Here is a 115,343-nt window from a genome sequence, read left to right on the forward strand (position 1 = left end):
GGCAACCCAACCGAGGGCGACAAGCCAGTACTTAACCTAGTAGGCACTGATAAAGAAGCCGTTGAAGGCGCTGTTGATGACGCCATCGTCTTTGAAGTACAACTCACGGGCGCAACCGAACTTGAAACCACAGGTAAAGTGACCCTTAACCTAGGCGAGATTGAGCCTGAAGACATTCAATCCATCTCGTTTACAGACGGAGACGGCACCGTTAAGAGCGTAACAGTAGCAGAAGCACAAGCCGGTATAGACGTTACCATACCAGCAACAGGAGGCGTTACCCCGACCTTTACCATCGTACCGCTAGACGACTCTATCTATGAGCAATCAGAACAATTTAGCATGACGCTATCAGACGTTGTCAACGCGAAGGAAGGGACACTTGAAGACACAGGTGTGATACTAGACGAAGACCAAGCTGACAATGACAACAACCCGAACAACCCGGACGATCCGACTGACCCAACAGACGGCGACAAACCGACAGTAACCGTAGGCGATGCTGAAGTAACTGAAGGTGGCGAGCTTGTGCATACGGTCACAGTCAATGGCAAGACAGAAACGCCAGTGACCTATGACTTTAAACTAGAAGATAGCACCGCCACAGAAGGCGAAGATTACGACAACGATCCAACATTTAGTGATGGCGTAACCTATGACGCTGCGACTGGCACAATCACTGTACCAGCAGGCGTAGAGAGTTTCACTGTTACCTATCCAACCACACTAGATAAAATAGACGAAGCTGACGAAACCACCAAACTAACCATTGGTGGAGATGACGGTACAGGTACCATTCTTGATGATGACGATGCACCAGTCATCAACATCGTACAAACCGATGGTATTGCCAGTGAAGGAGGCGTTGCAGGAGACCCAGCAACAGATAGCCAAATCGTCTTTACCATCAACCAAGAAGGTATCAGTGACAAAGCCACGACCGTTGTTGCTAAGCTTGACTTAAAAGACGTAGAGCCTGAAGACATTGAAGACGCTACGACTAAAGTAGTGTTAACCAAAGCCGATGGCACAACTCAAGAATACACAGTAGCTGAGTTAAAAGGTGGCGTAGAAGTTGAAATACCAGCGGGCACAACTGCCGAGAACATGCCGAAATTTACCATTACAGCGCTTAACGATGACATTTATGAAATCGAAGAAACGCTAGGCATGAACATCTCAAGCCCAGTGAATGCAACGATAGGTACAGACGCAGTAACCGGTGTCATCAAAGACGAAGCCGATGCAGATGGCAACCCAACCGAGGGCGATAAGCCAACCGTTAGCATAGCAGCGACCGTCCCCGAAGTCATAGAAGGAGATGGCACAGCATTAGAATTTGAAGTTAGCCAAAATAACGAAAGCACAGTTGACACCACAGTATTAGTTAAACTGAATACTGACAACAGCACTATTGAGCCAGAAGATATCGAAAGAGTAGAATATACCGATGTAAATGGTACTGCTGTCGTATTGACTGATCCTACAAAAATAGCAGACTTCTTAGAGAACGGTGTAACCGTGAAAATACCAGCAGGTAGCAAAGAAGCCCCTGCAATTAAACTAACACCGTTTGATGATTACATTTACGAAGTATCAGAAAAAGCCGTACTAGAGATCAGCAACCCAGTAGGTGCCAAATTAGGCACACCGACTGCGACTGGTACCATCAATGATGAAAGTAAACAAGGTTCAGAAGACACCGTGTATGTACGCCTGACAGGTAATGACAAAGTGGTTGAAGGAGCGACAGGTACGACACCTAACGATGACAATAAGTTGACTCATACCATTAAACTGGTAGACAGTGTTGGTAATGCAGTTATATTACCTGAAGGAGAGTCTATTACTGTAACATTGAAGTTTAGTTCTGACTCTACATCGGATGCTGATTATGACGGTAGTAGGATTGGAACTTCAGTAAAACTAACTGGAACCACTGGCGGCAATAGCACATTTGAAATTACTCAAGAGGTTAAGGATGATTTGTTTAAGGAAGGGATAGAGAGTTATGTTCTAACACTAGAATCAGTTACCGATGATGATGGTGTGTTCGAAAATATACTAGTCGATACAACTAAAGATAATGTCACGGGTGAGATTATTGATAATATCGACCCGCAACCAGACACTGCCACAGTTATCGAAGATAATACGTTAATTGCTACCGGTAATGTTTTAAACAATGATGAACTTGGAACAGTTACATCAGTAACGCCAATAGATCCAACCTCAGCAGCAGGTACTGGGACATACGGAAGCCTGACACTTAACAGTGATGGTAGCTATAGCTATGTTCTAAATAACAACAGTGATGAAGTTCAGGCGTTGTCAAAAAATGCTTCGGTAACCGATCAATTTACATATACTCTAGCCGATGGAATAACAAAAGAAACTTTAACCATTACCATTAAAGGTACAAATGATGCCCCAGTACTAGATTTATCAAGTACAAGCGGTGTTATCGACGCCGACACAGGCTATTCAGATGACTTTATTGAAGGAAGCGGCGGAGTTGTAATTAGTGGAACAACAGGTATCGCTGATATTGATACAACAACTGTTGCTGATCTTATGTCAAAAGCGGTTGTTAAAATTACTAATCCGCATACTGGCGATGTATTAGATATTAGTAATTTGCCAGCTGGTACAGGTATTACCGCTACCTTACTGGGTAATTCTATCGTTGAGCTAACTGGCAATGCCAGTATTGCTGACTATCAATCAGTGATAAATACCATAAAGTTTAATAATACCTCTACTACACCAAGTGAAGTGGACCGTCTTATTGACGTGATAGTAACTGATGAACACGGTGTAAATAGTAATACGGCAACTACTGTTATTACGGTTGATGGAACACCACAAGCCGTTAATGATGTTGCTCACGTAGAAGAGGGAGGCAAGGTTATATCGTCTGACTCAACAAACCTAAACTTATTGACCAATGATGATTTAGGATCTCCTGCAACTACGATCACAAGCTTTAAATATACTAAAGAGGATGGCACACTCGCCACAGTTACTGTCGATACTGAAGTTGAAGTGGACACCCAATATGGATCATTAACCGTTAATGCTGATGGCTCATGGGAGTATACCTCTGATGCTACGGAAGATAATGCGCCACCTGTAGGCGTTACAGACACCATTACTTATACCATAACTGATGCCGATGGCGATACTAGCACGGCTGATTTTACCATCAAAGTAACCGATACTCATCCTGCAGCACTGCAGCCTGTGGTCACTTTACATGAGGATGACCTAGACAATGGTACAGATACGACGCCTGATTCGCTTATCGCCACTCGTAACCTTGGTATCGCAAAAGATGCCGATGATATCAGTGATGTTGTTTTCACAGACGCGCAAACCATTGTAGGTCTTAAAGCATTAGGTTTAACATCTGATGGTACGGAGTTGGCTTACGAGATAAGTACTGATGGTCATACAATAGTGGCCAAAGCGGGTAATGATGAAGTGTTTACTATTAGCTTAACCAATACAGATGATAGTTCAGGCAAGACTCAAGAGTTTGTGTTTGAGCTGAAAGGGCAACTCGATCATGACAATGGAGCGGGTGGAACTGATGAAATCACTTTGCCTGTTAAATACGAGCTTCAAGATACTGACAGCACCTCCATTCAACAATTTAATGTCAATATTATTGATGATGGGGTATTAGCCGTAGACGATACCATAGTTGAGGTAGTTGAGGGCTCTTATGATAGTGCTGATGACAGTACACTGCTAACGGGTAATGTATTAGAGAATGACATAGGCGCTGATCAAGATTTGGCAATTAAAGAGTTTACTTATACTAACGTAGATGGAAAAAAGATATCTTCGTCAGACTTTGGTAATGAGGTGGAAACACCAACGGGTTTACTGACTGTTCAGCAAAATGGTGATTGGATATTTAAAGCTAATAAAGCAATTGACAACCGTGACCCTGCACCTAATTTACAAGATGATGGTTCTTTCACTTATACAGCTGTGGATGCTGATGGTGATATTTCAAACAGTGCCACTCAAACTATTCGAGTAACGGATACTGCGCCAGTTATTGAGGAGGACAAAAACGTCACTTTACATGAAGATGACTTATATCCTGACTCTGGTGTAGCAGGTACAGACGAAGTAGAAGTAGTTGAAGCCTTTACAATATCAGGAAACAAAGATGATATTGCTGACATCTACTTTACTATTGCTGAGGGGACGCAAACAGACTACTTCCAAAGTGATGGTTTACCACTTTATTATCGCTATGCAGAAGTTGATGGTGTAACTGACTATAGTACAATCTATGCATCTACCACTCAGGCAGGTGAGTTAGTAGCTACCACGGTTGATGACCCTAATAACAATGTAGTTTTTAAGGTTGATATTAATCCAGATGGCTTGGCTTATATAGATGCAGGCGCTCTAACTTATACCGCTACGCTATATGATACTGTCAGACACTACAATATTGATTCTGATGGTGATGGTCGACTGGATGACATCATCTTTAAGCTCGACTATGCGGTTGTAGATGCCGATGGATCTATTGATAATGATCAATTTAACGTCAATGTTGAAAATAGAATCATTAATCGAGACCTAAGTTTCACAATGAATGAAGGGGACTTTGGCGATATTACCAATGATCAAGACATTGCCCTAAATGGTAAGGACGCTTTACTAATTAATGTCGCTGAAAACTTTGATGGCGGTGTCGTTACCATATTAAACTACGATAAAACCTCATCTATTGAGATATCACAAGGCGATTTAATTTATATAGATGTTAATGGTAACGCTTATGATACACCGGACAATGAAGCGGTCGTAGGAAGCCTCAGAGTGATTGGCAATGGAAAAATAGAGTTTAATCCTGAAGAAAACTATTCATCAATTAATAAACCAAATGATAGTAATTTGGGAACGCCTGATGAAGCTAATGGTTATGAGCAGACACCTAATACAGTGAACCTTAACTATAGTGTGATGTTTCATGTACGCGCCATTGATGATGAAACAGTTATTGAAAATCAGATTAATATAGAAGTCGATCCTGTAGCCGATGCACCTATTATTACTATGGATGCTCAAGAAGTTGTATCTACGGGAGAAACCGGTTCTAAGATATTCACGAATTATGTGGAAGAAGATGAGCTTCTAGATTTAACACCAGATGATACGACCGATAATAGTTTTGTACGAGGATTTAAGCTTGGTTTTAATGCGCCTATATTGGGTGATTTGGGTGTAGAAGATAGAACAACACCAATCACTGTAGATGCATCAGGCAATGAAGTTATTGATGCTAGTATTGTTGCAGATATTAATCTCGAAGATGATGACAATGGGGGGTCTGTAGATCGAAGCGAACGATTTGGAGCAATTACCCTAAGTGGCATACCGTCAGGTGCAGAGTTATTTTACTATGATGATAATGGCGATAAACAGACGGTCATTAGTAGCACGGGAGATGATGGCAAGGTTACGGTTAAGTTAACTGATGGTGTTCATATTAAGGATCTTACAGCTGATGTTGATATGACCAAAGCTCAATTTGAGTCGTTAATTATTTCTCATAAAGAGCATGATGCGAGTAACTTTACCGTAAATATGAGTGTTACTGAATATGAAGTAGATGCCGATGGTAAGCCTTTGTCAGAGCCTAATAATTCAAGTGCATCAGATACTATTGATGGTAAATTGATTGAAGAGACAACCTCAGTCGATATGCTTATCGATGTACAAGCTGTGACCGATATCCCAGTAATAGACTTAGTTGAACCGACAATGCTACCTGAAGGGACAACCTCTATTTCAATATCAAATGATCCAGATAATAGTATTGATAAGAACGACACCATCACAGCCGTAATCGATGAAGATACAAGCTTAAATCTTAAGTCTGTATTAAAAGAGACATTTGCAGATACCGATGGCTCAGAGCAGTATTGGTTTTCAATAGAAGGTTTAGAGGAGCTAAATGGTCAAGTCGTTACGATTAATGGGGAAAGCTATACAGTAACAGATGGTATCGTTATCTTACCTAAAGCAGTTATTGAAGGTAACGCCCTTGATCCAAGCTTTACATTTACACCACCAAAGGATTTTGCTGGGGTTATTAAAGCAACGATTAGGTTAGTGACTGAAGATAGAGATCCAGACTCGACGGATATTGAGCCTGTAATCAAACAAGAGTCTGCTTCTGTTGCACTAGACTTAACGGTCAACCCAACTATTGATGTGACTGCTGCAAACCCGCAAGGTAAAGAAGATACAGCGATATCACTGTTTAATCTAGCCAATGGTAATTCAATCTTTAGCATCACGGATGCAGATAATGGTGCACCAAATACTAATACAAGTGATGATGAGAGCTTCTCAAAAATTGGTATTTTACAATCATCACTCGATGCCAGTGGCGGAACAGTGCGTGATGGTAATGGTAATGTGGTAGATGTGTCTCAGCTTGCTACCGAAACAATTGATGGTAATACCTATTACATTTTTGGTAATACCCCAGTTGATGTTGCAGGATATACCATTACACCACCAGCTCACAGCAGTAAAGATATTCCTCTGACCTATTTTGTAGAGACAACGGACAGTTCTACTGGTACGGCTGTAACGGACAGTACAACGTTCGTTAAGGAGATTGTGGTTACGCCAGTTGCTGAAATAATTGAGGTTGGTGTTTCTGATACTGATGGCGACGGTAATGCTGATCTTAAAATGACTGATGGTCATACTTATAATCCATCTGAACACATAACTGAAAGAAATGAACTCTTAGACTCAGATATTGATACTTGGTTTACGCTAGGCAAAGAAGATGATGTATTATTCAATCTTAAAGTTGATTGGTCTAATGAAGATAATGTATCTTTAACGACACCACCAATAGAGCCACTTACCACACATAACAATTCAGAAGAGACATTTGCAAGAGTTAGCTTTGGGGTAGGCGACACTGCGGCAGGATCTACTGATGATGTTCCATTGGCAATTAAATTTGAAACTATGCCGGGTGCATTGTTCCGTTATAATAATGGCAGCGAATGGATCTCTGTGATACCTGCTGGCGATGACATGGGTGCTGATATCCCTGTAGCGTTCTTAGATACACTACAATTTGTGCCACCGGCATATGTCAGCGATTATGACCTTAATCATAATGATGAAGGAGAAGAGCTGCTTGGTAATGATGCATTTGATAACTTCTGGATTAAGGTGCAAGCTAAAACAGTTGATATTGATGAAGATGGATCAGGTTCAGATACGGCAGTTACTGGCACATCTTGGTTAAAAATACCAAATATTAATAGTGTTGCAGGCGAAGTTACCCTTACGGTTAGTGAAGCACAAGGACTTGAGGATGCAGGGCGTGGAAATGGCAATACTTCAAGTGATGTAAATGCAGATGATATTACAAATTATGGAGATGGTATCCCGCTGGTTATCAGGCCAACTTCGCGTGATTTAGATGGCTCTGAAACCTTCACTGTAACCATTAAAGATATACCCGACGGCTCTTCAATATATTACGATGGTACAGAGCTAATCGTAACAAATGGTCAAGTTGAGATTCCAAATTTCGATAGTGAAGCACCACTAATTCTGATACCACCACACAACTTTAGTGGAAAATTTGATTTAGTAGTTGAGGCAGTTGCTAAAGATGGTACCTCTACCAACGGACCTGCTACTCAAACGTTACCAGTTACTGTTCAAAACGTTGCTGATGTCGTCAAGAATGATACCTCCCTAAAAGAGTTAGCAACTATCGAAAATAGTACAAATAAGATTAATGGTATTGGGACAGAAGATACATCATTTAATCTATTAGAAATTTATAACCAGAACCCTGTCGCTTATGACGTCGATGAATCAGTGAGTTTCAAAATTGACTTTGCTCAAATGGACAGTTTGAAGTCTGACTTTAAAGTAACAGGGGCAACACCACTTGGTAGTGGGTTGTGGGGTTACAAATTAAAAGACTTGCTAAACGGCAACGTAAACATTGAAGCACCTGATAACTTTGCTGGTATTGCCAAGTTTCAAATCACACCCATTACAACTGAGCTTAAGTTAAATAAAGACTCGGCAGTTCATGATCCAGTAAATGTAAACGTCTTTTTCAAACCAGATGCAGCGGATAATCAGGTACCGACGTTAAATGTCACTCAAAATGAAGATGCAGCGTTTAGCTTAACATTGCCTACCGAGCCGAGTGTACCGACAAGTGGAAACACGCTAGATACAACAGACGGCACTACTGGATCAAATATTGGTGTTGAGAAAGTAACGACTTACTTCTTTACTGAATCTGAGTTAAGTGCTAGTAACCTAACTATTCAAGTAGACAATGGTACAGGGAACCTAGTTACACCAATTTTAAATAATGGCGCATATGAAGTAGCCGCTGGAAAAGCAGTGACATTTACTCCGAAAAATGATACACATTTGGATACAGACTATAATATCGACTACACGTATACCCTTGTAGACGAGGTCGGTACTACAATTAAAGACATTAATGGTAATGAAATCAATAGCATTTCTGCCACCCGTAGTGGGAGTATAGCAGTAGATGTGTTGCCTGTGACCGATAAGCCTACAATTGATAATGCTGATACAGTAGATGATGGTCTGTCAATAGTGATTAATGATGATCAAGGTGTTAAAACCATTAATGGTAATTCTGTTCCAGAAATTAAGTTTACCAAAACCGTGCAATTATCTTCGCCAGACAATGATGGTACTGAGCAGTTTACTCGTATAGAGGTAACTGGTGTACCCAAGGGTGTCTCTATTGAAAACGGTATTCAGTCTGCCGGTGTAGGAGATACCACTACATGGTATGTAGATGTGCCAAATGCCACAGCAGATAATACTTTTGACGATACCAATGCGCCCGGGTATGAATTGGTATTCTATAAACAAAGTGATATTTCTACTGGTGACTACGATATTACGATTAAAACCTTTACGCAAGATTTTGGTACACCTGCTGAAGGTGATGAGATTGCGGATGAGAATTCTACCACGGTATCGTTTAATTTGAATCTAGATGTAACTTCTGATGGAGACGATACGTCAACGCTTCAGCTAGTAGGTCAGGTCGAAATTGGCGATGTTGAAGTTAAAGAAGATACTCCAATTACTTTAAAAGATCTATTAACACCAGCAGGATTACCCAGCACATCGGTTCATTTAGGAAGTGATGCTCAAGATGACACTAGCTTTGCTTTTTCAATCGATAACTTACCTGAAGATGCCATGTTAGATTGGACAGGTAGCCCAATAGATGGCATAACCATTGCTAAAGTGGGTTCACGCTGGATTGTTAGTGGTACGGGTGATGACGATGCGCTTCAGAATGTTCTAGAAAATATTCAAATTACTGCGCCTGAAAACTACAGTACCAATAATACGAATGAGTATCCAAACGATCCCGATGGTATTGTTCCAGTTACCGTTTCACTTAATGCTTGGGATGAGCGTGACAATCAGTCTGGCAGTGATGCTGGTACATTGACTTATACCCCTGTAACAGACCCTATGCCAGAGGCTGTTCAGGAGTTAACCATCGACGAAGACACGACTGTCGATGTGACGATAAATCTTAACAATCCTGCTGACGGTGCTTATCACAAGATTGTCGATGGCAATATTATTTTGACATTGGATGAAACAGGTTATGTTACTGCAGGCCTTGCGCCAGGCAAGATTTTCTACAACGATGGTAATGGACTTGTTGAAATAATGCCTACAGATGGTAAGTATGTGATACCTGTTAATGGTAGTCCAGACAGTGTAGTTGTTAAATACCAGCCACAGGATAATAATGATACAGGCGAAAATGTTGTTACGATATCAGCAGAAGTGAAACACTATGAAGACTCTGAAATAGCTAGTCAAGTTGGCGAAACTTTAACCGCCAATATTGTAACCACTCTTAAGGTCGTTCCTGTAACTGATGGTGTCCAAATAAAAGACAATGAAACTACGAAAACTTCAAGTGAGGGCGGTGCAGTAAGTTTTGATAATTACACACTTGAAAATGCAGATCCTTCTGAATCAGGTGCATCTATTCAAGGCATTATTATTAAAGTTCCTGAGTTTGATGGTGAACAACAAAGTATTGATGCAACGGTCAGCTATCAGGATGCTAATGGAGACAATGTATTAGCAACTAACCTTGGTAATGGACAATGGCTTGTGCCATCTGCAGACGGCAATGCCGTACCATTCCAAATCAGTCCTCGAGATAGTTATAGTGGTGCATTTGATTCAACTGTACAGGTGGTAGATGAGCAGGGTCTAATATCAGCTCCTCAGACCTTCAAATTAGGGTTTACTCCTATTGCTGATGAAGTTAATTTTGAACCAACTAAGAGCTTAGGTGAAGCTTATGAGCCGACTTTATTGAACCTAAGCGCTAGAAAAGGCGACAATGTTGATGGTAGTGAAACAGTGACATTAATGATTGGTGCAGTGAATGGTAGTCCTGCATTAAATGATAATGTTAAGTTTACAGTGGAAGGAGTGGAGATACCTTTAAATGATGGCTCAGGAACTCAAAATAAGTCATATATAAGCAATGGCGATGGTACTTATACTTTGCTGGGTCTATCAGGAAACGATCTGGACAACGTTGCCATTATTCATGGTAGTTATGAAGGCAGTCTCAAAATAACTGCTAATAGCATTGATACCGCGAAGAATGTTAATGGTAATGATGTTACAGATACGATAATTTCTGAAGCTACTTTAATCTTGTCTATATCTCCATTAGGTGAAATCGTTTTAGACGATAATGATAATGTCTATAATGGCGAAGATATACCTGAAGGAGTTACGGTGAGAGCACGTGGCGGTAACGATACAGTAACAGGTACCGTAGAAGATGATAAATTATATGGTGAGTTAGGAGACGATACATTAAATGGTTTAGCTGGTGACGATCTATTACGTGGTTCATACGGAAACGACACCCTTAATGGCGGTGCTGGCAATGACGAATTATATGGTGGTAGTTCTAATGACATCTTAGATGGTGGGGAAGGTACTGATAAACTTTATGGTGATGGTGGCGATGATACGTTAATCTATCAAGCAGACAACACACTATACAATGGTGGCGATGGAGTAGACACGTTGTCAATTAATGAAGATAGCGGTACCTTAGACTTTAGTTCAATTGATTCGGCTTCTGTATTTGATCAACTTGAAGTTATTGATATGGAAGGTAATGGTAGTCAGACTATTATTGATATTGGCTTCAGTGATATTTTAGATGTTATTAATGATACAGACATGATTGATAAAGGTTTATATATAGAAGGGGATAGCTCTGACTCTATCTCGATCATTTCTAATGGTGGGACTTATAATGGCTTAAGTAATGGTTATCAAGTGTATTCATTTACTGATAGCAATGGCACTCATAATTTATACATTGATAATGAGATTAATATTACAGTATTGTAGTTTTTAAGCTTTCAGTTCCTCATTTGTTATTTGTTGCTAAATGCAAAAACTCCTATCACTAAATGTGATGGGAGTTTTTTTATTTTATTTAATATGTTGGTGTAATGGTACAACGTACACATTCAGGCTTATAGCCATCATGGTCTAAATGAACAACGTAAGCTATAGTTTTTAAGGACTTTTTTCTGATAAGACGTCCTAAATAACAGGAGTTTTTTCCATCCCACTTGATATGTCATAAAATAATAAAGCCACACAGGGTGGCTTTATTCTAATAAAACTTGACTAAGCTTTATTTAACATTAGTTAGAGGGTAGGTCCCATATATAGTACTTACCATTTTGCACTAAATTAATTTGTTGTGCCAAGATCTTATTACTGGGATCTTTTTCAAGCAAGCTTTGTAAACGAGATAATGCAGCACTACGATTATCGTTCAATAAATCAGCTTGAGCTAAACTTTGTTCAGCTTCTTTATAACCAAGAGACACGGCTTTATTGAGGTATTTTTTACTCTCTTTAAATCCGCCCCCTTCTGATAACATCATTCCATATAAGAAATTGGCCTCAGCACTGTCAGGCTGCCTGTCTATTGCTTTCGCAACATAAGTACTGGCACGAACGGCATAGTCTGAACCTAAGTCTAAGTTTCTAGCCATACCATTTAATTTAGCCGCTCTAATGAGAACGTCGTATGTTGCGTCAGAGTTTTCAGCAAAAGGACGAATCCAAGCTTCTAACTCTTTAAGTTTTTCTTTGGTGTAATATTTTTGTGAAGCATTTTTGAAGTTTGGTGGATAATGTCTGGCATTCGGACTGACTTCGGTAATAAAGTCGTCTAAAAGGCTGACGTCAATTTTCTCAAGACTATTTGAACGCATTTTTTGAATAATGACCGTAGGTAGATAAGATATATCGGACACACTAACATTTGGCGTAGGAATACCATCGATACGATTAGCAACAATATCAGTGGCATTACGTAAAGGATCTGTAAGTGCTTCTTGATTATCATATTGGATGCGGTGTACTGATCCAGTAACCTTCTGCTCAAATGTTTCTACATTAGCGCTGGTTGTTGATTGAGCCGTAGCAATATTAGTAGCTGACATTAAACCTAATAGAACAGCGCTAGATATTATGTGTTTGCGAAATTGTCTATTCATTTTCTATTCCTTAGTTTTTATAAGAACAATTATTTTTAATAAGATTAATTGTCAATGGCGTCATTTTCAAATTTCAAAGGATGCTTAAGCATTAATTTGGTTCATTATGATTATAATTAATTTGTTTCCTTAAAAAGAGCTCAATAAAAAAATACATGCGTCAATTAAAAATATTTAAATGTGGTATGCAACCTCTTTCATACGGTTCGCAAGCCATCGCATTGAAACTCTTACCGGCTCAGACAATGTTTGACCACCGTGATACAACGCCGCCTCACGATGTTGTAACTCTTCAATATCCATTTGGGCAAGTATCTCTTTAGTTCGAGTGTCCTGCTCAGGCAGTTGTTCTATATGCTCCTGCAAATGCTCGCTAACTTGGGCTTCAGTTTCTGCAACGAACCCCAAGCTAAATTCGTCAGATAGTATTCCAGCGATAGCCCCTAGACCAAATGACAAGCCATACCATACCGGGGTAAACACACTTGGATGACTGCCTAGCTCATCTAAACGGGTCTCGCACCATACTAGATGATCAATTTCTTCATCAGCGGAATGTTGCATTGCTTCTTTTACGGCATCATTTTTTGCCGTAAATGCTTGACCGTGATACAGACCTTGAGCACAAACTTCGCCAGTATGATTAATTCTCATTAGTCCTGCTACGTGACGAGATTCATTAATCGATAATTCAGGTATTTCATCTGAGCTAACAGGTAGAGGGCGAGCCGTTTGATTAGAGTGTGGAATGATAGCTCTTAAACTACTGTCAATCCCTATAATTGCCCGATCAATAAAACTTAAATGCTTACCCATAAAATCTCCTAATTGCATTAAGCTTAATATATGATGCCTATTACCAAGTCAAATAAAGAGATATTAAACCTGAAAGATGCATTTTAAAACGTATAGACTAATAAATTTATAACTGACTATATTTCTAAGCACAGTCAGTTATAAAAGTGCTAAATCACAAATATTATTTAAGCTCAACCATAGCGCCGCCTTGGATGTTTGAATAAACTTCAAGTACATCCCAGTTGGTTAAACGGATACAACCATGTGAGGCCTGACGACTAATACCTTCGGGAATTGGTGAGCCGTGAATACCGTAAGAAGGTTTAGATAAGCCCATCCAAACGACGCCTACGGGGTTATTCGGACCAGGCGGTAGCATGTAAACTTTTTTATTGTCATCTTCACCAACGGTTGCTTTATACCAAGGCATTTTAACCTTGTTGACAATCTTGTATGTGCCACTTGGCGATGGAGTGCTACTGCTGCCAACCGTTGTGGGGTAAGTAGCAACTAATTTATCACCATCATAGGCGTATAGGATTTTGTCCCCTTTTTTAGCAACAACTCTAGTGATACGTGCTTTCAAGGGTTCACCAACATTAATAACTGTGATAGTTTCGCCCTCATTAAAGCTCTTTCCTTTGTTTAATCTCTCAAGGTATCGAACATCCATATGAAAACGTTCTGCTAACATCTCTTTAATGTTTTTGTAGTACAGCCCTTTCAGCTTCGACTTTGCTTCAGAGCCAGAAGGTATATTAGCAAAGTTTGTTTTCACATCATCGTTGGTTATTTTATATTCCACCAGCACTGGCATCTTTGGGTTGATATTTTTGGTTAACTCATTCCATGTTGCCTCAGTCATTTTACCGGTTCTCGGTAAGCCATGCATAGTTTGGAAGTTTGCAAGGGCTTTTTTGCTATTCATACCCCAGCCACCATCGATAGGACCTGGAGAGGCATGGTTCCAATCAAGTAAGGCTTGAAGTTTGACGGTCATTGCGGTGTTTTTACGCATGTTAGTTGACCACGTTGCGTTGTTAACTTGTTTAGCGTAATGTGACAAATTAGTCGTGGTGTAAAGTTTACCATCTCTGTTTTCTATACTTTTGATAGAGTCTTCATTAACAATTGAGCTGGCCGCAACAGCCTGTCCAGTCTCAGCATCACTATGGATTTGTTCGTCAATCTCTTCTTCTACCTCAGCCTCTACGGCTTCTTGGTCCATTGCAGGTTCAGTGGTGGTGGCTACTTGCTGTTGTGGTTGACCACTTGTTACTTGATTTTGCCCGTTAGCATCGTTAGCAGTGCTAAGATTATCATCGTTGTCTGACTCTGGGTCATTAGAGTCTACTTCATCTACTGGAGTAATACTTTTTTGCTGCTCAATAGCCAATACGTCATTGATAAGCTCAGACAGACTATCTACAGGTTTGACTGGCAAAGTTTGATTTTGCACAGCCATTGCATGACTACTTATACCAATAAGGAAAGTAGTCAATGAGGTTGCTAAAATTTTTGGCATAAATTTCACAGGTTTTTTGGTCATAGCATTTGCCGTAACGATAGTTGTTGTGGGATTTTTGGTAGTAATCGCGACATCGTGAGCAGCTTTGTGCTGCAGAAGGTTTAAATGAGTCATAATTAAAAAATTTGTGTTAAAAAGTTGCTGCTATTATGCGATGAATTTAAGCTTCTGGCAAATGTTTACCACAATTTAGATACCAATAGAAACAATAACGGTAATGCAACGTTCATAAGTAGTGAAGCCTGAATAACATCAATAAATAGTTATTTGTCGTTAGCAATGATATGAATGATATCTAGTCATTAAAAAGACTTTTACAAAAGTATCAGTTTCAACAATTCGTTAAATGTACTTATATAAGTAACCGTATACTTTCAGGTTCAGTCCCTGTATTTTTAGACTCTATGAGTACATATAGTTAATGTTACATATAGTTAATGTATAGAAAAGGGGGGGAGCGACAGCTTACAAAAAGAGGGGCATAAAGAAAAGCATAAAGCAAATAGACACACAAGAAAACAGAAGCGACAAACGTATAACAGATATAGATATAACATTTGTTTGTCATTATAATGATAAACTCAACGGTTATAGTGCATTATGATGCCAATGGCTAATTAGGAAGATAGTAATTTAAGATTAGAGTTTTTAACAAAAATATTGATAATATTCACTTTGGTTACGATTACTGATTGAAATATATTAATTTACCCTGCTTATTTGACGCTTATGATTCATAGAAAATATTAATCTAGATTTGGCGTTCTATTTAGCATTAATGTTTAATTGTTTTAGCCGGATACTACCGATTTTAACCTTTGGGTATGGCCATTGAAGGAGCATATCCTTTAGGCTTAATTTATAGAATAAATTCAGTGCAACGAATAATAATATTTATTTAAACATAGCCATAATGATATACACTAAACTATAGTAATGTTTAGCCCTTTAAATCCGCTCTATACTAACTGACTGGGAAAGTTTTAAAAATATGTCAATAGATAATCTTAATAGTGATTCAAGTACTCAAAGAGTTTCTTCTCAATCAGGTTTAAATGACCTTGTATCTTCATTGGGTCATGATATTGATTCTTCTCATGCTGAATTTGATGATCAATATGAGTACTTAATGAGAGATTGCCATGAGGCGTATGATCATTTATATAGTATTCGTGATTTTATCCGATTTTGTGTCACGCAAATGCGTACTTATGATGTGGTCATAGCCCAAGGTACTACAGATGTATTTGCCGAGGCTGCCGCAATTGTACTTCATACACTTTCACTTGACTGGTCTGCTGATGAGCAGATATTGGATAGTCGACTGACTCCGTCAGAGAAGGGTGACGTTTTGTCATTATTACAGAAGAGAATTACTGAAAGAAAGCCACTTAGCTATCTGATTAATTTAGCCTATTTTTGTGGTATGCCCTTTTATGTTGACGAACGGGTGCTTATCCCACGCTCTCCAATAGCAGAATTAATTCGCCAGCAGTTTTATCCCTACTTTGAGACAAATGAACTTGCACAGTCGTTGGCCGCAGATTCTACTGCAGATATACCCAACTTCTTTTTACATGGGTTAGATGCCAAACAATTACGCCAGCCTGATAGGGTTTTGGACTTGTGTACAGGGTCTGGATGTATCGCAGTTGGTTTGGCTAATTGGTTTAGAGAAGCTTTAGTTGATGCCACAGACATTGATAAATCAGCATTAGAAATAGCTGCTGTCAATGTAGAGCATCATGGGATGGACCACCAAATAAATTTAATCGAATCAGATTTATTTAATAAAATTCCAGCTGAAAACCAGTATGAGCTTATTGTAACAAACCCGCCTTATGTTGATGCTGCTGCTATGGCAGAGTTGCCGCCTGAATTTATTCACGAACCTGAACACGCTTTAGCCGCTGGGCAAGATGGTTTGGACTTGGTGCATATTATTTTAGGAGATGCAGCAGACTATCTCACTCCTGAGGGTTTATTGGTGTGTGAAGTTGGCGATAGTGAGTGGGCGCTGAATCAAACGTATCCTGAAATACAGTTTAACTGGTTGACCTTTGCTCGTGGAGGTCATGGTATCTTTGCTATAGATCGTGAAACCCTTGTGCAATATCGAGGGTTATTTGAAGCACAAGTTGCTCGCTTAGTCTCTTAGTTTAACCTCTAAGTGTATAAATTTATTTGTTTATAAGTTCATTAGATAAGCTGATGTCTACTTATTTAGATGAACAGTAATTTAAATATATTTAATAGTTGATTAATAAGATAAGTTTAAAATAGTGAAAAATCAGGTCAAGTGAATACCTGTTTAATTATATTGAGTATGAATTATGGCTGGAAACAGTATAGGGCAGGTTTTTAGAGTAACCACGTGCGGCGAGTCTCATGGTAGTGGTTTGATGGCCATTGTAGATGGTATACCACCGGGTTTATCGCTTAGCAAAGAAGATTTACAAGTTGACTTAGATCGTCGTAAACCGGGCACTTCGAAATTTTCAACTCAGCGGCGTGAGCCTGATGAGGTAGAAATCTTATCGGGTGTCTTTGAAGGTATGACAACGGGCACGTCGATTGGTTTGCTTATTCGCAATACCAACCAGAAGTCTAAAGACTACAATGATATTAAGAATACCTTTCGTCCTGGTCATGCCGATTACACCTATAGTATGAAATATGGATTTCGGGATTATCGTGGTGGTGGGCGCTCATCTGCTCGTGAAACAGCAATGCGGGTTGCTGCAGGTGCTATTGCCAAAAAGTACCTTAATGAGCACTTAGGCATCGAAATTTTTGGTCATGTGGTGCAAATAGGCAACGAAAAAGTAGCACCACAAGATCCTAAATGTATTGATTGGCACTATGTTAATAGCAATCCATTTTTTTGTGCAGATAGAGATGCCATTCCTCGCTTTGAAGCTTTGATCAATCGTCTACGTAAAGAGGGGACCAGTTGCGGTGCCAAGGTTGAGATAGTCGCCTCAAATGTACCTGTTGGTCTAGGCGAGCCTGTCTTTGATCGGTTGGACGCTGATATAGCCCATGCCATGATGAGTATTAACGCAGTAAAAGGGGTAGAAATTGGTGATGGCATGGCGGTTGCAGAGCAATTTGGTCATGTGTCTCGTGATGAACTAACGCCAGAAGGTTTTACAGCCAACCATGCAGGTGGAATATTAGGTGGTATATCCTCTGGTCAGGATATTAAAGTGAGCATCGCTCTTAAACCGACCTCAAGTATTACCACACCAGGTAAAAGTATTGATCATGAAGGCAATATGGTTGATATGTTAACCAAAGGTCGCCATGATCCTTGTGTGGGGGTTAGAGCAACGCCTATTGCTGAAGCCATGCTAGCGATTGTTTTGTTGGATCACTACTTACGACATCGTGGTCAAAATGCCGATGTCAAACCACCCGTTGTACCAATATAGTGAATACATACGATGAACCTAAAAAATGAAACGGTTGAACCGTCCTCTATAATTGTTAAAGATAATGCGCATATTAACCCTTCAACTGTGGCTGCGTCGCCAATAATAGATGAGTCTATAATTGATTGGATTAAGTCACGCCGTAGTATTGCGAATTTAACTCTACCTGCGCCTAATCAGCAGCAAATTGAAGCAGCTATAGAATGTGCCATGACCGCACCAGATCACAAAAAGCTTAAGCCATGGCGTTTTATTGTTACTCAAGGTCAGGCCCGACACGAATTTGGTCGTGCATTATTAGCGGCTGCTGAGGCCAAAGCCTTGCGAGAAAATAAAGAGCTTGACGAAGCTACGCTTAATAAAACAGTTAATATGCCATTACGCGCTCCAATGATTATTACTGTTGTCACAAGAATGCAGTACCATGAGAAAGTACCAATGTTTGAGCAATTACTTAGCACTGGTGCCGCAGTACAAAATTTAATCTTGGCGTTAAAAGCCGAAGGTTTTAGTACAGTCTGGCGCACTGGTTTATTATCTAATGAACCGGCTGTTAAGTCTTACTTTAATGTGGGTTCAGAGGACTATATTGCTGCATTTGTTTATACAGGGAGTAGCCCTTGTGAGCTGCCTGTCCGTGATAAAATCGACATTCAACAGTTTGTGCAATATCAATCCTAGTGCCTAATCTGAAGTCGTAGTTATCGTTACCATTAAAACAACACTAATGGATTAGTTAATATTTACCAAAAGGCTTAACAAAATGGACGACAAAGATAAAAAAGTAAACTTGAATAACAGTCTTTTATCAAGTCTTGTTGAAAAAGCAACTAAAATCAATCTTGCAAAACGGAGTCAACCACAGCTTGATCCGTCACAAGTGGAAGAAGATGTTGAAAACAGGATGGATAAGTCTGCTATTCCTTCTAGTTTATCATCAAATCAGCTGCGCCTTGCCTTTTTAGGCGGAGGTAGCTTTGGTACCGCAATGTCAAATCTGGCAGCACGCAATGGGTGTGATTCTACGTTATGGGTGCGAGATAAACGTACGGTCAAAAGCCTTAAAAAGACAAGAGTAAATAAAAAATACTTGCCAGGATTTACACTTGATGAACGATTGAAATTTGAGCATGATTTAAAGACAGCAGTGACAGATAAGGATATTATATTTGTTGCCGTGCCAAGCTCAGCTTTTAGGGAGACTTTACAGAAAATTGCACCCTATATTTCAGGTCAGTCTATTGTGTCATTGACCAAAGGTATGGAGAAAGATACCTTTTCTACGATGAGTGAGATTATAAAAGATGAGCTGCCTGAGGTTAATTTTGGGGTTATGTCAGGTCCCAATTTGGCAGTTGAAATTATGCAAAATATGCCATCTGCGTCAGTTATTGCCAGTCATTCTGAACCGTTAAGACATGCCGTTCAGTCGGCCTTGCATAGTGCCTTTTTTAGAATTTTTGCCTCTGATGATGTGCGCGGTGTGGAACTGGGTGGTGCTCTAAAAAATATATATGCCATTGCTATGGGTATGGCCGCCTCTTATAATGTTGGCGAAAATACTAAAGCCATGTTGTTGACACGTGCTTTGGCTGAAATGAGCAGGTTTGGGGCGGCTTCAGGAGCAAATCCTTTGACCTTCTTAGGTCTATCAGGAGTCGGCGATTTATATGCTACCTGTGGGTCTGAGTTGAGCCGCAATTACCGTATTGGAAGTATGTTAGGCAAAGGTCTAAGCTTAGAGTCAGCAATCAAAAAGTTAGGGCAAACGGCGGAGGGCGTTAATACCATTCAACAAGTACATGAGAAGGCAACTAAATTAGGAATTTATATGCCCATTACTCATGCCCTACATGCCGTAATATATGAAGATCAAGCGGCACTTGGTGTTGCTTTAAACTTGATGGAAGCAGGGTTTAGAAGTGATGTTGAGTTTGTCATGCCGCATGATCGTACTAATGATTCTTTAAATGCGCAAAGATCAGATGCTTCAATTGAATAAGAAAAGTGTGTATAGGGTTTTTAACCACATATAAAATTTTAGACCAGTAAATATTTATATGATAGGTATTGAGTCGTTACACTATCGAAGTTAATTGAATTTTAACCTCATTTTTTTGAGAAACATATGAAAATCATATTGATGCGGCATGGTGAAGCAGAACGTAAAACCCAGCAAGATAATGAGCGACAACTTACAGTGATGGGTATTAAACAGGCGGAGGAAACAGCGGAATATATTTTAAATAAATATATTCCTGATGCATTTATTGTCAGTCCTTATGATAGAGCACAGCAAACTTTAGAGGCATTTAAGGTTAAACTACCTGATGTAGCGACAAACGTATTAAATAATATTACCCCGTCTGATGACCCAGTAGTGGCACTCAAAACATTAATGAATATTGAAGGGGAGTGTATACTCATTGTCTGTCATATGCCTATTATAGCTAAGATAACGGCGTTGTTAACGGCTCAATACCCTGAGGCGTATGAATTGGCAGAAGCACGAATCATTGAGGCTGAGTTTATAGGATTAGATATGGGAAATGAGGTTGATAGATTTATTCCCCAACAACCTGTTTCTTAAAATACCGTTTGCTAGCAAGCATATCAAAGTAGAGTAATGAATTAATTTAGCATCACTATGGTTATTTTAAACGTTTAAGTGGCGCTCAAGAGTTGATTTTAAAACTCTCTTAATTACCACTACAGTATATTTAGGCTTAAAGATTATATTAGGAAAATTGTGTGAAGCATGTTTGGTTGGCAGATCAAAAAGCAAAGTTAAGAGTTTGGAGCGATGCAACAGAGAGCTGGATGCAACTGGATGGCTGGCAAGATCTCAATGAAGTGACATTCTCAAAATCCAATAATAATGATGTGTGTCTGTATATTCCGACTCAATTAGCGTTAATGCTTGAAAATGAATTAAGCACTACTCAGATTAAACAGTTAGGACAAACTGGACAACAGTATTTATTCGAAGAGTTATCTTTGACGCCAGTTGAACAGCTGCAAGTGCGTAGTATGAGTGTTGGATTATCAAATACGTTTTATGCATTAAGTTCAGCTCAAATTGAACAATGGCAGCAAAGTGCACAGCTGGCAGGTTGCAAAATCACAGCCTTACTACCTGATTATTTACTTTTACCAGTCCCTGAAAGGCAAAATGACAATAGCCCTGATCCTATAGACAGCTCGGTAAACTTATATTACGATAGAATTCAAAACTCCTTTTTAGCCCGTTTCTCTATTGCTAAAGGTATTGGACTGAGTCATTCATCGCTGCTGCCAAGAGTGCTTAAAGATGTTGGCCAAATAACGTTCCTTTCCAGTGATGATTCGATAGTAAATACATTTACTCTAGATGCAGAGCCAGACAATCAATCTAGCTCGAGTTTGGATGAAAATGTGGGTAATATCCCTGACTCCATTAGGCTCATATGTGATGAATTTGGATTGGTTTTAAAACCCTCTAGCCTCTCTTTACATCCCGTAGATCTTCCTTTAAAACATCCGCTCAATTTTATAGTAGCTAAAAGTACCCGCTTGGCGTCACCTTATTTATCGTTGGTGGCAGGTCTATTGCTATTGGCAGGCCTCTTCCAAATTGTGGGTGATGCATTGCAGTGGTATCAGTATGATAAGGCTATCATGAGAACCAAACAAGCCACCGAAGCACAATTTTCTGAATGGTTTCCGGGGGAGACTTTAAACCCTAGGGTAAGTGTGACGACTCAAGTTGAACCTCGTTTGGTTCAGGGTCAGGGGGATAGTCAACCGCACCTTACTATATTAGGTCGCATCTCGCCCTTGTTAAAGCAGTCAAACTTAATTGCTCAATCAATAGTTTGGAATGAGTCAAATATAGTTATTATGGTAAAAGGCGAGCGTCGTGAGGGAATAGATCAATTACAGCGTAGTCTATATGAGCAAGGTATCAATGCTAATTTAGGCGCCATCAACCCTATTAGTGATGGGGGAGTAGTTGGCGAATTAAATATCTCTCTTGCCAGTGAGGCAAATGTGTCTGTAAATGAAAACAATAGTAAGCTTAGTTAAATCATTGCTTTAATGATACCCATTATTGATAGCCATTAATTTTTTCTCTGATAGCCGGCCCATAATACTATATTTTTAATGAGCTCTTTATAACCAACTACTTTAAATCACCCACTTTACATAAGTAACTTTGCCTGACTCCTTCTTATTTGAAAACGTATGAATAAATATGGCTAAACTTCTGTCCCGAATAAAACGTACCAATAAAGTATCAAAAACGGATGCTATATCATCGAGTGGTGAGGCAAATGATGCCTCAACAATGACCCTTGACTCTTCATCGAATATTAAGTCGATGTCGATCAAGAGTTCAAAACTTCTTGAATCTATGGCGAACAAATGGTCGACTCTATCTAGTCGTGATCAATTGGCCTTGTCGTTTCTATTTATATTTACGGTACTTTTACTGGGAGTATATGGTGGATATACGTTACACAATAAAGCGATGGAAAAACAAGAGGAATACCAGACAGCCGTTAGTGATTATTTCTGGTTACGTGCCCAGTCAAGTAATATAGACCCTTCAAAAAGTGCTGAAAACACATTAGCCATAGATCAACATTTGAGTCAGATTTTAACTCAATCTGGTGTTGCAAATCCTCAAGTATTAATGGTGCAAGATGATGCTCAGATTGGTTTTATGCAAGATAATCAAGGGGTTATTAGTAATGTCATTAGTTCAATAGTCAATTCGGGCTACAAGATTACCAATTTAAATATGCAACAAAATCCTGATACGAAAGTGATTGAAGTTCAGGCAACTGTGAGTAAATGATGTATGACGCAACTTGTGATGTGATGTAAGACTCTTTACTCACAACCTACAATTGGCTATTTTCGTCTAAAATGACCCACTACTTCATTAAAATCAGGATTAAGTAGAATGACTATTCAACCCGAGCTTTTAACTTCCCGAGCTTATAACTTAATGGCGCCTCGTATTGTTTCATTTCATTATAAAAATACCCTAATACCTTATGCGATCTTATGGTAATTCACTGGTAGTTATATGGATAAAAAAGACTGGAAATCAAAACAAGTCGCCCTTATTAAAGGTTAGACTACGTAGCTGAGTTCAGAAGTCATGATGCATGACGGAGTCAATTTAATTGGTTTTGGCGTTTTGCATCTATAATAAACATAATAAGAGTAAATAATTATGGCAGCTAATCATCAGGATAATAGTCGTAAGATAAAGACCAAGCGGCATGAGTCTTTAAAAAATGAGCCAACGTCTGTTTTTAATCAACGCTTTAACACGGTTAATGCCTCAGACACGCAAATGGCACGCCATAACAATAATTTACCTGTGTTAGAGAAGGCTAAAGAAGATGCTCTAATAAAATTTAATCATATTACTTATTTACTATACGCGGTTAGCTTTTTTAGCGCGGGACTTTTGTGGATAGTACCAATTGTGATGAATTATTTACGTCGAGGCGAAGCAGAAGGGACATGGTTGGCCACCCATTTTGACTGGCAGATTAAAACGTTTTGGTATAGTTTGATTTTTGGAATAATCGGTGCGACTTTGTTATTTATGAGCTTAGGGGGGTTGGGTATTAGTATTTTTGCAGAAAGCTCTGAAGTGGCAATAGGTTCTATTGTCATGGCAATTATTGGAGGGCTTATTTTCGTAGCGGCTATCTTATGGCACCTTTATCGTATTGTACGGGGCTGGATTGCTTTGACGGATAATCGTCCTGTACAGTAATCAACTGTTTAATATATTTATTTCTTAACCAATAATACAATTTGAACAGTGAATTGAATTCAGTATACTGTTATAATTTGGGTTTTGAGTTAATCCTAAAATTGAGCAGCTGGTCTGCATTTATTATTCTTAATAACAGGTTACCCAGCGTTATGTCCTACGCCTTACTTCGTCCTTTTTTATTCAATCTTGATCCTGAACATGCGCACGAACTCACTCTCCAGCTCCTAGAAAAAGCTCATAAATCCCGCACTCTAGGTTATATCTATTCACAGCAAGCACTTCCTACCGAATGTATGGGCTTACAGTTCTCCAATCCTGTTGGACTGGCAGCAGGGCTTGATAAAAATGCCGATTATATTGATGCTTTGGCAGAGCTGGGGTTTGGGTTTATAGAAGTAGGTACGGTTACCCCTATGGCTCAAATAGGCAACCCGAAACCCCGCTTGTTTAGGATTAAAGAAGCCGGCGCAATTATTAACCGTATGGGATTTAATAATTTAGGCGTAGAACACTTGGTTAAAAGGGTACAGAGCTGTAAGTATAAAGGCAATATAGGTATAAATATCGGTAAAAATGCAGTGACACCTGTTGAAAATGCTGCTGATGATTATATTTATTGCTTGGAACGCGTCTATCCTCATGCCTCTTACATAACCGTAAATATCTCCTCTCCTAATACTAAAAATCTTCGAGACTTACAGAGCGGCACTGCATTAACAGAGCTATTAGACACTATTAAAAATAGACACAGCCAATTGGCAACTGAATATGGATTTTATGTTCCTATGATGCTCAAAGTTGCCCCAGATTTAACAGTCAATCAAATCGACTATATTTCTGAACAATTAATCGATTTCGAGATAGATGGGTTAATCGCAACCAATACGACACTGAGTCGAACAGGGGTTGAAGATTTGCGCTTTGGCGATGAAGCGGGTGGATTATCGGGACGACCTGTCAGTCATCTCAGTACCCAGATCATACAGCAATTTCATGAAAGATTGATGGATCGAGTGCCAATCATCGGAGTAGGTGGTATCGACAGTGGAGAGAAGGCCGTTCGTAAACTGCATGCAGGGGCGACAATGGTTCAACTATACACGGGCATGATATATAAAGGCCCTAAGCTTGTACAGCAATGTATTGAGTCAATTGCAAGTCATCACGATTCGCTGATTATGCCATAAAAAATAGGCATAGGTATGATGATGTCATTATTCAAATGATGTTTTTGGAATAACTAATTAGTAGTGTGGTTTATCTTATGGGATTATTAGATATTATTATTGCTGTAATAGTACTAATTGGTTTATGGCGTGGGTTTCAGGCTGGCTTAGTACGAACAACGATTGCCTTGGTGGGTTGGTTTGTCGCTTTAGTAGCTGGAACAAGATTTGCAGATGATGTAGGTCCACTGTTATCCGGATATATTGAGTCTCCAGTTTTACAAATGGCATTGGGTTTTTTAATTATTGTATTGATAGTCATGTTGTTTATGCAAATAATATCCGCATTGATTTCCAGTGTGATAAAGGGATTTAAATTGGGGCTGGTTGATCAGTTAGCGGGTGGCATTTTAGGGTCTTTTAAAAATCTTATTGCCATTTTAGTTTTACTCAGCGTATTAGCACCAATGTTAATCAACACGTCACTTTGGAAGTCCTCTATCATTGCACCGGAATTAATGCCATATTCACCCTTTGCTACTGATTTTGTCAAAACCGTGTTTGGAGAAGCTTGGCAACAAATTGATACACCTAAACAGTAAGTTTTCCTTTGCGATAGATCAATAGCTTTTTATTAATTGAGTACTTAATTTAAAAAGGATAGTGTATGTGTGGAGTCGTTGGTGTTGCAGCTCACGAGCCAGTTAATCAGACTTTATATGATGCCTTGACGGTATTACAGCATCGAGGTCAAGATGCTGCCGGTATTGTTACGATGAAAGATGGGCGCTTTTTCTTACGTAAAGATAATGGCATGGTGCGTGATGTGTTTATGACGCGTCATATGATGCGATTGGTTGGCGAATTTGGTGTGGGGCATATAAGATACCCAACTGCTGGCACTTCAAGCAGTGCAGAAGCACAGCCATTTTATGTCAACTCTCCTTATGGTATCACGCTAGCGCATAACGGTAACTTAACCAATGCCGAAGAGCTTGCCAAAGAATTGTATCGAGATGATTTGCGACATCTCAACACCAATTCAGACTCTGAAGTACTGTTAAATGTATTAGCACATGAAATACAGGCACTGAATAAAACTCAGCCAACCCCAGACGATATTTTTGATGCGATTAGCTCAATGTATAAGCGTCTTGAAGGAGCATATGCTGTAGTAGCGCTGATTACAGGTCAAGGTTTAATAGCTTTTAGAGATCCTAACGGTATTCGTCCACTGGTATATGGGGAGCGGCTTGCTAAGAATGGTGGTACTGAGTATATGGTAGCATCTGAATCGGTTGCCCTTACTGGTTCTGGTTTTCAGGTCGTTCGCGATATTAAGCCCGGTGAAGCGATATTTATTGATCTTAAGAATCAGCTGCATACGCGCCAATGTATCGAGCCTAAGAAATACACACCTTGTATTTTTGAATATGTCTATTTTGCCCGTCCTGACTCCATTATCGATAATATTTCGGTGTATAAAGCCCGCCTACGTATGGGCGAAAAATTGGCTGAAAAAATTCGTAAAGAATGGGGCGAGAATCATGATATTGATGTGGTTATTCCCATACCTGATACGTCTCGTACTTCAGCGATGGAGCTTGCGCTTAATTTAAATGTTAAGTACCGAGAAGGCTTCATGAAAAATCGTTATATCGGACGGACTTTCATTATGCCTGGGCAGCAACAGCGCAAAAAATCAGTTCGTCAAAAGCTAAATGCTGTCCCCCTTGAGTTTAAAAATAAAAATGTTCTATTGGTTGATGACTCTATTGTACGTGGTACAACGTGTCATGAAATTATTCAAATGGCGCGCGATGCAGGTGCTAATAAAGTATTTTTTGCCAGTGCGGCGCCACCAGTAAAATTCCCGAATGTATATGGTATTGATATGCCTGTTCGTCATGAACTCATTGCTGCTGGGCACACTGTTGAAGAGGTTCGTAAGATTATAGGTGCAGATCGCCTAATTTTCCAAGATTTAGATGACCTGATTGATGCGGTTCAAGACACTAAACACAGTACAGTCGAAGGGTTTGATTGCGCTGTATTTGATGGTAACTATATCACAGGCAATATCACTGAAGAGTACTTAAACTATCTACAGGAACAACGTAATGACCAAGCAAAGGTAAAGACGGGTGGGGTTCAAATTATCTCAGATACCCCCGTCGATATGACAGGTATTCAAGAGGGTGAAGGCCAATAAATAGTGACATTAACTGTTCTAAATCTCTTATAAATTTAATAAACAGCTTTTAGCATTTTTTTTAGAATGATTAGCAGAGTATGACTTTATCTATTGAGTTATATTCTGCTTTTTTATTCATGCTATGTGGTGTGATAGGTTGTTATTAATAAATGTCCAACTCCAAAATATGACTAAAGTAAGGTTAAGTTTAGGGCGTGTCGTCGTTTACAGTGATTTACGTTTTTTCATACAGCAATAAATGCTTTGTTCGCTATTAAATATTTTTGCTATGGGTAAGTTTTGGGAGGATAACGTATGATTAGATATATGGTAACAGCGACTTTAGTTTTAGGTTTAAGTAGTGCCGCAACGACCGGTAATGCAGTAACCACTCAACAAACTAGCACCTTGCCAAGTAATATACCAAGTAAAACCACGCCTATATTTTATGGTACAAATGGAGAATATCCATTTTCTACAGCAGTGCGTGCTGGCAATACATTATATATGTCAGGTCAACTTGGCATTAAGAATGGAAAGCTGGTAGAAGGGGGTGTCAAAAAAGAGACCGAGCAAGCGTTGGATAATATTAATCATACTTTACTAACTTATGGTTATCAGAGTTCGGATTTGGTTAAATGTATGGTTATTTTAACTGATATGAATGATTTCGACGAATTTAATACAGCATATCAAGCCAAACTAAATAAACCCTATCCTGCTAGATCCGCTTTTGCAGCCCAAGAGCTGGCTTTCGGGGCTAAGGTGGAAATAGAATGTATGGCTGTAAAGTAATCGATTCTTGATTTAAACAGCTATATGTTGAGTAAAACAGGCGATTAACCTAGCAAGTGGATTGCCTTGTTTGTATATTTGATAACGTAATTGTGAAGAGGTTAATTTAAAACTTAAGGGGCTGAAGTAGATAAGGCTTAAATATAAATGCTATTTAAACCTCTTTAATGTTCTTTATAGATAAGCTGCTGCTTATATCGCCATAGCACAACACCGGAAACAACGAATCTTGACAACAATAACCAGTAGACGCTAAACCATATAACGGGCATTGCATAGCGAGCGCCGTAAATTTTGTACACCGCCCAAGTTAGCGGGAAGAATATAAGTGCCACTATAATAGCAACTTTGCGAATTTTAGATCCTGCGGTTAATCCAAACATAATCCCATCTAACCAATATGCACCCGCACCAATCAATGGCAGTAGAGCGGCAACGTAACGATAATCTAGAGCCAATGTATTTACCGCTTGTAAATCTGTCATCAGGCCCAAAAACGACGGCAATACCAATAGCCAAATAAGGCTTAAAGTAATCGCTAACCAAAATATAGTTATTCCTGTATTTTTGACAGCGAGCTTGAAATACTTGCTCCCTTTGTAGGCTACTGCTTGTCCAGATAAACTTTCTGCAGCAACTGCAACACCATCTAAAGCGAATGCTGAGATACTTAATACTTGTAGTAAAATGGCATTGGTCGCCATGATCAAATCTCCCTGCTGTGCAGATAAGCGTGTAATCCATGCAAAGCTTAAAGTCAATAATAGAGTACGAATGAAAATGTCTTTATTAAGGGAAAATAAGTGACGCATTTTATCGAATGCAAATACAGTGGATAAGCGTTGCTGCAAAGACTTTAAACCACTAATAGATAATAATTGCTTATTAATATGGCCAGTCTCTTCTACGCTATTTGGCTGATCTTGCATAAGTTCTTGGGTAGATACTGACATCGTTCTTTGCATAGTCTTTGACGTAGTATCACTATTAAACCTAATGGCAGAAAATTGGTGCATTTGGTGGATATGATAACGGGCTAATAAAGTAGCTGTTAAGCAACCAAATGCATAGGCAATTACCGTCGCCAGTGCTACACCTTGAAGACCCATATCTAAAAAGTATACAAATGTCAGGGTTAACACAATATTAATAACTGAAACAAGTACTTGTACCATCATCATTTGTTTGGTTTTACCTTGACCTGCAAACCAGCCGATAAATGCATAGTTCATCATTTCAAAGGCGATGCCAAAATAGCGGACTTCAATATAGGTCTGTGCCGCTTGTCTACTACTGGGTTGGGCACCTAATAAATCAAGCCCAAAGTCTATAAGAATCGGTTGGAATAGCCATAAAATACTTGCAAGGATAATGGCTAATCCTATAGAGCGATAAAGTATATGTTCCAGATCGGAGGAGAATTTACCGGTTGCTGATTGACGACCTACAGCTTGAGATGACAGACCCGATGATGCATATTGAAGAAAGTTGAAATTCACTAAAATTAATAGCCAGAGCTGTGAGGCTATGCCGAGTCCTGCAAGGCTATATTGTTGTGGAAAATGACCAACGACAGCCACATCAATTGCCCCTTGTAGAGGCATGGCAAGATTGGCAATTAACACCGGTGTGGCTATTGACAGAATACGATAGTAGCTTAAATCTAATGTTGAGGCTGAGCGAGAGGATGATGGACTCATATGCAAAACTTTTTATTAAGTGCAAATTAAATACTGGTAAAATTTTAGCAAGCGATACGTTTAGATAGTGATTGAGGAGCTTCATCTAATAACCAAAACCATAAAAAGCACCTTTAAGGTGCTTTTTATGGTTTTGGTTATTAAGTAGGTAAAATGTAATTATTCGTTATAAGCTTTCGGATCATTAAAACTGACCACTTCTTCTTCAAATTCTGGTTTTACTTTTACCACGAAGTCATCTCTAGATAATCCCATTGCCAATGGGATAGAGCTTGAGATGTAAGTTGAAGAGTAGGTACCTGCAATCAGGCCAATAAAGAAGGCAACCGAGAACCAATATAGCCCTGCGCCGCCTAAGAATAACATAGCTAAAACGACAACCAATACAGTAGACACGGTCATGATAGTCCTGCGTAGGGTTTCGGTTAATGACAAATCAATAATTTGCCTTGGGGGTGCACCACGGACCCGCCTAAAGTTCTCGCGAATACGGTCATAAACGACGATTGTATCGTTTAACGAATAACCAATTAACGCTAAAATTGCTGCGAGTACAGTTAAGTCAAATGGAAACTGGAATATTGCAAAGATACCTAAAGTAACAATCGCATCATGAAACAGGGCAACTAAAGCACCAACTGCGAGCTTGAACTGAAAACGGACCCCAACATACAGCATCATCATGACTAGAGCCGTAATGATAGCTATCATCGAACTTAAATATACCTCGCCACCAACCTGACTACCTATGATATTCACACTGCTAATTGTGGCTTGATTGTCAGTCAAGTCTAAGGCAGTTTTAAGGCTTTCACTTAATCCATCAACATTATCAGACTGTGGGGGGAGGCGAACTAATAGCTGTTTATTGCTGCCAAGATACTGAACAACAGCATCTTCAAACCCAGCGGACTCTAAAGTTTCGGTAATTTGGGTTTGCTCGACAGGTTGTTCGTAGGCAACATCAGCTGAGACACCACCGGTAAAGTCCAGACCCAGATTTAAACCATTGATAAACAGAGCACCCAAACTTATTACAACCATGATGATTGAGAATAAAGCCATTGGTTTTTCAAGCTTCATAAACGGAATGATACGTTTATTACCCACTGCTTTGATGCCACCTTCAGATAAGGCTGCATCATCCTCAAGACTGTCTATTGGCTCAGCGAGAGTCGTATCATCTTTACGGGCTAACTGAGTGCGAACACTATTATTGCCTTTGCCGTCACGACGAGGTTTACGTCTTCTGCGAGGCCTACCCTCGTTACTGGTAGCCATTGAGTCAACAGGTGTCTCGTTTTCAGACGTATTATCTGTTGTATTTCCATTTAATTTATTATTAGCCATTATTTTCTCCTAGCCAATGCTTAATGATTTAACAGATTTACGTTTGCCATAAACGAGGTGTATTAAGGCTCGGGTTACAATAATTGCGGTAAACAACGAGCTTAAGATACCAATAGCTAGAGTAATCGCAAAACCTTTGATAGGGCCAGAACCTATTGAAAATAAGATAATCGCTACCAAAAGAGTCGTGATATTGCCATCAAAAATACTACTAAATGCACGATCGAATCCAGAAACAATTGCTGATTTCGGTCGTGCGCCTTCAGCTAGCTCTTCACGAATACGCTCAAATATCAATACGTTAGCATCTACAGCCATACCAATGGTTAATACAATACCCGCTATACCCGGTAAAGTCAGTGCTGCACCAAGAATGGATAGAACAGCCACCATAATGATTAAGTTAAAAGCTAAAGCGATATTCGCAATCACACCAAATAAGCGATAGAAAACTATCATGAATACGAATACTAACAAGTAGCCTATTTGTGTTGAAAAGAGGCCATCATCAATATTTTTCTGACCCAAAGATGGACCAATGGTTCTTTCTTCAACAAAATACATAGGAGCAGCAAGCGCACCTGAGCGAAGTAGTAGCGCTAATTCAGCGGCTTCAGCTGGGCTATCTAGGCCAGTAATACGAAACGAAGAGCCTAACACAGCCTGAATATTTGCTTGACTGATGATTTTGGTTTCCGAATAGGGCGTTCGTGTTTCAACGGTTTCTCCCGTTTCAGGATCTTTGGCGTAATCAATCTTCTGCTTGTTTTCAATAAATAACACAGCCATTTGTTTGCCAACTGCGTTTTTGGTGGCATTTTGCATTAATTTACCACCGGCATTATCTAAGGTAATATTTACCTCAGGAGTACCAGATTCACTATCGAGACCAGAAGTTGCCCCTTGCACTCTATCGCCCGTTAATATGGGTTGACGGTTCAGCAGTGAAGGCGGACCATCAAGGCTCATATAGGGAAATGCTTCTGTGCCAGCAGGAGGTATTCCACCTGCATAATTAGCATTGTCATCTGCTACCAAACGAAACTCTAGGTTAGCAGTACGTCCAAGCACACGTTTAGCCTCAGCGGTATCTTGAACGCCAGGTAGCTCTACGACAATACGATTGCTACCTTGCGACTGAACCAGTGCTTCGCTGACACCTAGCTCGCTAATACGGTTGCGCAGAGTGGTTAAGTTTTGACCTACCGCATAGTCATTAATCTCATCTAAAGTCGCTTCGTTATAGCTTAGATTAAGTCCCGGCCCTTGGTCGTCCATAATCGCTTGAATATCGAATTGAGGCCCCTGTGTACTTTGCAAAATTCGTTGCGCTTTGTCTCTATTGCTCGTATCACTAAAGTGAAGGATTAAGCCTTGATCTGCAGGGCTGACACCTTTCACAGGGACTCGTTCACTGCGTAGAGCACGGCGGACATCACTACTGGCGCTTTTTAAACGCTGTTCGATGGCTTTATCCATGTCAACTTCAAGTACGAAACGGACGCCGCCTCTTAAATCTAATCCAAGCTTGAGTGGCTTAGCGCCAATACTACGCAGCCATTCTGGCGTAGTTTGAGCTAAGTTGAGTGCTACAACATAATCATTGCCCAGCTGTTGGCGCAATACCCCCTGTGCCTTAAGTTGGTCTTCTGTGTTATCTAGACGCAGTAGAGCACTATTATCTTGAAAAGTAGGATTATGATTTGCAATTCCAGATTCATCCAAGAGTTGCTGAGATTTTTGTAGCAAAGCTTCGTCGAGCTGTGTACCTGCAGATGCACTGGTAACCTGAACAGCTGGTTCGTCTGGATAAAGGTTTGGCAGCGCATACAGGCCTGAAATGAAAAGGACGAATATAATTAAAAAATATTTCCAAGCAGGGTAATGCATAGTCGCTTCTTCACTTAAAGGAAGGTAAGGTGTAGAGTTTAAATACTATCCAATTATTTGACTGTATTATGTCAATAAAATTCACTAACTAAATAACATGGTAAACACTTTACAGGCAATACGACAGAATAGTCTGGATATAAACTAAAATAATATGGGACAAAAAGCCTAGACTATATTAAACAATATATTAAACGCTTAAGGCTATTTCTTTAAAGTTTGCAATCAATAGCTATTTTAAGCCATCAATAGTTCCTTTGGGTAGTACAGAAATTACGGAAGCGCGTTGTACCATAACGTTTGTTTTATCATTTAAAGCCACAACAGCATAATCGCCATCGATAGATTGAATTTGACCCATTAAGCCGCCTGCAAAAATAACTTCACTACCAACAGTCAATGAGTTAACCATGTTGCGATGCTCTTTGGCTCGTTTAGACTGAGGTCTAATAACTAAAAAATAAAAAATTGCAAAAATGACCAATGGGAATAGCCACTGTAACATCATTGAAGGTGCTGCTCCGGTTTCAGGGGCTGCGTGTGCTGCTTGAATAAATAAGCTCATAATATTTCCTTAAATTAAAAAAGTTAATTGCTGCAAAAATCTACTGATGCGATAAAACCTCTATCACTTAATCTGACTAAGTTCCTATAAATACTAAGTTACTATAAAGACAATAAGTTACTTTAAGTCTATTCTTATAGCCTATATAGGGTACTTCACTGATATATGGGGGCAGATAATATAAAATAACCCGCATGGTATCAAAAAAAAGCCTGCTTGATAACTATTACTTACATTGTAGAGTAGTTTTTAACAAGTAGAGCTGTTTTTAAAGGTTTAAATTAATGTTCTAAGTAGCCCTCTTATTAAATAGCGAGCCTTATACCCTTATTATACCCTCAATTTTTATAACCCACTTGCACGCCTATATTGGTAATATTCTGATCAAGTTTGCAATGTACTTTTCCAAATTATCAACTTATAGGAGTGATAAACCAGCTCAGTATTGTTTTAAATAATTTTAACTCACTGACAATGATTTAATAACGTCTATCATGTACTGTCGCTAATAGCGTAGCGTGCTTATCTAAAATGAGCGATATTGTTTACCATTGATATAAAATGAGTACTAGCAGTAATTACCCATAAAAAGTTATAATTGGCATTAATATAATAATTTTTAAACTTGATATAATCATTTGTATACTAGAGGCAACTATGCGTTTTATTTTAATTATCTTACTATTTTTAATATTTGGTTATTCTTTGGGCTTAGTGTTGGTAAACGGCAGCGAAGTTGCGGTTAACTTACTATTTACTCAATCTCCAGCTATGAATTTGGGATTACTGCTCATTCTTTGTATCTTCCTTGGCGTGCTGATTGGCATGCTACTTGCTTTATTGTTATTCAAAGTATTACAAAACAAATGGGAGATTGGTCGTTTAAATAAAGAGAACAAACGGTTACAAGAACAGCTTAAGCAAGCAAATATTACCATTGATCGTCAAGCCAATGGGCAATCATTAGAGCAAGTTGTAGGTAATACCACTGCTACGGATACTTCCATTCGTTCGAGTGATTCGACGGTCATCCGATAATAGAGGGTTACTAAGCTCAGTACAACACTACAAACAGTGCTGTACTCTGTAATTTATCAAAATAACCTAATAGTATTAAATCACATAGTATTAAAACGACCTGACTGAGGTCGTTTTTTTTAATCATTTTTGTCGTTTAATGTAGCTTTTAATTTTTGGATCTCAGAATATCTTTAGGGTAAAACACATCAAGCAAATGAAAAACAATGTTAAATATCAACTTAGCTTCAAAATTTAAAATTGATTAATTTAGTGCTTTTTATGTGCATCCTAGTTATTATTTAGAAGATAGTTATTAAAAGTTAGATAGTTATTAAAAGTATGGCTCGACTTATTCATGCTGGGAGATACCGTGACGCAATCAAATCAACTGACAAGTTTACAAGGTAATGAGACTAAGACTCTATACTCACCTATTATAGTAGCGATAGATAAAACATCATTAATTGAGGCTTTGCAAGTTGCCGAATTATTGGACCCTAAAAAATGTAGCGTTAAGGTAGGGAAAGAGCTGTTTACGCGATGCGGGCCAGTAGTAGTGCATGAGCTTCATAAGATGGGATTTAAGCTATTCTTAGATCTTAAGTTTCATGACATACCTAATACAACAGCTCAAGCAGTTCTTGCGGCTGCTGATTTGGGGGTATGGATGGTTAATGTACATGCTTCTAGTGGTTTAAAGGCCATGCAAGAGTCTAAAAAGCGTTTGATAGATGCAGGTCATGATACTTTATTAATCGGAGTCACGGTATTAACCTCTAGTTCACAGCAGGATCTTGAGCAAATAGGCATCCATCGAACAGTTGATGAACAAGTTCGTCGGTTGGCTTTATTGACAAAAGAATCTGGGCTTGATGGTGTGGTGTGTTCTGCACAAGAATCAGCAATGTTAAAAAATATTTGCGGCAGTACTTTTAAACTAATAACGCCCGGCATTCGCACTATAGAAGACTCCGCAGATGATCAAAAACGTATTTGTACGCCTCAACAAGCCATGCAAAATGGTTCAGATTATTTAGTAATAGGCCGTTCAATTACTCAGGCTGCCAACCCATCTGACAAGCTGTCGTCAATCTTAGAGGGTATAAGTCAATAAAGCATTAAAAGTGTATCTAAGCGTCAACTCTAAAAATCAGTTGCAATTGGCTGTTCATGAATCAAATACACATAACCTATAAATTAAATTAAAAAAAAGAAAGTCTTATGAAGTTACAAGTACTAAGCGACCTTCACATAGATAGTTACTCTAGACGAGATATGCCAAAGGGCCGCATTCCTAAAACTGATGCAGATATCATTTTAGTAGCTGGGGATACTGCAAATAGTGATTCAGGGATGGGTTGGCTACAAGATCAGGCTAAACTTAATGACAAGCCTATTATAACGATAGCAGGCAATCACGAATACTTTTCTGAGGATGTTTTTTCATTTGATAGTCAGTTATTAAATTGGGATAACTATGATGACCATTCACATAAAGGTTTGAAAGTACTGCAATGTACCAGTTATGATATTGATAATATTCGTATATTGGGTTGTACACTATGGACAGATTATCAGTATCAAGCCTCTGAGGAGACATTCGATTCAGTCATGTCTTTTATGCGTGATTATAAACAGATTTATGCAGGTGATGGGTTGTTTTCGCCCGCCATATCGGTTCAAATACACGCTGAGCACAGAGCTTGGCTCAAACAGGCACTTATAAAGTCAAAGTCTGATAATAAAAAAGTAGTGGTAATGACTCATCATAGTGTTAGTCCCAAATCGGTATCAGAAAAGTATGCAGGATTCCCTAGCAATGCTGCCTTTGTTAGTGATTTATCAAGCTGGATGCAGGAGCCTTGGGCGCCAGCACTCTGGGTGCACGGACATACTCATGAAGCATTTGATTATCGTATTGGATACACTAGAGTCGTCGCAAATCCACGGGCTTATCCAGGAGAAGTTAGCTCAACTGAATTGAAATTCGACTGGTCAAAAGTAGTGGAAATTTAAATAGCGTAGTTTAGATCTGCTAATTTTAATGCGTAACTATCAAAGTGTCACTATAAAGATGCCACTGTACAATCTTAGGTGTGAACTTTAATGCAAAATCTAAACACAAAGTCTAATGTTAGATACTTTTATGGGTTAAAACGGTAAAATAAATATAGATGCTCAACTAATATAGAGGCTCAACTTGTAAAGATTGATAATGATAAATAATCCTACACTACCAGCCCCAGCTCATTTGCCAGAAAGCATGATTAGCTCAGTTAAGCAGCTACCTTTCCAAAATGAGCGCTTGATTTTATTTACCAGACACTCTTTACGGGAGCGTTCTAATGGTGAAGGGTTTGCTAGTGCAAATTTACCGCTGACATCAAAAGGGAGGGTTCTCGCAAAATCTTGGGGTCGATGGTTAGACGAACATTTATCCTATTCAATGGATGCGCATAGTATCGCTAGCCCGATTGGTCGCTGTGTGGATACTGCTAAGCTAATGCAGGAAGGTGCTGGGGTTCAGAAGCCTATCATCCATCAGTCACTATTGGTTGAGCCAGGTAGTTTAGTAGTAGATGCTAAAGTAGCAGGCGCTAGATTTAAAGAGATTGGTGCGCTTAACTTTATAAATGCATTTTTGCAAAATTCTTTAGAAAGCACTAAGCCAGCCAATAAGGGTGCGCTTGATTTACTGTACTTACTGTATGAAAATCAACCCGAGCCAGGGCATTTATCATTAGCTGTGAGCCATGATACGCTTTTGTCCGCATTTTTAGGGGTAATGATGCAAAGTAATGCCATTACATGGGAAGATTGGCCGAAAATGATGGAAGGTATATTCATATGGTTTGATGAAAAACCTTTCCACGAATCCACAGCTAATTTGATTTGGCGGGGTAAAAGTTTTTCGGTGTCTGCACAGAGTTTATTTACCGTTTAGGCTGCTGGCCGATAAGTTTTATAAATTATTTAGTAAAACTTAAACATGTTATGTTTATCTTTAAAATTATATAAATACATATAAATGTGTATCCTTAAAGCCTAGCCTCACTACTTCATCATATTTTCACGCTTTTGTATTTAATACTATATGCTTTTATAGCCACGGGCTATCTTAAATGGTTTGTTTTTTCCTACTCATGACACATCGTAAAAAAGCCCCTAAACCTTGGTAAGGTGTAGGGGCTTTAAACTAAGTCTAGTAGCTTTTAGACTAAGTCGTTTTAATAAAATAACATTTTATTTTTAGAGTATTAAGTTACGCTTTAATCGCCTTAATCGCAGCATTATAACGGCTCTTATGACGAGCTGCTTTATTCTTATGAATAACACCCTTATCAGCCATACGGTCAATAACTGGTACAGCCTTGTTGTAAGCTTCAGTAGCAGCTTCAAAATCTTTAGCAACAATAGCAGCATCTACTTTTTTAAGATAAGTGCGAATCATTGAACGTTGTGATGCTTTATGTTGACGACGTACGTTATTTTGACGAACGCGTTTACGAGCTTGTGCAGTGTTAGCCACGGATGTCTCCTTGATAAAGTTAAATTACTAAATTGGGCTCAGTAAAATTGTACTGAAAAATATAAAGTCAATAATGTATGTGACCTGACCTATAGATGAAAATTATAAGTAAAAATAAAATAAAGCTTATAACTCATCACTTTTAAAAGTAGACGGTATAAGCCAAATATATTTTTGCCATTATGGATCTGAGACTATCCAGCCGGCAAGCATGATAAAATGGCAATAATAATACATAATAAATAAGCAGCCAGTTAGTCATTATGCTTAACTTAATAACATGGTTTTGTCAGTGATTCAGTTAAACTTATTACGCCAACATATAATTCGCGCATAACTAAGGAATATTTTTTATGCGTAATTAAAGCCGAGTATCATAGCAAATCGATTGATAAAATTCAATCAATTTGCGTAATGTTAAAATTTAATCTTTGTTTATTTGACCGTCGGTAGCTTTTACTACAATTGTTTTAGCTAATTTGTCATGTAGGCTACGGCGTTTTTTGTTGACAATTAACATAAATACATCCGCCATCAAAATGAACTGACCAAGGTAAGGTATATTGTAAGCCAAATTAGTTAATATTGTGCGCAGCAATACAATATTAGTGACTGTCGGAAGCTTTTCAGTCTCAACGTCTAAAATACGTACGCCTGTTACCAGTTTACCAATACTTTGCCCACGTTTGATTAACATGAAAATTTGCACGAAAAATAACAATAGCAAAAAGATTGCAGTCATGGCAGTTAAATACTGAGGAACTGTTTCTATCAGTGAAGAAAGTAGAGCGGGGTCTTGCGCAGCTTCTTGTACTTTATCGAAATCAAATGCAAGTCCTGATAACAATGGTACCAAACAAAGAATCGCAAGTATTTGGTCGATTAGAACAGCCAGAATTCTACTGCTAATGCTTGCCAATTCATTCACAGTAGTCTTTAAACCATCAGGTCGTACTCTTGTAACATGTGAAGGTTCATTCTGCTTTTTGAAGGGGGAGAGATTTGTTTTAAAGGGGGCTTTTGCTTTATCTGGTTCATTATTACCATATAACTCAGCAACGGATACCCTTGTAGATGAAGTAGCAGAAGCAGTAGGGTTATAATGGTAGGTCTCATTGGTTAAAGAGCCTACCCGTTGCCACTGTTCCATACCTTCGTGCCACATCAAGTCATTGAGTTCAACTTGCTGTGTTGCAAGCATTTTATTAAGTTGATCAAGAGTATAAGGTCCCGCTTGAACCTGATTTCTTGCAAGATAAATCTGCATCGCAATGTAACCTTTTTTTAAATAGCAAGTTTTTAAATAACGAGTGTTAAAATAACAAATTTTTAAATAGTAAATAACCACTTAATAGTTTAACAGATATGGTTATGTACTAGGAACTGTTTCAATTCAATGAGAGATCATGATTGGGCTTATTTATAAGTATACAAACGATTAACAATAACTAATAGACTACTGGACATGACATCGTCCTATACTAAATTAAATAATACTGAGATGTCTTTTATTTATTTTTAGATACTGGTTGATATTAGAATCGAGTCTACGCAAAAAGACCACAATGATCATATATTTGATTATTGTGGCCATAGACTAAGTTTTGTAGTGCTTCTTAGTCAAAGTAATCGTTAAATTAGACTTAAATTAGTTGGCATTATCATCATTTGCCAAGAACATCCAAGTATCGAGTACTGAGTCTGGGTTTAAAGACACGCTGTCGATGCCTTGTTCCATTAACCAGTAAGCTAAATCTGGATGATCAGATGGGCCCTGACCACATATTCCAACATATTTACCTTGATCGCGACATGCCTTAATAGCCATTGATAATAACTTCTTAACCGCAGGATCACGCTCATCGAATAAATGCGACACGATACCAGAATCACGATCTAAACCAAGGGTTAACTGAGTTAAATCATTTGAACCGATTGAGAAGCCGTCGAAATACTCAAGAAACTCATCAGCTAATAGAGCGTTAGTAGGTAGCTCACACATCATAATCAGCTCTAGACCGTTCTCACCACGCTTTAACCCGTTACTTTCTAAAATCTCAACAACTTCTTTGGCTTCGCCGGTGGTACGTACAAATGGAATCATGATTTTTACGTTTGTAAGGCCCATATCATCACGTACACGCTTTAATGCTTTACACTCTAAATCAAAACAATCGCGGAAGTTCTCTGATACATAACGGCTCGCACCACGGAAACCAAGCATTGGGTTTTCTTCAGAGGGTTCGTATAACTTACCCCCAATTAGATTGGCGTATTCATTAGACTTAAAGTCTGACATACGCACAATAACGGGTGAGTTTCTAAAGGCAACGGCAAGAGTTGAGATACCTTCAACTAATTTATCAACATAAAAATCAACAGGTGATGCATACCCTTCAATACGGTCTTTAATTGCTTGCGACACTTCGCGTGGAAGCGTATTCATGTTAAGCAAGGCTTTGGGGTGAACACCAATCATGCGGTTAATAATGAATTCCAGGCGGGCAAGACCAACCCCTGCATTAGGAATCTGGGTAAATGAGAAGGCGCGATCTGGATTACCAACATTCATCATAATTTTGAAAGGAATTTCAGGCATTTGATCAATAGAGTTGCTCTGAATTTCAAAATCTAATAAACCATCGTAAATGAAACCTGTATCGCCTTCAGCGCAAGATGCAGTCACTTCTTGCCCATCTGTTAAAAGCTCCGTGGCATTGCCACAGCCAACAATGGCAGGGACACCTAATTCACGTGCAATAATAGCAGCATGACAAGTACGACCCCCGCGATTCGTGATGATGGCAGCGGCTCGTTTCATGACAGGTTCCCAATCGGGATCAGTCATGTCGGATACCAGCACATCACCAACTTGAACTTTTTCCATTTCATGAATGCTATTGACGATACGCACTTTACCAGAGCCAATACGCTGACCGATAGATCGACCTTCACATAATATTTTTGCATTTTGGCTTTGGATCAGATAACGCTCCATCACATTACGATCTTGGCGACTCTTAACTGTTTCAGGACGCGCCTGAACAATAAATATTTCTCCAGTATCGCCATCTTTAGCCCATTCAATATCCATCGGCTGACCATAATGCTTCTCAATGGTTAAGGCTTGCTGAGAAAGTTCTGTTAACTCTTCTGTAGTCAGGGCAAATTGAGCGCGTTCTTCTTTATTAACGTCAACAATTTTAACGGAGCGAGTGGTGCTACCTTCTTCGCCATAAATCATTTTCTGATGTTTACTGCCCAAATTGCGTCGAATAACAGCAGGTCTATTCTCTGCAAGTAAAGCTTTTGATAAATAAAATTCATCAGGGTTAACGGCACCCTGTACAACCATTTCACCTAAACCGTAACTGGCAGTAATAAATACAACTTCGTCGAAGCCACTTTCTGTGTCAAGTGTAAACATAACACCAGAGGCGCCAGTTTCTGAACGTACCATACGCTGAATACCCGCTGAAAGAGCAACACCAGCATGTTCAAAACCTTGATGTACACGATAAGAAATAGCACGATCATTGTATAAAGAAGAGAATACTTCTTTAATGGCAATCAGTACGTTATCAATACCACGGATATTTAGGTAAGTTTCCTGCTGTCCAGCAAAAGAAGCATCTGGTAAATCTTCAGCGGTAGCAGATGAACGAACTGCTACGGCAATATCTTCCCCGCCGCTCATGACTTCGAATGCATCACGAATCTCCGCTTCAAGAGAAGGCGGTAATTCTTGTTCAATAATCCAACCACGAATTTTTTTACCTACTTCAGCAAGCTTATGTACGTCATTTACGTCTAAGCTTTTAAGTTCATTATTGATCTTATCTAATAGGCCAGTCTCATTAAGAAAGTTATTAAATGCAGCTGCAGTAGTTGCAAAACCACCAGGAACACTAACCCCCATGTCAGATAAGTGGCTAATCATTTCGCCTAATGAGGCGTTTTTACCACCAACGATTTCAACATCGTCTTTGCCTAACTTGTCAAGGGTAATAACTTGAGGTGCTGTCATGAAAACTCCGGGAAATAAGGTTATTTTTCAAAATTATAACGTTAAATAGGTATTTTGTGTACCGTATGGTGGGTATTTATTTTATAAATGCCATAAAACAGCAATATGATAGACAAATATAGCCTATATAGTGTTGTTTTATGCCCGTTAATGCGAGGTAAACTATAACATTTAAATTCGATATGCGTCTATTCATTAAAAGCGTTAAAAGCGACCTTCCGTCAGAAAGTGTTTCGCAATAAATTACCTTAATAATTGATTTATATAATGAGCTAAAAGGCATGTATAAAGTAGGATCAAAAAATAGAATTAAATAACACACCGTCAGTTAGATGACGTTATATATTAAAAGACGCCAGTATTTATCTGAAATTTTAACCATTATTCTAATACAATTGTCTGTTAATATTGAAAATAAGTTTTAAATTGAGTCTAAAGTATATTTAACTCAAGAATATATTTAACTCAAGTTGATAGCGATTGAGTTTGCAATTATTAAGGGTAGCGCCATTTATTTTACTGGCAGTTATACTTTACTGGGTGTTATATAAGGGTAATCTGGTTGATTTAATGTTAATAACAATACTTGCTACTTAAAATTGGATAAATATTCCTTTAATAGATATACACATTCAATCATAAGATGTTAATAAAAAAGTTTATAAGGAAGGGTATGGAAAGTTTAATTCAGACATCAGCATTAAAGTCGACGATACAAAATCGTAGTGCAATGGCGATAGATAAACCTGAGGTAATTCGCGTTGCTTTTTTTATATCAGATGGTACGGCCATTACTGCCGAGACGCTCGGAAGATCGATACTGAGTCAGTTTGCCAGTGTGCCATTTGAAACTCGTGTCATTCCGTATGTAGACTCAGTGGAGGGGGCACAAGAGGCAGTAATACAAATTAATAAAGCCTATCAGGAAACAGGAATATTACCTCTCGTGTTTGATACGATTGTTGATAGTGAGATTCGCGAAATTATAAATTCAGCTCAAGCCTGTAATCTAGATATGTATGAAGGTTTGATTGGCCGTATCACTGATGAAATAGGTGTAGAGCCTGATGCCCATTCTGGACATGCGCATGATGATGTCGATTCTGAAACTTACAAGTCAAGGATTGATGCCGTTCACTTTGCTTTGGATAATGATGACGGCGCACGTACTCGTCATTATGATATGGCGGATATCATTTTGATTGGGGTTTCTCGTTCAGGTAAAACCCCAACCTCTTTATATTTAGCTTTACAGTTTGGTATCAGAGCAGCCAACTATCCCCTGACTGAAGATGACTTATATGACAATAAATTACCAAAGGCACTTCAGCCTTATCGGAATAAGTTATTTGGTTTGATAATTGATACTGATCGTTTGGTAAAAATTAGACAAGAGAGACGGGCAGGCAGTCGTTACTCTAGCTATAGACAATGTGAAGAGGAGCAGCGAGCGATTCAAGCTATATATATGACTCAGGGTATACCAAGCTTAAACGTATCCGAAATGTCTGTGGAGGAGATTGCCACTCGAATATTGCAAATAACGGGTCTTAAACGCCGTATAGGCTAGTTAGTTTATGGGGTAAAAAATATGAGATCAAACAACTAAAGAAGTAGAGTATTAGGTATAAAATAACCGAAATGCAGTGATATGTTTTTGCGGAATAGTCGCAGACACAAGTCTATAAACTATTTGAGCCTGACCTAGGGTGTTAAAGTTGATATAATAAACGGTGTTTATACATAACGATAAAATTAATCATTATTAGGTAGTTAGTAATGCGAAAAGTTTCATTTGTACTAAGTAAGCTAAGCCTCTCCAACTTACCTGCAAGTATTGCTATTGTAGCAATTTTTTTATTAGCAGGCTGTCAGACGGGTCCGTTTGCCAAGCAACCTGTTCCTGAGCCACACTATATCCCTCAGTTGAGCTTAGGTGAGGCGCAGCAATTGACAGTGTTGCCGACCAAAGAACCTTGTAATAGTGCACTGCCGATGCTTTGTATGGTTGCAAAAAACCAGTCAGGAGAGCTATTTCAAATTCCATACAACTGGGTTGAAGGGTTTAGTCATACCAATGGCGTGGAGTACGTCATTAATGTTAAACCTAAAATTGATGATAATAAACAGCAAATGACTGGTAAATGGACACTGCAAAATGTAGTAAGCCAGAAAGCAGTGATAAATTAATCTCTTCTTGGTCTCAAACTAGCAGTCCTACTCCTGCAAACGATGCGTTATCATCTCTCATCTTTAAATGTTACCTAACTACTGTATTAAGAGGATACTATGTCTAAAAAAAATAAAGAAAATGACATAAAAGACACAACAGATAATGGCTCTGGATCTGAGCAAATCGAGACGGAAAACGAGCATTCTATTGAGCATGTGCATGAGCAGGAAGAAACCACTTATAGATCAAAAAAATCAAAGCTTGCTGGAGGTTTGGATATTGCTGACGAGGTATATCACCCCAATTTAATCAGCCCTCTTGATGATAATAGAATTAGAGTTGAATCTGATCTGACTAAAGATTCAGGTCGTATAAAAAAAGACGATCATAACTATGAATATGATGCTGTTGTTTTAGGTGCTGGCCCAGCAGGTGAAGCAGCTGCAATGAAACTGGCAAAAAGCGGTAAAAAAGTAGCTGTTATTGATCCACGAGATCAGGTAGGGGGTAATTGTACTCATGTTGGGACAATACCAAGTAAAGCGCTACGTCAATCTGTATTTAATTTAATCAGTTATCGCCGAGACCCGATGTTTTTTAAAGGGTCAGACTACACTCAAGTACCATTAACTAAAATATTGGCAAAGGCTCGTAAAGTCGTTCGCAGTCAAGTTGATACGCATACACGATTTTATGAACGGAATCGTGTTGAAGTAATCCATGGTTGGGGTAGCTTCAAAGATAAGCACACTTTAAATATTGAGCTTACTGATGGCACTGGCATCGAAACGATTACTTTTAATAACGCTATTATTACCGTCGGCAGTCGTCCATACCGTCCAGACTTGTTAGATTTTAATCATCCGCGTGTATTTGATTCTGACAAAATATTGCAGATGGATTATGTGGTTAATAAAATTATAATTTACGGTGCGGGTGTGATAGGTTGTGAATACGCATCCATATTTACGGGACTAGGGTATAAAGTTGATTTAATTAACAATCATGCAGAGCTATTAAGTTATTTAGATAACGAAATTAGTGATGCGTTATCGCACGATTTTAGACAATTTGGTGTACTGATACGTAATAACGAAGAAATTGAAAAATTAGAAACCTTTGATGATTGCGTTATATTGCATTTAAAAAGTGGCAAAAAAATAAAGTCGGATGCCATTTTATGGTCGAATGGTCGTTCCGGAAATACTGAAAGCTTAGGTCTTGAAAATGTAGGATTAGAGGCCAATAAGCGTGGTCAATTAAAAGTGGATGACACTTATTGTACTGATGTAGACAATATTTATGCCGCTGGAGATGTTATTGGCTGGCCATCACTTGCCTCTGCTGCATATGACCAAGGTCGTTGCGCTGCTGCTTTTATGATTGGAGACGAAGATGCAGAACCAGTGTCAAGTGTACCAACAGGCATATACACCATTCCTGAAATATCAAGCATTGGCAAAACGGAACAAGAGCTGACGAATGCAGGTGTGCCTTATGAGGTAGGTCAAGCATTTTTTAGACATCTTGCTCGTGCTCAAATTATTGGCGAGCTTTCAGGTGTCTTAAAAATCTTATTCCACCGCGAAACTTTAGAAATTTTAGGTATTCACTGTTATGGTAACCATGCTTCGGAAATTATTCATATCGGTCAAGCAGTGATGAAATGTGGCAATTCATTAGAATATTTTGTCAATACAACTTTTAACTACCCAACAATGGCGGAAGCCTACCGTGTTGCCGCATTAAATGGTTTAAATAGGGTGTTTTAAAATTTTGTAAGTACATAACGCTCAATGAAAGTACATAGCTATAGCCATTAAAGACTGCAATTTTGCAGTCTTTTTTTTATTTCTGTTCCGGCATCCATAACATCGTCTTCACTACTGCGTACATAAAAATTATCTGGTTTTCATCAAAGCTTAATAGATGGAGAGAATAATAACAAATTGCAAGAATAAAAACCAAACACCAGCTATCTAAATAATTAAATATAATAATAAATGGGGTATAAATTATGCAAGACGGATCTGAAACGAGTAATCTGATTAAAGTTGGCAATAAAAAAGTCAACTTTGCATTTGCCTTATTATTAGTAGTAACGACACTCTACTTTATATGGTGGGGTTTGGACTATACTAACCATTTTCCAATCATCTTTATTACAGCCACCATATTTGGTGTGTTTATGGCATTCAACATCGGTGGTAATGATGTTGCTAACTCATTTGGTACTTCAGTGGGTGCAGGTACTCTAACTATTCCACAGGCTCTTGGTGTTGCAGCAGTATTTGAAGTCAGTGGTGCGGTCATTGCCGGTGGAGAAGTGACAGATACAATTCGTAAAGGGATTGTAGATCTTAATGGTCTAACTATCGAACCAATGCAGTTCGTTTTTCTTATGATGTCAGCTTTGTTGGCAGCCGCAATTTGGTTGTTAATTGCTACTAAAAAGGGTTGGCCAGTTTCAACTACCCATGCCATTATCGGTGGTTTAGTGGGTTCATCCATGGTTCTCGGATTTACTCTGGCAGGGCTAGATGGATCAGTACAAACCGTAAAATGGGATAAAATTGGATTAATTGCAGTCTCATGGGTATTGTCCCCTTTACTCGGTGGTGCGGCTTCTTACGCTCTATTTTACCAAATTAAAAAGTATATTCTTAGTTATAACGACTCTGCAGCTGAAGTGTTACAACGCTTACATCAAAAGAAGCAGTTAGTTAAACTGCAAGACAAAACAGCTTTCGAAAAATTAAATGAAATGCAAAAGCTGGCTTATACAAGTTCTCTTGCTAGAGATGCTCAAGCCTATCAAGAAGAGGATATTAATGAAGAGGATTTAGAATCTGATTACTATAAAAAGATATATCAGTTAGAGCGTGCACGTTATGAAGTCGATGCGTTTAAAGCTTTACAGACTTGGGTGCCATTAGTAGCTGCATTCGGTGGGGCTATCATTAGCTCAATGTTATTGTTTAAGGGTCTTAAAAATCTACATTTAGGTTTAACTACCTTACATAACTTCCTAATAATGGGTATGGTGGCAGCCATTATTTGGATGGCTGTATTTATTTATGCCAAATCACTTGAAAATAATAATAAAAACCTACCTAAAGCGACTTTTATTCTATTTAGTTGGATGCAGGTATTTACGGCAGCTGGATTTGCCTTTAGCCATGGTTCAAACGATATTGCTAATGCCATTGGTCCGTTTGCAGCAATTCTAGATGTACTAAAAACTGGCGCTATGAATCAAAAAGCCGCTGTGCCTACATTGGCGATGGTTACATTTGGTGTGGCATTAATTGTTGGCCTCTGGTTTATTGGTAAAGAGGTTATACAAACGGTCGGTACGAACCTGACTAAAATGCATCCTGCCTCAGGTTTTTCGGCTGAACTGTCTGCCGCAGCGGTCGTAATGGGGGCGTCTCTACTTGGTTTACCCGTTTCAAGTACGCATATTCTAGTAGGTGCTGTATTGGGGATTGGACTGGTAAATCATAATGCTAACTGGGCTTTAATGCGTCCTATCGCTATGGCTTGGGTGCTTACGCTCCCTGTAGCCGCGATTTTAGCAAGTGTCTCGTTCTTGTTGCTTAATATGTTCTTTTGAGCTGGAGGATGGCAGCAGTATTACTGAAAAGCCAGAGGTTCCAAATTTAAATTTTAAATATAGCTACAAGCTTGCAAGTTATTCGCAGTTGGTGTTGAATAACCTGCAAGCTTTTTATTTTTTAAAAGTAGATAAAAATCAACTGTAGTGACTAAAACTAATTTAAAAAGGAACTTACCATGTCTATGATTTATGATGATGACAATATTTTTGCAAAAATTTTATCCGGTGCTATCCCAAATCACACTGTGTACGAAGACGATAAAACGTTAGCATTTATGGATATCATGCCTCAAGCAAAAGGTCATGTATTGATTATACCTAAACAAAAAGCGGTTGATTTAAGTCAGCTTGAACCTGAATATGCGCAAGCGGTAATGATGACTGCAAAAAAAGTGATGGCTGCACAGCGAAAGGCGTTTAATCGTGAAGGTATTGTACAAATGCAATTAAATGGCGCAGAGGCAGGCCAAACTGTGTTTCACTATCATGTGCATCTTATTCCTACGAGTCTACACAGTCTTGGCAAGCATGGCAGTGAGCAAGCTGACATGCAGGAGCTTGCAGACATGGCAGACTCGCTAAAAGCAGCGATTTCTAACTAATTGACTTATCATTTATAATCAGCCAATCAATAATGAGCGAATTCATTATAAGGGGCTTTTGAAATGATAACCCATTACTTGGACTTGTTATTTTGACCCTATAAAATAGGATTTAAGCAGATAGCATTTTAATTATTTAGCAAATCCCTTTACAATGTGGCTTGTTATCAGCAACAAGCCATTTTTTATGTCTCATAATTTATCAGCAACTCATATCGACCCCCATCCGCTATTGCAGCCCTTATATATTGGCGGGTTAAAAATCAGCAATGGTCTGATGGTTGCGCCAATGGCGGGTGTTACCGATAATCCTTTTAGGCGTTTATGCAAATCGTTCGGTGCAGGTCATGCCGTTAGTGAAATGATGACGGCAGATGCGACATTATATGCGCATAAGAAATCATTGTTTCGGGCTAACTTTGAGGGCGAAATTGCGCCTATATCTGCTCAGATAGCAGGTGCTGATGTGGATAAGCTGGCAGAAGCTGCACGCTATCAAGTTAATAATGGCGCTCAAATCATTGATATTAATATGGGCTGTCCTGCCAAAAAGGTATGCCGTAAGCTGGCAGGTTCTGCGTTATTAAAAGATGAAGCGTTAGTCGCCCGCTTATTGGATGCCACTGTGGCAGCGGTTGAGGTACCTGTTACCTTAAAAACACGGCTTGGCTATGAGAATGGACAAGAAAATATCCTACGTATTGCTAAGCGAGCTGAAGAAGCGGGTATTGCCGCCATTGCGATTCATGGTCGTACTCGTGAAGATAAATATGGTGGACAAGCCCGTTATGAATTAATACGCCAAGTCAAAGAGAGTGTACGTATCCCAGTTATTGCCAATGGTGATATCGATAGTGCCCAAAAAGCGATCGAGGTTTTTAATCAAACAGGGTGTGATGCTATTATGATTGGCCGTGCTGCACAAGGCCAACCTTGGATATTCAGAGATATCGCTCATTATTTAAAGACAGGCGAAACACTACCGGCGCCAACCACCGCACAGCTCAAAGATATTGTGTTAACCCACCTTGAAGCGTTATATGCTTTTTATGGTGAGTATTCTGGTTGCCGAATTGCCCGTAAGCACATCGCTTGGTATACCTCGGGCATTCGTCATTCAAACGAGTTTCGACAAGCCATGTATGGTGAAGAGAGCACGGCAGGTCAATATAAAGTAGTGGATGCTTTTTTTACGCATCACATTATGGATAATGGGTAAAATCTTTTAAAGTTAAAAGTAATGCCAATAGCTCAAAAGTTTATAGTCAATCCAAATTTGCTAAAACCTCTTCAAATAACGCCCTATCACACTAGAGTCTGCATCTATGCCTAATGATTCGTCAAAATTATCTCCTGTTATCTGCGTTAATGATCTCTCTATTTCAAGTGAGGATCAGACGCTTGTGGATGGACTATCTTACGAGATTGAGCAGGGCCAGACATTAGCTATTGTTGGTGAATCTGGATCGGGGAAATCAATTTCTAGTCTGGCTGTATTAGGTCTACTACCCAGTGGATTAAAAGTTACAGGGAAGGTGGTTTTAGCCGAAATAGGTCAACTATCTATTGACCAGATGTTTGATGAATCCAGTCAGCAGCGTAATAAACGTGAAAAGCAATTAATGGAGATACGGGGTTCTCGTATCGCCATGGTATTTCAGGAGCCAATGACCGCCTTGAACCCCTTGCATACCGTTGGTAAGCAAATTGCTGAGAGCCTACGCTTAGCAGGGGTTGCAAAAAAGCAGATCAAGTCTAAAATTATCGACCTATTAAATGATGTCAATATCAAAAATCCTGAAACTAAGCTCGCAAGATACCCTCATGAACTATCGGGTGGTCAGCGTCAACGGGTTATGATCGCTATGGCACTGGCACAAAACCCTGATGTGTTGATTGCAGATGAGCCAACCACTGCACTTGATGTGACCTTGCAACACGAGATATTGGAACTGCTAAACGATCTGAAGCGTCAGCACGGCATGGCGATGCTGTTAATCAGCCACGATTTAAACTTAGTGCGCCGCTATAGCGACCACATTATCGTCATGAAGCAGGGCATAGTGGTCGAAAAAGGCGAAAGTGAGGCTATTTTTGCAAATCCTAGCGATGATTATACGAAGTCACTGATATCACAGAACTTCGGTCAGCCGCTCGACTGTCACAAGCATGCTGCTTCAAATAGTGAGGACTCAAACTTAGTAGTACAGGTTGAAAATCTATCGGTGGCGTTCCCTGCTCAGAAATCACTATTGGGTGGGGTAAGCAAGTGGGTAAAAGCAGTTGATGATGTTACTGTCATATTACCTCAGGGGCAAGCCCTAGGTATTGTCGGCGAATCAGGCTCAGGTAAAACGACAATCGCTTTGGCATTAACCCGTCTGCTAAGTAATCAGGCCAAAGTGTCTGGAGATATCATTATTGATAACACTAATATAAATAGCCTAAGCAAAAGAAGGTTACGTCAATTTAGGGCAACCATTCAAATGGTATTCCAAGATCCCTTCGCCAGTATTAACCCACGTTTTAATGTGATGCAAATTATAGAGGAAGGACTACTGGTGCAAGGTGTGGCAAAATCAAAACGTCAACAGGCAGTATTTGAGGCACTCGCAACTGTGCAGCTGCCAAACGAGTTCGCCTACCGCTATGCTCATGAGTTGTCGGGGGGGCAACGACAGCGTGTGGCACTGGCACGCGCCATTATTATGCGCCCTAAAGTCATCCTATTAGACGAGCCAACCTCAGCCCTTGATAGCAGTACCCAAGTCGCTGTGGTTGAGCTGCTACGCGACATCCAAGCCAAGCTTGGCATCAGTTATATCTTTATTAGTCACGACTTAAATGTGGTGCGGGCGCTCTGTCAGCATATTATGGTTATGCGAGACGGGGTTTGTGTAGAAAGTGCTACGACCTCAGAGCTGTTCTCTAAGCCCAAGCATGCTTATTCACAATTACTGATTCAAACCAGTATTGACAATAAAGATTTTAGCTAAAGATAATTGTTTTCTGCAAAACTATTGAACGTTTAAGATATGTCTTTTATAAGATATGCCTTTCAAGCGTAATCGATGGGTTAAAAATTGTTACCGCAACACATTGAAAGCGAAGAACAAAAAGATGAGCCTTAGTATTGGAGTATTGGAGTATTGGAGTATTGGAGTATTGGAGTATCGGAGTTCTTCAAAATCATGCTTTTAATTTATGAAAGACTAGGCGGATTACATGAATACTATGTAGATTATCGCAAAATTAAATTTTATCCTGTATTCTGACTTTAAATTTTAATATTTTTTAAATTAAGTCTCTTTTTAGTTAAAAAAATCTTTAACCAAACATCGCATTCTTTACAGTCTTACACTTTGTAAAAGTCAGCCAACTTGGATGTTTTTCTATTACCTATATTATTAAGCCTAAACTATGGATAAACCATTGAAAAAATTTAGCCTAATATTCTTACCATCATTTTTGTGGGTCGTATTAACTGGGCTAGGATTTGGCTCTCAAAGTTTATCTAATTTGATTGAACTTATAGGAATTTTTATAGTATCTGTGCTGTGTTTATTTATCCCAGAACGATTTATAAAATATCAATACCTTCTTCTAATACTCTTAATAATCACTGTCCTAGTGCGTTTTTTAACCCCACATATTCCGGAATAATTTCTTTACGCTAATTAAACCAGTTGGCTATCTTTTATCTGCACTTCTACTAACGGCCTGTCAATCAAGTCTCAAAGTTACTGAACCAAATTCTTCAAAGCCAACATTTACAGTTATACCAGATAACTACTCATCGATAGCGCAATCGGATATTGTTGGAGTATACAAAGGTACCTTACCGTGTGCCGACTGCTATGGTATTGAAACCAAACTTATCCTCAATGAGGATAATACTTTTGTCTACGACATGCTCTACTTAAATAAACAAGATGAACACTTTATTCATAAAGGAAATTATACGGTTAAAAATAATATAATAACTATCCACGAAGACTCTAGAGCGGTCAGATTTTAATCAATGAAGGCGTACTTACTTATTTAGGCAAAGATCTACATCCTATTACAAGCCCGCTAGCCCCTTACTATCAACTGAATAAACAACAAACTTTCAACTATGCAGGCAAATACGAAACCTTCTTTGAAACTCAAGATGACTATACACAGACCTTATCTATCACCCCAACGGGGAAAAAATATAATGTGAGCTTTTCTGCATCTAAGGTCAACGGTAAAGAAAACTGTCGTTTCTCCGGGCAAGCTTGGCTTGAAAGTAATATCCTTTGGATGAATATTAGCAAGGATTCTAACAAAGAGATATTAATGTATATAGCCCCTTCGCATGATAATTTAGGGTTGGAAGTATTTACCGATAAATTTGAAGATCGCTTTCAAATGATGTTCTATTGTAAAGGGGGTGGCTCTTTAGCGGGTAAGTATATCAAAAACACCATAAAGACCGATAGTATAGGTGTTTTTGATGCATCAACTACTATTGAAGACGTTTTACACACCTTGCCTGCCACTCAAATACATAAAAAAATAGGTCACGGGGAGTTTTTAGACGATCTATATGATGATTATGAAATATATACTAATAACAACAAAGCACTTTTTACCCTTACACCAACAAAACAGGGATAGTAAAGCAAAGTATTAACAGAGTGTTAATTAAAAGTCCTTTTTTTAAAACAGATAAAGGTATACATAATAACTCAACATATCGTGATGTTAAAAACGCTTACTCTATCACAAGAATTGAACCTACAAGAGAGCATATAATCTTAGTTGTAGATGAAATAAATGCTGAATTTCTCATACCTAAATCAGAACTTGAGGAGGGCTAGTGGAATTCGAAGACAAACACAGTAAGTCCTCATAAAATCCCAGACGACGCACAAATTGAGAATTTTATTTTAGGGTTGAATAACTAAAAAAATATCAAACGACTAACCTTTACGTTCTCACACAAAAATAAGACGTTTTCCATGCCTCGTATATTGCTCAGAGATGTTTTTAAATACGGGGGTATCTCATAACTTTAGCTTATAAATACAAGTTATTAGTTTGAATATTGTATTAAATAAAAGAAGGAGGTCATCACTATTGTAGTGACGATCTCCTTCTTTTATTTAATTTAGTTGATTTTTGATCAGATCGCTCTATAAAAAACTATTGGTTTAGAGGGGCATTAGCGCCAATGAACCAGGCATCTTTATCAATGGTGCGGCTAACTTCTGTAAATAAATCTGCTGTATCTTCATCGCCTGCCTCGCCTGCAGAATCAATGGCTTTACGTAACTCTTCAGCAACTATCTTATAACGATTAGTTAGCTCACGTACATGCTGATCAATCTCAGTTATTTCGGTAGGATAGGGTTCTAAGATTGAATCCTCAGTAACACGGTGAGAAATACCATTAGCTCTACCACCGAGTATAACAATACGTTCAGCAACCGTATCGTAGGCCTCGGTCAAACGCTCGTAAGTGTCATCAAGAAGCTGGTGAACCCCGATGAATCCTTTGCCTTGTAAATTCCAGTGGCATTGTTTACTGTCCATGCTTAAGTCAATTAAATTAGCTAAGTTATAGTTTAATAGCTCTACCATTTTTTTAGCTGTTTCATCATTAATACCACTTGCGTAACGTTCTCTCATAATTTTAATCCTTAATGCTTTAAGTTAATATAAAATTTTTTACTTTATTATAAAAGGCAATTCTTGGTTGAATGAAATAAACCATTGAAATATTTCAATATTTATAATAGCAGGTCATATTCAATATTTGAACCTACCTTTAAAAGATTTGAACCTACCTTTACAAGATTCAGGATGAGTAAATATAAGCGATATGCTAAATGTGTAAATCTATGTAGTTTTTGATAGGTAAATCTATATATTTTTTGGTTTCTATAAGTCTGTTTGGGTAGGCCTATGAAGAAGGATAGGATGGCTATATGGTTATTTGTAATAACTTTTTAATAACAATGTTTACAGACCCTATGTTTGTTTGACATCTTCCTACTGGCTGTCTTTAATTGAAAGATTTATCTCATAAAAGATTTATCTCATAAGTGTTAAAAACTCTAGCCTTTTAATTCTCAGTAATTACCCCCATATCTTAAAACATCAAAAGTTAGTAATAATAAAAGAAAATGACTATGCGCATGCCCGAACCCCGCTCTTCAAGACAGCTTAATCAACTTGCCACCCAGCTTCAAGGCGAAGCTGAAATCACTGGTGTGAATGCATCTGGTACACAAATAGCAAGCCGTGCATTCAACATGGTCACTGATTTTAAACCTGCCGGAGATCAGCCCCAAGCGATTAAAAAATTGGTCAAAGGTGTAGAGTCAGGTATGGATGCTCAGTTACTATTAGGTGTGACTGGATCTGGTAAGACCTATACTATGGCCAAAGTTATAGCTGAGACTCAGCGCCCAACCATTATTATGGCGCATAACAAAACGTTAGCTGCGCAGCTATATGGCGAATTTAAGTCTTTTTTCCCAAATAATGCGGTTGAGTACTTTGTGAGTTACTACGATTATTATCAACCAGAAGCTTATGTCGCTGCGAGCGATACTTTTATTGAAAAGGACAGTGCTATTAATGATCATATTGATCAAATGCGACTGTCTGCTACTCGGGCGCTACTTGAACGTAGAGATGCCATTATTATTTCATCAGTCTCATCTATATATGGCTTGGGCGATCCAGAAAGCTATCTTAAAATGTTACTACATATTGTGGTTGGCGATATAATCGACCGTACGTCAATGATTAAAAGGTTGGTCGAGCTACAATATACACGCAATGAGTTAGATTTCGAACGAGGTACCTATCGTTTACGTGGCGAGCTGTTAGATATATATCCTGCTGAATCAGAACAACTTGCCGTTCGTATTAGCATGTTTGATGATGAAGTCGATAAAATCAGCTGGTTTGATCCTTTGACGGGTAAAACGGTAAAAAAAGTTCCTCGTATTACTATTTATCCTAAGTCGCATTATGTGACGCCCCGTGAAAGATTAGAGGCGGCGAGCCACACTATTCGAGCTGAACTAGAAGAGCGATTGGAATATTTTCGTGAAAACGATAAGCTGATTGAAGCCCAGCGTATTAAAGAGCGTACCCAGTACGATCTTGAGATGATTCAGCAGCTTGGCTACTGTAACGGCATCGAAAACTATTCACAGCATTTGTCAGGTAGACCAGCTGGCGAAGCACCACCAACTTTGTTCGATTACCTTCCACCAGATACGCTACTGTTTATTGACGAATCGCATGTGACGGTTCCTCAAATTGGTGCCATGTATAAAGGGGACCGCTCCCGTAAAGAAAACCTTGTTAACTACGGCTTCCGCCTGCCTAGTGCAATGAGCAATCGGCCAATGAAGTTTGAAGAGTGGGAGCGCATTAAGCCCACTACTATATTCGTTTCTGCTACGCCCGCACAATATGAGCTGGAAAAAAGCGAGCAGGTGGTTGAGCAAGTGGTCCGACCGACAGGACTTATTGATCCTGAGATTGAAATTCGGCCAGTGCTCACTCAAGTAGACGATGTCCTTTCTGAAATTACCAAACGCCGGGAATTAAACGAGCGAGTGCTCATTACCACGCTGACCAAGCGAATGGCAGAAGATCTCACAAGCTATCTCAAAGAATATGACGTTAACGTTGCTTATTTACATTCAGATATTGATACCGTAGAACGCATGCAGATTATTCATGAACTGCGTACCGGCGTACATGATGTAATCGTTGGTATTAACTTATTGCGTGAAGGTTTAGATATGCCCGAAGTGTCATTGGTTGCTATTTTTGATGCCGATAAAGAAGGCTTCTTGCGCTCAGAACGTGCACTGATTCAGACTATCGGGCGTGCAGCTCGTCACTTAAATGGTAAAGCGATTCTATATGCTGATCGAATGACACCAAGTATGGAAAAAGCAATTGAAGAGACGGATCGTCGACGTGAAAAGCAAGTTGCCTTTAATCTTGAGCATGGCATTATACCAAAGTCTGCCAGTCGCAGTATTACAGATAAGATTGATACAGGCGAGATCGAGGAGGACCTTAACGATAATCAAGCTATTCCAAGTAGTAGCGGGTTGCCAGATGTTGATATCGAGATTTTGCGTAGCCCAGACTTATTGGCTAAAGAGATTAATCGTTTGGAGAAAGAGATGAAAATATTGTCTCGTGAGCTTAAATTTGAAGCTGCTGCCAAAGTCCGTGACAAAGTATTGTCGCTTAAAGCATATATTATTCAGTAGATAATATGGCTTATGACAATATAGTGTTGAATAGATAAAATGGCTTGACCTACAAATTCATTGCCTCAGCGATTGGTAGTCTTGATTGGTAGTCTTAACAACTATTTTATCAACGGAGTTTCGCAGTCATTTGTTCGATTTTTGTATTTTGTAGCTTAAGTCAACCAATTATCAACGTAGTTTTACACTTTTTCACTAAAAAAATAGATGCGCCTCCAATAGGATATATAGATAGGGATATCTAACAGAATACATGTCATGTACTTTTAGCACATGGATACGGATGCTTTTTTATTAATTAATTCATTTAATAACAATTTTAATATTAGGAGATTAAGGATGTTTGACTTTAAGGCTTTATTAAAAAAAGGTGTTGAAAAAGAATTGACTGATGTTGATGACTATATTTTTATGCCTGAGAATATTCAAATGGAAGTTGATGAGGGTAAGGTAAGCTGTATATTAAATAGTGATGGCAGTGTTGATATATTTTATAGCAAGCATGGTGTCACTCATGTCAGAGCAGCAACCCGTAAGCATCCTTTAACATCATTTGAAACTGAGTTACTTCATGGGGTTTATGATGACATTATTGATGATTTAGTGAAGGAGGTAAATGAGACATTGGATGGTAAGTCTAAATACTTTCATAATGAAGTTGTATTACCCGCTAGTAACTCATTAGAGTTTAATAATAACAATACTCTTTAAAGACAATACTATCTAAAGATATTGTTTAATAACTAGCTTCCATAACAATAATCTATATAAATTTTCTTATTTAAAATTACCCTGATTGAATTCAAAAGTAATCATTACAGACAGTGCTTAGCCAGCAGAGCAAGAGCATATGTTAAGGACGTATTAAAAAGGGGGCGTTATTAACCATAACGGCCCCTTTTTTCAGCTTGGATTTTTTCAACAAACTTTAATCTTTGTTAGTGAAATTGCCATAACAAGTTTGTAAAGACTTTGTCACTACTTTGGTTACTAACTGACTGCGATAAGCAGGGTCAATAGCTGCATTAGCCATATCTACAAGAGTTACATGATTCGGTGCTTGCTCACTGACACACCCACAAATTTTAGTTTGAATTTTTTCTTCTTGTTGAGGCGACATAGCGACACGAGCAAGGCGCCATGTTCTTTTCTTCTCAAGCTCGCTACGACATTTATTATCTACGGCAATCTTGAATACATTTAAACCCACGTTTGTCGCAGTAGCCGTCGTTGTATTCGTGGTAGTTGGCGTACCAGTAGAGGTACAGCCTGCTAAGCTAAAGGTAGCTGCTATTGCAGTGAGTAATAAGCCTTTTTTCATCGGTTAATCCTTATTATGTAAAGTAAAAATTTGCGTACTCATAAAATAGTGAATAGATTTGATACAGACCTTCAGCTAACAAGACACAGCATTATTATCTAGTGTATTTGTAATAAAGGCTATCTTAAGATTATATGATGTTTTATTTTGTTGCAGATAAGAACTGCAAGAATCTATTTGTATACATTAATTATGCGAGCACTATCTATTTGTATCAAAGACCATTTATTTAGATATTATCATCAGTAATTGCTATTATATAAATAATAATTTAATCAACATTAGTCAGTTAAATTATAATTTAGTAAGTTTTTTAACATTCAGCAATAGGAAATTTGCTAGAAAACAGGCATAATAATGTAAATTTAATATTAGACATAATTTGTTACGATTTTTTAAGTAGGCTTAATCGGCTAAAGCTTAATTTTAATTGGTATGTTGAATGTGTATTTTTAAAACTTCATTATTTTACACGAGTCTATTTAAAGGCATATAAAGGGAGAGATATGAGCATTTATATCACAGGAACGGGTTTATACACACCACCTTATAGCATTAGTAATGAAGAGTTAGTAGATTCTTTCAATCAATATGTTGATAATTATAACAATGAGCATAGTGCTGAAATCGAAACAGGCAATGTAGAACCGTTGCAAAAATCTTCTGCCGAGTTTATTGAAAAAGTATCGGGTATTAAGTCACGTTATGTCATGGAAAAAGAGGGGATATTAAATCCTGAAATCATGGCGCCCGTTATTCCCTATCGTCAGTTGGGTGAAGAGCTGTCAATTATGGCGGAGATGGGGGTAGATGCTCTTCAATCAGCCCTTAAAGATGCAGGGTTAGAGGCCAATGATTTAGATGGCATTATAGTAGCAGCGTCAAACTTTCAGAGAGTTTACCCTGCCATTGCCATTGAAATACAAAGTCATATTGGGATGGTTGGCGGCTTTGCTTATGACATGAATGTCGCTTGTAGTGCGGCTACTTTTGGTATAGCACAAGCGGTTGGATCAATTAAATCTGGGCTTGGTAAACGTATTGCTGTTTTAAACATTGAGATTACCTCTGCTCATTTAAACTGGCGCAACCGAGATAGCCATTTCATATTTGGTGATGCGGCGATGGCTACGATTGTTGAAGCGCTTGATACACCTAAGGGTTATGAGGTGCTTGACTCAAAATTATATACCCAGTACTCAACTAATATCAAAAATGAATACGGATTTATGGATCGTTCAGAGTACCTAGCCGCACAAACTGAAATGTATCCTGATATTAAAGAACCTGTCACAGATAAACTGTTTTTACAAAATGGACGTAAAGTGTTCCGCGAAGTGTGTCCTAAAGTGTCAGAAATAATCCAAGAGCATCTAGCAGAAAATAACTTTAAGCCTAGTGAAATCAAGATGATGTGGTTACATCAAGCGAATGCAAATATGCTTGATTTGATCTTGCGTACCGTAGTTGGAAAAACAGCGGACAAAGCCATTGCACCAAGTGTGATTGATGAGTTTGCGAATACCAGTTCAGCAAGCCCTATGATTGTATTCCACCGTTACAAAGACGCCTTGAAGTCTGGAGATTTGGGTGTCATTTGTTCGTTTGGGGCAGGATATTCAATTGGCTCAGTATTAGTTCGTAAAGTGTAAGCGTTTATCAATGTGCTTAAACTAGGTATTGCGCTTTGTAATTAACTTAATCCTCCATAATATGGGGGATTATTTATTTGCTAGTCGGTATTTAACATAAAATTTGTTATAATTACTCCCCTTATTATTTTCACAAGCTAACACAAGCTATATTATTTATGAAAGACTCTTTAAGAGAACGCCTTGATCAAATGGTTGACCGCTATGAAGAGGTCACCGCTCTGCTGTCAGAGCCAGACACCATGAGTGATAACAATAAGTTTCGTGAACTGTCAATGGAGCATAGCGACTTATCTGAAATTACCTCACTCTGGCAACGTTATTGTCAAACCGAAAAAGATAAAGCCGATGCTGAAGAAATGCTGGAAGATGCTTCTGACCCTGAAATGAAGGCGATGATGCAAGATGAGATCGATAATGCTCTAAAATCCATTGAAGATATGGAAGAAGCGCTTAACGTAATGATGTTGCCCACCGATCCGAATGATAAAGTACCTGCATTTTTAGAGATTCGTGCTGGTACAGGTGGGGATGAAGCGTCTATATTTTCTGGGGATTTATTCAGAATGTACGAGCGTTATGCCTCATCTCAAGGCTGGACAATTGAAGTGCTTTCTGCCAGTGAGGGGGAGCACGGTGGTTATAAAGAGATTATCTCACGTGTATCAGGTACAGGTGTATACGGGCGTTTGAAGTTTGAATCAGGGGCGCATCGTGTCCAGCGTGTTCCAGAAACTGAGAGTCAGGGCAGGGTGCATACATCTGCCTGCACGGTTGCCGTTATGCCTGAAGTAAAAATTGACGATACCGTTGACTTAAATCCAGCTGATATTCGTATGGATACTTTCCGTTCAAGCGGTGCAGGGGGGCAGCACGTGAATACCACTGATTCAGCTGTCCGTTTGACTCACATTCCAACTGGAGTGGTTGCAGAATGTCAGCAAGAGAGAAGTCAACATAAAAACCGTGCTAAAGCAATGCAGATGCTTATTTCACGTATTCAACAAGCTAAAGTTAAAGCGCAAGTCGATACCGCTGATGAAATGCGTCGTGACTTGGTGGGTAGTGGCGACCGTAGTGAACGTATTCGTACTTATAATTTTCCACAAGGTCGTATGACAGATCACCGTATTAACTTGACTCTATATAAATTAGATTCAATTATGGAAGGGGATTTGGATGAGTTATTAGATGCCTTAATTCGTGAGCATCAAGCGGATTTAATGGCCAGTATTGGTGGTGAATAATTCGTTTTAACGATTGTTTTTAATCATTGTTTTTATGGTAATTTCGATATAAGACACTTGTGGTATCAGGCATTTAAATAGGCAAATGAATAGGCATTAGAAGCTATGACGATTAAAGTAAAATCTATGTTTTTGGGCTTATTGGGTCTTTTTGCTTCAAGCACATTGACGCTTTCAGCTTGTACGACGCCCCAAACTCGAGTTGAACCGGATTCGACAGTGACTGTATCTGAACAATCGAATATTGATTTATCAATTTTCAGTGATCAAGATCAGAATTGTCCTAAGGTAACTGCCGACAGTGTTAAAGAGTGTCATGAACAAGGTGGTAAGCTTCAAAGAGAAGGTATGATGGGATGTGATATGTGTGTTGTGCAGTACGAAGATGCTGGCAAAACTTGTGATGATGCTTCAGACTGTCTTGGCGAATGTAAAGCTACGTCACAACAATTTCTTAATCCAGATTTGACTCACCAAACTGGCGAATGCGCCAGCAATAGCAGTGTTTTTGGCTGCTATCAGACAATTAAGAAGGGTATCCCACAACCTGCTATTTGTATCGATTAAATATTAGAGTTCAACCCATCAATCTGTTTCAATAAATTCAATCTATAATGCTGAGAGTCTTATGTCTAACCAAAAAAATCAGTCAGAAAATCAAGTAAATTCATCTGAAGATACCAATGAGTTAATTGCACAGCGTCAAGCCAAGCTTGACGATATTAGTGCTTCTGGCAAAGTAGCTTATCCTAATAAGTTTAAGCGTACAGATTATGCTGATGATTTACAGAAACAGTTTGATGGCATTTCAAAACAAGAGATTGAAGAGAAGGTGGCGGCTGGAGACAAGACGGAAGTTAACGTCGCGGGTCGTGTTATGCTTAACCGCGGTGCATTTATTGTTATCCAAGATATGACTGGACGTATTCAGTTATATGTGGCTCGCAAAGAGTTGGATAACGAAACTTTGGCAATGATTAAATCGCTTGATCTTGGTGATATCGTTGGTGTAACCGGTTATATAGGTCGTTCAGGTAAGGGTGATTTATATGTTCATATTGAAGCCATAACCTTATTGACTAAATCTCTTCGTCCTATGCCGAATAAGTTTCATGGTTTGGCAGATTTAGAAGCCCGTTATCGTAATCGTCATTTAGATTTAATGACTAATGAAACCAGTCGCAATACTTTTTTAATTCGCAGTAAGGTCATTAGTGGTATCCGTGAGTTTATGCTAGATGAGCAATTCATGGAAGTCGAGACGCCAATGATGCATTCCATCCCAGGTGGTGCTGTGGCCCGCCCATTCATTACTCATCATAATGCATTAGATATGCCATTATACTTAAGAATAGCCCCAGAATTATATTTGAAACGCCTTGTTATTGGAGGCTTTGAACGTGTATTTGAAATTAACCGTAGTTTTAGGAATGAAGGCGTTTCGACGCGTCATAATCCTGAGTTTACCATGATTGAATTCTATCAAGCTTATGCAGATTATAATGACTTAATTGATTTAACCGAACGTATGTTAAGCCAACTAGCGAATAATATATTAGGAACAACTGAAATAACCTATCAAGAAGAAGACATTAGTCTAAAAGCCCCTTTTCAACGTTTAACCATGACAGATGCCATTGCAAAATACGCCGATGGTTTTGATATGGATTATATTAATGACAGAGACTATTTAGTTAGCTATGCTCAAAATACGCTTAAGCAACCCGTCAAAGAAAGCTTTGGCATTGGTAAGCTACAAACTATAATTTTTGAGGAAACTGCGGAACATAAATTACGTCAACCCACTTTTATAACTGAATACCCCGCAGAGACGTCACCATTAGCCCGTCGCAATGATGAAAATCCTGAGATAACGGATAGATTCGAATTATTTATTGGTGGTCGTGAAATTGCCAATGGATTTAGTGAGCTTAATGATCCAGCAGATCAGGCAGAGCGTTTTAAAAACCAAGTAGCAGAGAAAGACGCAGGCGATGACGAAGCAATGCATTATGATGCTGACTATATCGAAGCACTGTCTTATGGTCTGCCACCTACAGCAGGTGAAGGTATTGGTATTGATCGACTGGTTATGCTGTTTACAGATTCGGCCAGTATTCGAGATGTAATCCTTTTCCCGCATATGCGTATTAAAAATTAGAGGTTTAAAGTAATAATGGTATCACTACTTGATGATAAACTACCTGACAGTGTGCGCATCAACAATGGCAGTTTCAATGTGAAATTGCACAATATCATTATTAATTGTGTTTAAAGGTTATTTTTATTGCTGTTTTCTATTAAGAATGTACTGAAAATGGTATGAGTAGAGTTCCAACCAGACATATCGAGAGTTGACTATTTATTATAAATATTCAGATTATTATAATCGTCTACTGGGATATATAATCGATTAATGGACTAAAGTCTGATATCACGTTAGCTATAATTAGTTCAAGTTTACCTCCATACAACCACAAACTTTGTCCTTTCAACAACAATAACATGTATTTAATACAAAGGGGATAGGCAGATGTAAGTCAATTTAGGTATAGTACTTTTAATTTATAATGTTAATTCTTAGGTGTAATAGATATTATGTCAAACCACTCTTTTCAAAACTCTAATGAAGTATCTATTAAAAGTCCTACTTTAAATAAATCTTATGGCAATCGTACGAGCACGCCAGCGCCTATCGAACCTAAAGTTGCACGAAAAGATAAAAAAGCATTTAATCTTGAGCCTTTATTACAACAAACTATTTTTTCTGCATTCTTAAAACCGAGTGATCCGTTAGCGAGTGCTGGAAAGTTTGACTATGTGCTGCATATTGGCAACCATCGTCTATATATTATAGCTCAAGAAGAAAGTTTTAACTCTGATTCGCCAAAAATTCCTAAAACAGTCATCAATAAATATAAACAAAAAGCAGCCGCAAAGCTGACAAAACGCTTTCAGCAGCTGCGTAAAAGAATAAGTTTGCCCCTGCTTGAAGTAGATGATGTCAACGTTAAAAATTTTAACGAAACTGTTAAGTCTGCAAACAACACGCCATCAATAAACAGCAATACAAAAATACACTGTATTGGTTTAACTCTAATAAGTGCAATCTATGATGATGTTACTTCACATATAAATCATGATTATGGTAGTGCTTTTTTTCAAGAAGAATGTGTATTAGATTTGGATCATGGCAAACAAGTCTTGCAAATTTTTAGTTTAGACAGTTTTATTAATATAATAAACTTATTTCAAACACCTAGTGATTGTATTAGTTTTTTTGAATATCATTTACCTGCGTTAATCAATCAGAATAGCTTTGCCAATGAAGTGGCTTTAGCGCGACACTTTTTATCAAGTCCAAAGTTTTTTGAACGAGCCATTAATGTCCAAAAGAAATTGGTTGAAATTGGTCTACTTGCAAATATTGAATCTCGTTTGTTGTTAATGAGCAATATGAGTAACGATATTAATATCCATAAAGATGTAAATGATGAAAAAACTAAGCTGATCCAAAAGTTGCAAAACTATTCAACCATGTATCAGAAGCTTATTAATGGCTTTGTAAAGCGTCATCTTGAAAACAAACATGCTGCAATAGATGAACATATTCAAACCATCATTGATGAATCGATGTACACTCGAATGAGCATTATGGAGGAGATCATTGCCTATTCAGAACGTTCTGAAGAAGAATATCGTAATGGGTATCTACGCCATCAACATTCATACAATCAGTTTGGTCATCATTATATCCTCATTATTTATGGTCTTGATGAAAATGCACAGTTCTCTCGAGAAGCCATTAAGAAAAACTACTCAAATATTATTATGGACATAAATAGCCAATTACAAGATCCAGTGATGGATGAGTACTTTATATTAGGCTTTGATATGTCTAAAAATGATGGCAAAGGCAATGTAACTGTTGAAATGGAAGTTTTCCATCAGTCTGGATCAGCCATGACTCCCATAGAAAAGCGTTTATATGAGCAGATGCAGGAATTAAGTGGAATGCATCAGTAATAATAAAGCTTTTACACCAAGGCTGATAGATTAATAATCTATAATATTCTTAATGTAAATCAAGTGTTGGTTGATGTATATGTCTCAGCAATATCAGGTCTTAGCACGAAAATACCGTCCCAAAAACTTTCATGAATTAGTGGGTCAGTCACATGTGTCAAAGGCACTGATTAATGCCATTGAGCATAATAGGCTTCATCACGCTTATTTGTTTACCGGTACACGTGGTGTGGGTAAAACCACTATTGCCCGTATTTTGTCAAAATGTTTAAACTGTGAGACAGGTATTACCAGTTCGCCTTGCGGAGCTTGTAATACTTGCTTGGCAATTGATGAAGGTAGATTCATTGATCTGATTGAAATTGATGCTGCATCGCGTACGAAAGTTGAAGACACACGTGAGCTTATTGATAACGTACCCTATGCACCAACTCAAGGGAGATATAAGGTCTACTTGATTGATGAAGTGCATATGTTATCTACTCACAGTTTTAATGCGCTGCTTAAAACGCTTGAAGAGCCTCCAGCTCATGTTAAATTCTTATTAGCAACTACTGATCCTCAAAAGTTACCGATTACAATCATCAGCCGATGTTTACAGTTCGTTTTACGTCCTATTCCTCAGCAGGCAATCAGTGAGTATTTAGCGAGTGTACTGAAAAATGAGCAGGTTGAATTTACAGAATCCGCATTATGGCAACTGGCTAACGCTGCTAAAGGATCTTTACGTGACGCATTATCTTTAACTGATCAAGCGATTGCATTTGGTCAAGGTGGCTTGACAGATGATACCGTGAATGACATGCTTGGTCTTATCAATAGTGCAGATTTAATTAGTTTGTTGTCTGATATTTACCAAGGAAATTCAGCCGCTGTGGCGAATCATGTAGAGGGTATGCGTGCTCAATTAGTTGATGCAGGCAGCATGTTTGATGGGTTAGCTGAGTTACTACATCAAGTGGCCATGACGCAGCTACTTCCTAATATTTTATTAAATGTGAGTACGGAACAGGCAAGTCAAATTAGCTCATTAGCACACCTAATTACCCCAGACGTATTACAGCTGTATTATCAAATAATTATTCAAGGACGCGAACAAATTAAGCTTGCCAATACCCCTTTGCAAGCTCTTGAGATGTCATTATTACGTATGTTGGCGTTTAGACCCCTCGCCGTAAATGAAGTACCTAATATAAGACAGTCTGTAGCAAAGATTAATGAAAAGTATGAAGTCAATGAAAAGGGCGATTCATTTTCCTCTCAATATGTTAATAAAGCCAATGATTTTAAAAAAGGTGACAACCAACTCGATGGACAAGTTTCAGCTATAAGCTCTTCTTTAGATATACCTGAGCAGCCAGTTGCCGAGCCAGTTGCCGAGCCAGTTGCCGAGCCAGTTGCCGAGCCAGTTGCCGAGCCAGTTGCCGAGCCAGTTGCCGAGCCAGTTGCCGAGCCAGTTGCCGAGCCAGTTGCCGAGCCAGTTGCCGAGCCAGTTGCCGAGCCAGTTGCCGAGCCAGTTGCCGAGCCAGTTGCCGAGCCAGTTGTAAATAACTCTCAATCAAACAAGATAACAAGTCCACTATTATCTGTAGAAGACCCCAGAGATTATTTATATTGTCCCATCACTACTTTAGAGGGCAGTTGGACACCGGATAAATGGGACTATTGGTTGCAAACTGCTCGTGAGTCAAAAATACTAGCGCAAGATGAACTGGCACTAGCTAGGCAGGGTATTATGACAGGAAAGATACACGGTCATAGTATTCTTAAAGTTGCATTTGATACCAAAAATATGAAAAGTATTTTAAAACAATTAATTAAACATCTTCAGGAACAGTTTGGGGCCGAAGTCTCTATTGAAATTGATAGTGAATTGGCGAAAAGTGCTAATGATATTTTACCTCAGTCCAGACAGCTTCAGCGTCAAAAATTTGCAGAAACCCGAGCAAAAGAGCTGCTGACTCAAAGTCCAGTTATGAGACAGTTGATTGAGTTTTCAGACGCTCACATCACTCATCTTAAACTACTGCCTTTATAATCTATGTGATCAATGATATCTATAAAATTATATCTATAAACTGAATAGTTTATCTCTCTGAATTTATTTTTAGTCCTATGCTTGTATGTATGATATTTAAGTTATACTCTCAGTTTAGATGAACCAATTTTTAAAAACTTTATTTGGATGCTCGGAAAATGTTAGATAATTTAAGAGGAATGGCAGTATTTGCAAGTGTTGTAAATCATGGGTCGTTTAGCGGTGCTGCAAGACAACTAGGCATTACGACAAGTGCGGTAAGTCAACAGATACGCTCTTTAGAAAAAGATCTCGGTGTGGTGTTGCTACATCGTTCAACACGTAAACTTAGCCTGACTGAGGCAGGTGCAAGTTTTTACGAAGCTGCGAAAGATGTCGTGAGTGCAGCCGATCAAGGCCGAATTAAGGTAAATCAATTGCGCGATGAGTTGGCGGGTAGTTTAAGAATTGCAACTACCCCTGAGCTAGGTGTTAATCATATTCTACCGGCTTTATCGAGTTGGATGGCCGCCCATGATGATTTAAGTTTGTATTTTCTAGCGGATAATCGCTACATAGATATGATTGATGAGCGTGCAGACATTGCTGTGCGTATGAGTCCTAATATCAAAGATAGTTCGGTAACTAATTATCCTTTAGCTGAAGTAAAGCAGGTTTTGGTTGCTTCTCCTCAGTATTTACGTCTGCATGAAAAGGTTACAAAGCCTAAAGACTTAGCAAGTCATCAGCTAATCAGTATTGATTTAATGAAGGATCCTAATACTCTTGAACTAACAAGTATTGAAACATCTAAAAAAACAAAGGTAAGAGTCGAATCTCGTATTCAAACAAATAATGTTTTTTTAGGCGTAACCTTAGCAAAGTCAGGGCATGGTCTGATTCGGGTAATGTCTTTAGACATTCAAAAGGAACTTGAATCGGGAGATTTGGTTGAGGTGCTTCCAGCATACTCTTTACCTCCTTTTGTTCTTTATGCGGTCACTGTAGAACGTGACCAGCAACCTGCTAAAATAACTCGCTGTCTCGAAGTCTTAAAAAAGTATTTTCATTCTGCTACATAAATCGCTAAGTTAATTTCTAAAAGCGCTAATCATTCATGGCGCTTTTTTTGATTCTACACACATATCGGATCTAAACTTACTCAACTTTTTTATAGTTACATCAAATTTACTACAGTATGATACGTTAAATTTTACTCTAAAATATAAGCCAGTAACTTTTAGTATTTACAGTCATTACCATGTAAAACACATAAATTTGACAAATTAGGTAACTCTTAAATTTGGTAAAAATAATATACTAAATTACTTATAATCTTTTAATTTTATGATTAAGCGACATTATGGACAATAGACTGATAAATCCTTTACAACGCCCCGATGATCAACCGGATATAAACATTCGTCCCTCTACTCTAAATGACTATATAGGACAGCCCGTTGTCCGCGAACAGATGGAAGTTTTTATCGAGGCTGCCCGTAAACGTGGTGAGGCTCTAGATCATACGCTGATTTTTGGTCCTCCTGGTTTAGGTAAAACAACATTAGCGAATATAATTGCAAAAGAAATGGGGGGCAATCTTCGTTCGACTTCTGGGCCTGTTCTTGAGCGTGCTGGTGATTTAGCTGCCATGTTAACAAACCTTGAGGAAGGGGATGTTCTGTTTATTGATGAGATTCACAGGCTAAGTCCGGTTATTGAAGAGATTTTATATCCTGCTATGGAAGACTTTCAGCTTGATATTATGATTGGCGAGGGGCCTTCTGCCAGATCTATAAAGCTTGATTTACCGCAGTTTACGCTAGTAGCAGCAACTACACGAGCAGGTTTATTGACTTCGCCACTTCGCGATCGATTTGGTATCGTCCAGCGCCTAGAGTTTTATAATATCGAAGATCTAACCACTATTGTCGGTCGCTCAGCGCGGTTGATGAAAGTAAGTATGACAGATGAGGGTGCAATTGAAGTTGCCAGACGTTCACGCGGTACGCCAAGGATAGCAAATAGATTATTACGCCGAGTCCGTGACTACGCTGAAGTTCGTTCGGATGGCAAAGTCACTGGTGATATTGCAGACAGTGCGCTTGATATGCTGGCTGTGGACAGACGTGGACTAGACCATTTAGATCGCCGCTATATAGAAATTTTGCACGCCCGTTTTGACGGTGGGCCAGCAGGGGTAGAATCTATTGCTGCAGCCATGGCTGAGGATAGGGGAACACTAGAAGATGTTATAGAGCCTTATTTGATACAACAGGGTTATGTTCTACGTACAGCCAGAGGCCGTGTAATTACACAGATGGCAGTTGATCAGTTATAACTTGATCAATTGTAAACTGACTTGATTTAAGCGGGTTATGTTTAAACTAAGTGATTAAGACTAAGTGATTAAGACTAAGTACTAAGAAATGTCATGAATGAAATTTATATTTATAAATACGGTGTATACTGGATAAAATCAGGTTTTGTAAAGTTAATAAGTTCATTAAGTGTATCTTTTTATATGGTCTCGCATTGGTCTATTTATAAGTATTAATAATTGGAGTTACGCAATCAACGCTGGATTATATTTGATGAGGTAGAACTATCTGACTATTAACGTTTAAGTTTTTATTTTTCTTTAGTTGAGCTTTGCCTATGGCAATGATAGCCAGTCCACCAATAACAATTAAGAGTAAGATGATGACTGTATTTTTATAAAGTGGGACGTCAGATTTATTCGAAGCATCAGAGTCATCCGCTAATTTACTAAGGTTATGTTCGATAAAATCGAAATTAACAAAAGGTTTAGGAGGTGCTTGTGTGGGTTCAGGTGCAATTCTGAGTCGATTTCTACTTAAATATATATCGGAAATCTTTGCAAGTTGCAGTAGCCAACGCTGATAGGGCAATGATATACCCTCTATTTCGCTAAAAGTTAACACATCTCTTTCATTGCTTTTATCCACAATTAGCCTTGAATTAGACGATGGGCTGACTAATTGGCTGGGTGTTTTAGGCGAGCGTCCGATCACTTTAGCATAGTGCGGGATGCTATCTTTAGGCGTGCTATTAGTTTCAGGTATTGGTTTATAACCTGTTATCTCATGCCACATAGGGTCAAAGGATGGTTTTTTAAAACGTTGTGAACCAGTAAAAGTTGAAGATTCTCTTAGATCCTTATTCATACTGTAATCAAGTTTGATGAATTGCGATTGTAGATTCATCCAACAATCAACTTCAGTTGTATCTAATCGTGAGTAATCTACCAAAATAGCAAGTTCACGCAAGCATAATAAAACCAGTGCCGATAACAGCGGTTTTACCTTTTCAATAGGTAACTGTGAATACACAGCAAGATGGTGGCATATCTCTTTTTGAGTTAAATGCTCATCAAACAAAACATCACTAACCGGCTGACCGCATTTGAAGGCAGTGATCATAGCCTTTGTATTAAATGCATTATGTTTTCGTAACTCTTTAACCTGATTGCGGTTTATTAAATTTTTAATAAGCAAGTCGGAGCCTTGGTGCTGGTTATAGGCAAGAAGCGCACTGACTATAGCTTGAATCCCATGTTCAATTAAAATTCTGGCCTGAGGAAGAGAGATATGCCCTAAATCAGCAACTATAGAATCAATAGGCTGAGTATCTTCAATCAGAAAATCGTAAATTGAAACTCGAGTAGGCAATAAAGCGGTCATAATGATTCATATGATTATAATGTGACGCTATCTTAATAGCGTTCTGAAACAGATACAACCTAAAAACCTTTACAAAATAAATTCTATTTATAACTTTATCAGCTAAACTAGCTCGCTAGGCTAATTTCTATAAGTATTCCGTATTGTTTCGCTACTATGAACTGCCTTTAATTACTTTTAAATATAATCTCTGAATGTTGTAAAACTTTTACAAATATTTATTAAATGGGCAACAATATGAATTTTAAACATCGAAGTATGGAAATAGGTCATCATATTGTCATAAATATTGACAAACAAACTTTAGCATTATTTAAAATGTCAAAAAGTGCGGGTCTCGAAAATCAGCAGGATAAACTAATAGGTTTAAACCTATTAAAAGTATTTGATGTATCTACTGCTAAAAATGGAATTGGTAGCCTAGAATCAACTGGTTGTACACCATTAGGAAGACATGTTATTGCAGAAAAAATTGGGGAAAATGCGCCGATAAACTCAGTGTTTGTGGGTCGAGTACCTACAGGCGAAATATATAATGACAGGCTTGGTACATTAAACCCTGAAAGAGACTGGATTTTGTCTCGAATTCTGTGGTTAGCGGGGACAGAGGAAGGTGTTAATAAAGGCAATAATCAAATAGGGTGTTGTGATACTTATAAGCGTTACATTTATATTCATGGCACACCCGATACAGAACCTATGGGTTTACCGATGTCGCACGGGTGTATTAGGATGCGAAATACAGATGTTATTTGGCTGTTTGATAACGTTAAAATTGGTACCAGTGTAGAGATTATTGCTAAATAATCTCTATCTATATTCATATCAAACGACTGCTTATTATACGAATTGAAAGCAAACGAGTTGAGTAGAGATTAATAATAAAGCTCAATACTAATCGAGAGTATTTAGTTTTCATGACATAAGTTCAGCTTTCAATGTTTGATGGTCAATCAAATAAAATTTATCTTAGCTTTTTACAAACTAAGCAATGTTTAAAAATAGACAATCTTTAAATAAACAGCCGACTTTGAAAAAAATCTCAAGTTCAAACAACATTTAGAATTGCCAACATTAAAAACTTTAACAGATGGTTATAGATTTTATTAATTTATAAAGTTTTGATCAAAGAGATAGTGGCTCACTATTAGGGAAAGCTCTTAGCAGAACTGCTTACCAAAATGTGGGTGCATCGCTGATGGCTACTAGGCTTTCTGCACACTTTTCAGCGGTTCGTTGCTTATGCGCAGCAAAGTAGCCGACTGCAAACCATGCGTTTGGATCTGTCTTGGTTTTTTCTAAATAAAACTCATGACCTACAAGATCATCATTATATTCGCCTAGCTCGTCTTGAACCGGTTCAAGATATTTTAAAAACTGTTTTGTTTGTTTCTTTTTATACAGTGGAGCGACGAACTCACAAAGGTAGCGCAGGCTCTTTAAGCGTTTACGTACATCATGCTGAGATTCGACATCTAGTTGTGCAAATTGAGTTCTGGCATTTGTAATTTTCTTATAAAGCTTATTCAATATTTTACTTGTTGAGTCAATTGCTAAATTATCAGTCTCAGATTTGTCTTTGGTAGCATCACTCATTGTATATTCAATTAATTCAAGTAGTGTGATTTGAAAGTCATTAGCACGCACAGCAGCACTAGGCGTTATTTTTAACGCATTGCGTTCAGGAGACCAATCTACATATGGTCCACCAATATCCTCTAATATAGCTTGGGTTTTAAGCTGTAGTACTTCACGATCTCTATATTCGCCAAGCAAGCTAAACGTCTGCTTAATAATGGGTATCCATTCAGGATTGATATCGTAGGAGAATCCATCAAAAAACTTAAGGGCAGTCCGTAATCTACGTAGGCCCACACGAAGCTGATGTACATGATTACCGTCTGGACTGCCCGCAGCAATAGCGCTGGCATTGGGTAATATTTGAATCATGCAGTTGTGTACGACAGCACGCATAAACTCAGGCTGTGTCATACTTTTATTAACATTAAGTTGATTAAGATCTGCTTTAGTTGCATTTGCATGCTCTTTATCAGCTAATAATAAACCACCACGTTCTGCTTTGGTAACAGTGGACACACACAATTTATATCGTTTACACCAGATCTTTGCCGATTCAAAGAGGAACTTCACATCACCTTGGACGAGTTCAAATTCTATTTCATGAATGGGTTGATGTTTGTCACTGTCATGACCATGAATGACCTTCCCTTCGTCGTAAGCAATTTCGACAACATTACCTTCTTTTTTTAGTAATCTCGTTGTACGATGGACATCAGTAACATATAGCCTATCCAAAGGGATATCATTTCCAGAAATCTTAAGCTTTGAGAGAGGCTTTGCAAAGTCAGAATCGTCATATAGTGATATATCTGGTTGTAATTCATCGTTCTCGAAAGCTTGTAAAACCTCTTGTTCATCTAATACATCATTTTGTTCACCTCGAGCAGCAAGACCATCACCGCCAGACTTTAAAGTTTGAACCCAATTCTCTCCCTCTTTTCGAATCCTTAAAGCCATGCCTTCGTCAGCAAGGGTATTGAGCTTAGTATCAAAATAATGAGCAGCCAGTTGTGAAGATTCAGACGTCTTAATTTTAACCTGACGCATAAGTGAATCAACTTTATATTCAGGTACTAAAAACTTAAGTTCAATCTCTTGCATTTTTATCCTTTCCATTAAGCATTATTTATTAATAGTGAACATTATGTATGTGTCTTATCATAATACAAATAAAAAGTGTTAAATAATAGTCAATTATTATTGGACTATTATTTCAATAGAAGGTTTATAAAATAACTGCTAGTTAATAAAACATTTATTTATAAATTACAAAGAGTGAAACTTAGAAGTAAGGGGGGTAGCTAGTGGTTTTATCGAGTTGAAAAATATTAATGTATAGAAAATTTAATTATGGCAAATATGTAGTTAATTAACGATTAACAAGCCATCATTGTAACCGTTAAATAGTGCTAATGAAAAGAGCAGACAACTAATATACAGTCTATCAAAGTAACGTATTTTGCTAAGCTGCTTGCGATATAGTCAGCGAACTACTAAACGGTTACGGCGTTAACTTCGTTAAGCCTACTCCAGTAGTACTTGCACTCGGTTGCCTTGTAACCATTTTAGACTTCTTTGACTATAGCAGATGGATGAACGAGAAAAGAGATGACATAAAAAATCGTCCTACCGAAGTAGGACGATTTTTAATTGTAACTTAAAAGGATTAATTCTTAGAATTGGTTCATTGTGTTTTTCTCGCCACCTGCTTTAAGAGCGTTATCACCAGAGAAGATCTCTTTGTGATCATCGCCTAGGTCAGAACCAGCCATTGCTTGGTGTTTGACGCATGAGATACCTTCACGGATTTCTTTACGTTGTACGCCAGCAGCATAAGCAAGCATACCATCTTCACCAAAGTAGCCTTTAGCAAGTTCATGAACGCTAAGAGCAGTAGTATGGTAAGTAGGTAGAGTGATTAAGTGATGGAACACACCAGCTTCACGTGACGCATCACGCTGGAAGTCTTTAGCAGCTTGGTCAGCAGCAGCATCAAGATCAGAACCATCATAGTCAGCACTCATCAAGTTATTCTTGTCGTATGCTGAGATGTCTTTACCTTCTTCTTCCCACTGAGCGATAACTTGCTTACGGAAGTTTAGCGTCCAGTTGAATGAAGGACTATTGTTGTAAACAAGCTTCGCTTTTGGTTGCTGTTCTTTAATACGGTCAACCATCATTTTGATATGTTGAACGTCTGGAGTAGGTGTTTCAATCCAAAGTAAGTCAGCACCGTTTTCTAAAGCGGTTACACAGTCAAGAACAACACGGTCAATATTAGTGTCTTCACGGAACTGGAATAAACCATTGGCCAAACGTACTGGACGAACTAGTTTACCATCACGCTTCAAAAGTACATCGTTTTCTTTTGCATCAGCGATGTCGATTTCCTCAACATCGATAAAGTCGATGTATTTAGAGGCTAAGTCGCCAGGTTGTTCAGATACTGGGATTTTCTGAGTTAAAGAGGCACCTTCAGAGTCAGTACGGGCAACGATAACACCATCGTCTACACCAAGTTCTAAGAAAGCATAACGAATAGCATTAAGTTTTGAGATGAAGTCTTCATGCGGTACGGTTACTTTACCAGCTTGGTGACCACACTGTTTAGCATCAGACACTTGGTTTTCAATCTGGATAGCACAAGCACCGGCTTCAATCATTGCTTTAGTAAGTAGGTAAGTGGCTTCTTCATTACCGAAACCAGCATCAATATCAGCAATGATAGGCACAACATGCGAATCAAAGTTATTGATTTTCTCTTCGATTTCAGTAGTATCTTGTCCGGCTTCTTTTGCAGCGTTAAGCTCACGGAAGTAGTCGTTCAATACTTTAGCGTCAGCTTGGCGTAAGAATGTATAAATCTCTTCGATTAGTTGAGGTACAGTCGTTTTTTCATGCATTGACTGGTCAGGTAATGGACCAAGCTCAGAACGTAATGCAGCGACCATCCAACCTGATAAGTAGATGTATGTTTTAGAAGTAGTACCAAAGTATTTCTTCTTAGCGTACATCGTTTGTTGTGCAACAAAACCATGCCATGCACCAAGAGACTGAGTGTACTTAGAAGTATCTTCGTCATACTCTGCCATATCTTGACGCATAATAGCAGCAGTGTATTTAGCAATATCAAGACCCGTTTTAAAGCGGTTTTGAACCATCATACGTGCAGCATCAGATTCACTGATATTCTGCCAGTTACCATGTTTTGCTTTAATTTCACGAATATGTTCAAGAGCTGATTTATAAGTTGACATCAATTGTCTCCTAGATTGAGGATGGTTAAATGAAATAAATGCTTCTTATTATTAGTAAGGAAGTTTTTATTTAACACCGTTTAAAAATGTAAGCCACTGTATAGTAAGAGGCTGTGTAAAAATGCAGGCCCCCCTGAAGCAGGCCCTTATAAAATTGTAATGATTGTTAAATGCTTATTTAATGGCTAAGCTAAATTATTTTGAAATGATTTTCAAAATGGATAAGGAAGGCTAACCAAATATGTAGTATGCAAAATACTATGCCCTTAACACTTAATAACCACTATAACGACATTATAAAGATTTATCTAGTTTATGAAGGTTATCTTGGGTATTTATTTAAGTTATAGTGCTGTTAAAATAATAGGTTAGGCTTATTAATAGTTACTATTTTATGGTTTTTAGGCAGTCGATGAGTCGTTTCTTCAACAATGACATTATTTACTAAAGCACTCTAGCGTTACAAATGCTTTAAACCAAAATAATCAATCCGAGGTATATATTAACAATAAGCCCAGTTGAGTATGAAAATCGATAAGGAACTATTTATAACCGCTAGGTGCTCAACAGTTAAGTATCTATAATAGGATATAATAAAGTAAGTACCTATTGGATGAGAGGATTAGAGGATGAGGATGAGTGATCATGACTATATAATAAATAATGAGTAATAAATAATGAGTACCTATAACTACATTAACTAAGCGTTTGCCTATGACTACTTACCTATTTATTAATTAATAGCTAATACCGTTAATAGCTAATCCCGATGCTGAATACTTATACTACATAATAGGTTATTGTTAATAAGTCATGAATAAGTTATTAAGACTTAGCCTAATCATTTTTAGTTATATATAACTTTTATATAACTAAAAAACACATTAAAAATTTGAACCATTAAAATCAATGCAATGATACGATTGTAACAACGAATAAAAACATATTGAGAGTTATATGAATTTACAACACGTCGATTTAAATTTACTCGTAAATTTAGATGTTTTATTGCGCGAAAAGAATGTCACTAGAGCTGCTGAACAGCTAGGCATTACACAACCTGCAATGAGCAATATCTTGCGTCGATTACGTAAACTGTTTAACGACCCATTATTAGTACGCTCATCAGAAGGTATGACACCAACCGAGCGTGCACTTGAGCTGCAACCTAGAGTGCGTGAGATTCTGGCCGACTTAACCCAGTTACTTGAACCACGTACTGAATTTAGACCTTATAGAACGTCTCGAGTCTTTCGGATTATGACCTCAGACTATGCCGAAGCGACATTGGTTCCTCGTCTGGTAAAAGCCCTCCGTTCAGAAGCGCCCAATGTAGTTTTGGATTTTTTAACGCCCTCAGACGTCTCCTACCGTGATATGGAGCAGGGACGTGTTGATTTAGCCATCAACCGCTTTAATGAAATCCCGCAGAGTTTTCATCAGGTATTGGTATGGCGCGATACGTTTAGCTGTTTGTTGTCAGCAAAAAGTCCCTATTTATATCGGTTTAATTTAAAGAACTACCTTAAAGCTCAGCATGTTTGGGTATCCAAAACCGGTATGGGAGTTGGATTTGGGGTCAATCCTGAAAAATCTGGTGGTCTTGGTTCAATCGATCAGGCACTGCAGAGGCTGGGTCAAAAACGCCGAATTAGTGTTTTTACACGACATTATCAAATGCCTGCCATGCTAGCTGCAAACAAAGATTTAATTGCTACATTACCTACACGCGTGGCTCGAATGCAAGCCACAAATGATAGTATTGTTATGAGAGAGCCTCCGTTTTTTATACCAGAGTTTGAGTTAACGATGGCATGGTCACCTCTATTGCAACACCATCCTGCACACCGTTGGTTACGTCAGCTTATTATCCATGTTGCTCGTCAAGTAGTGGCTGATGAAGAAAATACTGAGTCAGAGGAAGCTACTATTAACCATTTATTTTAATAGTAAGCCTAATAATTTAGATAGGGTCTGATGAACATTCATCATATCATCATAACGATGACGCAGATTTGAGAGTAAGTTAACTGTCATGTAAAAGTTGGCTAAATTTGCCTTACTCTGTGTCGTTGAATTGGTCAATATCTAGGTATTAACGGCATTTATCTGCTTGATTAACACAAATTCCGCTTAATTTTTCCTCTGAAGACAACTTTTAAACAGACTCTAATTCGTTTAAAAAACAAGATCTTATTGAGTAAAAACGTTAATTTTATAATATTTTTTTCAATTAATTAACAAGTCGACCACAATGTATAACAACTGATAAAACTATCTCATTCTCCATGTGGTACTCTTATTAATCTAATGATTTAGGTCACTATTATCTATATTTCTATTATCTATATTAAAGGGCGTTAGCACTTTTAAATGACCTAAATGAAATGATTTGTTATTAAAACTGTTCATTTACCAGACTGGACAAATTATTCATCTAATAGTAAGAATGTAGATAAGATTAAAACGAGGATAATATATATGCCAGATATTACAACGATTAACCCAGCCACTGGTAAAACTATTGAAACTTACAATTATATGAGTGATAGTGAAATCACTAATATAATAGATGAATCGCATGAAGCCTTTCTAAAGTGGCGAGAAGTTTCGCACGAAGAGCGTGCCCAAGTCATACAATCTATTGGTAAAAAATTGCTGGAATATAAAGAAGATCTTGCCCGTCTTATGACGAAAGAGCGAGGCAAGACCTATAAACAAAGTTTGCAAGAAGTTGATTTATGTAAAAGTATTTGCGACTTTACAGCGGAGCAAGGTGTTGCTGCCTTAGCTTCTGAGGAGCGCGATGTTAAAGGTTTAAAAAAAGGCTTAATCAGCTACGAGCCTATTGGTATCATCTACGGTATCCAGCCATGGAACTATCCGGCGTATCAGGTCTTTAGATACACTATTGCTAATTTGATGGCGGGTAACAGTGTATTACTTAAGCATGCTTCAAACGTAACGGGTTCAGCCTTATTAATTGAAAAAATATTGCATGAATCTGATCTACCGAATGCGTTATTTCGTGCTTTAATTATTGATCACGATGCATCAGAAAAAGTGATTGATAATAATAAAGTGCGCGGCGTTACTCTAACAGGTAGTGATAAAGCAGGCTCAGTTGTTGCTCAGCAAGCCGCCAAAGTGCTCAAGAAAACAGTGATGGAGCTCGGCTCAAATGATGCATTTATTGTTCTAGAAGATGCCGATTTAGATTTAGCTGCTAAAACATGCGCCTATGCAAGACTTTATAATAATGGTGAAACGTGCGTCGCTGCCAAACGTTTTGTGGTTGTAGATAGTGTTTACGATAAGTTCCGTGATTTAATTATTGAGAAATTCAAAAATTACTCAGTCGGCGACCCGATGCAGGAGTCAACCGATATCGGTCCTATGTCTAGTACTAAGCAACGTGACAGTCTTCATAAGCAAGTCAAAGAAAGTATTGAAAAAGGGGCAATAGTAACCCTAGGCGGGGAGATTCTAGAGAGTGAAGGTGCTTATTATCCGCCAACAATCCTAGAAAATATTACACCTGACCAGCCTGCCTATAAAGATGAGCTGTTTGGTCCAGTAGCCTCTTTAATACGTGCCAAAGATCAAGATGACGCTCTACGTATTGCTAATGACAGCCGCTATGGTCTTGGTGGCGCGATTTTTTCTAAAGATGAAGAGAAAGCTATCCAATTAGCCCAGCAGTACTTTGACACTGGTATGATTTATATTAATGGATATAGCTTAGTACATCCTGGTCTGCCCTTTGGCGGTGTAAAGGACTCAGGTTATGGCCGTGAACATGGTGGGTTCGGTATTAAGGAGTTTGTTAATATTAAAGCGGTTCATGTTGTCAGTAAAAATCCCGTTAAATAATGATCTGGTAGAATTGTTAATACAAACGCACTGGAAAAGTAAGCCCTGCTAATTGAATGATTAGCAGGGCTTTTCCCAGTTGGTAAAATGGATTGAATGAGCGTAGCATCATAAAAAGAGACGGTGGTTTTGCACTAAATCTCTTAACATAAATTAAAGTTATTACTAGTGTTTAAAACACCTGTTTAAGAATTAATTTCATTAAGTATGTTTGTGTTTGTTAGAATCCAAGGTTCTTAAAATGTTAAAACAATATCATCGATAACCCCTTGACCGAGAGTAGCTGTGAAGCGTTTACCAAATAAACAGAGTGAGCTAAAAAAAAGAACGGTTGGTATGGTTAAAAGCTATATTTTAGTGATTTTAATCTTACTTATTTGGCAGCTGTGTGTCCAACTAAAGTTTATCCCAGATTATTTACTCCCTTCGCCGGTTCAGATAGTAAAGGCTTTTATTGATGACTTTGGGCTACTGATGATGCATGCTAAATATACATTGGCGACTGCCTTCCTAGGTACTACTATTGGTCTTATCGTTAGTTTTATTCTATCTATTTGCATGGATTTATCCAAAACAATAAGAGAGATGGTTTATCCGATTATTTTGTTAAACCAGACTATCCCCACAATTGCGATTGCGCCACTGCTTATTATTTGGCTTGGATATGGAATTACCCCTAAAGTCGTTTTAGTTGTTTTATCAGTATTCTTTCCAATTACCATTGCCTTGATTGATGGTTATCAATCTGTCAGCCGTGAACATCTCAATTTATTCAAATCTATGCAAGCCAGCAAATATCAAATATATCGCCATTTAAAAATCCCATCAGCTATGGGCTTCTTTTTCACGGGTCTTAAAGTTGCATTATCATATGCTTTAATCTCTGCGGTGATTGCAGAGTGGCTTGGTGGATATTATGGATTAGGGGTGTATATGACCCGAGTTCGTAAGTCTTACGATTTAGATAGTATGTTTGCTGTCATATTTTTCATAAGCTTTTTAACTGTTTTACTAATCTCATTGGTTAAATGGTTAGAAAGGCGTGCTTTTAAACACCAATACTTATAAGGATGAGCCAATATGACTCAATCTTTTTTAGCAGGACATAACACTATAAAAACATATTTACGGTCACTTCAAATATTAATGTTAACGTTATTAGGTAGCTTTAGCATCATGGCATGTCAGCCCAAGGTTGAAAATACTGCAGCCACTGACAATGCTGATAAATTAACTGACTTTGTGATCTCTTTAGATTGGGTACCTAATACCAATCATACAGGCCTTTATGTGGCTTTAGAAAACGGCTACTTTGATGAGCAGGGTCTTAACGTAAAAATTGTTCAGCCTAGTGAGGACAGTGCCTCGACTTTAGTTGCTCATAAAAGAGCTGATTTTGGCATTTACTTTCAGCCAAATATGGTAAAAAAACTGGAAAAAGAGATGCCTATTACAGCAGTAGCGGCAATCTTACAACATAATCCAGTAGGTCTTATGTCACTTAAATCATTAGGTGCACAAACACCCAAAGATTTAAATGGTAAGCGCTACTCGACGTGGGAAGACCCCGTTGATGATGCGACGGTTGCCAAGCTTGTGGGTAATAACTTAGTCAAAATCCCAGGCGAAGCAACAGATGCTAGTGTTGCCTTACGTATGAACCAGTTTGACTATATTTTAGCATTTTATGGTTGGGATGGTATTCACTCAAAAATAGAAGGTGTAGATACAAACTTCTTTTTCTTAAAAGATTATGAACCAGTATTCGACTATTATTCGCCAGTTATTATTGCCAATAATGAGTTATTAGCCAAAAATCCAGAGCTGGCTAAAAAAGCATTAATAGCCATTAATAAAGGATATGTGTATGCCGCTAAAAACCCAGATAAAAGTGCAGAGATTTTAATTAAGCATGTGCCAGAGATTAATAAAGAGCTTGCTCTAGAGAGTCAGAGATATTTATCTACACAGTATTTAGGTGATAATGGCGAGTGGGGTAAGTTTGATTATGACCGTTGGGATAGGTTTTTTGACTGGGTTTATGACAATAAACTGATCGATGAGCCACTACCGCCTCAAGCGGGCGTGAGTAACGACTACCTATAGTCTAGTCAAATAGGTTTGATTATTGATGCTTTTACTTATAAGTTGAGTCATACAGATGGATAAAGTGCTCATTTTAGAAAATATAACCCACTCGTTTAATGCCAACCCTATTTTTGAGAAATTAAGCTTAGAAATCATGAAAAATGATGTGGTCAGTATTGTGGGCACTAGTGGTGTTGGTAAAACAACCTTATTTAATATTGCTGCTGGTCTGCTTATACCAAGTGATGGTCAGGTATGGGTTAATGGCAGGAACACAACAGGGCAGGCGGGAACAGTGGGTTATATGCTACAAAAAGACTTACTACTGCCTTTTAAAACAGTCTATGAGAATATTAGCTTGCCTTTAGTGTTACGGGGTCTCAGCAAAGTTGAAATTGCAGAGATTGTTAATCCTCAGCTGGTACATTTTGGCTTGCAAGGTTTAGAGACGCAATATCCACAAAATTTATCTGGTGGACAAAAGCAGCGGGCAGCACTTTTAAGAACTTATCTAAGTGATAATCCTATTATGCTACTGGACGAGCCGTTTTCAGCACTCGACTTTGTGACTAAAGATGAGATGTATGATTGGTTTAGCAAGTTACAAAAGCGTCTGGATTTAACCTGTTTAATTATTACTCATGATATCGATGAAGCTATCTTTTTATCCAATTATATTTATATCCTAAAAGGTTCACCTGCCCATTTGACTGACAAGTTTGACATTCCAAAATATGCAGGATTTTTGGATAGTCAGGAATATCTAACCTTAAAGAGGAAAATATTAGCAGCTATTCAAGCTCAATAGTTTTAGCATATGGTTTTAATATTAAAAAAGCTCAAGTGAATAATCGCTTGAGCTTTATTTAAATTATAAGCCTGTAATGAGAGGAATTGAAACTAATTTAGAGTCTGTTGATCCCTCAAATAGGGAACTGGCGCCGAAGCTTTTATTAAGTAATGGGTTTTCAATCAATATGCAGTGAAACTTTGGATGCTTCATTATTCTAAGTTAGAAAGTTTTAGCTCTCACTAGTCTTAATTTTTGAAGGTTCAATAGGCCTAGACCTTAGTCAAATAAAAGTTTTAATGGTAGTGCTGGTAAGTACTTTAAGCTTTGAGATTTAGGATCATGTTTCAATGTATTAATATCAATTGCACCTTTAGCAATTAATAAAATTGTCCAAGGTAGAATCAGGTGCTCAATTTTTTGTACTTTAGATTGTAGAGTATTAGAATCATCGTTGTCGTCTATTTCTAAAACAGCTTGAGTTAATAGTTGACCGGCATCAAGCTCAGCGGTCACAACATGCACGCTACAACCGTGATGCGTGTCGCCAGCCTCTAAGGCTCTTTGATGCGTATTCAGACCCTTATACTTAGGGAGTAGAGAAGGGTGCAGATTGATCATTGGGGCTGGCGCAGAGTCGATAAAATCTTCACTTAACACCCGCATAAAACCAGCTAACACTATCAGATCGGGCTGCCACTCATTTAACTTCTGATTTGCATAATGCTCAAAAGTCTTAATTCCCATACGTTTACCTGCATTATCGCCAGTTTTGATATGCGATAAAACAGTGGTGTTGATATTAGCTAGTTTGGCTCGAGTGATTGCAAAAGCCTCATTATTATTACTAATGACCCCTACTATCTCGATCGGAAGCTCGCCTGCCTGCATGGCATCTATCAATACTTGTAAGTTGCTACCATTACCAGAAACCAATACAGCCACTTTTAAAAGCGTGCTGTGATTTGGCTCAGCTGTGATTAGGGTATTGTTTAGGGATGACGTTATATTCATATTATAAGTAAACCACCGCATCATCTTGACGAGCAATCATACGGCCTAATCTCCAAGCGCTTTCACCTGTTTGATTGACAGTTTCTACTACTTGATCGGCTATCTGGTGTGGAACTACTATGACAAAGCCGACACCACAGTTAAAGGTTCGGTACATCTCTGATTGTTTTATATTACCGTGCTCTTGCAACCAGTTAAATAGCTCAGGCATGTGCCAGCTTTTGGTGTCGATTTCTGCAGATAAGTGATTAGGCAGTACGCGTGGTAAGTTTTCAGTAAAGCCGCCACCTGTGATATGCGACATAGCATGAAGGTTTTCGTTGCCAACCGATTTTTGCAATGCTTGAATAGCTTTAACATAAATCTTTGTCGGGGCCATTAAAGCATCAGTAATGGGTTTACCATCTAAACGCTCGGTAGAATTTGCAAGATCAATACCACTGACTTCAATAACTTTACGAATCAGGGAGTAACCATTTGAATGAGCACCACTTGATGCGATACCAATAAGCACATCACCTTCGGCTACTTTCTCGCCTGTGATAACGTCGCTTTCTTCAACAACGCCCACACAAAAACCAGCTAAGTCGTAATCGTCATCTTGATACATACCTGGCATTTCAGCAGTCTCGCCACCGATTAACGCGCAGTTTGACTGTCTGCACCCTTCTCCTATACCGGTAACTACTGAAGCAGCGGTATCGACGTCTAGCTTACCAGTAGCATAGTAGTCTAAAAAGAAGAGAGGCTCAGCACCGCAAACGAGCAAGTCGTTAACACACATGGCTACTAAATCAATACCGATAGTGTCGTGGCGGTTGAGCTGTAGAGCAAGCTTAAGTTTAGTTCCAACACCATCTGTACCTGAAACGAGCAATGGAGAGGTATATCCAGTAGGAATACGGCATAGCGCACCGAAACCGCCTAAACCACCTACAACTTCAGAGCGAGAGGTAGATTTTGCAACAGATTTTATGCGTTGTACCAAGGCATTACCTGCATCAATATCTACACCAGCATCTTTGTAACTTAAAGAAGTTGAACTATTTAAAGAATTTGAGCTATTAGTGTTAGATGACGTATCAGTTTGAGAATTTAGATTTTTTTGGTTCATGGGGTTAGCAAACCTTGTAAGCAAATATTGAAGTTATGGAGTAGGAGAGTATAAAGTTATTATACTTGGATGTGATGGTCGATGGGCAAATATTATAGTCATAAAGAGTGTTGTCGCAAAATTTACCTATCAAAGTAAACAAAAAGTGACTAAATATTAGTTAACGTTTAGTCTAATACCGATTAAAATGGTTTGTTAAAGTAATATGTAGCAATAACAAAAGAAAAAACTTGATAATCATTTATAATTCAACTAATTCTTGAACTAAGTATTTAACCCATTATTTAAGCAGTCGTTTAAACAATGAATAATTTAAGCAATGAACAATTCAACTCAAAAAATAATTCTAAGTCGCCTATTTGAGATAAAATATCATGCGTCAACAAACTATCGACCCTTTTTTTAGACGTCTACTAATAACGGCTCTATTGGTTTTATCATTGTGGTTAATATATAAGCTAATCCCAGTGTTAATGCCTTTTATTGTGGCTTTCATTCTTGCATATCTGCTTAATCCAATAGTGGCATTTCTATCGCGCTATATGAAGCGCTGGATAGGTATTTTACTTGTTTATGGCGTCATTTCACTCGGTTTGGGTGTATTATTATGGTGGTTTATTCCAACGTTGTGGCAACAGCTTCAAGCTGCTTGGGATTACGTACCGCGTATCGTCGAATGGTATAATCAAGACGTGAGGACATGGTTTAATCAACATAGCCGGTTTGGATTACCTCCGCTTCAGTCTCAAGAGATTTCAAATACCTTAGTTAAGTATTTGAATAAAAATTACAATGCAGAAGATGCTCAGTCACTATTCAAAAACCTTATGAATTCGGGCTTAACTGTTATTAATAATGCGGGTCTCATTATTTTAGTGCCGATTTTAACCTTTTATTATTTATTTAATTGGGACAAGCGAATTAAATCGTGGAAGCTTGCTCTACCAAGTCAAGGTAGACAAAAAGTGATTCAAATCGCTAAGGACTGTGATGCAGCTTTAATGGCTTTTGTTAAAGGTCAGCTGTTGGTTATGATTTTACTTGGCGTGATATACGCCGTTCAGTTGCAATTGATTGGTTTAGAATTAGGGCTAATAATTGGCTTGGTCGCTGGCATCGCCAGTTTTGTCCCTTATTTAGGTACAGGGATAGGTATTATTGGTGCGATTATTGCCGGATTATTCCAATTTGGTTTAGACTGGGTTCATTTGGGGCTAATAGTCGGTGCATTCATGGTAGGGCAGGCGATAGAAGGCTATGTCTTACAGCCGCTTCTTTTAGGGGATAAAATTGGATTATCGCCCCTATGGGTCATTTTCTCTGTACTGGCTGGTGCGAGCTTACTTGGCTTTGTTGGGATGCTTATTGCTTTGCCTGTGTCTGCAGTCATCAACGTTTTATTTCAGCATGCTTATAATGCTTATAAAGAAACAGAGTTCTATAGAGGCAAGAAACAATATAAATTATTTAAATAGTTTGGGTAGGTTTGAAAATAGCGTAAATTGTGTCCAGGTTATGATTTATGGTTATTGGCAGTGACTATTCTGAATTTATGGCGTTGATACGCTGTTGTTAGTTTATCAGTCAGTTAATCAGTTAGTTAGTCTAGCTCCTAGCTAAGTTGGCAATAAATATTGTCTAGGTTTATGCCTAGTATCATACACAGCTCTGATACACCAGATCAATTAGTAATGGCTATTTGCCAATGACGAGACACAGCCTATTTATCCTTTTTAATACCAATATACCTTTGGGTCTCTTTATTGAGTATTTATATTTAGTCCTTAAACCTTTGATTTAACTCGGTGTAGACAACACAATGAGAAAAAATTACGGATAGCGTGTATAATGTATAACTAAGTGATTAACTGTATAAGCTATGGCAAACGTAAACGTTATGCTACTATCGACTATCTTCAATATAATATAATCCCAATAAGTTTTTAAAAACGAACTATAATCGAAAATTGGTGTCATATTATGTACCGTATCGAGATGCAAGCGTAATGATGAATCAACTAAGCTTAAATCTAGATGTAAGACAGGATGCAAGTCTGAGCGACTTTGCTGGTCCCGGATGGACGACGCTCATAGACGCCATTCGACAACTACATGTCGGCCTTATTGGGCAAATGTATATTTATGGTAGTGCGGCCACTGGTAAAACCCATTTACTTTCTGCCATATGTGAATCCTATATGGAGATGGATAAGTCGGCAATCTGCCTATCTCTTAAAGACTTAATAAATACTGATGTTAGTGTATTGGCTTCTTTAGAAAGCTTTGATTTAATTGCTATTGACGATTTAGAATCTATTAAACATAGTCGTAGTTGGCAAGAAGCAATCTTTCATCTTATCAACCGTAGTTATGAGGGGCAATGCCAGTTAATTTTTGCTGCCAGAACCACCGCTAGTGAACTTCCTTTCCAACTTCCAGATTTACTCACTCGCCTAATTCAGGCTCCCGCATTTCGTGTGCCAGAGGGTCATGATTTTGCAGATAGAAAAGCCTTACTAGAGTCTGTCATGCGCCGGCGTGGTTGGCAATTTGATAATCGCATTATTGAGCATTTGCTCAATGAAGGGCCCCATCGTATTGGTGGAATGCTGGATATATTGAATATTATTCAACCTTTATTTTCAAATTTAAATAGAGCCCATGTCTCTAAAACGGTCATAAATGAAGCCATTGCGATGATTGATGAACATACATTAATTGCTGAGTTAGAAGATATCACTCTAGAAGCGCAAGAAGATTATTTGTCTAAATCTGAAGAAAATATTACCTATCGTTCTGATAATATTACTTTTAATTTTTAGCGGTTGGGGTGGGAGAGGTTTTATTTAACAAGCAACATTTATATATTTATTTAAATTTTTGTGCTACATTTCTAAGCTATATATTATAAAGATATACATAATTAAAAAATCCATCAAAGGACTATTCATGAATAAGATTCAGATTAAAAGCCCGCTCAAAACCTTAATGACTATAACCAGTATTAGCGTACTTTCTCTTAGTTATGCATACGCTGAGGTTACTTTAGACGTTGATGACAATATTAAAGTAACGGCAATTAATGGTAATGAGATTAATCAAAGTGCATTTCAACCTTTAAGAAAGCAGTTTAAGTTACAGCCAGGCAGACATGTTATCACTGCAAAATATGATCGATTATATGATTTGCAAGGTGACAACCACGATTATTTACGTTCCGGTAATGTCACGGTTAGCGCAGATATGCAAGATAGCCAGACTTATCGATTATCCATGCCCGGTCAGCCTGAAGACTATGAGAAAGCACGTGATTATGCTAAAACACCGACGCTAGCAGTAATGCATGGTTCAACGACAATTGCCAAAGTTAAAGGTACCTCAGGTAATAGTAGTATTTTTTCAGGGCTTGCTGGAATCCTTGGTGTCGGTAATTCTGCCCAAGCCTCTAATCAGAGAACGATTGCAGCCATTAATTCGCAGCCAGCCACACAATCTGTTCCTTTAAATGATAATGCAAGTACTTTAGACAAATTTATGAAGCTTTGGTTGCAGGCGACACCTGATGAACGCGAAAAAATTCGTCTGTGGGTCGATAAATAAATGTTTGCTAATAAGCCAAATGTAAAAATGTAAATATGCTGCGCTAAGTTACGTAGTTTTGTTTTTAAAACACTGATAATAAATAAGCCCCGCCAAATATTGACGGGGCTTATTTATTTTTACATTATTTATTACTATGGGGTAAAGATTAACCTAAGAATGCATTGTACATCCAGATTAATTTTTCTTGTTCTTGAGCGTATTCATCAACTAAATCAGCAGTTCCTTGATCATCTGCATTACCTGCCAACTCAGAAACTTGTCGCTGTTCTAAAATAAGCTCTTTAAGTCCTTTAACAACGCCTTCAACACAGGTGCGTCCATCAAATACATTTTTGTCTTCAGAGATATTGGCATGCTCAGCAAAGTCGCTATAAGCATGAAATGGTGTGCCTCCTAGCGTTAAGATACGCTCTGCAATTTCATCAATTTGAACTTGTAAGCTGGTATACAATTCTTCAAACTTTTCATGTAGTGAGAAAAAGTGCTCACCTTTTACATTCCAGTGATAGCCACGAACATTAATGTAAAAAATATGATACGAAGAGAGTAGCCTATTAAGCTTAGCAATTACTTCTGACATATCTGATTTTTCAAGACCAATTTGATTAGTACTCATAATAATTGTCCTTATTTAGTAAAAGAAATATATAGGGATTTAATCTCTTTGAGCTCAATCCCTATTAGCGATTATTATAATAACAATTAAAAAGCGATTAGTTTAATAAATCATACTGAAAACTATCATTTATTATATTTAACTATTGATAACTTATATTGTTTCTTAAAATTAAGGGGTTTAACTATAATTCGATTACAATGCCTATTAATACATATTAATGACTAATATTCAATAAAATAAATATGAGGCAATAAAAAAAGCGGCATAGAACTTTTCTATACCGCGCCGTATTAAATATTATATTTAAGAGAGGTAATTAAACAAGTTTTACTTCATCGGTCATTACGCAATTATTGAGCAATAGAATCAGGTCGAATACCCTGAATTGGAACGACTTCTTTTAAATGTGTACGTATGGTTTCAATCGGGAATTTACGTTGCTCAAGGCGTTTAGGAATGATTTGGCTGCCTTTTTGACCTTGAATCTCAAACATCATGAAAATGAAGTCATCGGTTTCATCCCAGCTCTTTATAGCAGACCAAGGAATGGTTGCTTGTTGAGTATTAGCCGAGCGCATTTGCATGCCTCGCATTGCTTTTGACACATTAGGTTGTACACCCGCATTAGGGGCAGGCATACACATAATTAACCCATGTTTTTGTACACCGAGTTTCATATCGCGCATTTCGGTAGGCATTTCTTGATCGGCAATTTGTTTTTCGAATTCCCTATTAATATACCACTGCATACCAAGGGTACGTATCAACAGATAAATCACAACTAAAGCAAGCATGAGCCAGAATATAATGGTGGAATAGCCTTTTACAAAGATAAGCCCTGCAATAGCAGCAATGACGGTAACCGCCATGATAGCCCATTCTTTAGTTTTGATAGACTTTAATGAAAATCCGGGGTTGGTTTGTTCAAACAACTCGTATTGAGCTTGATGAAACTCATCTTCAGAAATATTTAGCTCAACTGGTTGCAAGGTGTAAGGGTACAATGCCATAAGAATGCTCAATGTGGTTATAAATGTATCAATAGTCAGCGAGTATCTTACCGAAAAGCGTCGTAAATTGGAACGGTTACTATGCTATGCGGGTAACATTAGTCATTATTTGGCTAAATCACAATAAAATTCGGTCTCGTCGTCGATAGGGCGTGGTGAAAAAACACTGAGCTTGGTATCATAGCACCTATTATTTTATCGTATATTTTATATTATCGTTACATATTATCGTCAAAGGATAGGTGCATGATCAATCCAAAGTTATTACGTCAAGACCTAGCAGTGCTTAAAAACAAATTAGCCACTCGTGGGTATGAGCTGGATATTGATTTTTGGCAACAGTTAGAAACAGAGCGCAAGTCTTTGCAAGTAAACACTGAAGACTTGCAGGCTAAACGTAATGCTGGTGCGAAACAAATAGGGCAATTGAAGAAAAATGGAGAAGATGCGAGTGAGTTACTTGCTCAGATGCAAACTATCAGTAGCGATATTAAAGAAGCTGAAGAAGCGTTAAAGACCTTGCAAGATAAAATTAACACTGCGGCTTTGCAAATACCTAATTTGCCAGCAGATGATGTGCCCATTGGCGAATCAGAAGATGATAATGTAGAAGTGCGTAAATGGGGAGTCCCGCGTCAGTTTGATTTTGCTATAAAGGATCATACCGATATTGGCGAAGGTCTGCATATGCTCGACTTTGCGAATGCTGCAAAATTAACAGGTAGCCGCTTTAACGTCTTGACTGGCCAATTAGCACAGCTGCACAGAGCTCTAATTCAATTCATGTTAAACACGCATACTGTTAAATACGGCTACACCGAATGTTATGTACCTTATATAGTGAATTCTGATAGCTTAAGTGGTACAGGGCAGTTGCCTAAGTTTGAAGATGATTTATTTAAGCTAACCAATCACACCAACAATGATGATATGGGATTTTATTTAATCCCTACTGCTGAAGTCCCCATGACCAACTTAGTACGCGATGAGATGCTGGAAACTAAAGATCTACCCATTAAGATGACTGCGCATACGCCTTGTTTTCGTAGTGAAGCAGGATCTCATGGAAGAGATACTCGTGGTCTCATCCGTCAGCATCAGTTTGAAAAAGTAGAGATGGTTAATATTGCTAGATCGTCAGAATCAGATGAGTTGCTTGAAGAAATGACAGGTCAAGCTGAGTATATCTTGCAGCAATTAGATTTGCCCTACCGTGTGGTTAAACTGTGTACAGGGGATATGGGATTTAGTGCAATGCGTACTTATGATATTGAGGTATGGTTGCCAAGTCAGGATACATATCGTGAAATTTCCAGCTGTTCTAACTGTGGCGACTTCCAAGCTCGGCGTATGGGGACACGGGTAAAAGATGGCAAAAAAACTGAACTGGTTCATACTCTAAATGGCTCAGGCTTAGCAGTTGGTCGTACCTTACTGGCAATTATGGAAAATCATCAAAATGAGGATGGCTCAATTACTATCCCTGAAGTATTGCGTCCGTTCATGGGTAACAAGGATAAGATTACCGTTTAGATTGCTACTGATTTTAGAGTGTTACTGATTTTAGAGTGCTACTTATTTTAGAGAGCTAATTATTTTAAATAGGCACAATAAATCCATTTACCTGTGTACCTAAATTTATTACGTTTAAATTGTTTTAATTATATATATTTCATTTGTTATTAACCCATAATCATTAAATATCTAGGATAATTTATGTCAACTCCATTAGCGGAACGCAAACTAGCCAATGCCATTCGAGTTCTATCTTTTGATGCCGTGCAAAAAGCAAATTCTGGTCATCCAGGCGCACCTATGGGTATGGCAGAAATCGCTGAGGTGGTATGGCGCAAATTTTTAAGACATAATCCAGCAAATCCAAATTGGCACAACCGTGACCGTTTTGTGTTATCTAATGGACATGGTTCAATGCTTATCTATTCCCTGCTGCATCTAACAGGCTACGATCTAAGCATTGAAGACTTAAAAAACTTCCGTCAGTTACATTCTAAAACCCCAGGCCATCCAGAATATGGCTATACCCCAGGTGTAGAAACCACCACTGGCCCTTTAGGACAGGGTATTGCGAATGCGGTTGGTTTTGCAATTGCAGAAAAAACCTTAGCCGCACAGTTTAATCGTGAGGGTCATAAAATTATTGACCACAACACCTTTGCCTTTTTAGGCGATGGTTGTTTAATGGAAGGTATTAGTCATGAAGTTTGTTCTTTAGCAGGAACATTAGGGCTTGGTAAGCTTGTATTTTATTATGATGACAACGGCATCTCAATAGATGGTAATGTTGAAGGTTGGTTTACAGACGACACGCAAAAACGTTTTGAGGCATATGGCTGGCAAGTCATTAAAGTAGATGGCCATGATACCGATGCCATTACAAAAGCGACTGAAGATGCTTTGGCAGAAACAGCTAAACCTAGTTTGATTATTTGTAAAACAACCATCGGCTTGGGTAGTCCTAATAAAGCAGGTAAATCATCAAGCCATGGTGCACCATTGGGTGAGGATGAAATTAAACTCACACGTGATGCACTCGCTTGGACGCATGCTCCATTTGAGCTAAATGATGAAATTTATGATGCATGGGATGCGCAGCCAAAAGGTTATGCGCTTGAGAAAAACTGGGATGCAGAGTTTGACGCCTATAAGAAAGCTTATCCTGACTTGGCTGCTGAATTAATACGTCGCCTAAATGGTCAGTTACCTGCTGACTTTGCAGCAAAAGCACAAGAGTATATCCAACAGTGCCAAGATAGAGGGGAAGACGTTGCGAGCCGTAAAGCCAGTTTTAATGCTATCAATACGTTCCAGCCCATGTTGCCAGAGCTATTAGGCGGTTCGGCAGACTTAGCAGGCTCAAATTTAACCCTATTCAAAGGCGCAAAAGGTATTGAGACTGACGCTGATGGCAACTATATCTATTATGGGGTGCGCGAATTTGGTATGACTGCCATTGCTAATGGTATCGCCTTGCATGGTGGGTTTATACCCTACGTAGCGACATTCCTTATGTTTATGGAATATGCTCGCAATGCTGTGCGTATGGGCGCCTTGATGAAGCAGCGTGTGATTCATGTGTACACCCACGACTCAATCGGCCTAGGTGAAGACGGCCCAACCCATCAACCTGTTGAGCAATTAACGAGCTTACGTAGCACGCCGAATATGCACACTTGGCGACCTTGTGACGCTACTGAATCAGCGACTGCTTGGGTAGAAGCCTTAAAAGCTGACAGCACACCATCTGCGCTTATCTTTAGCCGTCAAACCCTACCTCATCAACAGCGTGACAGCGAGCAAGTGGCAAATATTGCTAAAGGTGGCTATGTGTTGGCAAAAGAACAGAGCGAACTGCAAGCCATTATCATCGCAACGGGTTCAGAGGTTGGTTTAGCGATGGACGCTTATCAAACGCTAAGCGAGCAAGGCATTGGTATCCGTGTTGTGTCAATGCCATGCGCTGAGGTGTTTACTGCTCAAAGCGCTGACTATCGTGAATCTGTATTGCCTGCTAATATCTTAGCGCGAGTTGCTGTTGAAGCGGCACATGTAGACTACTGGTATAAGTTTGTTGGTTTAGATGGTAGAGTCATTGGCATGACCACCTATGGAGAATCTGCACCAGCTGGCGAGCTTTATAAAGAATTTGGTATCACGGCTGATGCGGTAGTTGAAGCGGTAACAGATTTGGTTAAATAAACTGATTCAACTAAAGCATATATTAAAAAAAGAGTTGTTGGAGCAGTCTAGCAACTCTTTTTTTATGGTAAGTTCTGTTAATCTACATCAACCCTCCTTTTGTAAAGGAGGGAGCAATAAAGAATAAATTAAATGAATTTAAGTGATATTAACTAATATTTAAGAAAAAGCCTAAGCATAAATTTCTTCTAAGCGTAAACAAGATACCAAACGACCGTCCCATTCACGTAGTTCAGGTTCAACTTGGCTACATTGTTCAGTCGCATAGGGGCAACGCTTATGTAACGCACACCCTGACGGAATATTTAAAGGACTCGGTAACTCCCCTTCAAGTTTGATATTAATCTTCTCTTCAATCACACTTGGCGAGGCAGATAATAGCGCTTTGGTATAAGGGTGTTTTGGATCATTATAAATGGCATGTTTTTCGCCATGTTCAACGGCTTTACCCAAATACATAACCATTAAATCATCAGCAACATGGCGAACAACCGATAGGTTATGCGAGATAAACACATAAGCGGTTTTATACTCGTCTTGCAAGTCCATAAACAGGTTTAAAACTTGCGCTTGAATAGACACATCGAGTGCGGAAGTTGGCTCATCGGCAACCACAATTTTGGGGTTGAGCATCATGGCACGAGCCAATGCAATACGTTGCCTTTGACCGCCAGAGAACATATGTGGATAACGATTTGAATGTTCAGGACGTATCCCCACGTGCTTCATCATCGCTTCAACTTTTTCTTTCTTTTCAGCTTTAGATAATTTGGTATGAATTTCAAGCGGTTCAGCCAATTGAAAGCCAATAGTGTGCCTCGGGTTCAAGCTACTGTATGGGTTTTGAAAAACCATTTGAATCTCAGTGCGCAGTGCTTGTATCTGAGCTTTACTGTGCCCAGCTGTAGCAACACCATTGATATATAATTCGCCACTGGTCGGATCTTCAATCATGGTTAATTGACGGGCGAGTGTGGATTTACCACATCCAGACTCGCCGACAATGGCAAGTGTTTTTCCCGCTTGCAATTCAAATGAGACACCGTTTAAAGCTTTAACCAAGCCCTTACTTTTACCAATACCCATGGACACTGGATAGTGCTTTTGCAAATTGACTGCTTGCAAGACGACTTTTTCGTCACTGACAGTTTGTGTAGAATTTATCGTTGTATTATCCAAAGCTATACACTCCCAGCATCAGTTGGACGGGCTAATGGTTTCTTAATATCTATTGGTGTAGGCAGATCTGTTCTGATACAGCGTACCTTCCCATTTGGGGTGTTGAGAATGGGAGGCGGTACATCACATTCATCTGTTTTATAGGGGCAACGTGGAGATAGAAGGCAGCCTCTAGGGCGGTCATATTGACTCGGTACAACACCCGGTAAACTATTAAGACGTTTTTTGCCGATGGAAAGCTCTGGTATGGCTTTTAATAAAGCTTCGGTATAAGGATGCGCAGGTGTGCGGAAAATCTCAGGAACGGTGCTCGTTTCTACAACTTGTCCTGCATACATAACGGCAACATCTCTAGCATTTTCTGCTACTAAGCCTAAGTCATGGGTAATAAGTAACATTGCCATGTCTTTTTCTTTTTGCAGTTTGCTTAATAAATCCATAATTTGTGCTTGAACAGTCACATCTAAAGCCGTTGTTGGTTCATCAGCAATTAACAGCTTAGGTTCGCATGCCAAAGCCATCGCAATCATCACACGTTGACTCATTCCGCCAGACAGCTGATGAGGATAGACTTTCATACGGCTTTTTGCACCAGGGATTTCTACCAGCTCTAACAACTCAAGTATACGCTGCTTAATTGCATTACCCCGTAAGCCTAAATGAGTTTTTAACACCTCACCAATTTGCATCTCAACAGTAAAGCTGGGGTTTAGGCAACTCATGGCATTCTGAAAAATCATTGAGACTTCTTTGCCGATGATTTTTCTTTTATCTTTTGGTTTCATGGTTAATAAATCTTGGTCATTAAACTTCAAGGCGTTTGCTTTAACATCAGCATAATTGGGCAATAAACCCATCAGCGCTTTCATGGTCACTGACTTACCAGAGCCTGATTCGCCAACAACAGCCACTACCTCTCCATGTTTTACTTGTAGTGAAACATCATCTACTGCTTTAAAACCGGCTTTACCTTTACCAAACGTGACGGATAGGTTTTGAATGTCTAATAAGTATTCGCCATTTGAAGAGTTGGTTTGGCTGGCTAATTGATTTGAATTATTCATTAATTGCTCGCTCATTAGTCTGCCCCTAATTTACTTGTTTGAGTTTAGGATCTAGAGCGTCTCGTAGACCATCTCCCAACATATTGATTGATAAGGCAGAAAGGAAAATTGCTAAACCTGGCCAGATTGCAAGCCATACATTACTCTGAATATACTGTCTGGCTGTACCTAGCATAGCGCCCCATTCTGCGTCTGGTGGTTGAACACCAAATCCTAAGAAACCAATTGCACCTGCTTCAAGAATAGCATTAGAGAAGATCATGGTCGCTTGGACGATAAGTGGTGCCATACAATTAGGTAAAATAGTGACAAACAGAAGTCTTAATGTACTGGCACCCATAACTTTTGAAGCAATGTAATAATCACGTTTTAGTTCAACCATGGCTGTCGCACGGGTTAATCTAATAAAGGGCGGTGTGCAGATGAGTGCGATAGTAATAATGGTATTGGTCATGTTTGGACCAAGAATTGCTGCAATAATAATAGCCAATAATAAACCTGGGTAAGACATTAAAATATCATTAACTAGCATGACGCCTTTACCCCAAACTTTCGGCCAAAAAGCAGCAGTTAGACCAAGCGTAATACCTGCGACCATAGCCATTGACGTTGCCACTAAACCAATGAAGAGTGAATAACGTGCGCCATGCATAATACGAGATAAAGTGTCACGACCAGCATCATCGGTACCTAATACAAATTCGGATTTACCTCCCTCCATAAATGCAGGCGGTAATTGCTCCATGCCTGTATATAATTTAAATGGATCGTGCGGTGCAATCATCGGTGCTGCAAAAGCAACCAATACCATCGCAAGTAGAATAATTAATCCTAAAACTGCGCCTTTATTACGTGTAAAAGAGCTTATAAATACGCTGATAGAAGAGGGCGGCGTAGGTAGGGTGTCATCAATTAAAAGCTTATCCGCATTCTTATTTAAAGTTGTCATTTAAAATATCCTTTTACTGATTACGAATGCGTGGATTGATGACACCGTAAAGTATATCAACACATAAGCTTACGAAAATAAGAGCGGTTGCTACTAATAAGATGCCATTTTGCACAATAGGGTAGTCTCTTGTGTGGAATCCATCGAGTAACCAGTTGCCTACACCCGGCCAACTAAAGATGGTCTCTGTCAGGATGGCACCAGCTAATAAGGTTGCCATTTGTAAACCCACAACAGTTATCACAGTAATCAGGGCATTACGCATAACGTGAATTAAAATAACACGTTTTGGCGATAGACCTTTTGCGCGTGCCGTTTGTACATAGTCTTCATCTAACACTTCTAACATTGCAGATCGCGTCATACGTGCAATCATCGCTAAAGGAATTGTAGATAGAGCAGCGGAGGGCAAAATGAAGTGTTTGACGACATCCCAAAATGCACCGGGTTGACCTGAAGTCAATGATCCTAAAAGCCAAGAGCCATAAAGGGGTTCAACGTCTAGAAATTTAGCGACGGAAATAACCCCTGATACAGGTAGCAGACCTAAATAATGCGCAAAAATACCGGTTAAAATTGGTCCAAGTAAATAAATGGGCATTGAATAACCCGCTAAAGCTCCAGACATCAACGTATAATCTAGCCATGTACCCCGTTTTAAAGCTGCTATAATCCCTAAACTAATACCAACAATGCTGGCAATAGTAATGGCACACAGAGCCAACTCTACAGTAGGTACAAAGTGAATCCAGAAATCCTCAATTACGGGTGTTCGTGTCCTAAAAGAAGTACCAAATTTACCTTGTAAAATACCTGATAAATAATCCCAGTATTGAGCCAATAAAGGTTTATTTAAACCCAAACGTTCAAGGGCCTGAGCATGCATCTCAGGGTCAACCATACGTTCGCCCATCATTACTTCAACGGCATCACCTGGTACTAGGCGAATTAAAGTAAATGTGGATAGAGTCAGGCCGATATAAACGGGAATAAGCACCATTATTCGGCGGAGAATATACATCAACATGATACGTACTCAGTATGAATAAGTTTGAAAAAGTATAAAAATAAATATTACGATTTGGTTAAAATCGTATAGTGGTTTTAATATGATTTGAGATAGTATGAAAATAAAACCACCCTATCCGTTGATTAACAGATAGGGTGGTTGTTAATAAATTACTCTACGTCGACACCATCAAAACGAACAGCGCCGAATGGGCTTGTCTTGAAGTTTTTAACATTAGGTGTCGTCAGCACATGAGTGACTGAGTGAGCAATGGTTGTCCATGGTAGCTCTTGTTTAAATATAATCTGTGCTTCTTCATACTTATTAGTACGTTCCGCTTGATCAGTTACCTGACGAGCCTCTGTTACTAATTTATCAAAGTCTGGATGACACCAACGAGCATAGTTATTACCATCAACTGCTGCACATGACAATAAAGTACCTAACCAGTTATCTGGATCACCATTATCTCCTGTCCAACCTGCAAAGATCACATCTGCTTCACCAGATTTAGCACGGTTTAAGTACTCGCCCCATTCATAAGTCACAAGGTTTGCTTTAACACCGGCTTTCGCCCAATCAGCCTGAACCATTTCGGCCATTAACTTAGCATTTGGGTTATAAGGGCGTTGAACTGGCATGTACCATAAATCAACTTCTAGGTTTTCCGCACCCGCTTCTTTTAACAATGCTTTGGCCTTTTCAACGTCCATTGGCGCGTCTTCTAAGCCTTCTTTGTAGCTCCACTGTGTTGGAGGCATTGGGTTAGTAGCTTTAATACCAGCACCTTGATATACGGCATTGATAATAGCGTCTTTATTAATAGCCATATCAAGTGCTTGACGTACTTTCAAGTCTTTAAGCTGAGCATGCTCAACATTGTAGCCTAAATAGCCAACGTTAAATCCTGGTTTCTCTAAGATTTCAACTTTACCTGACTTTTTAACAGATTCCACTTCTGCTGGTTTTGGATACGTTGATACATGACACTCGCCCGCTTGAACCTTTTGAGCTCGAACAGCTGAATCTTTAGTGATAGCAAAGACTAAGTTATCAATATGAACGTTATCTTTATCCCAGTAATCAGGGTTCTTTTTAAAGCGGATTTGCGAATCTTTTTGATACTTATCAAAAACAAACGGACCTGTGCCAATGGGCTTCATGTTGTAGTCAGCTGCATTACCATCTTCCACAAGCTTTTCCGCATATTCAGCAGAACCGATATAAGCAAATGCCATGGCAAGGTTTTGTAAGAAAGGAGCATTTACTTCGGTTAAAGTAACTTTAACGGTGTGGTCATCAACCTTTTCAACATTTTCAACAATATCAGGAAGCTCCATACCAACAGCATATGGGAATTCGGCTGGATATTCTTTATTGAAACTATAGTCAGGGTCTGTTAAACGTTTTAGAGCGAACACTACGTCATCAGCATTGAAATCACGAGTTGGGGTAAAATATTCTGTAGTACCAAACTTAACGCCTTTACGTAAGTTAAAAGTATAGGTTTTTTGATCGTCGCTAATTTCCCAGCTTTCAGCTAGCGCAGGAACAACCTCAGTAGAGTCACGTTTAAACTGTACCAAACCGTTGTAAACTGTGTGTGCAGAGGCATCGAAATCGGTGCCAGCAGTAAACTGGGCAGGATCAAACCCAGCTGGGCTACCTTCAGAGCAGTAAATTAAAGTTTTCTGTGCAGACTTATCTTCAGCTAAGCCTTCTGATGCAGTAGTATTGTTACCACCACAAGCGGTAAACCCTAAAGTCAATGCTGTAGCAAGTAGACTGAGCTCAAGGAGAGGTTTTTTATTTGTTGAGTGTTGCATGATTACATCCTGTATTAGATGGATAGTTAGAGTTTAGGGATTAATAATGAACATTTATTTAAACTCTATTTTTGTGGTATTTAGCCTCAAACCCATTCGAAATGAGTGCTAAGTTCAATAAATATACTATGTTACGCTTATTTTACGCAACATTTAATAAAAGTAAAATTAACGTGATTGAAATGTATTTATGTTATATAGATTTGATATAAGGGCTTAACAAGAATGTAACAATGTAATGACTGTAGCGTTCATTCTTTTAATAACCAATAATGAGTTTTATAAAAATTTAAAACTTTCCTTTTAAATTTAATATCTTATCTGTCTTATTTATTATATTGACAGACATCGGAATAAACAATAAATCGTTTACCTTCGGGTATCTCTAAAGAAAAGCTAGCGCCGCGACCCTCTACCACGTCAATGGTTAAATCAGTATGTTGCCAAAGCTTATGCTGTGCGACGCCCATATAAAAAGGAAAACCTCCTATGTGACCAACAAGTACATCTTGATCGCCAACCTTAAATTCACCTAGGGTAAAGCACATAGGCGAGCTGCCATCACAGCAGCCGCCTGATAAGTGAAACATCAGATCCCCATGTTTGGCTTTTAAAAGGGAAATTAACTTTAAGCATGCGCCTGTTGCTTTAACTTTCATAAAAGTTCCTTTTTGAGCTAACAGATTTTGGCTAGGTAGATTTATTGTTTAACTACCATCATGAAAAAGCCAGCACAAAAAATATATTACCTCAGTCTATGTTACCTAGTTAGAGTTAGGCCACATAGATTGATGAATAGGTTACTTAACCGTCAATAATGAATTCTATACAGCCCTTAAAACTCATTAAAAAGTAAAGTAACTTTGATAACTTAAGTTTGATAGCATTTAGTGATTTAGAAGAATCCCATCGCATTTTTGCCATAAGAGACCAGCATATTTTTAGTCTGCTGGTAATGTTCTAGCATCATCAAATGGTTTTCTCGGCCGATACCAGATTGTTTGTATCCACCAAATGCAGCATGAGCAGGATAAAGATGATAGCAGTTTGTCCATACACGGCCAGCCTGTATGCCCCGACCAAATCGATATGCTTTATGCACATCACGTGTCCAGATACCAGCGCCTAAGCCATATAATGTGTCATTGGCGATAGTCATGGCTTCATCATCATCTTTAAACTTGGTGACACAAAGGACAGGGCCAAAAATTTCTTCTTGGAAGATACGCATGTCATTAGTACCTTCAAAGACAGTAGGCTGAATATAATATCCACCTTCAAGATTCCCTTCACCTTTACGCGCTTCTCCACCCGCTAACACTTTTGCCCCTTCTTTTTTTCCAATATCAAGATAGGAAGTAATTTTTGCAAATTGGTCTGAGCTAGCTTGAGCACCAATCATAGTGTCTGTATCGAGTGGATTACCCATTTTAATAGCATTGACGCGCTCAATACAACGTTTGATAAATTCGTCATAAATGCTTTCATGCACTAAAGCTCGTGAAGGACAGGTACATACTTCACCTTGGTTAAGTGCAAACATTACGAAACCTTCAATGGCCTTATCTAAAAACTCATCGTCCTCAGCCATCACATCAGCAAAGAAGATATTTGGACTCTTACCACCAAGCTCTAAGGTAACTGGAATGATATTTTCACTTGCATATTGCATGATTAATCGGCCAGTAGTGGTCTCACCGGTAAACGCCACTTTGTTAATGCGTGGATTTGAAGCGAGTGGTTTACCTGCTTCAACGCCAAAGCCATTAACAACATTTATAACGCCTTTTGGCAGTATTTCTGCAATATTTATAGTCTCAAATAAATATAAAATAGATGCTGGTGTTTGCTCAGCTGGCTTGAGGATAACACAGTTACCGGCAGCCAGAGCAGGGGCAATTTTCCAAATTGCCATGAGAATAGGGAAGTTCCAAGGGATAATTTGACCGACAACACCTAGCGGCTCATGAAAGTGATAAGCCACTGTGTCATCGTCAATTTGACTGATACCACCTTCTTGAGCGCGTATGGCACTGGCAAAGTAGCGGATTTGATCTATCGCTAGCGGAATATCCGCTATTAAGGTTTCACGTACAGGTTTGCCGTTCTCGTAACATTCTGCAATAGCAATGTTTTCAAGGTTGGCTTCCATTTTATCTGCTATTTTAAGTAGGAGATTAGCGCGTTCAGTCACACCTGTTTTTGCCCAGGCCTCTTTAGCAGCATGAGCAGCATCTAATGCTTTTTCAATATCATCACTAGTTGAACGAGCTACTTTACAAATAACTTTTCCATCAACTGGGCTGGTGTTTTCAAAATACTCCCCATTGGTTGGTGCAACCCACTCGCCATTGATAAAGTTATCGTATTTTTCTCGAAATTTGACTGGGCTACTTTCTGTATTAGGGAATTGGTATAGCATGTGAGACACTCCTTGTTTATGCTCATTGATAGAATTCAATAAAGCCGCAAAAATCCTTTGCGTGCAGGTCAATCGTACTCACATTTAACCGATACTTAAAGTTCCATTTTGTTGGGGATATCAAGCAATCTATAACAAATATTTATATATAGTATAACTTTAAGTATTAGTTGTAGACAGTGTCAATTTAGCAGAGATTTTGAGTGGTATATTAAGAGAGTATTGATTGATAAAATACTTCAAGTTTATCTAAATAAGCTAGAAGACATATGATTAAATACATAAAGACTATTTAATCGTATAAAAAACAAAATATAGATTTTAAGTTACATTTGTAAATAGGGATAATAATCCCAGCTACAATGGTTACTAAACGTTTAAATAAGCAAAGAATGTTGGATTTACTGATATCCTATACATCAATGATAAATTGCCATTCACTGAGTTTATTTACCCCAAATCTTTTTGTACTTAGCCATTAAATCCTCTTCATTTTCAACCCGGTCCTCATCCTTAATAATGCAGTCAATCGGGCATACTTTGTCACAAGTAGGTTCATCATAAAAACCGATGCACTCGGTACATAAGTCTGGATCGATGACATAGGTTTTCTGTACCTTTTGATCATAACTAATAGCATCATTGGGACACTCGGGTTCACAGATGTCACAATTGATGCAGTCTGAGGTAATTTTTAATGCCATGTTGTCCTTCTTATTGCTTCTTTATAGGAGTAGGAGGCTTAAAATAATAACAGTCTAAAACAATAGGACTCGAGATAGTAGCTCAAATTTTGCTGTTATTGAAGACCCATAACATATCAATTACTGTCAATGAGGATGCGCCCTAATACTCATGTAACAGCCAGCCGCTTACAAATGCAAAATACTCTCTAAACCACGCATTATATCTTATGGATAGAGGAGTGGGACTGGCTACCATAACCGGTTGTTCAAAGCCTTGATGTTTGGCAATGGCTTTAGAACGAATGATATGAAAGTCGCTAGTGACTATGGCAATAGGGTCACATAAGCTAATGCTGTGTTTATTTAATAAGGGAACGCTGAAAGAAAAATTTTCTTCAGTGCTGGTGCTATTCCCTTCAACGACCACGTTAGATAGCGGTATATTATGAGCTTTATGTAAGTAATTTGCCATTATTTGCCCTGAGCTCAAGTGATCCTTAAAACCTTTACCACCACTGGTAATTACCAATGCTTTTGGCTGGTTTTTTATGACTGACACTGCGGTATCTAAGCGCATAGCAAGTAGGGGCGAAGGTTTATTATCTTTAGTGCCAGCACCTAATACCATAATAGCGTCAACGTTAGGGATTACATGCTGTGATTGCTTAATCTGTTGTTGCAGTGAGAAAGCAAAAATTATAAAACTGATAAACCATAGGAGAAAAGCAGTCCACGACCCGTACCAAATCCAGTTGAGCCAGTCATTACTTGAAAACAGCTGACGCACTCTTTGCCATAATAAGCCATGGACGACAAAAGCCACACCGATCAAAAAGGGAGCAACTGTTCCGAAATTAATACTGCCACCGGATATTAGTATCACGCAGTCAACAATCAGTATAAAACCGACAACTGCCAATGTAAGACGACATAATGTCAGTATCTTGATCATAAGTTAAAGTGGGTTATGTGAAGATCGGTTTTTTAACATTTTTCATAATTAAGGCAAGCTTCAGCATATCATCATCAATGTCTTTAAATGGGTTGTTTATTAATGCAAACCAACCAGAACCAAGAGCTGCTTCAATTGGGTTACCTTTTTTATCCCACATTTGCTCCAATTCATAGGTCAAATTTCCCACTGGGGTCATGATTTCAACGGTATCGCCCACCTCTACTTTGTTTTTGATTTCCAGTAAAAGTTTGCCATCAGCAATGTCCATCACTTCGGCAACAAATTGTTGATGATCAGTTTTTGATGAGCCGTACTCATAATTCTGGTAGTCACTATGCACATGACGACGTAAAAAACCTTCGGTATAACCACGGTTTGCAAGGCCATCTAACGCACTAATTAAAGACTCATCAAAAGGTTTACCAGCAACGGCATCATCGATGGCTTGACGATATACTTGAGCGGTACGAGCCACATAATAATGTGATTTGGTACGGCCCTCGATTTTAAGAGAATGGACGCCAAGTTTGGTTAATTCAGGTACCAACTCTACTGCTCGTAAATCTTTAGAGTTCATGATGTAAGTACCATGCTCATCTTCATACATGGCCATCAGTTCACCAGGACGGCTGGCTTCTTCTAATAACACGACTTCATCGCTGGGAGCTTGAACGTAGTTATCGCCCATGACTTCATCGCCATTTAAGTTAATCGTGTCGATTTTTGTATCATTTGAGGATTCATTTTGATTATCGAGCTGGTTTTCAAGCGACTTCGGATCAAAGGTTTCAGGCGCTTTGATAGGAACAATATCCCCCGCTTCATTTTCTTCCGCTTTATAGGTAGTGTATTTCCATCGGCAAGCATTGGTGCAAGTACCTTGGTTGGCATCACGTTTATTAATATAACCGGATAGCAAGCATCGTCCTGAATATGCCATACATAATGCGCCATGTACGAATACTTCAATTTGCATCTCTGGTACTTCTTCAATGATTTGACCAATCTCTTTAATAGACAATTCACGAGATAAAATAACTCTCCTAACACCCATTTGGTGCCAGAATTTGACCGTCGCCCAGTTGACGGCGTTGGCTTGGACTGATAAATGAATCTCAACATCAGGAAAAGCCTCACGCACCATCATAATCATGCCAGCGTCAGACATAATAAGGGCATCTGGATTCATTTCGACCACAGGACGAATATCTTCAATAAAGGTTTTAAGTTTGGCGTTATGGGCTTGAATGTTAACCACCACATAAAACTTTTTACCTAAGCGGTGTGCGTATTCAATACCACGGCGTAAATTATCTTCATCAAAATCATTATTGCGCACTCTTAAACTATAGCGGGCTTGTCCTGCATATACAGCATCGGCACCGTAAGCAAAAGCATACTGCATATTTCTAAAAGTACCAGCTGGGCACAATAACTCAGGTACATGGATTGAAGAGGATGAAGGTTTGGGTTGACTCATGAACGTGTCTGCCTATTATTTAGACTAAATTAAAGATTTAAAAGGTTGCAACTTAGTGTATTAAAAGTTGGCTGCTAAGCGTAGCTGTCTATAAATACGGCTATTATAAAGGAAGTTACCCAGTCATGAAATAAACCCAACGAAATTAGTCGGATTTATTTTGATGCAGATTTTTTTGTTCTTCGTAATATCAAGGTTCTTCATATCGTAAGTTAAGTAACGTATAAGCAGTGGCTGTTTTGAACACAGCCACCCTTTAACTAACTATTTTATAGTAGAGGATGGATTCTGTTAATTTGAAGATATAAGGCACTCTAAAATTAGTGCATTTAACTATTATGTAAAAATAAATATTATGTAAAAGTAAAATTTATAAAAAAATAGACGTCTTAATAGTCAATTCTGGAGAGCTATAACATAATTTCACATAATCCTACTACTTTAATGTTGAACATTTTTTATCAATAACATTTAATCTAATAGCAAGACATTTTTAATATTAGTTTAATTAGCAGCTCTAAATGACACATTCTAACAGTTATTAAAATAAACTATTAAAATCAACCAGTAATTAAGGGGTTACATATGCCTAATAATCAGTCATTAAATAATAAAGATGAGAAAATTCTAAATCGTCGTGACGATGTTAACTTTAAAGAGCATGATATTGACGATGTGCCTTCTGTAGATAGATCAGGCAATAACAAGGAAGCAAGTGAGCAGTCTCCTGACGACCGAAAATATAAGCCAGATATAGATGGACCTCAACAAGTCTCTCAAGAGACAGATGACATTTATGTCGATCCTCGTGCTAATAAAGATCTACCACCAGCAGGCAAAAGAGTTGATGAACTGAGTGCTTTTGATTTAAGCAAAGAGTCGAATAAGTAAGACGTTTAAAGCAGCTATATTGACTGACTGCCTAAGTAAGTAATAAGCCTTCTTATGCAGTCTCTATATGTTATTTATATATGAAAACCATACCTATTTACTAACTGTGTTTTTCATAATGTTATTGGAAAAAATTATGAATAAGCATAATCGATCAAAAAATAGCGCTCTAAAAAACAACCCTGTCAAAAAGATAGCAAGGCACGATTATGAGGCATTAGCAAAAAATGCCAACCTACGCTATGTAAGTGATGAAGATCCAGGCTATAGCAGAGTTAAGTGGGGTAAGGGGTTTTCATATAAAGACCCTGAAGGGAAAACTGTAAAATGTAAAAAGCTACGCAATCGTTTTAAGGCACTTGTCATACCGCCTATGTGGTCTGATGTTTGGATATGTCAGTATACTGATGGACATATACAGTGTACTGGAAGAGATGAAAGAGGACGTAAGCAGTACCTATACCATGAGCAATGGAACAAGGTTCGCGATCAAGCCAAATATGATTCAGTAATAGAATTTGGCGAGGTTTTACCTGCTCTGAGAGAGCAAGTAGAAAAAGATTTAAGCTCAAAGGAGCTTAGCCGAACTAACGTGATTGCTGCTGTGATCAAATTGCTTGAAACAACACTAATTAGGATTGGTAATAGCCGTTATGCTAAGCATAATAAAAGTTATGGCTTGAGCACATTAAGAAGTCGGCATATTAGTGAAACAGAAGAGGGTCTTGCGTTCGATTTTGTCGGTAAAAGCGCTAAAGAGCATCATGTGGAATTTCAGGATAAACGCATAGTCGATATTGTTCGTGCCTGTTCTGAATTACCAGGTTATCGTATATTTAAGTATATAGATAACGATGGTCATAAACAATTGGTTGAAAGTCAGGATATTAATGACTACTTAAGAGCGCACACGGGCATGGAATATAGTGCAAAAGACTTTAGGACTTGGATGGCATCAGTCCTTGCCGCTAAGTACTTATTTGAACACTCAGATGATAGCACTAAAAATAGCGACGCAAACAGCGCTGAAAATAAGCAGATGCGTGAGCAGTGTATCGTTGATATGGTTAAGTATGTCGCCCAAGAACTCGGTAATACCCCTTCAGTTTGTCGGGCATCCTACATACATCCTAAGATTATTGAATACTTTTTAAATGGTCAGTTTATGACACTATATAAGCAGGGTAGACGGGGCCGTACTCGGCGCTACCAACAGCTTGAAGAAAAGGCGTTGCTTATCCTCCTTAAAAGTCAATAAGCAACACTTAGGTCAAATGGGTTATTTATAATAAATATGTTGCGCCTCAAAAATAAAGCTTTACATAAGCAACCGCTAATTTAGATTTTGATCGCATTCATAGGTAGTGTATTTAGCAAATTTCTGCTTAATGCAGCTTATATATAGTCTGTATATATAGGCTGTATGTTTAATTCACTTCCCATACACTAAATGACAATATACTACTTATCCTAAGTAAATGACCTAATATCGCTATTTAATGAACTCTCAATTATCGATAAATGTATGCAAATATTACTAAGTTGCGATAAGTAACAGTGTTACGTTTTAATAGGTGTTTGCTTACATCTGCTAACGTAAGATTACCCGAGTTGACATTTTGATACCGAGTAACTATACGAATATTTTTTTAGGCTTGGTAATGTATCTACCAAGTTGTTAGACATATTGGCTATGAAATTTTAGTGGCACGATGATAACTTTTATTTATATTTATTTTCTTAATCTAAAATTTAATCATCAATTTAGAAAATTATAGCTCAATAACATCTGATATTTAATTATATTAAGATAGTTTAATAGACTTATGTCTCACTTCAGCAAATTTGAGGCACCATATTTCATAACGGCGAATGTCGATTTTGAGGCACAGACTTGATATTACATTCGTTTCATTTATTAAAACAAAAATATCTATAACCCTATTAATAATTAAGGAATAATTATGAGTGATTTAATCCGTTTAAAAGACATTCAAGATACCCAACGTGAGCTTATTGGTGACGATTACTATGATCCAACTGGAAAAACTGCCTTTGCAACTGGTAATGAAAAAGTTGGTAAGGTAGAGGGCGCATTAGTAGAGAGCGTTTCTGGTCTAATTCGTTACTTAATTGTGGACGTAGGAGGTTGGTTTAATACGAAACAAGTATTGGTACCTGCTGGTTTAGCTCGTATTGTGGGCGACGATATCTATTTTGATAGCTTAACTAAAGATCAAGTCGATGCAATGGAAGAGTATGACAACGATTACAGATACACTTTTGATGAGCAATATGATAAAGATCGTGCTTTATTTGCTTCAGAAACTCTTCCTGAGAATCAACGGTTAGAAGTTAATGACGATTTTTACAAAGCCCCTTCAACACTTGAATTACTGGAAGAACGCCTTACTGTTAATAAAGACCGTATAGTCGCTGGTTTAGTAAGTGTAGGTAAGCATGTTGTTACTGAAGATCGCAAAGTTGATGTTGAGCTTGAAGAAGAGCATGCTCATATTGAACGTACTAATGTTGACCGCCGTGTTGACCGTAAAATTGGTGATGACCTAGGTGCTGACACGATTGAAGTTGAGCTAGAAGCGGAAAGAGCGCGTGTTGGTAAAGAGACTTATGTCACTGAAGAAGTGCGCGTAGGTAAGACTACTGAAGTCCATACCGAAACCGTTCATGAGACTATCAAACGCGAAGAGTTAGATGTAGATGGCGATGGCAATATTATTAACCGTGAAGGTCAAGTAATAAATCCAGAAGGTATAACTGCTGACGATGTACGCGCAGTACGGGGTAGATAACTTTTAATTTAATGACTGGTAATTTAGCGACTAGTAATTTAATGACTGGTTGCTAATGTGAGCTTATTTATCTGGTTGACACCAAAGTTATTTAATTATGTTATCTAATAATAAATAATATGTGGTGTGCTAATAAGTCATTTATCAGTCAGTCATTTATCAGTCAGTTATTTAGAATCAGTTATTTAAAGAAGTTATTTATTATCTGCTTTTCTTATATCAGGAGCCAGAGTTATCTCTGGCTTTTTTTGTGAAATTATTATGATAAATATATATATAAATCTTTAGACAGCATTACTAATTTACAGTACTACTAATGTTACGGTACTGCATTAATCTATACTATTTAATATTAATAAGGATATAGACTATGAAAGAGGACAATAACATCCTTAATGACAGTAGTTCAGGAAAAATTGAGTTATTAGAAGAAAGAGCTATCGTTAGTAAGGACCAGCATCCGACATCAAGAGTTATTGTGAGTAAGCAACTAAGAACAAAGACCGTCAATGTCCCAGTTGAACTAACTGAGGAAGTCCTAATTGTGGACGCTAAATATAAAGATCAAGACGTTAAAAACTATTTAGAGAAGAGTGTCGATAACAACGATATAATAACTTATTTAGAACCCATGCTATCTGTTAAACCCCAACTGACGATTAATGGTAGCACTGTGTCTTTTGATAATGGTCCAATTGAAATTGTTTTGAGTCGCGAAACGGCTACCGTGCAAAAGCAAACGTATGCAGTTGAAGACATTGCAATTTCAAAGAGCGTTCATACTCATAAGGAGACCATTAGTATCGACCTTAAATATGAAGAGTTAGACGTTACTGAGAATAGTGCTTTAAAAGATGACGAGGTTAAAAGGTAATTAATATAAATGCTATAACTTAATTCAAATAATTGTTCATCAATTAATCTAACACGCTTATTATTTACACTTAAACTTATCACAAGTTATATTTGGTAAATTTTATGGAGCGATAATAAGAGTGACGTACTTTTTTACTTATATTTATAACCTAATAAAACAGTTTTAATATTTGATTCGTTTAATATACTAAATAAGCGTCCAGCATTGCTTCTAATACGGTACGCTTATTTTGATAAGCCCAGAATAATATTTATTAACATTCAACTAGCATTTAATTAGCAAGGATTCAATGATTATGAAACATGATATCGATCATAATGACCCAGCCAAAAACATGAACCCAAAAGTGGGTAATGGCGGCGAACCTCAATTTCAAGCAGGAAATGATGCGCCTAATCTTACCACCCAACAAGGTGTGATAATCTCGGATAATCAAAATTCACTAAAAGCAGGTCCTCGCGGTCCTTCTTTGTTAGAAGATTTTGTATTGCGTGAAAAAATCACTCACTTTGACCATGAGCGTATTCCTGAGCGTATTGTCCATGCACGCGGTACTGGTGCTCATGGTTATTTTGAATTAACTGAATCTTTAGAAGAATATACCACTGCAAAAATATTGACTGAAACAGGCAAGCAGACACCGTTGTTTACCCGTTTTTCAACAGTAGCGGGTAACAAAGGCTCAAAAGATACGCCACGTGATGTTCGGGGTTTCGCTGTTAAAATTTATACTGAAGAAGGTAACTGGGATATTGTTGGTAACAATATGCCTGTTTTCTTTATTCAGGATGCTATGAAGTTTCCAGATCTCATTCATGCGGTAAAACCTGAGCCTGATCGTGGTTTCCCACAAGCCGCATCAGCCCATGATACTTTTTGGGACTTTGTATCACTAAGCCCAGAAACATTGCATAACGTCATGTGGCTAATGAGTGATCGTGCAATTCCGCGTAGCTTACGCATGATGGAAGGTTTCGGTATTCATACTTACCGCCTACTTAATAAAGAAGGTAAAAGTACATTTGTACGTTTCCATTGGAAGCCAGTCCTAGGTGTGCAGTCACTGACATGGGATGAAGCCGTTAAGATTTCAGGCGCTGATCCTGATTATAACCGCCGTGATTTATTTGAATCGATCGAAATGGGTGATTATCCTGAATGGGAGTTTGGTGTCCAGTTATTTACCGAAGAAGAAGCCAATGAATTCCCATTTGACCATTTAGATGCAACTAAGCTTATTCCTGAGGAATTAGTACCGGTTAAGACGGTTGGTAAAATGGTATTAAACCGTTATCCTGACAACTTCTTTGCTGAAACTGAGCAAGTGGCATTCTGTCCATCGCATATCCCACCAGGTATTGATTTTAGTAATGATCCACTATTGCAAGGTCGTTTATTTAGTTATTTAGATACTCAGTTATCTCGTCTTGGTTCACCCAACTTTGCTCAAATTCCTATTAACGCGCCTAAATGTCCGTTTGCCAATATGCAGCAAGATGGTCATATGCAAATGCAGGTACCAAAAGGTCGCGTTATGTATGAACCACAGAGCTTAGATTCAAGTAAGCCTCGTGCTAACTTTGATGAAGGTTTCAAGTCATTTGCTGAACAGTTAGATGATGGGGTTAAAGGTCGTGTCCGTGCAGAAAGCTTTGCCGATCACTATAGCCAGCCACGTATGTTTTACCGCAGCCAAACGCCTGCAGAGCAAGCGCATATAGCGTCAGCCTTTGCTTTTGAATTAGGTAAAGTGGATACAGCCCATGTGCGTACTCGTACATTAGGCCATTTGATTAATATCGATAAAGACTTAGCAGATCGTGTGGCGAATGCTCTAGGTATGGAGCTACCTGAAGCACCAGAGCCAGGGGCGCCAATTATTGATATGCCAAATTCTCCCGCTGTTCAAACCATCGGTTTAAGCCCAAAAACCTTAAAAGGCCGTCAAGTCGGTATATTAGTGGGTAAAGGCTCAAAGCGTGAGACGATTGAGAAGTTTGAGAATGCCGTTAATGCGGCGGGTGGTAGCGTTAAAATCGTCGCGCCTAGCAAAGAGGCGTTACTTGATGATGGTACTCGTGTCCAAAGCGATGAACGTATCGCTGGTGCGCCATCAGTTCTATTTGATGCAGTAGTGAGTATTATTATGCCTGATGTGGCTAAGAAGCTTGCTAAGCAGGGCCCAGCGCTAGATTGGTTCACCGATGCATACAATCACTGCAAAGCCATCGCTTATTGCCCAGCAACGGAAGAGCATATCTTAAGCAAACTGCCGATTGAGAAAGATGAGTTTGTAACCCCACTTGATGACGTAGATGGCTTTATTGAAAATGCCAAATCTCGTCTGTGGTCTCGTGAAGGTTAATTGTAATGAATCGTAGGCTAGGCCAATTTCGTTTAGGCAAGTGCTTAGCTTAAAAGATTTGATAGTTATTAAAATTACCATATTTTTGTATTCAGTCGTTTCAAAAGTTAAGGTCATATCAAACTAAGTTTGGTATGACCTATTTTATGACATTTTAATAAGAATCTATTTATCTAATATCTTTAATCAACCCATATATTAAATTAACCAGCATTGCTAAGCTGGTTAAAATGTAATTGATTAAATTAAATCAGCATCAGTTAAGTTCAATACCTCTTTAATATGATTTAACATAGATAACGTTCTTGAATTGAGATCTTCTTTTTTATTGCCGATAACATGAAGAACTAGTTTATATGCCTCAATTCGTTTGGATTTAGTTTTTATGAGAGATTTAATCGACTCAATGGCCTCATCTTCTGCAAATCTAACAATCAATGTCTGGTCTTCAATCATTTCTGACAACTCGGTGCTTGGTAAGTTGTTAAATGGCTTTTGATGAGTAACAACTTCTGTCAATCGTAATAGTTGGTTTCGGTCAATATTATTATCAGCGACGATATTACTCAAAATGAGCATGCGAATAACCCCTTCAGCATACCCTCCTTGATTGATCTTACTGAGTGCTTCTTTTACTTTAGGTAAATCGCTAAGAGCATCTTTGCTTATAAGACGTCTTGATCTTTCTTTGTTACCGTACTCACGTAACCAAGGCATTGACCAAATACCATAAAACATGCTCTCAGTCATCATGTTTTGCAAATTACCCCAAAAGTCCAATGTCATATTCATACTGTCCATAAACATCTTCTCAACTTGCAAGAAGATATTGTCTTGGGCAATCGGTTCTACAGCAGGAAGTTTGACATAACCATAATCTATAAAAGAGAAGTTTCTGTCTTGTTCTTGTTGTTCATTTTTAACATTAGAATGACTAGTATTATTATGGTCTTTTTCATTTTTTCTAGCTGAAGGGTTATAATTAGAGTTATTTAATTCAGCCTGAGTAATGACTTTACTAAAATTACTGGCCGCTAGAGCTAATGGATTTCTGCTCGTCCAAATACCTCTTTGTAAACGAAGAGGGTGCATGGCTCGTAACACTTGAGCAGATGTTTCATTACTCATGGCTTTAATCAGAGGACGTAAACTTTGCTCGTATAATTGAGTTTGAGCTTTAGAGGATCTATGAACGGCTTTAAACATTTCTTCGTCTGTACGGCACTCACCAATGGCCTGATTTAAGTCATTAAAGGTACGACGGGCTAAGTCAACTGAGAAAGTTTTATCATAACCTTTGCCCTCAACATTCTCTATTACCATTTCATAGAGACCAGGCGGTAAAAGTTCAATTTTATCAATAATAGATGCGATGCCTTCATGTTCACGATTGGCTATTTTAGAGCTAACAAAAATTCCCAAATGCCCAACCTGCTCATGAATCATATAGATAATACGTTGCCCACAAATCTCAACTTCTTTTTCATCGGTATATGCATCTAAAATCCAAGAGAGCGCTTGAGGAGGCGGGGTAATATCATCACCATGAGACGCGAATACAATAATTGGGGCTTGAACATTACGTAAATCGATGTTGACGCCTTTTTCTAACTGAGCTGTATTACGCGCGATTCGGTTGCCAATGAAAATATTTTCAACAATCCAGCGTATTTCTTCTTCATTCATTAAGAAAAAGCCACCCCACCAACGTTCAAAGTCTAAAAATCGTTGACGGTTGGCTAGTGGATTCTTGTATAAGTCGTAATATTTACCAATATAGTTGCGGTATGGGTTCATTTTTTCAAAATTATCAACCAGCCATGCCCCATCAAACAGTCCGTTAGTGATGTCTGCACTCATCATAGACAGCCATGTGCCACCGTTAACGCCTGCTTTATAACGCATAGGGTTAATACCTACCTCGCCACTCCAAGCAGAGACAGGTGCACCATTCATTACGATAGGCCCTTTAACATTAGGGTTGGTTGCAGCTAAAATAAGTGCAGCCCATCCACCTTGACAATTGCCTACGATGACAGGAGGCTCTGAATTGGGGTGTCTGTTTTCAACTTCACGAACAAACTTTGCTTCGGCATAAGTCACGTCAGCAATGGTTTGTCCTGGTTCTGGTAAACGCTTAAAAGCCACAAAATAGACCGGTAGACCATTTTTTAAGGCAACACCAACTTGGCTTTCTGGCTTAAATCCGCCGATACCAGCACCATGACCTGCTCTTGGGTCAATAATTATATAAGGGCGATTATTTTCATTGGTTTCGATACCCTCAGGTGCTTTAATTTTTAGTAGCACATAATTACTTGGGCGATCAAAATGGCTTGCATCTAATATAATCTCATAATCATAGTCTAAAACAGGTGGGCAACCAGCACGTTCGTGTTCTATGAAGATATCTCCACGTTCTTTCAGTACGTCAGCCGTTTGAAGTAGGCGTTTTGTACTGTCTGTGCTATAGCTTAACCACTGTTGCCAAAATGCGTACGGTGTATTAACCTTAGCAAAGCTGTCTTTAATATTTTTACCATCTTTTTGTAAGTCTCCAACATTCTTCTTAATTCGATCATAGTTTTGCTGTTGATGACTTGAAGCGACTTCAATTAATAAATCTGTACTTTCAGTTTTGTAGCCATTCTGGCGGATGTATTCTTTGAAATAATCTTGAGTTTGGTAGAATTGATTTTTAGAAATGTCTAGTAGATTAGGTATCCAACCCGTAGCGGTACGATGAGGGTTGTTTTTATTTAGCCATACTTCTGCTTTGTTAGGATTTTCAATATTTTTTTCTATTGTTACCGTCATAAGATGCTCCGATATATTATTTAATAGATTTATTATTTTTAAAATAGTTATGAACAAACGACTTGTAAAATAACCACGAAGCTCGATTAGTTATTTAATATTAGTTATTTTAAAAAAAAGCTTAATATTTTTATGAAATGATGTTTCCGATGCTATTGGCAAGCCTTACAAAGTGATTGGTAATATGATACTGATAACAAATGACAGTTTTTTTAAGTAACAATTATTGTATGTATTATTTAATTACATACTTAATTTAACTAT

At 38.4% G+C, this 115,343-nt stretch carries 82 protein-coding genes; 52 read left to right on the forward strand and 30 right to left on the reverse strand.

Going from position 1 to position 115,343, the window contains the following annotated elements; translation table 11 throughout:
• The first annotated feature begins 138 nt into the window (after nucleotides 1-138).
• Entirely contained in the window at nucleotides 139-11,496 is an 11,358-nt protein-coding gene (locus AC2SLL_RS07710; RefSeq protein ID WP_486531110.1) for a VCBS domain-containing protein, read from the forward strand.
• A 302-nt stretch (nucleotides 11,497-11,798) separates the two neighbouring features.
• Here AC2SLL_RS07710 and AC2SLL_RS07715 read toward each other — a convergent pair whose 3' ends face one another.
• From AC2SLL_RS07715 to AC2SLL_RS07725, 3 genes are all read right to left on the reverse strand, one after another.
• Nucleotides 11,799-12,662 (reverse strand): tetratricopeptide repeat protein, encoded by an 864-nt coding sequence (locus AC2SLL_RS07715; protein ID WP_486531111.1) that lies wholly within the window; start codon nucleotides 12,660-12,662, stop codon nucleotides 11,799-11,801.
• Between the two features lie 174 nt (nucleotides 12,663-12,836).
• The gene (coq7, locus tag AC2SLL_RS07720) at nucleotides 12,837-13,478 is read right to left on the reverse strand and encodes a 2-polyprenyl-3-methyl-6-methoxy-1,4-benzoquinone monooxygenase (RefSeq protein ID WP_486531112.1); all 642 of its coding nucleotides are present in this window, start codon (nucleotides 13,476-13,478) and stop codon (nucleotides 12,837-12,839) included.
• Between the two features lie 163 nt (nucleotides 13,479-13,641).
• Nucleotides 13,642-15,102, reverse strand: coding sequence for a L,D-transpeptidase family protein (locus AC2SLL_RS07725; protein ID WP_486531113.1), 1,461 nt, complete (start codon nucleotides 15,100-15,102; stop codon nucleotides 13,642-13,644).
• A 1,015-nt stretch (nucleotides 15,103-16,117) separates the two neighbouring features.
• Here AC2SLL_RS07725 and AC2SLL_RS07730 point away from each other — a divergent pair.
• From AC2SLL_RS07730 to AC2SLL_RS07785, 12 genes are all read left to right on the forward strand, one after another.
• Nucleotides 16,118-17,146, forward strand: a complete 1,029-nt coding sequence (locus AC2SLL_RS07730; protein ID WP_486531241.1) for a HemK family protein methyltransferase — start codon at nucleotides 16,118-16,120, stop codon at nucleotides 17,144-17,146.
• A 175-nt stretch (nucleotides 17,147-17,321) separates the two neighbouring features.
• On the forward strand, nucleotides 17,322-18,422 hold the full coding sequence (gene aroC, locus AC2SLL_RS07735; protein WP_486531114.1) for a chorismate synthase: 1,101 nt from the start codon (nucleotides 17,322-17,324) through the stop codon (nucleotides 18,420-18,422).
• A 12-nt stretch (nucleotides 18,423-18,434) separates the two neighbouring features.
• On the forward strand, nucleotides 18,435-19,103 hold the full coding sequence (locus AC2SLL_RS07740) for a nitroreductase family protein (RefSeq protein WP_486531115.1): 669 nt from the start codon (nucleotides 18,435-18,437) through the stop codon (nucleotides 19,101-19,103).
• Between the two features lie 82 nt (nucleotides 19,104-19,185).
• A complete protein-coding gene (locus AC2SLL_RS07745; RefSeq protein ID WP_486531116.1) occupies nucleotides 19,186-20,424 on the forward strand; it encodes an NAD(P)H-dependent glycerol-3-phosphate dehydrogenase in 1,239 nt (412 codons plus the stop codon).
• A gap of 126 nt (nucleotides 20,425-20,550) precedes the next feature.
• A complete protein-coding gene (gene sixA, locus AC2SLL_RS07750) occupies nucleotides 20,551-21,012 on the forward strand; it encodes a phosphohistidine phosphatase SixA (protein WP_486531117.1) in 462 nt (153 codons plus the stop codon).
• Nucleotides 21,013-21,173: 161 nt separating this feature from the next.
• Complete coding sequence (gene gspL / locus AC2SLL_RS07755; RefSeq protein WP_486531118.1) at nucleotides 21,174-22,487, forward strand: type II secretion system protein GspL; 1,314 nt, start codon at nucleotides 21,174-21,176, stop codon at nucleotides 22,485-22,487.
• Between the two features lie 169 nt (nucleotides 22,488-22,656).
• A complete protein-coding gene (locus AC2SLL_RS07760; RefSeq protein WP_486531119.1) occupies nucleotides 22,657-23,262 on the forward strand; it encodes a type II secretion system protein GspM in 606 nt (201 codons plus the stop codon).
• 384 nt (nucleotides 23,263-23,646) lie between these two features.
• Entirely contained in the window at nucleotides 23,647-24,201 is a 555-nt protein-coding gene (locus AC2SLL_RS07765; RefSeq protein WP_486531120.1) for a DUF4870 family protein, read from the forward strand.
• Between the two features lie 152 nt (nucleotides 24,202-24,353).
• Nucleotides 24,354-25,391: a quinone-dependent dihydroorotate dehydrogenase gene (locus AC2SLL_RS07770; protein ID WP_486531121.1), complete on the forward strand. Its 1,038-nt coding sequence runs from the start codon at nucleotides 24,354-24,356 to the stop codon at nucleotides 25,389-25,391.
• Nucleotides 25,392-25,468: 77 nt separating this feature from the next.
• Nucleotides 25,469-25,972 (forward strand): CvpA family protein, encoded by a 504-nt coding sequence (locus AC2SLL_RS07775; RefSeq protein ID WP_486531122.1) that lies wholly within the window; start codon nucleotides 25,469-25,471, stop codon nucleotides 25,970-25,972.
• Between the two features lie 65 nt (nucleotides 25,973-26,037).
• Nucleotides 26,038-27,582: an amidophosphoribosyltransferase gene (purF, locus tag AC2SLL_RS07780; protein ID WP_486531123.1), complete on the forward strand. Its 1,545-nt coding sequence runs from the start codon at nucleotides 26,038-26,040 to the stop codon at nucleotides 27,580-27,582.
• Nucleotides 27,583-27,879: 297 nt separating this feature from the next.
• Nucleotides 27,880-28,359: a RidA family protein gene (locus AC2SLL_RS07785; RefSeq protein WP_486531124.1), complete on the forward strand. Its 480-nt coding sequence runs from the start codon at nucleotides 27,880-27,882 to the stop codon at nucleotides 28,357-28,359.
• A 164-nt stretch (nucleotides 28,360-28,523) separates the two neighbouring features.
• On the opposite strand, the gene AC2SLL_RS07790 is transcribed toward AC2SLL_RS07785, so the two are convergent.
• From AC2SLL_RS07790 to yajC, 4 genes are all read right to left on the reverse strand, one after another.
• The gene (locus tag AC2SLL_RS07790) at nucleotides 28,524-30,059 is read right to left on the reverse strand and encodes an MATE family efflux transporter (protein ID WP_486531125.1); all 1,536 of its coding nucleotides are present in this window, start codon (nucleotides 30,057-30,059) and stop codon (nucleotides 28,524-28,526) included.
• A 159-nt stretch (nucleotides 30,060-30,218) separates the two neighbouring features.
• Entirely contained in the window at nucleotides 30,219-31,409 is a 1,191-nt protein-coding gene (secF, locus tag AC2SLL_RS07795) for a protein translocase subunit SecF (RefSeq protein WP_486531126.1), read from the reverse strand.
• 9 nt (nucleotides 31,410-31,418) lie between these two features.
• Nucleotides 31,419-33,299, reverse strand: coding sequence for a protein translocase subunit SecD (gene secD / locus AC2SLL_RS07800; RefSeq protein WP_486531127.1), 1,881 nt, complete (start codon nucleotides 33,297-33,299; stop codon nucleotides 31,419-31,421).
• Nucleotides 33,300-33,531: 232 nt separating this feature from the next.
• Nucleotides 33,532-33,864, reverse strand: a complete 333-nt coding sequence (yajC, locus tag AC2SLL_RS07805; protein ID WP_486531128.1) for a preprotein translocase subunit YajC — start codon at nucleotides 33,862-33,864, stop codon at nucleotides 33,532-33,534.
• Nucleotides 33,865-34,521: 657 nt separating this feature from the next.
• On the opposite strand from yajC, the gene AC2SLL_RS07810 reads away from it, so the two are divergent.
• The 4 genes from AC2SLL_RS07810 to AC2SLL_RS07825 all read left to right on the forward strand — a co-directional run bounded on the left by AC2SLL_RS07810 (nucleotide 34,522) and on the right by AC2SLL_RS07825 (nucleotide 37,828).
• Nucleotides 34,522-34,902 carry a LapA family protein gene (locus AC2SLL_RS07810; protein ID WP_486531129.1) on the forward strand — a complete coding sequence of 127 codons (381 nt, stop codon included), beginning with the start codon at nucleotides 34,522-34,524 and terminating at the stop codon, nucleotides 34,900-34,902.
• A 352-nt stretch (nucleotides 34,903-35,254) separates the two neighbouring features.
• Nucleotides 35,255-35,998, forward strand: a complete 744-nt coding sequence (pyrF, locus tag AC2SLL_RS07815; protein ID WP_486531130.1) for an orotidine-5'-phosphate decarboxylase — start codon at nucleotides 35,255-35,257, stop codon at nucleotides 35,996-35,998.
• Nucleotides 35,999-36,105: 107 nt separating this feature from the next.
• Nucleotides 36,106-36,900, forward strand: a complete 795-nt coding sequence (locus tag AC2SLL_RS07820) for a metallophosphoesterase (protein WP_486531131.1) — start codon at nucleotides 36,106-36,108, stop codon at nucleotides 36,898-36,900.
• Nucleotides 36,901-37,099: 199 nt separating this feature from the next.
• The gene (locus AC2SLL_RS07825) at nucleotides 37,100-37,828 is read left to right on the forward strand and encodes a histidine phosphatase family protein (protein WP_486531132.1); all 729 of its coding nucleotides are present in this window, start codon (nucleotides 37,100-37,102) and stop codon (nucleotides 37,826-37,828) included.
• A 318-nt stretch (nucleotides 37,829-38,146) separates the two neighbouring features.
• Here AC2SLL_RS07825 and rpsT read toward each other — a convergent pair whose 3' ends face one another.
• From rpsT to ppsA, 3 genes are all read right to left on the reverse strand, one after another.
• Nucleotides 38,147-38,413, reverse strand: a complete 267-nt coding sequence (rpsT, locus tag AC2SLL_RS07830) for a 30S ribosomal protein S20 (protein WP_486531133.1) — start codon at nucleotides 38,411-38,413, stop codon at nucleotides 38,147-38,149.
• 424 nt (nucleotides 38,414-38,837) lie between these two features.
• Nucleotides 38,838-39,680, reverse strand: coding sequence for an RDD family protein (locus tag AC2SLL_RS07835; RefSeq protein ID WP_486531134.1), 843 nt, complete (start codon nucleotides 39,678-39,680; stop codon nucleotides 38,838-38,840).
• 381 nt (nucleotides 39,681-40,061) lie between these two features.
• Nucleotides 40,062-42,440 (reverse strand): phosphoenolpyruvate synthase, encoded by a 2,379-nt coding sequence (ppsA, locus tag AC2SLL_RS07840; protein WP_486531135.1) that lies wholly within the window; start codon nucleotides 42,438-42,440, stop codon nucleotides 40,062-40,064.
• Between the two features lie 730 nt (nucleotides 42,441-43,170).
• Between ppsA and ppsR the strand changes: the two genes are divergently transcribed.
• The 9 genes from ppsR to AC2SLL_RS07885 all read left to right on the forward strand — a co-directional run bounded on the left by ppsR (nucleotide 43,171) and on the right by AC2SLL_RS07885 (nucleotide 53,478).
• Nucleotides 43,171-44,010: a posphoenolpyruvate synthetase regulatory kinase/phosphorylase PpsR gene (gene ppsR / locus AC2SLL_RS07845; RefSeq protein WP_486531242.1), complete on the forward strand. Its 840-nt coding sequence runs from the start codon at nucleotides 43,171-43,173 to the stop codon at nucleotides 44,008-44,010.
• Between the two features lie 209 nt (nucleotides 44,011-44,219).
• Nucleotides 44,220-44,630, forward strand: coding sequence for a DUF4377 domain-containing protein (locus AC2SLL_RS07850; RefSeq protein WP_486531136.1), 411 nt, complete (start codon nucleotides 44,220-44,222; stop codon nucleotides 44,628-44,630).
• 99 nt (nucleotides 44,631-44,729) lie between these two features.
• A complete protein-coding gene (gene sthA / locus AC2SLL_RS07855; protein ID WP_486531137.1) occupies nucleotides 44,730-46,385 on the forward strand; it encodes a Si-specific NAD(P)(+) transhydrogenase in 1,656 nt (551 codons plus the stop codon).
• A gap of 245 nt (nucleotides 46,386-46,630) precedes the next feature.
• Nucleotides 46,631-48,229, forward strand: a complete 1,599-nt coding sequence (locus AC2SLL_RS07860; RefSeq protein WP_486531138.1) for an inorganic phosphate transporter — start codon at nucleotides 46,631-46,633, stop codon at nucleotides 48,227-48,229.
• Between the two features lie 179 nt (nucleotides 48,230-48,408).
• Nucleotides 48,409-48,834 carry an HIT family protein gene (locus AC2SLL_RS07865; protein ID WP_486531139.1) on the forward strand — a complete coding sequence of 142 codons (426 nt, stop codon included), beginning with the start codon at nucleotides 48,409-48,411 and terminating at the stop codon, nucleotides 48,832-48,834.
• Between the two features lie 187 nt (nucleotides 48,835-49,021).
• Nucleotides 49,022-50,053, forward strand: coding sequence for a tRNA dihydrouridine synthase DusB (gene dusB / locus AC2SLL_RS07870; protein ID WP_486531140.1), 1,032 nt, complete (start codon nucleotides 49,022-49,024; stop codon nucleotides 50,051-50,053).
• Nucleotides 50,054-50,159: 106 nt separating this feature from the next.
• A complete protein-coding gene (locus AC2SLL_RS07875; RefSeq protein ID WP_486531141.1) occupies nucleotides 50,160-51,830 on the forward strand; it encodes an ABC transporter ATP-binding protein in 1,671 nt (556 codons plus the stop codon).
• A gap of 818 nt (nucleotides 51,831-52,648) precedes the next feature.
• A complete protein-coding gene (locus AC2SLL_RS07880) occupies nucleotides 52,649-52,852 on the forward strand; it encodes a copper resistance protein NlpE N-terminal domain-containing protein (RefSeq protein WP_486531243.1) in 204 nt (67 codons plus the stop codon).
• A gap of 185 nt (nucleotides 52,853-53,037) precedes the next feature.
• Entirely contained in the window at nucleotides 53,038-53,478 is a 441-nt protein-coding gene (locus tag AC2SLL_RS07885; protein WP_486531142.1) for a hypothetical protein, read from the forward strand.
• 528 nt (nucleotides 53,479-54,006) lie between these two features.
• Here AC2SLL_RS07885 and dps read toward each other — a convergent pair.
• Nucleotides 54,007-54,492 (reverse strand): DNA starvation/stationary phase protection protein Dps, encoded by a 486-nt coding sequence (gene dps, locus AC2SLL_RS07890; protein WP_486531143.1) that lies wholly within the window; start codon nucleotides 54,490-54,492, stop codon nucleotides 54,007-54,009.
• Nucleotides 54,493-54,995: 503 nt separating this feature from the next.
• Between dps and uvrB the strand changes: the two genes are divergently transcribed.
• Both uvrB and AC2SLL_RS07900 read left to right on the forward strand, forming a co-directional pair.
• Entirely contained in the window at nucleotides 54,996-57,113 is a 2,118-nt protein-coding gene (gene uvrB, locus AC2SLL_RS07895) for an excinuclease ABC subunit UvrB (protein ID WP_486531144.1), read from the forward strand.
• Between the two features lie 339 nt (nucleotides 57,114-57,452).
• Nucleotides 57,453-57,824 (forward strand): hypothetical protein, encoded by a 372-nt coding sequence (locus tag AC2SLL_RS07900; protein WP_486531145.1) that lies wholly within the window; start codon nucleotides 57,453-57,455, stop codon nucleotides 57,822-57,824.
• Nucleotides 57,825-58,041: 217 nt separating this feature from the next.
• Here the strand turns inward: AC2SLL_RS07900 and AC2SLL_RS07905 are convergent, their stop codons facing one another.
• Nucleotides 58,042-58,434, reverse strand: a complete 393-nt coding sequence (locus AC2SLL_RS07905) for a hypothetical protein (protein WP_486531146.1) — start codon at nucleotides 58,432-58,434, stop codon at nucleotides 58,042-58,044.
• 506 nt (nucleotides 58,435-58,940) lie between these two features.
• Between AC2SLL_RS07905 and AC2SLL_RS07910 the strand changes: the two genes are divergently transcribed.
• The 8 genes from AC2SLL_RS07910 to ruvB all read left to right on the forward strand — a co-directional run bounded on the left by AC2SLL_RS07910 (nucleotide 58,941) and on the right by ruvB (nucleotide 69,717).
• A complete protein-coding gene (locus tag AC2SLL_RS07910) occupies nucleotides 58,941-60,086 on the forward strand; it encodes a beta-ketoacyl-ACP synthase III (protein ID WP_486531147.1) in 1,146 nt (381 codons plus the stop codon).
• A 158-nt stretch (nucleotides 60,087-60,244) separates the two neighbouring features.
• A complete protein-coding gene (gene prfA, locus AC2SLL_RS07915; protein ID WP_486531148.1) occupies nucleotides 60,245-61,333 on the forward strand; it encodes a peptide chain release factor 1 in 1,089 nt (362 codons plus the stop codon).
• Between the two features lie 105 nt (nucleotides 61,334-61,438).
• Nucleotides 61,439-61,900, forward strand: coding sequence for a hypothetical protein (locus AC2SLL_RS07920; RefSeq protein WP_486531149.1), 462 nt, complete (start codon nucleotides 61,439-61,441; stop codon nucleotides 61,898-61,900).
• 61 nt (nucleotides 61,901-61,961) lie between these two features.
• Nucleotides 61,962-63,494, forward strand: a complete 1,533-nt coding sequence (gene lysS, locus AC2SLL_RS07925; RefSeq protein WP_486531150.1) for a lysine--tRNA ligase — start codon at nucleotides 61,962-61,964, stop codon at nucleotides 63,492-63,494.
• 437 nt (nucleotides 63,495-63,931) lie between these two features.
• Entirely contained in the window at nucleotides 63,932-65,359 is a 1,428-nt protein-coding gene (locus tag AC2SLL_RS07930; protein WP_486531151.1) for a hypothetical protein, read from the forward strand.
• Nucleotides 65,360-65,438: 79 nt separating this feature from the next.
• Nucleotides 65,439-67,397, forward strand: a complete 1,959-nt coding sequence (gene dnaX / locus AC2SLL_RS07935) for a DNA polymerase III subunit gamma/tau (protein WP_486531152.1) — start codon at nucleotides 65,439-65,441, stop codon at nucleotides 67,395-67,397.
• Nucleotides 67,398-67,555: 158 nt separating this feature from the next.
• Nucleotides 67,556-68,458, forward strand: coding sequence for a LysR family transcriptional regulator (locus tag AC2SLL_RS07940; RefSeq protein WP_486531153.1), 903 nt, complete (start codon nucleotides 67,556-67,558; stop codon nucleotides 68,456-68,458).
• A gap of 281 nt (nucleotides 68,459-68,739) precedes the next feature.
• Complete coding sequence (gene ruvB, locus AC2SLL_RS07945; protein ID WP_486531154.1) at nucleotides 68,740-69,717, forward strand: Holliday junction branch migration DNA helicase RuvB; 978 nt, start codon at nucleotides 68,740-68,742, stop codon at nucleotides 69,715-69,717.
• Nucleotides 69,718-69,961: 244 nt separating this feature from the next.
• Here the strand turns inward: ruvB and AC2SLL_RS07950 are convergent, their stop codons facing one another.
• Nucleotides 69,962-71,080 carry a hypothetical protein gene (locus tag AC2SLL_RS07950; protein WP_486531155.1) on the reverse strand — a complete coding sequence of 373 codons (1,119 nt, stop codon included), beginning with the start codon at nucleotides 71,078-71,080 and terminating at the stop codon, nucleotides 69,962-69,964.
• A gap of 258 nt (nucleotides 71,081-71,338) precedes the next feature.
• Between AC2SLL_RS07950 and AC2SLL_RS07955 the strand changes: the two genes are divergently transcribed.
• On the forward strand, nucleotides 71,339-71,887 hold the full coding sequence (locus AC2SLL_RS07955) for a L,D-transpeptidase family protein (RefSeq protein WP_486531244.1): 549 nt from the start codon (nucleotides 71,339-71,341) through the stop codon (nucleotides 71,885-71,887).
• Between the two features lie 366 nt (nucleotides 71,888-72,253).
• Here AC2SLL_RS07955 and AC2SLL_RS07960 read toward each other — a convergent pair whose 3' ends face one another.
• Nucleotides 72,254-73,762, reverse strand: coding sequence for a CYTH and CHAD domain-containing protein (locus tag AC2SLL_RS07960; protein WP_486531156.1), 1,509 nt, complete (start codon nucleotides 73,760-73,762; stop codon nucleotides 72,254-72,256).
• Nucleotides 73,763-74,334: 572 nt separating this feature from the next.
• Entirely contained in the window at nucleotides 74,335-75,918 is a 1,584-nt protein-coding gene (locus AC2SLL_RS07965; protein WP_486531157.1) for an isocitrate lyase, read from the reverse strand.
• Between the two features lie 957 nt (nucleotides 75,919-76,875).
• Between AC2SLL_RS07965 and AC2SLL_RS07970 the strand changes: the two genes are divergently transcribed.
• From AC2SLL_RS07970 to AC2SLL_RS07990, 5 genes are all read left to right on the forward strand, one after another.
• Nucleotides 76,876-77,865 (forward strand): LysR substrate-binding domain-containing protein, encoded by a 990-nt coding sequence (locus AC2SLL_RS07970; RefSeq protein ID WP_486531158.1) that lies wholly within the window; start codon nucleotides 76,876-76,878, stop codon nucleotides 77,863-77,865.
• A gap of 534 nt (nucleotides 77,866-78,399) precedes the next feature.
• Nucleotides 78,400-79,791 (forward strand): NAD-dependent succinate-semialdehyde dehydrogenase, encoded by a 1,392-nt coding sequence (locus tag AC2SLL_RS07975; RefSeq protein WP_486531159.1) that lies wholly within the window; start codon nucleotides 78,400-78,402, stop codon nucleotides 79,789-79,791.
• 336 nt (nucleotides 79,792-80,127) lie between these two features.
• Complete coding sequence (locus AC2SLL_RS07980) at nucleotides 80,128-80,859, forward strand: ABC transporter permease (RefSeq protein ID WP_486531245.1); 732 nt, start codon at nucleotides 80,128-80,130, stop codon at nucleotides 80,857-80,859.
• Between the two features lie 108 nt (nucleotides 80,860-80,967).
• Entirely contained in the window at nucleotides 80,968-81,897 is a 930-nt protein-coding gene (locus tag AC2SLL_RS07985; RefSeq protein ID WP_486531246.1) for an ABC transporter substrate-binding protein, read from the forward strand.
• A gap of 55 nt (nucleotides 81,898-81,952) precedes the next feature.
• The gene (locus AC2SLL_RS07990; protein ID WP_486531160.1) at nucleotides 81,953-82,687 is read left to right on the forward strand and encodes an ABC transporter ATP-binding protein; all 735 of its coding nucleotides are present in this window, start codon (nucleotides 81,953-81,955) and stop codon (nucleotides 82,685-82,687) included.
• 261 nt (nucleotides 82,688-82,948) lie between these two features.
• On the opposite strand, the gene purN is transcribed toward AC2SLL_RS07990, so the two are convergent.
• Together purN and purM are read right to left on the reverse strand one after the other, a co-directional pair.
• Nucleotides 82,949-83,683, reverse strand: coding sequence for a phosphoribosylglycinamide formyltransferase (gene purN, locus AC2SLL_RS07995; RefSeq protein ID WP_486531161.1), 735 nt, complete (start codon nucleotides 83,681-83,683; stop codon nucleotides 82,949-82,951).
• 1 nt (nucleotide 83,684) lies between these two features.
• The gene (gene purM / locus AC2SLL_RS08000; protein ID WP_486531162.1) at nucleotides 83,685-84,797 is read right to left on the reverse strand and encodes a phosphoribosylformylglycinamidine cyclo-ligase; all 1,113 of its coding nucleotides are present in this window, start codon (nucleotides 84,795-84,797) and stop codon (nucleotides 83,685-83,687) included.
• 374 nt (nucleotides 84,798-85,171) lie between these two features.
• On the opposite strand from purM, the gene AC2SLL_RS08005 reads away from it, so the two are divergent.
• The 3 genes from AC2SLL_RS08005 to AC2SLL_RS08015 all read left to right on the forward strand — a co-directional run bounded on the left by AC2SLL_RS08005 (nucleotide 85,172) and on the right by AC2SLL_RS08015 (nucleotide 88,397).
• Nucleotides 85,172-86,272: an AI-2E family transporter gene (locus AC2SLL_RS08005; protein WP_486531163.1), complete on the forward strand. Its 1,101-nt coding sequence runs from the start codon at nucleotides 85,172-85,174 to the stop codon at nucleotides 86,270-86,272.
• Nucleotides 86,273-86,803: 531 nt separating this feature from the next.
• Entirely contained in the window at nucleotides 86,804-87,619 is an 816-nt protein-coding gene (gene hda, locus AC2SLL_RS08010; protein ID WP_486531164.1) for a DnaA regulatory inactivator Hda, read from the forward strand.
• A 127-nt stretch (nucleotides 87,620-87,746) separates the two neighbouring features.
• Nucleotides 87,747-88,397 (forward strand): DUF2057 family protein, encoded by a 651-nt coding sequence (locus AC2SLL_RS08015; RefSeq protein WP_486531165.1) that lies wholly within the window; start codon nucleotides 87,747-87,749, stop codon nucleotides 88,395-88,397.
• 148 nt (nucleotides 88,398-88,545) lie between these two features.
• Here the strand turns inward: AC2SLL_RS08015 and AC2SLL_RS08020 are convergent, their stop codons facing one another.
• Both AC2SLL_RS08020 and AC2SLL_RS08025 read right to left on the reverse strand, forming a co-directional pair.
• Nucleotides 88,546-89,016 carry a Dps family protein gene (locus AC2SLL_RS08020; RefSeq protein WP_486531166.1) on the reverse strand — a complete coding sequence of 157 codons (471 nt, stop codon included), beginning with the start codon at nucleotides 89,014-89,016 and terminating at the stop codon, nucleotides 88,546-88,548.
• A 353-nt stretch (nucleotides 89,017-89,369) separates the two neighbouring features.
• Nucleotides 89,370-90,029, reverse strand: coding sequence for a YcxB family protein (locus tag AC2SLL_RS08025; protein ID WP_486531167.1), 660 nt, complete (start codon nucleotides 90,027-90,029; stop codon nucleotides 89,370-89,372).
• A 246-nt stretch (nucleotides 90,030-90,275) separates the two neighbouring features.
• On the opposite strand from AC2SLL_RS08025, the gene serS reads away from it, so the two are divergent.
• On the forward strand, nucleotides 90,276-91,562 hold the full coding sequence (serS, locus tag AC2SLL_RS08030; RefSeq protein ID WP_486531168.1) for a serine--tRNA ligase: 1,287 nt from the start codon (nucleotides 90,276-90,278) through the stop codon (nucleotides 91,560-91,562).
• A 183-nt stretch (nucleotides 91,563-91,745) separates the two neighbouring features.
• Nucleotides 91,746-93,746, forward strand: coding sequence for a transketolase (gene tkt / locus AC2SLL_RS08035; RefSeq protein ID WP_486531169.1), 2,001 nt, complete (start codon nucleotides 91,746-91,748; stop codon nucleotides 93,744-93,746).
• A 171-nt stretch (nucleotides 93,747-93,917) separates the two neighbouring features.
• On the opposite strand, the gene AC2SLL_RS08040 is transcribed toward tkt, so the two are convergent.
• The 10 genes from AC2SLL_RS08040 to trhP all read right to left on the reverse strand — a co-directional run bounded on the left by AC2SLL_RS08040 (nucleotide 93,918) and on the right by trhP (nucleotide 105,316).
• The gene (locus tag AC2SLL_RS08040) at nucleotides 93,918-94,925 is read right to left on the reverse strand and encodes a peptide ABC transporter ATP-binding protein (protein ID WP_486531170.1); all 1,008 of its coding nucleotides are present in this window, start codon (nucleotides 94,923-94,925) and stop codon (nucleotides 93,918-93,920) included.
• A gap of 2 nt (nucleotides 94,926-94,927) precedes the next feature.
• A complete protein-coding gene (locus AC2SLL_RS08045) occupies nucleotides 94,928-96,004 on the reverse strand; it encodes an ABC transporter ATP-binding protein (RefSeq protein ID WP_486531171.1) in 1,077 nt (358 codons plus the stop codon).
• A 10-nt stretch (nucleotides 96,005-96,014) separates the two neighbouring features.
• Nucleotides 96,015-96,938: an ABC transporter permease gene (locus tag AC2SLL_RS08050; protein ID WP_486531172.1), complete on the reverse strand. Its 924-nt coding sequence runs from the start codon at nucleotides 96,936-96,938 to the stop codon at nucleotides 96,015-96,017.
• Nucleotides 96,939-96,951: 13 nt separating this feature from the next.
• Nucleotides 96,952-97,965 (reverse strand): ABC transporter permease, encoded by a 1,014-nt coding sequence (locus AC2SLL_RS08055; RefSeq protein WP_486531173.1) that lies wholly within the window; start codon nucleotides 97,963-97,965, stop codon nucleotides 96,952-96,954.
• Nucleotides 97,966-98,117: 152 nt separating this feature from the next.
• The gene (locus AC2SLL_RS08060; protein WP_486531174.1) at nucleotides 98,118-99,773 is read right to left on the reverse strand and encodes an ABC transporter substrate-binding protein; all 1,656 of its coding nucleotides are present in this window, start codon (nucleotides 99,771-99,773) and stop codon (nucleotides 98,118-98,120) included.
• 326 nt (nucleotides 99,774-100,099) lie between these two features.
• The gene (locus AC2SLL_RS08065; RefSeq protein ID WP_486531175.1) at nucleotides 100,100-100,432 is read right to left on the reverse strand and encodes a DUF779 domain-containing protein; all 333 of its coding nucleotides are present in this window, start codon (nucleotides 100,430-100,432) and stop codon (nucleotides 100,100-100,102) included.
• A gap of 236 nt (nucleotides 100,433-100,668) precedes the next feature.
• The gene (exaC, locus tag AC2SLL_RS08070; protein ID WP_486531176.1) at nucleotides 100,669-102,195 is read right to left on the reverse strand and encodes an acetaldehyde dehydrogenase ExaC; all 1,527 of its coding nucleotides are present in this window, start codon (nucleotides 102,193-102,195) and stop codon (nucleotides 100,669-100,671) included.
• 446 nt (nucleotides 102,196-102,641) lie between these two features.
• Nucleotides 102,642-102,899 carry a YfhL family 4Fe-4S dicluster ferredoxin gene (locus tag AC2SLL_RS08075; RefSeq protein WP_486531177.1) on the reverse strand — a complete coding sequence of 86 codons (258 nt, stop codon included), beginning with the start codon at nucleotides 102,897-102,899 and terminating at the stop codon, nucleotides 102,642-102,644.
• Nucleotides 102,900-103,041: 142 nt separating this feature from the next.
• Entirely contained in the window at nucleotides 103,042-103,764 is a 723-nt protein-coding gene (locus tag AC2SLL_RS08080; protein ID WP_486531178.1) for a YdcF family protein, read from the reverse strand.
• A gap of 82 nt (nucleotides 103,765-103,846) precedes the next feature.
• Entirely contained in the window at nucleotides 103,847-105,316 is a 1,470-nt protein-coding gene (gene trhP, locus AC2SLL_RS08085) for a prephenate-dependent tRNA uridine(34) hydroxylase TrhP (protein ID WP_486531179.1), read from the reverse strand.
• A 585-nt stretch (nucleotides 105,317-105,901) separates the two neighbouring features.
• Here trhP and AC2SLL_RS08090 point away from each other — a divergent pair.
• The 5 genes from AC2SLL_RS08090 (at nucleotide 105,902) to AC2SLL_RS08110 (ending at nucleotide 112,262) form a co-directional block, all read left to right on the forward strand.
• Nucleotides 105,902-106,207, forward strand: coding sequence for a hypothetical protein (locus AC2SLL_RS08090; protein WP_486531180.1), 306 nt, complete (start codon nucleotides 105,902-105,904; stop codon nucleotides 106,205-106,207).
• Between the two features lie 136 nt (nucleotides 106,208-106,343).
• Entirely contained in the window at nucleotides 106,344-107,465 is a 1,122-nt protein-coding gene (locus tag AC2SLL_RS08095; RefSeq protein ID WP_486531181.1) for a DNA topoisomerase IB, read from the forward strand.
• A 706-nt stretch (nucleotides 107,466-108,171) separates the two neighbouring features.
• A complete protein-coding gene (locus tag AC2SLL_RS08100) occupies nucleotides 108,172-109,020 on the forward strand; it encodes a DUF2382 domain-containing protein (RefSeq protein ID WP_486531182.1) in 849 nt (282 codons plus the stop codon).
• Nucleotides 109,021-109,390: 370 nt separating this feature from the next.
• Nucleotides 109,391-109,894 carry a YsnF/AvaK domain-containing protein gene (locus AC2SLL_RS08105; RefSeq protein ID WP_486531183.1) on the forward strand — a complete coding sequence of 168 codons (504 nt, stop codon included), beginning with the start codon at nucleotides 109,391-109,393 and terminating at the stop codon, nucleotides 109,892-109,894.
• A gap of 298 nt (nucleotides 109,895-110,192) precedes the next feature.
• Nucleotides 110,193-112,262 carry a catalase gene (locus tag AC2SLL_RS08110; RefSeq protein ID WP_486531184.1) on the forward strand — a complete coding sequence of 690 codons (2,070 nt, stop codon included), beginning with the start codon at nucleotides 110,193-110,195 and terminating at the stop codon, nucleotides 112,260-112,262.
• A gap of 240 nt (nucleotides 112,263-112,502) precedes the next feature.
• On the opposite strand, the gene AC2SLL_RS08115 is transcribed toward AC2SLL_RS08110, so the two are convergent.
• Nucleotides 112,503-115,079: a DUF3141 domain-containing protein gene (locus tag AC2SLL_RS08115; RefSeq protein ID WP_486531185.1), complete on the reverse strand. Its 2,577-nt coding sequence runs from the start codon at nucleotides 115,077-115,079 to the stop codon at nucleotides 112,503-112,505.
• Nucleotides 115,080-115,343: the final 264 nt, after the last annotated feature.

The sequence above is a fragment of the Psychrobacter sp. CX97 genome (assembly GCF_057396285.1).

Bases quoted from the DNA above. Each gene is read 5' to 3' on its own strand.
- AC2SLL_RS07715 (WP_486531111.1), bottom strand. From the start codon at position 12,662: ATGAATAGACAATTTCGCAAACACATAATATCTAGCGCTGTTCTATTA.
- coq7 (WP_486531112.1), bottom strand. From the start codon at position 13,478: ATGGGTAAGCATTTAAGTTTTATTGATCGGGCAATTATAGGGATTGAC.
- AC2SLL_RS07725 (WP_486531113.1), bottom strand. From the start codon at position 15,102: ATGACTCATTTAAACCTTCTGCAGCACAAAGCTGCTCACGATGTCGCG.
- AC2SLL_RS07730 (WP_486531241.1), top strand. From the start codon at position 16,118: ATGAGAGATTGCCATGAGGCGTATGATCATTTATATAGTATTCGTGAT.
- aroC (WP_486531114.1), top strand. From the start codon at position 17,322: ATGGCTGGAAACAGTATAGGGCAGGTTTTTAGAGTAACCACGTGCGGC.
- AC2SLL_RS07740 (WP_486531115.1), top strand. From the start codon at position 18,435: ATGAACCTAAAAAATGAAACGGTTGAACCGTCCTCTATAATTGTTAAA.
- AC2SLL_RS07745 (WP_486531116.1), top strand. From the start codon at position 19,186: ATGGACGACAAAGATAAAAAAGTAAACTTGAATAACAGTCTTTTATCA.
- sixA (WP_486531117.1), top strand. From the start codon at position 20,551: ATGAAAATCATATTGATGCGGCATGGTGAAGCAGAACGTAAAACCCAG.
- AC2SLL_RS07760 (WP_486531119.1), top strand. From the start codon at position 22,657: ATGGCTAAACTTCTGTCCCGAATAAAACGTACCAATAAAGTATCAAAA.
- AC2SLL_RS07765 (WP_486531120.1), top strand. From the start codon at position 23,647: ATGGCAGCTAATCATCAGGATAATAGTCGTAAGATAAAGACCAAGCGG.
- AC2SLL_RS07770 (WP_486531121.1), top strand. From the start codon at position 24,354: ATGTCCTACGCCTTACTTCGTCCTTTTTTATTCAATCTTGATCCTGAA.
- AC2SLL_RS07775 (WP_486531122.1), top strand. From the start codon at position 25,469: ATGGGATTATTAGATATTATTATTGCTGTAATAGTACTAATTGGTTTA.
- purF (WP_486531123.1), top strand. From the start codon at position 26,038: ATGTGTGGAGTCGTTGGTGTTGCAGCTCACGAGCCAGTTAATCAGACT.
- AC2SLL_RS07785 (WP_486531124.1), top strand. From the start codon at position 27,880: ATGATTAGATATATGGTAACAGCGACTTTAGTTTTAGGTTTAAGTAGT.
- AC2SLL_RS07790 (WP_486531125.1), bottom strand. From the start codon at position 30,059: ATGAGTCCATCATCCTCTCGCTCAGCCTCAACATTAGATTTAAGCTAC.
- secF (WP_486531126.1), bottom strand. From the start codon at position 31,409: ATGGCTAATAATAAATTAAATGGAAATACAACAGATAATACGTCTGAA.
- secD (WP_486531127.1), bottom strand. From the start codon at position 33,299: ATGCATTACCCTGCTTGGAAATATTTTTTAATTATATTCGTCCTTTTC.
- yajC (WP_486531128.1), bottom strand. From the start codon at position 33,864: ATGAGCTTATTTATTCAAGCAGCACACGCAGCCCCTGAAACCGGAGCA.
- AC2SLL_RS07810 (WP_486531129.1), top strand. From the start codon at position 34,522: ATGCGTTTTATTTTAATTATCTTACTATTTTTAATATTTGGTTATTCT.
- AC2SLL_RS07820 (WP_486531131.1), top strand. From the start codon at position 36,106: ATGAAGTTACAAGTACTAAGCGACCTTCACATAGATAGTTACTCTAGA.
- AC2SLL_RS07825 (WP_486531132.1), top strand. From the start codon at position 37,100: ATGATAAATAATCCTACACTACCAGCCCCAGCTCATTTGCCAGAAAGC.
- AC2SLL_RS07835 (WP_486531134.1), bottom strand. From the start codon at position 39,680: ATGCAGATTTATCTTGCAAGAAATCAGGTTCAAGCGGGACCTTATACT.
- ppsA (WP_486531135.1), bottom strand. From the start codon at position 42,440: ATGACAGCACCTCAAGTTATTACCCTTGACAAGTTAGGCAAAGACGAT.
- ppsR (WP_486531242.1), top strand. From the start codon at position 43,171: ATGGCGATAGATAAACCTGAGGTAATTCGCGTTGCTTTTTTTATATCA.
- AC2SLL_RS07850 (WP_486531136.1), top strand. From the start codon at position 44,220: ATGCGAAAAGTTTCATTTGTACTAAGTAAGCTAAGCCTCTCCAACTTA.
- sthA (WP_486531137.1), top strand. From the start codon at position 44,730: ATGTCTAAAAAAAATAAAGAAAATGACATAAAAGACACAACAGATAAT.
- AC2SLL_RS07860 (WP_486531138.1), top strand. From the start codon at position 46,631: ATGCAAGACGGATCTGAAACGAGTAATCTGATTAAAGTTGGCAATAAA.
- AC2SLL_RS07865 (WP_486531139.1), top strand. From the start codon at position 48,409: ATGTCTATGATTTATGATGATGACAATATTTTTGCAAAAATTTTATCC.
- dusB (WP_486531140.1), top strand. From the start codon at position 49,022: ATGTCTCATAATTTATCAGCAACTCATATCGACCCCCATCCGCTATTG.
- AC2SLL_RS07875 (WP_486531141.1), top strand. From the start codon at position 50,160: ATGCCTAATGATTCGTCAAAATTATCTCCTGTTATCTGCGTTAATGAT.
- dps (WP_486531143.1), bottom strand. From the start codon at position 54,492: ATGAGAGAACGTTACGCAAGTGGTATTAATGATGAAACAGCTAAAAAA.
- uvrB (WP_486531144.1), top strand. From the start codon at position 54,996: ATGCGCATGCCCGAACCCCGCTCTTCAAGACAGCTTAATCAACTTGCC.
- AC2SLL_RS07900 (WP_486531145.1), top strand. From the start codon at position 57,453: ATGTTTGACTTTAAGGCTTTATTAAAAAAAGGTGTTGAAAAAGAATTG.
- AC2SLL_RS07905 (WP_486531146.1), bottom strand. From the start codon at position 58,434: ATGAAAAAAGGCTTATTACTCACTGCAATAGCAGCTACCTTTAGCTTA.
- AC2SLL_RS07910 (WP_486531147.1), top strand. From the start codon at position 58,941: ATGAGCATTTATATCACAGGAACGGGTTTATACACACCACCTTATAGC.
- prfA (WP_486531148.1), top strand. From the start codon at position 60,245: ATGAAAGACTCTTTAAGAGAACGCCTTGATCAAATGGTTGACCGCTAT.
- AC2SLL_RS07920 (WP_486531149.1), top strand. From the start codon at position 61,439: ATGACGATTAAAGTAAAATCTATGTTTTTGGGCTTATTGGGTCTTTTT.
- lysS (WP_486531150.1), top strand. From the start codon at position 61,962: ATGTCTAACCAAAAAAATCAGTCAGAAAATCAAGTAAATTCATCTGAA.
- AC2SLL_RS07930 (WP_486531151.1), top strand. From the start codon at position 63,932: ATGTCAAACCACTCTTTTCAAAACTCTAATGAAGTATCTATTAAAAGT.
- dnaX (WP_486531152.1), top strand. From the start codon at position 65,439: ATGTCTCAGCAATATCAGGTCTTAGCACGAAAATACCGTCCCAAAAAC.
- AC2SLL_RS07940 (WP_486531153.1), top strand. From the start codon at position 67,556: ATGTTAGATAATTTAAGAGGAATGGCAGTATTTGCAAGTGTTGTAAAT.
- ruvB (WP_486531154.1), top strand. From the start codon at position 68,740: ATGGACAATAGACTGATAAATCCTTTACAACGCCCCGATGATCAACCG.
- AC2SLL_RS07950 (WP_486531155.1), bottom strand. From the start codon at position 71,080: ATGACCGCTTTATTGCCTACTCGAGTTTCAATTTACGATTTTCTGATT.
- AC2SLL_RS07955 (WP_486531244.1), top strand. From the start codon at position 71,339: ATGGAAATAGGTCATCATATTGTCATAAATATTGACAAACAAACTTTA.
- AC2SLL_RS07960 (WP_486531156.1), bottom strand. From the start codon at position 73,762: ATGCAAGAGATTGAACTTAAGTTTTTAGTACCTGAATATAAAGTTGAT.
- AC2SLL_RS07965 (WP_486531157.1), bottom strand. From the start codon at position 75,918: ATGTCAACTTATAAATCAGCTCTTGAACATATTCGTGAAATTAAAGCA.
- AC2SLL_RS07970 (WP_486531158.1), top strand. From the start codon at position 76,876: ATGAATTTACAACACGTCGATTTAAATTTACTCGTAAATTTAGATGTT.
- AC2SLL_RS07975 (WP_486531159.1), top strand. From the start codon at position 78,400: ATGCCAGATATTACAACGATTAACCCAGCCACTGGTAAAACTATTGAA.
- AC2SLL_RS07980 (WP_486531245.1), top strand. From the start codon at position 80,128: ATGGTTAAAAGCTATATTTTAGTGATTTTAATCTTACTTATTTGGCAG.
- AC2SLL_RS07985 (WP_486531246.1), top strand. From the start codon at position 80,968: ATGGCATGTCAGCCCAAGGTTGAAAATACTGCAGCCACTGACAATGCT.
- AC2SLL_RS07990 (WP_486531160.1), top strand. From the start codon at position 81,953: ATGGATAAAGTGCTCATTTTAGAAAATATAACCCACTCGTTTAATGCC.
- purN (WP_486531161.1), bottom strand. From the start codon at position 83,683: ATGAATATAACGTCATCCCTAAACAATACCCTAATCACAGCTGAGCCA.
- purM (WP_486531162.1), bottom strand. From the start codon at position 84,797: ATGAACCAAAAAAATCTAAATTCTCAAACTGATACGTCATCTAACACT.
- AC2SLL_RS08005 (WP_486531163.1), top strand. From the start codon at position 85,172: ATGCGTCAACAAACTATCGACCCTTTTTTTAGACGTCTACTAATAACG.
- hda (WP_486531164.1), top strand. From the start codon at position 86,804: ATGATGAATCAACTAAGCTTAAATCTAGATGTAAGACAGGATGCAAGT.
- AC2SLL_RS08015 (WP_486531165.1), top strand. From the start codon at position 87,747: ATGAATAAGATTCAGATTAAAAGCCCGCTCAAAACCTTAATGACTATA.
- AC2SLL_RS08020 (WP_486531166.1), bottom strand. From the start codon at position 89,016: ATGAGTACTAATCAAATTGGTCTTGAAAAATCAGATATGTCAGAAGTA.
- AC2SLL_RS08025 (WP_486531167.1), bottom strand. From the start codon at position 90,029: ATGGCATTGTACCCTTACACCTTGCAACCAGTTGAGCTAAATATTTCT.
- serS (WP_486531168.1), top strand. From the start codon at position 90,276: ATGATCAATCCAAAGTTATTACGTCAAGACCTAGCAGTGCTTAAAAAC.
- tkt (WP_486531169.1), top strand. From the start codon at position 91,746: ATGTCAACTCCATTAGCGGAACGCAAACTAGCCAATGCCATTCGAGTT.
- AC2SLL_RS08045 (WP_486531171.1), bottom strand. From the start codon at position 96,004: ATGAGCGAGCAATTAATGAATAATTCAAATCAATTAGCCAGCCAAACC.
- AC2SLL_RS08050 (WP_486531172.1), bottom strand. From the start codon at position 96,938: ATGACAACTTTAAATAAGAATGCGGATAAGCTTTTAATTGATGACACC.
- AC2SLL_RS08055 (WP_486531173.1), bottom strand. From the start codon at position 97,965: ATGTTGATGTATATTCTCCGCCGAATAATGGTGCTTATTCCCGTTTAT.
- AC2SLL_RS08060 (WP_486531174.1), bottom strand. From the start codon at position 99,773: ATGCAACACTCAACAAATAAAAAACCTCTCCTTGAGCTCAGTCTACTT.
- AC2SLL_RS08065 (WP_486531175.1), bottom strand. From the start codon at position 100,432: ATGAAAGTTAAAGCAACAGGCGCATGCTTAAAGTTAATTTCCCTTTTA.
- exaC (WP_486531176.1), bottom strand. From the start codon at position 102,195: ATGCTATACCAATTCCCTAATACAGAAAGTAGCCCAGTCAAATTTCGA.
- AC2SLL_RS08075 (WP_486531177.1), bottom strand. From the start codon at position 102,899: ATGGCATTAAAAATTACCTCAGACTGCATCAATTGTGACATCTGTGAA.
- trhP (WP_486531179.1), bottom strand. From the start codon at position 105,316: ATGAGTCAACCCAAACCTTCATCCTCTTCAATCCATGTACCTGAGTTA.
- AC2SLL_RS08090 (WP_486531180.1), top strand. From the start codon at position 105,902: ATGCCTAATAATCAGTCATTAAATAATAAAGATGAGAAAATTCTAAAT.
- AC2SLL_RS08095 (WP_486531181.1), top strand. From the start codon at position 106,344: ATGAATAAGCATAATCGATCAAAAAATAGCGCTCTAAAAAACAACCCT.
- AC2SLL_RS08100 (WP_486531182.1), top strand. From the start codon at position 108,172: ATGAGTGATTTAATCCGTTTAAAAGACATTCAAGATACCCAACGTGAG.
- AC2SLL_RS08105 (WP_486531183.1), top strand. From the start codon at position 109,391: ATGAAAGAGGACAATAACATCCTTAATGACAGTAGTTCAGGAAAAATT.
- AC2SLL_RS08110 (WP_486531184.1), top strand. From the start codon at position 110,193: ATGAAACATGATATCGATCATAATGACCCAGCCAAAAACATGAACCCA.
- AC2SLL_RS08115 (WP_486531185.1), bottom strand. From the start codon at position 115,079: ATGACGGTAACAATAGAAAAAAATATTGAAAATCCTAACAAAGCAGAA.